The 112,896-nt window shown below is 68.9% G+C and carries 114 protein-coding genes, 2 tRNA genes, 1 other RNA gene and 5 pseudogenes (2 of these 122 only partly in view); 50 read left to right on the top strand and 72 right to left on the bottom strand.

The window, feature by feature from the left end; all coding sequences use genetic code 11:
* The 3 genes from ABEU20_RS17975 to ABEU20_RS17965 all read right to left on the bottom strand — a co-directional run.
* On the bottom strand, positions 1-437 hold the start of the coding sequence (locus tag ABEU20_RS17975) for a sensor histidine kinase (RefSeq protein ID WP_420165741.1). Its footprint begins 1,522 nt before the window's first position; the window shows 437 of its 1,959 coding nt (coding positions 1-437); the start codon lies at positions 435-437; the stop codon falls past the left edge of the window.
* A gap of 43 nt (positions 438-480) precedes the next feature.
* A complete protein-coding gene (locus tag ABEU20_RS17970) occupies positions 481-1,176 on the bottom strand; it encodes a hypothetical protein (RefSeq protein ID WP_420165740.1) in 696 nt (231 codons plus the stop codon).
* Positions 1,177-1,315: 139 nt separating this feature from the next.
* A complete protein-coding gene (locus tag ABEU20_RS17965; protein WP_420165739.1) occupies positions 1,316-1,684 on the bottom strand; it encodes a YbjQ family protein in 369 nt (122 codons plus the stop codon).
* 185 nt (positions 1,685-1,869) lie between these two features.
* On the opposite strand from ABEU20_RS17965, the gene ABEU20_RS17960 reads away from it, so the two are divergent.
* The 4 genes from ABEU20_RS17960 (at position 1,870) to ABEU20_RS17945 (ending at position 4,836) form a co-directional block, all read left to right on the top strand.
* Positions 1,870-2,811 carry an AraC family transcriptional regulator gene (locus ABEU20_RS17960; protein WP_420165738.1) on the top strand — a complete coding sequence of 314 codons (942 nt, stop codon included), beginning with the start codon at positions 1,870-1,872 and terminating at the stop codon, positions 2,809-2,811.
* A 53-nt stretch (positions 2,812-2,864) separates the two neighbouring features.
* Positions 2,865-3,359: a dioxygenase family protein gene (locus ABEU20_RS17955; RefSeq protein ID WP_420165737.1), complete on the top strand. Its 495-nt coding sequence runs from the start codon at positions 2,865-2,867 to the stop codon at positions 3,357-3,359.
* A 64-nt stretch (positions 3,360-3,423) separates the two neighbouring features.
* Positions 3,424-3,879, top strand: a complete 456-nt coding sequence (locus ABEU20_RS17950) for a GNAT family N-acetyltransferase (protein WP_420165736.1) — start codon at positions 3,424-3,426, stop codon at positions 3,877-3,879.
* Between the two features lie 246 nt (positions 3,880-4,125).
* Positions 4,126-4,836, top strand: coding sequence for a histidine phosphatase family protein (locus ABEU20_RS17945; protein ID WP_420165735.1), 711 nt, complete (start codon positions 4,126-4,128; stop codon positions 4,834-4,836).
* A 127-nt stretch (positions 4,837-4,963) separates the two neighbouring features.
* Here the strand turns inward: ABEU20_RS17945 and ABEU20_RS17940 are convergent, their stop codons facing one another.
* On the bottom strand, positions 4,964-6,091 hold the full coding sequence (locus ABEU20_RS17940) for an alpha/beta hydrolase family protein (protein WP_420165734.1): 1,128 nt from the start codon (positions 6,089-6,091) through the stop codon (positions 4,964-4,966).
* Between the two features lie 342 nt (positions 6,092-6,433).
* On the opposite strand from ABEU20_RS17940, the gene ABEU20_RS17935 reads away from it, so the two are divergent.
* Positions 6,434-6,643 (top strand): hypervirulence associated TUDOR domain-containing protein, encoded by a 210-nt coding sequence (locus ABEU20_RS17935; RefSeq protein ID WP_420165733.1) that lies wholly within the window; start codon positions 6,434-6,436, stop codon positions 6,641-6,643.
* A 182-nt stretch (positions 6,644-6,825) separates the two neighbouring features.
* Positions 6,826-7,041 (top strand): hypothetical protein, encoded by a 216-nt coding sequence (locus ABEU20_RS17930; RefSeq protein ID WP_420165732.1) that lies wholly within the window; start codon positions 6,826-6,828, stop codon positions 7,039-7,041.
* Between the two features lie 294 nt (positions 7,042-7,335).
* Here the strand turns inward: ABEU20_RS17930 and ABEU20_RS17925 are convergent, their stop codons facing one another.
* Positions 7,336-7,488, bottom strand: a complete 153-nt coding sequence (locus tag ABEU20_RS17925) for a hypothetical protein (protein ID WP_420165731.1) — start codon at positions 7,486-7,488, stop codon at positions 7,336-7,338.
* A gap of 191 nt (positions 7,489-7,679) precedes the next feature.
* Between ABEU20_RS17925 and ABEU20_RS17920 the strand changes: the two genes are divergently transcribed.
* Positions 7,680-7,913 (top strand): hypothetical protein, encoded by a 234-nt coding sequence (locus ABEU20_RS17920; RefSeq protein ID WP_420165730.1) that lies wholly within the window; start codon positions 7,680-7,682, stop codon positions 7,911-7,913.
* Between the two features lie 84 nt (positions 7,914-7,997).
* Here the strand turns inward: ABEU20_RS17920 and ABEU20_RS17915 are convergent, their stop codons facing one another.
* A complete protein-coding gene (locus ABEU20_RS17915) occupies positions 7,998-8,285 on the bottom strand; it encodes a hypothetical protein (RefSeq protein WP_420165729.1) in 288 nt (95 codons plus the stop codon).
* A gap of 350 nt (positions 8,286-8,635) precedes the next feature.
* Entirely contained in the window at positions 8,636-10,867 is a 2,232-nt protein-coding gene (locus ABEU20_RS17910; RefSeq protein ID WP_420165728.1) for a DNA polymerase III subunit gamma and tau, read from the bottom strand.
* Between the two features lie 186 nt (positions 10,868-11,053).
* On the opposite strand from ABEU20_RS17910, the gene ABEU20_RS17905 reads away from it, so the two are divergent.
* Positions 11,054-12,370, top strand: a complete 1,317-nt coding sequence (locus ABEU20_RS17905; RefSeq protein ID WP_420165727.1) for an ammonium transporter — start codon at positions 11,054-11,056, stop codon at positions 12,368-12,370.
* Positions 12,371-12,672: 302 nt separating this feature from the next.
* Here ABEU20_RS17905 and ABEU20_RS17900 read toward each other — a convergent pair whose 3' ends face one another.
* Positions 12,673-13,287 (bottom strand): DUF1109 domain-containing protein, encoded by a 615-nt coding sequence (locus ABEU20_RS17900; protein WP_420165726.1) that lies wholly within the window; start codon positions 13,285-13,287, stop codon positions 12,673-12,675.
* 118 nt (positions 13,288-13,405) lie between these two features.
* Here ABEU20_RS17900 and ABEU20_RS17895 point away from each other — a divergent pair, with 118 nt between their 5' ends.
* The gene (locus ABEU20_RS17895) at positions 13,406-14,860 is read left to right on the top strand and encodes a DUF6924 domain-containing protein (protein ID WP_420165725.1); all 1,455 of its coding nucleotides are present in this window, start codon (positions 13,406-13,408) and stop codon (positions 14,858-14,860) included.
* Between the two features lie 80 nt (positions 14,861-14,940).
* Here ABEU20_RS17895 and ABEU20_RS17890 read toward each other — a convergent pair whose 3' ends face one another.
* A complete protein-coding gene (locus tag ABEU20_RS17890) occupies positions 14,941-15,771 on the bottom strand; it encodes a TrmH family RNA methyltransferase (RefSeq protein ID WP_420165724.1) in 831 nt (276 codons plus the stop codon).
* A gap of 274 nt (positions 15,772-16,045) precedes the next feature.
* Between ABEU20_RS17890 and ABEU20_RS17885 the strand changes: the two genes are divergently transcribed.
* Positions 16,046-16,240, top strand: coding sequence for a hypothetical protein (locus ABEU20_RS17885; RefSeq protein WP_420165723.1), 195 nt, complete (start codon positions 16,046-16,048; stop codon positions 16,238-16,240).
* A 12-nt stretch (positions 16,241-16,252) separates the two neighbouring features.
* Here the strand turns inward: ABEU20_RS17885 and ABEU20_RS17880 are convergent, their stop codons facing one another.
* The 4 genes from ABEU20_RS17880 to ABEU20_RS17865 are packed head-to-tail and all read right to left on the bottom strand — an operon-like array spanning position 16,253 to position 19,749.
* Positions 16,253-16,912, bottom strand: a complete 660-nt coding sequence (locus tag ABEU20_RS17880; RefSeq protein WP_420165722.1) for a class II aldolase/adducin family protein — start codon at positions 16,910-16,912, stop codon at positions 16,253-16,255.
* Entirely contained in the window at positions 16,909-17,835 is a 927-nt protein-coding gene (locus ABEU20_RS17875) for a carbohydrate kinase family protein (RefSeq protein ID WP_420165952.1), read from the bottom strand. Before ABEU20_RS17875 ends, ABEU20_RS17880 begins: the two co-directional genes overlap by 4 nt.
* A gap of 32 nt (positions 17,836-17,867) precedes the next feature.
* Positions 17,868-18,368 carry an SRPBCC family protein gene (locus tag ABEU20_RS17870; protein ID WP_420165721.1) on the bottom strand — a complete coding sequence of 167 codons (501 nt, stop codon included), beginning with the start codon at positions 18,366-18,368 and terminating at the stop codon, positions 17,868-17,870.
* Between the two features lies 1 nt (position 18,369).
* Positions 18,370-19,749 (bottom strand): flavin monoamine oxidase family protein, encoded by a 1,380-nt coding sequence (locus tag ABEU20_RS17865; RefSeq protein WP_420165720.1) that lies wholly within the window; start codon positions 19,747-19,749, stop codon positions 18,370-18,372.
* Positions 19,750-19,909: 160 nt separating this feature from the next.
* On the opposite strand from ABEU20_RS17865, the gene ABEU20_RS17860 reads away from it, so the two are divergent.
* The gene (locus ABEU20_RS17860; protein ID WP_420165719.1) at positions 19,910-20,521 is read left to right on the top strand and encodes a TetR/AcrR family transcriptional regulator; all 612 of its coding nucleotides are present in this window, start codon (positions 19,910-19,912) and stop codon (positions 20,519-20,521) included.
* A gap of 49 nt (positions 20,522-20,570) precedes the next feature.
* Here the strand turns inward: ABEU20_RS17860 and ABEU20_RS17855 are convergent, their stop codons facing one another.
* Together ABEU20_RS17855 and ABEU20_RS17850 are read right to left on the bottom strand one after the other, a co-directional pair.
* A complete protein-coding gene (locus ABEU20_RS17855) occupies positions 20,571-21,512 on the bottom strand; it encodes a pyridoxamine 5'-phosphate oxidase family protein (protein WP_420165951.1) in 942 nt (313 codons plus the stop codon).
* 16 nt (positions 21,513-21,528) lie between these two features.
* Positions 21,529-22,518 (bottom strand): ABC transporter substrate-binding protein, encoded by a 990-nt coding sequence (locus ABEU20_RS17850; RefSeq protein WP_420165718.1) that lies wholly within the window; start codon positions 22,516-22,518, stop codon positions 21,529-21,531.
* Between the two features lie 133 nt (positions 22,519-22,651).
* Here ABEU20_RS17850 and ABEU20_RS17845 point away from each other — a divergent pair, with 133 nt between their 5' ends.
* Positions 22,652-23,050: a VOC family protein gene (locus tag ABEU20_RS17845; RefSeq protein ID WP_081122604.1), complete on the top strand. Its 399-nt coding sequence runs from the start codon at positions 22,652-22,654 to the stop codon at positions 23,048-23,050.
* Between the two features lie 116 nt (positions 23,051-23,166).
* On the top strand, positions 23,167-24,648 hold the full coding sequence (gene ftsW / locus ABEU20_RS17840) for a putative lipid II flippase FtsW (protein ID WP_420165950.1): 1,482 nt from the start codon (positions 23,167-23,169) through the stop codon (positions 24,646-24,648).
* On the opposite strand, the gene ABEU20_RS17835 is transcribed toward ftsW, so the two are convergent.
* The 3 genes and pseudogenes from ABEU20_RS17835 to ABEU20_RS17825 all read right to left on the bottom strand — a co-directional run.
* On the bottom strand, positions 24,617-25,057 hold the full coding sequence (locus tag ABEU20_RS17835) for a VOC family protein (RefSeq protein ID WP_420165717.1): 441 nt from the start codon (positions 25,055-25,057) through the stop codon (positions 24,617-24,619). The genes ftsW and ABEU20_RS17835 overlap by 32 nt on opposite strands.
* A gap of 5 nt (positions 25,058-25,062) precedes the next feature.
* Complete coding sequence (locus ABEU20_RS17830; RefSeq protein ID WP_420165716.1) at positions 25,063-25,929, bottom strand: class I SAM-dependent methyltransferase; 867 nt, start codon at positions 25,927-25,929, stop codon at positions 25,063-25,065.
* Between the two features lie 100 nt (positions 25,930-26,029).
* Positions 26,030-26,323, bottom strand: a pseudogene (locus ABEU20_RS17825) (IMP dehydrogenase); the annotation flags it as partial.
* On the opposite strand from ABEU20_RS17825, the pseudogene ABEU20_RS17820 reads away from it, so the two are divergent.
* Positions 26,317-26,442 (top strand): annotated as a pseudogene (locus ABEU20_RS17820) (MmyB family transcriptional regulator); the annotation flags it as partial. The pseudogenes ABEU20_RS17825 and ABEU20_RS17820 sit on opposite strands and share 7 nt — an antisense overlap.
* Positions 26,443-26,474: 32 nt before the next feature.
* Here the strand turns inward: ABEU20_RS17820 and ABEU20_RS17815 are convergent.
* From ABEU20_RS17815 to fes, 3 genes are all read right to left on the bottom strand, one after another.
* A complete protein-coding gene (locus tag ABEU20_RS17815) occupies positions 26,475-27,059 on the bottom strand; it encodes an HhH-GPD-type base excision DNA repair protein (protein WP_420165715.1) in 585 nt (194 codons plus the stop codon).
* Positions 27,060-27,105: 46 nt separating this feature from the next.
* Entirely contained in the window at positions 27,106-28,248 is a 1,143-nt protein-coding gene (locus ABEU20_RS17810) for a hypothetical protein (RefSeq protein WP_420165714.1), read from the bottom strand.
* A gap of 243 nt (positions 28,249-28,491) precedes the next feature.
* The gene (gene fes, locus ABEU20_RS17805) at positions 28,492-29,703 is read right to left on the bottom strand and encodes an enterochelin esterase (RefSeq protein ID WP_420165713.1); all 1,212 of its coding nucleotides are present in this window, start codon (positions 29,701-29,703) and stop codon (positions 28,492-28,494) included.
* Positions 29,704-29,773: 70 nt separating this feature from the next.
* Here fes and fepB point away from each other — a divergent pair, with 70 nt between their 5' ends.
* Positions 29,774-30,805 carry a Fe2+-enterobactin ABC transporter substrate-binding protein gene (gene fepB / locus ABEU20_RS17800; protein ID WP_420165712.1) on the top strand — a complete coding sequence of 344 codons (1,032 nt, stop codon included), beginning with the start codon at positions 29,774-29,776 and terminating at the stop codon, positions 30,803-30,805.
* Positions 30,806-30,876: 71 nt separating this feature from the next.
* On the opposite strand, the gene ABEU20_RS17795 is transcribed toward fepB, so the two are convergent.
* Both ABEU20_RS17795 and ffs read right to left on the bottom strand, forming a co-directional pair.
* On the bottom strand, positions 30,877-32,169 hold the full coding sequence (locus tag ABEU20_RS17795) for an aminotransferase class I/II-fold pyridoxal phosphate-dependent enzyme (protein WP_420165711.1): 1,293 nt from the start codon (positions 32,167-32,169) through the stop codon (positions 30,877-30,879).
* Positions 32,170-32,212: 43 nt separating this feature from the next.
* An RNA gene (ffs, locus tag ABEU20_RS17790) (signal recognition particle sRNA small type) lies at positions 32,213-32,307 on the bottom strand.
* Positions 32,308-32,403: 96 nt separating this feature from the next.
* Here ffs and ABEU20_RS17785 point away from each other — a divergent pair.
* Positions 32,404-32,491 (top strand) — tRNA-Ser (locus tag ABEU20_RS17785).
* Positions 32,492-33,102: 611 nt separating this feature from the next.
* Here ABEU20_RS17785 and ABEU20_RS17780 read toward each other — a convergent pair.
* Together ABEU20_RS17780 and ABEU20_RS17775 are read right to left on the bottom strand one after the other, a co-directional pair.
* Positions 33,103-33,687, bottom strand: coding sequence for a hypothetical protein (locus ABEU20_RS17780; RefSeq protein ID WP_420165710.1), 585 nt, complete (start codon positions 33,685-33,687; stop codon positions 33,103-33,105).
* Between the two features lie 376 nt (positions 33,688-34,063).
* On the bottom strand, positions 34,064-34,897 hold the full coding sequence (locus ABEU20_RS17775) for a hypothetical protein (RefSeq protein ID WP_420165709.1): 834 nt from the start codon (positions 34,895-34,897) through the stop codon (positions 34,064-34,066).
* Positions 34,898-35,595: 698 nt separating this feature from the next.
* Here ABEU20_RS17775 and ABEU20_RS17770 point away from each other — a divergent pair.
* From ABEU20_RS17770 to ABEU20_RS17760, 3 genes and pseudogenes are all read left to right on the top strand, one after another.
* On the top strand, positions 35,596-36,516 hold the full coding sequence (locus ABEU20_RS17770) for an SDR family oxidoreductase (protein ID WP_420165708.1): 921 nt from the start codon (positions 35,596-35,598) through the stop codon (positions 36,514-36,516).
* A 32-nt stretch (positions 36,517-36,548) separates the two neighbouring features.
* A pseudogene (locus tag ABEU20_RS17765) lies at positions 36,549-37,344 on the top strand (SDR family NAD(P)-dependent oxidoreductase).
* Positions 37,345-37,458: 114 nt separating this feature from the next.
* Entirely contained in the window at positions 37,459-37,764 is a 306-nt protein-coding gene (locus ABEU20_RS17760; RefSeq protein ID WP_420165707.1) for a MerR family transcriptional regulator, read from the top strand.
* Between the two features lie 48 nt (positions 37,765-37,812).
* On the opposite strand, the gene ABEU20_RS17755 is transcribed toward ABEU20_RS17760, so the two are convergent.
* Positions 37,813-38,307 (bottom strand): COG4315 family predicted lipoprotein, encoded by a 495-nt coding sequence (locus ABEU20_RS17755; protein ID WP_420165706.1) that lies wholly within the window; start codon positions 38,305-38,307, stop codon positions 37,813-37,815.
* 78 nt (positions 38,308-38,385) lie between these two features.
* Here ABEU20_RS17755 and ABEU20_RS17750 point away from each other — a divergent pair, with 78 nt between their 5' ends.
* Both ABEU20_RS17750 and ABEU20_RS17745 read left to right on the top strand, forming a co-directional pair.
* On the top strand, positions 38,386-39,201 hold the full coding sequence (locus tag ABEU20_RS17750; protein WP_420165705.1) for a helix-turn-helix domain-containing protein: 816 nt from the start codon (positions 38,386-38,388) through the stop codon (positions 39,199-39,201).
* A complete protein-coding gene (locus ABEU20_RS17745; RefSeq protein WP_420165704.1) occupies positions 39,198-39,755 on the top strand; it encodes a TIGR03086 family metal-binding protein in 558 nt (185 codons plus the stop codon). The genes ABEU20_RS17750 and ABEU20_RS17745 overlap by 4 nt, the downstream gene beginning before the upstream one ends.
* 20 nt (positions 39,756-39,775) lie before the next feature.
* Here ABEU20_RS17745 and ctaD read toward each other — a convergent pair whose 3' ends face one another.
* Positions 39,776-41,575 carry an aa3-type cytochrome oxidase subunit I gene (gene ctaD, locus ABEU20_RS17740; RefSeq protein WP_420165703.1) on the bottom strand — a complete coding sequence of 600 codons (1,800 nt, stop codon included), beginning with the start codon at positions 41,573-41,575 and terminating at the stop codon, positions 39,776-39,778.
* 211 nt (positions 41,576-41,786) lie between these two features.
* Between ctaD and gluQRS the strand changes: the two genes are divergently transcribed.
* The 3 genes from gluQRS to ABEU20_RS17725 all read left to right on the top strand — a co-directional run bounded on the left by gluQRS (position 41,787) and on the right by ABEU20_RS17725 (position 44,716).
* Complete coding sequence (gene gluQRS / locus ABEU20_RS17735; protein WP_420165702.1) at positions 41,787-42,701, top strand: tRNA glutamyl-Q(34) synthetase GluQRS; 915 nt, start codon at positions 41,787-41,789, stop codon at positions 42,699-42,701.
* A gap of 108 nt (positions 42,702-42,809) precedes the next feature.
* Entirely contained in the window at positions 42,810-43,844 is a 1,035-nt protein-coding gene (locus tag ABEU20_RS17730; RefSeq protein WP_420165701.1) for a DUF2189 domain-containing protein, read from the top strand.
* A gap of 119 nt (positions 43,845-43,963) precedes the next feature.
* Complete coding sequence (locus ABEU20_RS17725) at positions 43,964-44,716, top strand: queuosine precursor transporter (RefSeq protein ID WP_420165700.1); 753 nt, start codon at positions 43,964-43,966, stop codon at positions 44,714-44,716.
* Here ABEU20_RS17725 and tgt read toward each other — a convergent pair.
* Entirely contained in the window at positions 44,683-45,948 is a 1,266-nt protein-coding gene (gene tgt / locus ABEU20_RS17720) for a tRNA guanosine(34) transglycosylase Tgt (protein ID WP_420165699.1), read from the bottom strand. The genes ABEU20_RS17725 and tgt overlap by 34 nt on opposite strands.
* 44 nt (positions 45,949-45,992) lie before the next feature.
* Complete coding sequence (locus ABEU20_RS17715) at positions 45,993-46,832, bottom strand: class I SAM-dependent methyltransferase (RefSeq protein WP_420165698.1); 840 nt, start codon at positions 46,830-46,832, stop codon at positions 45,993-45,995.
* A gap of 165 nt (positions 46,833-46,997) precedes the next feature.
* Between ABEU20_RS17715 and ABEU20_RS17710 the strand changes: the two genes are divergently transcribed.
* On the top strand, positions 46,998-47,798 hold the full coding sequence (locus ABEU20_RS17710; RefSeq protein WP_420165697.1) for a DUF1206 domain-containing protein: 801 nt from the start codon (positions 46,998-47,000) through the stop codon (positions 47,796-47,798).
* 61 nt (positions 47,799-47,859) lie between these two features.
* Here the strand turns inward: ABEU20_RS17710 and ABEU20_RS17705 are convergent, their stop codons facing one another.
* Complete coding sequence (locus tag ABEU20_RS17705; RefSeq protein ID WP_420165696.1) at positions 47,860-48,294, bottom strand: hypothetical protein; 435 nt, start codon at positions 48,292-48,294, stop codon at positions 47,860-47,862.
* Positions 48,295-48,344: 50 nt separating this feature from the next.
* Between ABEU20_RS17705 and ABEU20_RS17700 the strand changes: the two genes are divergently transcribed.
* Positions 48,345-48,686, top strand: coding sequence for a YciI family protein (locus tag ABEU20_RS17700; protein ID WP_420165695.1), 342 nt, complete (start codon positions 48,345-48,347; stop codon positions 48,684-48,686).
* Positions 48,687-48,708: 22 nt separating this feature from the next.
* Here the strand turns inward: ABEU20_RS17700 and ABEU20_RS17695 are convergent, their stop codons facing one another.
* Both ABEU20_RS17695 and ABEU20_RS17690 read right to left on the bottom strand, forming a co-directional pair.
* Positions 48,709-49,170: a PPOX class F420-dependent oxidoreductase gene (locus ABEU20_RS17695; protein ID WP_420165694.1), complete on the bottom strand. Its 462-nt coding sequence runs from the start codon at positions 49,168-49,170 to the stop codon at positions 48,709-48,711.
* Positions 49,171-49,234: 64 nt separating this feature from the next.
* Positions 49,235-49,978, bottom strand: a complete 744-nt coding sequence (locus ABEU20_RS17690; protein WP_420165693.1) for a PaaX family transcriptional regulator — start codon at positions 49,976-49,978, stop codon at positions 49,235-49,237.
* 195 nt (positions 49,979-50,173) lie between these two features.
* Here ABEU20_RS17690 and ABEU20_RS17685 point away from each other — a divergent pair, with 195 nt between their 5' ends.
* From ABEU20_RS17685 to ABEU20_RS17670, 4 genes and pseudogenes are all read left to right on the top strand, one after another.
* Positions 50,174-51,190: an oxygenase MpaB family protein gene (locus tag ABEU20_RS17685; protein WP_420165692.1), complete on the top strand. Its 1,017-nt coding sequence runs from the start codon at positions 50,174-50,176 to the stop codon at positions 51,188-51,190.
* Positions 51,191-51,219: 29 nt separating this feature from the next.
* The gene (locus ABEU20_RS17680; protein ID WP_420165691.1) at positions 51,220-52,026 is read left to right on the top strand and encodes a crotonase/enoyl-CoA hydratase family protein; all 807 of its coding nucleotides are present in this window, start codon (positions 51,220-51,222) and stop codon (positions 52,024-52,026) included.
* A 6-nt stretch (positions 52,027-52,032) separates the two neighbouring features.
* A complete protein-coding gene (locus tag ABEU20_RS17675) occupies positions 52,033-53,691 on the top strand; it encodes an acyl-CoA dehydrogenase family protein (protein ID WP_420165690.1) in 1,659 nt (552 codons plus the stop codon).
* Positions 53,688-54,760: pseudogene (locus ABEU20_RS17670) on the top strand (crotonase/enoyl-CoA hydratase family protein). The gene ABEU20_RS17675 and the pseudogene ABEU20_RS17670 overlap by 4 nt, the downstream one beginning before the upstream one ends.
* On the opposite strand, the pseudogene ABEU20_RS17665 reads toward ABEU20_RS17670, so the two are convergent.
* The 5 genes and pseudogenes from ABEU20_RS17665 to ABEU20_RS17645 all read right to left on the bottom strand — a co-directional run bounded on the left by ABEU20_RS17665 (position 54,735) and on the right by ABEU20_RS17645 (position 62,637).
* A pseudogene (locus ABEU20_RS17665) lies at positions 54,735-55,899 on the bottom strand (acyl-CoA dehydrogenase family protein). The pseudogenes ABEU20_RS17670 and ABEU20_RS17665 overlap by 26 nt on opposite strands.
* Before the next feature lies 1 nt (position 55,900).
* Positions 55,901-57,829 carry an ABC transporter ATP-binding protein gene (locus ABEU20_RS17660; RefSeq protein WP_420165689.1) on the bottom strand — a complete coding sequence of 643 codons (1,929 nt, stop codon included), beginning with the start codon at positions 57,827-57,829 and terminating at the stop codon, positions 55,901-55,903.
* Positions 57,826-59,559 carry an ABC transporter ATP-binding protein gene (locus ABEU20_RS17655; RefSeq protein WP_420165688.1) on the bottom strand — a complete coding sequence of 578 codons (1,734 nt, stop codon included), beginning with the start codon at positions 59,557-59,559 and terminating at the stop codon, positions 57,826-57,828. Before ABEU20_RS17655 ends, ABEU20_RS17660 begins: the two co-directional genes overlap by 4 nt.
* A 100-nt stretch (positions 59,560-59,659) precedes the next feature.
* A complete protein-coding gene (locus tag ABEU20_RS17650; protein ID WP_420165687.1) occupies positions 59,660-62,008 on the bottom strand; it encodes an MMPL family transporter in 2,349 nt (782 codons plus the stop codon).
* Positions 62,009-62,037: 29 nt separating this feature from the next.
* Positions 62,038-62,637, bottom strand: a complete 600-nt coding sequence (locus tag ABEU20_RS17645) for a TetR/AcrR family transcriptional regulator (RefSeq protein ID WP_420165686.1) — start codon at positions 62,635-62,637, stop codon at positions 62,038-62,040.
* Positions 62,638-62,799: 162 nt separating this feature from the next.
* Between ABEU20_RS17645 and ABEU20_RS17640 the strand changes: the two genes are divergently transcribed.
* Complete coding sequence (locus ABEU20_RS17640) at positions 62,800-63,564, top strand: class I SAM-dependent methyltransferase (RefSeq protein WP_420165685.1); 765 nt, start codon at positions 62,800-62,802, stop codon at positions 63,562-63,564.
* Here the strand turns inward: ABEU20_RS17640 and ABEU20_RS17635 are convergent.
* Positions 63,561-64,016 (bottom strand): RrF2 family transcriptional regulator, encoded by a 456-nt coding sequence (locus ABEU20_RS17635; protein WP_420165684.1) that lies wholly within the window; start codon positions 64,014-64,016, stop codon positions 63,561-63,563. The two genes, ABEU20_RS17640 and ABEU20_RS17635, sit on opposite strands and share 4 nt — an antisense overlap.
* Positions 64,017-64,141: 125 nt before the next feature.
* Between ABEU20_RS17635 and ABEU20_RS17630 the strand changes: the two genes are divergently transcribed.
* Positions 64,142-65,104 carry a sterol desaturase family protein gene (locus ABEU20_RS17630; RefSeq protein ID WP_420165683.1) on the top strand — a complete coding sequence of 321 codons (963 nt, stop codon included), beginning with the start codon at positions 64,142-64,144 and terminating at the stop codon, positions 65,102-65,104.
* Here ABEU20_RS17630 and ABEU20_RS17625 read toward each other — a convergent pair.
* From ABEU20_RS17625 to ABEU20_RS17550, 16 genes are all read right to left on the bottom strand, one after another.
* Positions 65,036-65,719: a YceI family protein gene (locus ABEU20_RS17625; protein WP_420165682.1), complete on the bottom strand. Its 684-nt coding sequence runs from the start codon at positions 65,717-65,719 to the stop codon at positions 65,036-65,038. The two genes, ABEU20_RS17630 and ABEU20_RS17625, sit on opposite strands and share 69 nt — an antisense overlap.
* A gap of 38 nt (positions 65,720-65,757) precedes the next feature.
* Positions 65,758-66,249: a hypothetical protein gene (locus ABEU20_RS17620; RefSeq protein WP_420165681.1), complete on the bottom strand. Its 492-nt coding sequence runs from the start codon at positions 66,247-66,249 to the stop codon at positions 65,758-65,760.
* Positions 66,250-66,265: 16 nt separating this feature from the next.
* Positions 66,266-67,327: a DNA polymerase III subunit beta family protein gene (locus tag ABEU20_RS17615; protein WP_420165680.1), complete on the bottom strand. Its 1,062-nt coding sequence runs from the start codon at positions 67,325-67,327 to the stop codon at positions 66,266-66,268.
* A 33-nt stretch (positions 67,328-67,360) separates the two neighbouring features.
* A complete protein-coding gene (locus ABEU20_RS17610) occupies positions 67,361-68,686 on the bottom strand; it encodes an MFS transporter (protein WP_420165679.1) in 1,326 nt (441 codons plus the stop codon).
* Positions 68,683-69,141, bottom strand: coding sequence for a MarR family winged helix-turn-helix transcriptional regulator (locus ABEU20_RS17605; RefSeq protein ID WP_420165678.1), 459 nt, complete (start codon positions 69,139-69,141; stop codon positions 68,683-68,685). Before ABEU20_RS17605 ends, ABEU20_RS17610 begins: the two co-directional genes overlap by 4 nt.
* A gap of 138 nt (positions 69,142-69,279) precedes the next feature.
* The gene (locus ABEU20_RS17600; protein WP_420165677.1) at positions 69,280-70,101 is read right to left on the bottom strand and encodes a hypothetical protein; all 822 of its coding nucleotides are present in this window, start codon (positions 70,099-70,101) and stop codon (positions 69,280-69,282) included.
* Positions 70,102-70,104: 3 nt separating this feature from the next.
* Positions 70,105-70,440 (bottom strand): histone-like nucleoid-structuring protein Lsr2, encoded by a 336-nt coding sequence (locus tag ABEU20_RS17595; protein ID WP_420165676.1) that lies wholly within the window; start codon positions 70,438-70,440, stop codon positions 70,105-70,107.
* Between the two features lie 75 nt (positions 70,441-70,515).
* A complete protein-coding gene (locus ABEU20_RS17590; protein ID WP_420165675.1) occupies positions 70,516-71,316 on the bottom strand; it encodes a nuclease-related domain-containing protein in 801 nt (266 codons plus the stop codon).
* Positions 71,317-71,739: 423 nt separating this feature from the next.
* Entirely contained in the window at positions 71,740-71,991 is a 252-nt protein-coding gene (locus tag ABEU20_RS17585) for a DUF3618 domain-containing protein (RefSeq protein WP_420165674.1), read from the bottom strand.
* Entirely contained in the window at positions 71,988-72,404 is a 417-nt protein-coding gene (locus tag ABEU20_RS17580; protein WP_420165673.1) for a phage holin family protein, read from the bottom strand. Before ABEU20_RS17580 ends, ABEU20_RS17585 begins: the two co-directional genes overlap by 4 nt.
* Positions 72,397-73,485, bottom strand: a complete 1,089-nt coding sequence (locus ABEU20_RS17575) for a YihY/virulence factor BrkB family protein (protein ID WP_420165672.1) — start codon at positions 73,483-73,485, stop codon at positions 72,397-72,399. The genes ABEU20_RS17580 and ABEU20_RS17575 overlap by 8 nt, the downstream gene beginning before the upstream one ends.
* Positions 73,486-73,529: 44 nt before the next feature.
* The gene (locus ABEU20_RS17570; protein WP_420165671.1) at positions 73,530-74,405 is read right to left on the bottom strand and encodes a glycosyltransferase family 2 protein; all 876 of its coding nucleotides are present in this window, start codon (positions 74,403-74,405) and stop codon (positions 73,530-73,532) included.
* 78 nt (positions 74,406-74,483) lie between these two features.
* Positions 74,484-75,692 (bottom strand): globin domain-containing protein, encoded by a 1,209-nt coding sequence (locus tag ABEU20_RS17565; protein WP_420165670.1) that lies wholly within the window; start codon positions 75,690-75,692, stop codon positions 74,484-74,486.
* 109 nt (positions 75,693-75,801) lie between these two features.
* A complete protein-coding gene (locus tag ABEU20_RS17560; protein ID WP_420165669.1) occupies positions 75,802-76,473 on the bottom strand; it encodes an HAD family hydrolase in 672 nt (223 codons plus the stop codon).
* 15 nt (positions 76,474-76,488) lie between these two features.
* Positions 76,489-77,829, bottom strand: coding sequence for a DUF2254 domain-containing protein (locus ABEU20_RS17555; RefSeq protein ID WP_420165668.1), 1,341 nt, complete (start codon positions 77,827-77,829; stop codon positions 76,489-76,491).
* 108 nt (positions 77,830-77,937) lie between these two features.
* Entirely contained in the window at positions 77,938-78,519 is a 582-nt protein-coding gene (locus ABEU20_RS17550; protein WP_420165667.1) for a helix-turn-helix domain-containing protein, read from the bottom strand.
* Between the two features lie 92 nt (positions 78,520-78,611).
* Between ABEU20_RS17550 and ABEU20_RS17545 the strand changes: the two genes are divergently transcribed.
* Complete coding sequence (locus ABEU20_RS17545) at positions 78,612-79,109, top strand: DinB family protein (RefSeq protein WP_420165666.1); 498 nt, start codon at positions 78,612-78,614, stop codon at positions 79,107-79,109.
* A 36-nt stretch (positions 79,110-79,145) separates the two neighbouring features.
* Here the strand turns inward: ABEU20_RS17545 and ABEU20_RS17540 are convergent, their stop codons facing one another.
* From ABEU20_RS17540 to ABEU20_RS17510, 7 genes are all read right to left on the bottom strand, one after another.
* Positions 79,146-79,562, bottom strand: a complete 417-nt coding sequence (locus tag ABEU20_RS17540; RefSeq protein ID WP_420165665.1) for a GlcG/HbpS family heme-binding protein — start codon at positions 79,560-79,562, stop codon at positions 79,146-79,148.
* A gap of 37 nt (positions 79,563-79,599) precedes the next feature.
* Positions 79,600-81,384 carry a flavin-containing monooxygenase gene (locus ABEU20_RS17535; protein WP_420165664.1) on the bottom strand — a complete coding sequence of 595 codons (1,785 nt, stop codon included), beginning with the start codon at positions 81,382-81,384 and terminating at the stop codon, positions 79,600-79,602.
* A gap of 16 nt (positions 81,385-81,400) precedes the next feature.
* Positions 81,401-82,243 (bottom strand): mycofactocin-coupled SDR family oxidoreductase, encoded by an 843-nt coding sequence (locus ABEU20_RS17530; RefSeq protein ID WP_420165663.1) that lies wholly within the window; start codon positions 82,241-82,243, stop codon positions 81,401-81,403.
* 490 nt (positions 82,244-82,733) lie between these two features.
* Positions 82,734-82,824: transfer RNA gene (locus tag ABEU20_RS17525), tRNA-Ser, on the bottom strand.
* 51 nt (positions 82,825-82,875) lie between these two features.
* A complete protein-coding gene (locus tag ABEU20_RS17520) occupies positions 82,876-83,073 on the bottom strand; it encodes a CsbD family protein (protein WP_005516188.1) in 198 nt (65 codons plus the stop codon).
* 146 nt (positions 83,074-83,219) lie between these two features.
* The gene (locus tag ABEU20_RS17515) at positions 83,220-83,678 is read right to left on the bottom strand and encodes a nucleoside deaminase (protein WP_420165662.1); all 459 of its coding nucleotides are present in this window, start codon (positions 83,676-83,678) and stop codon (positions 83,220-83,222) included.
* Between the two features lie 19 nt (positions 83,679-83,697).
* Positions 83,698-84,237 (bottom strand): tRNA adenosine deaminase-associated protein, encoded by a 540-nt coding sequence (locus tag ABEU20_RS17510; RefSeq protein WP_420165661.1) that lies wholly within the window; start codon positions 84,235-84,237, stop codon positions 83,698-83,700.
* 49 nt (positions 84,238-84,286) lie between these two features.
* Here ABEU20_RS17510 and ABEU20_RS17505 point away from each other — a divergent pair, with 49 nt between their 5' ends.
* Positions 84,287-85,252: a prephenate dehydrogenase gene (locus ABEU20_RS17505; protein WP_420165660.1), complete on the top strand. Its 966-nt coding sequence runs from the start codon at positions 84,287-84,289 to the stop codon at positions 85,250-85,252.
* Positions 85,249-86,595, top strand: coding sequence for an amidase (locus tag ABEU20_RS17500; RefSeq protein WP_420165659.1), 1,347 nt, complete (start codon positions 85,249-85,251; stop codon positions 86,593-86,595). The genes ABEU20_RS17505 and ABEU20_RS17500 overlap by 4 nt, the downstream gene beginning before the upstream one ends.
* A gap of 40 nt (positions 86,596-86,635) precedes the next feature.
* Here ABEU20_RS17500 and ABEU20_RS17495 read toward each other — a convergent pair whose 3' ends face one another.
* Both ABEU20_RS17495 and ABEU20_RS17490 read right to left on the bottom strand, forming a co-directional pair.
* Positions 86,636-87,220 carry a putative glycolipid-binding domain-containing protein gene (locus ABEU20_RS17495; protein WP_420165658.1) on the bottom strand — a complete coding sequence of 195 codons (585 nt, stop codon included), beginning with the start codon at positions 87,218-87,220 and terminating at the stop codon, positions 86,636-86,638.
* A 68-nt stretch (positions 87,221-87,288) separates the two neighbouring features.
* Positions 87,289-88,344, bottom strand: coding sequence for a hypothetical protein (locus tag ABEU20_RS17490; protein WP_420165657.1), 1,056 nt, complete (start codon positions 88,342-88,344; stop codon positions 87,289-87,291).
* 164 nt (positions 88,345-88,508) lie between these two features.
* Here ABEU20_RS17490 and ABEU20_RS17485 point away from each other — a divergent pair, with 164 nt between their 5' ends.
* A complete protein-coding gene (locus ABEU20_RS17485; protein WP_420165656.1) occupies positions 88,509-90,989 on the top strand; it encodes an ATP-dependent Clp protease ATP-binding subunit in 2,481 nt (826 codons plus the stop codon).
* Between the two features lie 69 nt (positions 90,990-91,058).
* Here ABEU20_RS17485 and ABEU20_RS17480 read toward each other — a convergent pair whose 3' ends face one another.
* The 3 genes from ABEU20_RS17480 to ABEU20_RS17470 all read right to left on the bottom strand — a co-directional run bounded on the left by ABEU20_RS17480 (position 91,059) and on the right by ABEU20_RS17470 (position 94,357).
* A complete protein-coding gene (locus ABEU20_RS17480; RefSeq protein WP_420165655.1) occupies positions 91,059-91,337 on the bottom strand; it encodes a MerR family transcriptional regulator in 279 nt (92 codons plus the stop codon).
* A gap of 691 nt (positions 91,338-92,028) precedes the next feature.
* Positions 92,029-92,232, bottom strand: a complete 204-nt coding sequence (locus ABEU20_RS17475) for a cold-shock protein (RefSeq protein WP_420165654.1) — start codon at positions 92,230-92,232, stop codon at positions 92,029-92,031.
* Between the two features lie 523 nt (positions 92,233-92,755).
* A complete protein-coding gene (locus tag ABEU20_RS17470) occupies positions 92,756-94,357 on the bottom strand; it encodes an MFS transporter (RefSeq protein WP_420165653.1) in 1,602 nt (533 codons plus the stop codon).
* A gap of 201 nt (positions 94,358-94,558) precedes the next feature.
* Between ABEU20_RS17470 and ABEU20_RS17465 the strand changes: the two genes are divergently transcribed.
* From ABEU20_RS17465 to ABEU20_RS17455, 3 genes are read left to right on the top strand one after another with little or no spacing between them, the layout of a single operon-like run.
* On the top strand, positions 94,559-95,704 hold the full coding sequence (locus ABEU20_RS17465) for a DNA cytosine methyltransferase (protein WP_420165949.1): 1,146 nt from the start codon (positions 94,559-94,561) through the stop codon (positions 95,702-95,704).
* A 22-nt stretch (positions 95,705-95,726) separates the two neighbouring features.
* The gene (locus ABEU20_RS17460; protein WP_420165652.1) at positions 95,727-96,131 is read left to right on the top strand and encodes a very short patch repair endonuclease; all 405 of its coding nucleotides are present in this window, start codon (positions 95,727-95,729) and stop codon (positions 96,129-96,131) included.
* A gap of 60 nt (positions 96,132-96,191) precedes the next feature.
* On the top strand, positions 96,192-97,022 hold the full coding sequence (locus tag ABEU20_RS17455; protein ID WP_420165651.1) for an NAD-dependent epimerase/dehydratase family protein: 831 nt from the start codon (positions 96,192-96,194) through the stop codon (positions 97,020-97,022).
* 25 nt (positions 97,023-97,047) lie between these two features.
* Here ABEU20_RS17455 and ABEU20_RS17450 read toward each other — a convergent pair whose 3' ends face one another.
* From ABEU20_RS17450 to ABEU20_RS17435, 4 genes are all read right to left on the bottom strand, one after another.
* Positions 97,048-97,713, bottom strand: coding sequence for a response regulator transcription factor (locus ABEU20_RS17450; RefSeq protein WP_420165650.1), 666 nt, complete (start codon positions 97,711-97,713; stop codon positions 97,048-97,050).
* The gene (locus ABEU20_RS17445) at positions 97,710-98,915 is read right to left on the bottom strand and encodes a sensor histidine kinase (RefSeq protein WP_420165649.1); all 1,206 of its coding nucleotides are present in this window, start codon (positions 98,913-98,915) and stop codon (positions 97,710-97,712) included. The genes ABEU20_RS17450 and ABEU20_RS17445 overlap by 4 nt, the downstream gene beginning before the upstream one ends.
* Positions 98,912-99,787 carry a CPBP family intramembrane glutamic endopeptidase gene (locus ABEU20_RS17440; protein WP_420165648.1) on the bottom strand — a complete coding sequence of 292 codons (876 nt, stop codon included), beginning with the start codon at positions 99,785-99,787 and terminating at the stop codon, positions 98,912-98,914. The genes ABEU20_RS17445 and ABEU20_RS17440 overlap by 4 nt, the downstream gene beginning before the upstream one ends.
* A 231-nt stretch (positions 99,788-100,018) precedes the next feature.
* On the bottom strand, positions 100,019-100,474 hold the full coding sequence (locus ABEU20_RS17435) for a hypothetical protein (RefSeq protein WP_420165647.1): 456 nt from the start codon (positions 100,472-100,474) through the stop codon (positions 100,019-100,021).
* Positions 100,475-100,781: 307 nt separating this feature from the next.
* Between ABEU20_RS17435 and ABEU20_RS17430 the strand changes: the two genes are divergently transcribed.
* The 3 genes from ABEU20_RS17430 to ABEU20_RS17420 are packed head-to-tail and all read left to right on the top strand — an operon-like array spanning position 100,782 to position 102,876.
* Positions 100,782-101,549, top strand: a complete 768-nt coding sequence (locus ABEU20_RS17430; RefSeq protein WP_420165646.1) for an SAM-dependent methyltransferase — start codon at positions 100,782-100,784, stop codon at positions 101,547-101,549.
* On the top strand, positions 101,546-102,454 hold the full coding sequence (locus ABEU20_RS17425; protein WP_420165645.1) for a mycobacterial-type methylenetetrahydrofolate reductase: 909 nt from the start codon (positions 101,546-101,548) through the stop codon (positions 102,452-102,454). Before ABEU20_RS17430 ends, ABEU20_RS17425 begins: the two co-directional genes overlap by 4 nt.
* Entirely contained in the window at positions 102,451-102,876 is a 426-nt protein-coding gene (locus ABEU20_RS17420; protein ID WP_420165644.1) for a PaaI family thioesterase, read from the top strand. The genes ABEU20_RS17425 and ABEU20_RS17420 overlap by 4 nt, the downstream gene beginning before the upstream one ends.
* An 18-nt stretch (positions 102,877-102,894) precedes the next feature.
* Here ABEU20_RS17420 and ABEU20_RS17415 read toward each other — a convergent pair whose 3' ends face one another.
* Both ABEU20_RS17415 and ABEU20_RS17410 read right to left on the bottom strand, forming a co-directional pair.
* Positions 102,895-103,770, bottom strand: coding sequence for an SDR family NAD(P)-dependent oxidoreductase (locus ABEU20_RS17415; protein ID WP_420165643.1), 876 nt, complete (start codon positions 103,768-103,770; stop codon positions 102,895-102,897).
* A gap of 153 nt (positions 103,771-103,923) precedes the next feature.
* Complete coding sequence (locus ABEU20_RS17410) at positions 103,924-104,865, bottom strand: D-isomer specific 2-hydroxyacid dehydrogenase family protein (RefSeq protein ID WP_420165642.1); 942 nt, start codon at positions 104,863-104,865, stop codon at positions 103,924-103,926.
* Positions 104,866-105,098: 233 nt separating this feature from the next.
* On the opposite strand from ABEU20_RS17410, the gene ABEU20_RS17405 reads away from it, so the two are divergent.
* The 8 genes from ABEU20_RS17405 to ABEU20_RS17370 form a co-directional block, all read left to right on the top strand.
* The gene (locus ABEU20_RS17405) at positions 105,099-106,469 is read left to right on the top strand and encodes a hemolysin family protein (RefSeq protein WP_420165641.1); all 1,371 of its coding nucleotides are present in this window, start codon (positions 105,099-105,101) and stop codon (positions 106,467-106,469) included.
* Positions 106,462-107,478: a hemolysin family protein gene (locus ABEU20_RS17400; RefSeq protein ID WP_420165640.1), complete on the top strand. Its 1,017-nt coding sequence runs from the start codon at positions 106,462-106,464 to the stop codon at positions 107,476-107,478. Before ABEU20_RS17405 ends, ABEU20_RS17400 begins: the two co-directional genes overlap by 8 nt.
* A gap of 85 nt (positions 107,479-107,563) precedes the next feature.
* Entirely contained in the window at positions 107,564-108,082 is a 519-nt protein-coding gene (locus ABEU20_RS17395; RefSeq protein ID WP_420165639.1) for a 2Fe-2S iron-sulfur cluster-binding protein, read from the top strand.
* Positions 108,079-109,071 (top strand): FAD binding domain-containing protein, encoded by a 993-nt coding sequence (locus tag ABEU20_RS17390; protein ID WP_420165638.1) that lies wholly within the window; start codon positions 108,079-108,081, stop codon positions 109,069-109,071. Before ABEU20_RS17395 ends, ABEU20_RS17390 begins: the two co-directional genes overlap by 4 nt.
* Complete coding sequence (locus ABEU20_RS17385) at positions 109,068-111,179, top strand: xanthine dehydrogenase family protein molybdopterin-binding subunit (protein WP_420165637.1); 2,112 nt, start codon at positions 109,068-109,070, stop codon at positions 111,177-111,179. Before ABEU20_RS17390 ends, ABEU20_RS17385 begins: the two co-directional genes overlap by 4 nt.
* 1 nt (position 111,180) lies before the next feature.
* Positions 111,181-111,402 carry a hypothetical protein gene (locus tag ABEU20_RS17380; protein WP_420165636.1) on the top strand — a complete coding sequence of 74 codons (222 nt, stop codon included), beginning with the start codon at positions 111,181-111,183 and terminating at the stop codon, positions 111,400-111,402.
* Between the two features lie 128 nt (positions 111,403-111,530).
* Entirely contained in the window at positions 111,531-111,656 is a 126-nt protein-coding gene (locus ABEU20_RS17375) for a hypothetical protein (protein ID WP_420165635.1), read from the top strand.
* 258 nt (positions 111,657-111,914) lie between these two features.
* Positions 111,915-112,896 carry the 5' portion of an alkaline phosphatase PhoX gene (locus tag ABEU20_RS17370; protein WP_420165634.1) on the top strand. Its footprint extends 488 nt past the window's final position, so the window shows 982 of its 1,470 coding nt (coding positions 1-982); it begins with the start codon at positions 111,915-111,917; its stop codon lies off the right edge, out of view.

Genomic DNA, 112,896 nt, shown 5'->3' with positions numbered 1-112,896 from the left:
CCGGCGACGAGCCCGATCCGGGCCGCGATGTCCAAGCGGTGATCGCGCACGAGCCACGGGATCACCAGGAACAGCGCCAGCGTCCCCGGGATCCACGCCGTGTTCTGCAACGGCGACAGGACGTCCACCCACGGCAGACCCGGACGCACCGCCGCCCACTGCGCATAGCCGTAGCCCAGCGCCGCCAGTCCGATGCCGATCGCCGCGGCCCCCAGAATGATCGGGACCGGATGCACCCGCCGCGCCAGCACGACGCCCGCCACCGTGCCGTAGACCGCCGCGCCCACGACGTCGACGAGGAAGAACAGCTGGTTCGAGTCGATCGTGGGGTCGGCGACGAGGAACGTCACGAGGGAGAGCACGACGAGCGTCCAGCAGGTGACCGCCACGGCGGCGGCCGCGGCCGGTGCCCCTCCACCCGAGATCCGCTCGGCCATGCGCCCTCCCGTGTCGTCCACATCCGCCCAGCAGTATGAACCGCTACTGCCGCACCCGGTCACCGAACGCGAAACCGGCGGCGACGACCAGCACCCACACCGGGCCCGTGAAGCCCGCCATGTACTGGAGCGGGGACACCCCGAACAGCGCGGTGAACCCGCCGAGCACCAGCGACGTCCACCCGATCCAGCGCGGGCCCGCGCCGTGCCGCAGCAACGCCGACGCCACCGCCAGCGCGCTGACCCCGGCCCCCGCCCACAGCCACGGGATGGTCCCCATCCAGTGCGCCCCCACCACCGCGTACTCGGGCACCACCTCGTCCAGGTGGCCGAGACCGAAGATCAGTTCGGTGGTGAAGCCCGTCCCGAGCAGGCAGGCCGCGCTGGTGAGGACCAGTCCGCCGCCCGCCACCGCGGGCAGGAGCGTGCCCTCCGGCAGGCGATCGGAGAGCCGGCGCGCCAGTCCCGCGGCGAACACCAGCATCAGCAGCGCCGCGATCATGAGGGATACGTGCATGACGACGACGGCCGCGCGCTGGTCGGCGAGACGGTTGGCGATCGCCACCGCGTCACCGGCGACACCCTCGGCGTAGGCGGCGTCGATGAATCCGCTGGCCTGGATGCCGATCACGCCGGCCAACCCCGCGACGACTCCCCCGTACGCCCACGTCCGGGGCCGGTTTCCGGCGGCGGCCGGTTCCCCGGCGGACGACAGTTCCGACAACTCGACTGCACTCACGGCTGCTCCCACAGGTCGCGGTGCGCCCACCCGGCCGGGCGGCGTCCACCGGAACACGGTGACCGCGTTCGCCAGTCAGGCTCCGTCGCCCGACGTCCCGGGAACCAGGGACCGGTGTCCCGAATACCCGGGACAGCGCTCAGCGCGGTCCGTACCCCAGTTCCGCCGCGGTCTGCTTGGCGGCGTCCGTGACCGGTACCGCGTACGCAGCCGTGCCGTACGCGCAGATCTCCGACCAGTTGCCGCCCAGGTCGGACGTCTCGAACCGCATTGCGACGATGACGTTGCCGCCGCGCTGGGCCGCCTCGCCGACCAGTCGGTTCATCGCCTCGTTGCGGCTCTCGGTGAGGTTCTTGGTCATACCCTGCAGTTCGCCGCCCACGAGCGACTTGAGGCCGGCCCCGATCTGGGACCCGATGTTGCGCGACCGCACGGTCAGTCCGAAGACCTCGCCGATCACCCGCTGAATCTCCCACCCGGGAATGTCGTTCGTTGTCACAACAAGCATGACGACGAGGCTATTGCATCGAATACCCGCCGGATCGAGTCCGGCTAACGCGGGTTCGATCCGGATCGCGCGGCAAACTCCCGCTGGCCGGCAGGAATCGCTGGCCACGCGGCGACCGGCGGCGTTCAATTGGCTCATACACCCGTGATGCGCACATCCGAACGCGGGTTTGGGAGGTGGCAGCGATGCCGAAGCCGGCCGGCGGACTCGCAACGCGAGACTGGGACGAGGTCTCGCAGGTGGTCGCGGACGCCTACTTCCCGCACACCCTCACACCCCACACGCCCTTCCCGATGGGCGACGCGTGCCTGCGCAACACCGGAACCGGTCCGGTCCGCATCGCGCGTCTCGCGTGGGGCGGGGAGGTATCGGTGCACTCCGATCACCCCGGCGCCTACGGCGTGAACATCCCGCTGACGGGCCGCCTGGACTCCGTGGTCGGCGGGCGGGAGGTGTCGTCGCTGCCGGGCACCGCGACCGTGTGCCCACCCGATGTCGCGACCCGGATGCCGCACTGGACCGCGTCGTGCGAAATCATCGGCGTCCGTTTCGATCACGAGTACCTGGAACGCGAGATGCACCGCATCCTCGGACGGCCCGGGCTGCCGCTGCCCGGCCAGGTGGATCTGTCCACGTCCTCCGGAGCGGCCTGGCTCCGTTTCGTCGAATCGCTGTCCGACCAGATGGACGGACCCCGGTGCCTGCTGCACAACGATCTGGTGGCCGGCCAGATCCTCAGCGCCGTCACCACCGCGTTCGTCCTCGCGGCCGTGCCCGACGACGCCGAGGGGTCGGCCGCGACGCGGCCTCGGATCGTCAAGCGGGTGATCGACGCCCTCCACGACGACCCGGCCCACGCGTGGACCGCCGCCGAGATGGCGGAGAAGGCCGGGGTGAGTGTCCGTCGCCTGCAGGAGGGCTTTCGGCAGTACGTAGGCCGCAGCCCCACCGAGTACCTCACCGACGTCCGCATGGTCCGTGCCCGCGACGACCTCCACCAGGCGGCACCGGGCGACACCGTCGCCGCCGTCGCACTGCGCTGGGGTTTCGCCCACTCCGGTCGCTTCGCCGCCGCCTACCGCACCCGTTTCGGCACGTCGCCCTCCGCGGCGCTCCGCAGTTCCTGACCCGCCCACCCGAAGGAATCCCAGTGCTCTTCGCGTCCCGCTTCCCTACCCGCGTGCCACCCGCCGTCGCCCCCATCGCATCGATCGATCCCGACGGCGGTCCGCTGGTGCTGACCGGTCGCGTCCTCGACGACGACGGACGACCCGTCCGCGGCGCCAGGGTCCAGGTCCGCCGCAGCGACGGCTCCGGCGCCGCGCACACCGGATCGGCGACGTCGTGGGCGACGACCGGCGGCGACGGCCGCTACTCGATCGCGACGACCACCCCTGTGGCCTACCAGATTTCGACGGACGGACCGACGGGCTGGTTCATCGCGAACGAGAAGTGGAGCCCGTGGCGTCCGGCCCACCTGCACGTCACCGTGCGGGCGCCGCGGATGCGCACCGCCACCGCCCGGCTGTACTTCCGACGGGACACCTGGACCCGGCACGACGCGCCCGAGTCCGTCATCCTCGACCCCTGCCCGGCATCCGATGGGATCGACAGGGCAATCTACGATTTCGCGCTCGCTACCGTGCCGCGGCGACCCGCCGTCGAGGTTCGCTGATCCACTCCTCGGCGCCGTTCTCCTGCGTACGCTGACGCGGGACACCACGCCCGAGGAGCGGTACATGACGGTCACGATTTGCGAGGCAGCCGAGGTCACCGACGAGCTGGTACAGGCGTGCACGACGCTCATACCGCAGCTGTCGACGTCGGCGCCGCCGATCACCGCGGCGTACCTCGAAAAGGTCCTGGGCTGCCCCACCAACACCCTCTTCGTCGCCAGGCTGGACGGCCGGATCGTCGGGACACTGACGCTGGTCGTGTTCCCCATCCCCACCGGCCACCGGGCATGGATCGAGGACGTCGTCGTGGACACCGCCGCCCAGGGTCGGCAGGTCGGCGCCGCGCTCACCCGGGCAGCCCTCGCCCGAGCCGACGAACTCGGTGCCCGCACCGTCGATCTGACGTCCCGGGGCTCACGCGTCGCCGCGAACCGGCTCTACCTGAAGCTCGGCTTCGAACCACGCGAATCCAACCTGCTCCGCTTCTCGATGGCCGAGACACCGCTGCCACGGGGATGACGCTCCCGGCGTCGTGGAGAAGCGGTCATCTCGCCGCCCCACTCGCGCCTCCGCAGGATGCGGGTGCGGTCGGGTGCGCGCAGGCTCCCGATGGATGGGAAACCCCGTAGTCGGTTCCATCGGTCAGCTGCTTCTGTGATGTTCGACACCCAGATGTCGGTTCTTCGGCATACCCGAAGTGGTGTCCCCCGACGAAAGGCTTTCCCACCCATGCGAATCCGACCTCTTCGACTATCCATTGCGGTGATGGCGACCGCGGTCGCGGCCACAACCGCTACCACCGGCGTCGCGTCCGCTGGTGTCAACTTCGGAAGTTCCGGCAGCAGCTTCGGCAGCAGCGACCGCGAAATGGTCATCACCCTGGTACGCCATGCCGAGTCCGCCGGCAACCTCTCCGGACTGGTCGACACCAAGGTGCCCGGACCCGATCTGACCCCACGCGGCCGGACACAGGCAGACAATCTGGCCACCCAGCTGGCCGGCCAGGACTTCGACTGCAGCTTCGCGTCCAACATGGTGCGGACCGAGCAGACTGCGGCACCGACCGTCGCCGACCAACACCTGAGCCTCGACATTCAGCCCGGTTTCCGGGAGATCGAGGCAGGCGACTACGAGGGCACCCCGGAGGCCGAGGCGCTGTCCGGCTACCTGCAGGCGCCGATCAAGTGGCTCTCCGGCGACCTGAACGCACGGATTCCAGGCTCCATCGACGGCAACGAGTTCGACAGCCGCTTCGATCAGGCACTGCTCAATGTGCAGGACCGCGGCTGCACCAATCCGGTGATCTTCTCGCACGGCGGCACCATCATGTTCTGGTCCATGATGAACGCCGACAACGCCGACATGAGCAAGCTCGGCACCGATCCGATGCGTAACGGCGGCCACGTCACCCTCGAGGGCAGCCCGCAGAAGGGCTGGACGATCGTCGAGTGGGTCGGCCACCCGGACCTCGGCTGATTCACCCCGTCCGCGCCCCGGATGTCACCGACACGATCGTGGCACCGGGGCGCAGTCGTGTCTCGAGCGCTGTTCACGGATTCCCCACCTGGGCGGGGTGCCGGACGCCCGTGTCCAGCCTCGGTAGTCAGCGGATGTAGCGCACTTCCGGGAACGCCTCGTGGCTGTATTCGAGGAGGGGTGAGGGCTCGTTGCGCAGGAACCGATCGAACATCGCGGCCACGTAAGTGCGCACGATCTCGTCCGCGCGGCCGGGCGCGATCGTTCCCAGATGAGGTCCGGTGACCTCGGCGGCAATCAGCGCCGGAAGCGGCGGCAGGAGGGCGGGTACGTCGGTGAAGCTGTAGTGTCCGGCGCCGGTCAACTCGAGTTGCCGCTTCCACCCGCTGCTCCTGTCCCACAGTGCGTTCCAGTACGTATCCGGTTCCCCTGGGGACAGGCTGCGGCTGGACATCAGCATGATCGGTCGATCCCAGCCTGCTGTCGCGTCGACCCCGGGGCCAGCGTCCGAGCCGACCGAACCGTCGAGGCTCACGCCGGCCGTGACGCGCGCGTCGCGGCTCATCACCTCGGTGGCGGTCACCCCGCCGAGCGAGTGCCCGACCATGCCGACGCGGGACAGATCGAGTGCCCCACCGAGCCCGTCGGGAAGAGGGCGCCCCTCGGCATCAGGATTGCCGCCGCCCGCCATCGCCGCCAGCTCGTCCAGTACCAACTCGCTGTCGGCCACCCGCGCGTCGAGGGCCTTCCGACCCCACTCTCCCGGTTCCTCGGGGCCGACCGCCGTGGCAGCGACCTCGAGCCGACCATCGGGGAACTCGACGACCTGCGCGTCGTACGTGTGGTCGATGGACACCACGACGTACCCCCTGCTCGCCAGATCTTCCACCAGGCTCGTTCCGAACATTCGGGGCACTCCGACCCCGGGCGAATAGAGGACCACCGGCAGACTCCGCTCGGGTGTCTCGGCGATCCGCGCGTCCCGGTGGGCGTGAGTCCGCAGACCGGGCAGGGTCTCCACATCGATGGGCAGACCGGCCTCGACGGCGACGGACCGCAGTGCGGCCGGCGGAAATTCGGCCGACAGGTAGCGCGCCAGGGGGGTGTCGGCGTTCGGGGCGGCCGGGTAGGTGACGGTGATCATCAGCTCTCGCGATCGTCCCGGGCTCCACGGGTCGGGCCGCGCCTCGTCCACAAGGTGCAGGGTCGTGCTGCCGACCTCGTGCGGGCCCGACGGCGCGGGCGCTGCAAACATCGGGTCCTCCGCGACCGGTCGCCCGTCACCCGTCGTCTCCGCGCCAGGCGCGGCGGCCGTCGCGACACTGCCCGAGGCACCTGCGACCAATATGGTTGCCAGGACGCACACGGCCCTGACCCACCAGGCAGTCATGAATTCCCTTTCGCGTCTACCGATACCATGCCCCGACCATGTCACAGTACGACCGGATACGGACCGAGCGAGCGCCGGGCCGCAGCCCCTTCGACTGGAACACTGACTGCCTCCAGACCTCGGGACACGGGGCTTCGAAAATGCCCGCCCCGACCGACTGCGGATCCCGCTAGCCTGGCGAACACACCTACCGAACGGAGGAACAACGTGGCATCAGACCTTTCCGTCGGCGATCACGTGCGATGGAACTCCGAAGCCGGCTACGTCGAGGGCGTGATCATCGAGAAACACACCCGCGATGTCGAGTTCAAGGGCCGCATACGCCGATGCAGCGAGAGCGATCCTCAGTATGAGATCGAAAGCGACAAGACCGGTCATACCGCAATGCACAAGGCGGAGGCGCTGACCAAGCTGTAGCGCGGGCGGGACGGGGCAGCCCTCCCCGATGAGGCACTCGCTTTCCCCGCTCCGCACCGCTGTCGTAGCCCGGCACGCACGGGCGCCGGTCCGTAGAATTCCGGTTCGTACGGGCGTGTGCCGAGAGGGGTGCGCTCGGCGAGCCCGTGATTCGTCGAAGTCGATGAGGAGCAGATATGTGGATGCTGTTCGGACGACCGGTGCGCCGATGGGTAGCGCTTTCGGTGGCACTACCCCTGATCACCGCTGTTCTGTCCTTCATCGGGCGAAAGATCCAGCAGCGCAAGGGCAGCCCGACGAAGACGTCGAAAGCCCTACTCGGCACGTCGAACTTGTTGAACCGGCGTCAGCGCAAGGGCAAGAGTTCCGAGCACTCCACGGACACGTCCGGACGCTGACCTGCCCGACAAGTGACCGGGGGAGCCGCAAGGCCGTACCACCGGCCGCGGCCCAGTGGTCTCCATGGCGATCGCGGCAGCGGTCGACCAGGTGCGCGAGCGCACCCACTGAGGATGCCCGCAGCTCCCCCGCTGTCAGACGGGTCGGCGCAGGTGCTGCGGCACAATTCGAGCATGACCGCAGACGCGGACCTCGCGAGCAGGTTCGAGGAGTGCCGAAGTGGCTGAATCGATCGACCGCTGGAACCCGCGGGTTCGAGGCGAGTCCATACAGTAGGAGCGGACCGACCCCGTTCACACGGCGTCGCGGTACAGGTACCAAAACCAGCAGATGGCGCCGCCCAGGCAAACGGCGCCCGATCCGAGTGCTCCGACCACCACCAGCATCGTTCCCAACGCCGCGAGTGCGGTGACACAGGCGACCTGCACTGCTACTCGGGTGGGCACGGCATACACGCTGCCGTAGATGGTCGACCGACACAACACCGACGACGCCAGGACAGCGTTCGGCGGACTTCACTGCACGCCTATCGGTCTATTAGCGCACGCACCGCGGATTCATCGCGCGAACACTGGGTACCCGCCGGGCACAGCGGGCGAGGTGCAGGTGCCACCCGACAGACGAAAGGCACAGGGTCATGACGAACGAAGAGACCGGATCGGTCACCGGCACGGCGGACAAGGACTACAACCTCATCTGGTTCGTCGAGGCATCACTGAGCAACGCCCTACGACTCGAGAAGTACATCCAAGACGCCGAGCGCGGCGGCGACACCGACCTCGCTGACTTCTTCCGCAGGGCTAAGGCCGCCAGCCGCAAAGGCGGCGAAGAGGGCAAAGCTCTGCTGTCCGAACGTCTTTCTCGTTCCTGACACGCGAGAAGACAGACGATCGCTCGCTGCTGGCTCCATCGCCGCCCCAGCAGCAGTGTCTCCGGGCGCGTGCGGATACGGCGGTCAGTGGCCGAGAGGATCTTTCAGGCGCCGGTGCTCCATGTGCTTCACGTGCGCGTGTTCGGCAACGACGATGCTCGCGCCGGCCATGAAGCACACCGCGCACACCGCACCCGCAATGACTGCCCATCCTTCGAAGCCGTAACCAGCGGCAACCAACGCCATCCCCAAAGTGGCGATGCCCAGCCCGATCAGACCGAATCCGGGCCAGTTCCGTGTGTCGTCGATCGATTCGCCCGAATGCTCACGTGTGGTGTGCGCCCGGTCGAGCGGCAGCCGATGAGTACTCATTGCCACTCCCTTCCCGAAAAGTGAGGGTTCCAGCATCGCTCTCCGGCGGGCACAGAGACATCACCTGTGGATCACGTTTGTCGCACAGGTCGCAGATACGCTCAGGGTGTCGGTGAAAACACCATGCATCGCTGCAGCGCCCTTCTGACTGTTGCGGAGCGGATTCGGGCACCGGCCCGAGGTCCGCTCGGATCCGAAGGCGCCGGCAGGTCACGGTGGCGACACGGGCGGGCTGTACCGGCCCGAGCAGACGACGTATCCGGGCGCAACTGCCTTCGACGGCACACTGCGCCGATTGGTCCCGCCCATCGACGTCGACCTCTCCCCGGTCCGGAGTCGCTGACCCGCGGTCAGTCGAGCTTCCGCGCCCCGAGCACCTCGACGAGCATTTCGCCCGCCATCTCCTCGGGGTCGCGTCGGCTCGCCTGATCGACGGGCACGGCGGCCTCTGCCATCATCTCTTCCTCGTCCTCCCTGGTCGTGGGAGGAGGCGGGGCGTCGTAGTCGAAGTCGGCCGGCGGCGGGCCGGGATCGTCCGGGTAGTCCGGCGCCTCGGGCGGCGGGATGTCGTCGTCGCGAGGGGCCGGCGGCCGCGGCGGCGCCGCCGGCGCGGACCGCCCCTGACTCGGTCGTGAGAACTTGGGTGCGGCAGGAGCTTTCACCTGCGGAGCCGCCTGGGTGGGCGCCTGCTGCGCCGGCGCCGACCCGTGCTCGCACGTCACGTCCCACTCGCCACCGAAGACGTCGTGCATGGCCGCACGGATCACCTCGGTGTTGCGCTGCTCGACGAGACGCTTCACCAGCGGAACGGAGTCGTGCGCGAGGACCAGCCGATCACCGTCGATCGCACGCACCGTGGCACCGGAGAGCATCACCTCGACGGTCCGGCTCCGCTCCCGAACCTTGGCGCGCACCTCGGACCACACCGCGCGGACCGCGGCAGCATCCGGGCGGCCGGACGAAACCGGGTCTACGGGAACGGGTTCCGGTTCGACGACGGCCGCATGCTCGGGTTCGGAATCGGGCACGGACGGAACCAGCTCGGACGGAACGGGCACGGGCGCCGGGGCCTGGCGGACCGGTTCGGGTGCCGCCGGCTCCGGCGTGGGCGCCGGTTCGCGGACGGGCGCCGGTTCGCGGACGGGCGCCGGTTCGCGGACGGGCGCCGGTGGTGGGACCTCCGCCGGGGGCTGCGCAGCCACCGGCTCGGGCTGGGGTTCGGGCTCGGGCTGGGGTTCCGGCTCCGGCCGTCGCGGGGGTTCCGGTTGGACCGGCTCCGGCGGCGCCTGCTGGGCGGACGGAGGGGCCTCCGCCTCGCGACGTTGCGACGGGCGCTGGTACACGGGGCCGGACGCCGGTTCTTCGGCGGCAGCCGGACGCGGCGCCGCGGCGGGTGCACCCGCGGGCGCACCGCCGGACGTCGGCGCGATCACGACGCCCTGCTCGATCCGCTCGAGTCGCTGCAGCACAGCCGATTCCGCGTCCGTCGCCGACGGCAGCAGCATCCGCGCGCACATCACCTCGAGCAGCAGGCGCGGCGCCGTCGCGCCGCGCATCTCACCGAGACCGTCGTGCACCAACTCGGCGTAGCGGGCCAGGGTGGCGGGGCCGATCCGCTCGGCCTCCTCGCGCATCCGGTCCAGCACGTCGCCGGGCGCGTCGACCAGCCCGCGTTCGGCGGCGTCGGGCACGGCCCGCATGAGGATGAGGTCACGCAACCGCTCGAGCAGGTCGACAGCGAAGCGCCGCGGGTCGTGCCCGGCGTCCATCACCTTGTCGACGGTGCCGAACAGACCGGCTCCGTCGTTCGCGGCGAGCGCGTCGACGGCCTCGTCGATGAGCGCGACGTCGGTGACGCCGAGCAGCGCGAGCGCCCGCGAGTACCGAACGCCCTCGTCGCCGGCGCCGGCCAGGAGCTGGTCGAGCACGCTCAGCGAGTCACGCGGCGAGCCGCCACCGGCGCGGATGACGAGCGGGTAGACCGCGTCCTCGACCGGGACGTGCTCCTGCGCGCAGATCTTCTCGAGCAGCCCGCGCATGGTCGACGGCGCGAGCAGCCGGAACGGGTAGTGGTGCGTGCGCGACCGGATGGTCGGCAGCACCTTCTCCGGTTCGGTGGTCGCGAAGATGAAGATGAGGTGCTCCGGCGGCTCCTCGACGATCTTGAGCAGCGCGTTGAAACCCGCCGTGGTGACCATGTGGGCCTCGTCGACGATGAACACCCGGTACCGCGACTCCGCGGGCGCGTAGAACGCGCGGTCGCGCAGCTCGCGGGTGTCCTCCACACCGCCGTGGCTGGCGGCGTCGAGCTCGATGACGTCGAGGTTGCCGGGCCCGCCGGGGCCGAGCGCGATGCACGACGAGCACTCGCCGCACGGCCTGGACGTGGGCCCCTGCACGCAGTTGAGCGAGCGCGCCAGGATGCGGGCCGACGACGTCTTGCCGCAGCCGCGCGGACCCGAGAACAGGTAGGCGTGGTTGATGCGTCCGGCGTCGAGTGCGGTGCTCAGGGGCTCGGTGACGTGCTCCTGACCCACCACCTCCGCGAACGAAGCTGGTCGATATTTCCGGTACAGGGCCACGGCGAAAGACTACCGGCGACCGGCGACAGTTCGTCGCAGGAGTGACGCCCCACTCGGATCCCGCCCGTCGGGCGTCGAGAGATTTCCGAAACACAGAAGCAACATGGACGCCCCGCCGCCGAAACTGCAGGACGCGATCGTCATTTCTCGCGTGCGGTGACACCCCGCCGGTGAGGAGAAGTTCACATGCTCGAGACGATCGATCCCGCGACGACCGCGTGGCTGCTGATCAGCACCGCGCTGGTTCTGCTGATGACGCCCGGCCTGGCCCTCTTCTACGGCGGCATGGTCCGGTCCAAGGGCGTCCTCAACATGATCATGATGAGTTTCGTCTCGATCGCGCTGGTCACGGTGGTGTGGCTGGTCGCGGGTTACAGCCTGGCGTTCGGCGACGACGTCGGCGGCGGGCTGATCGGCGGGCTCGAGCACCTCGGCATGGCCGGTATCACCCCGGACACCGCCCGCTCCGGGGTGCCCGAGTTCCTGTTCGCGACGTTCCAGCTGACCTTCGCGATCCTCACCGCCGCGCTGATCAGCGGCGCCATCGCCGACCGGGCGAAGTTCTCGTCGTGGATGTTCTTCGTCCCGGTGTGGGCGCTGCTGGTCTACGTGCCGGTCGCGCACTGGGTGTGGGGGCCGGACGGCTGGATCTCGAAGCTCGGTGTGCTCGACTACGCGGGCGGCCTGGTCGTCGAGATCGTCTCCGGCGCGTCCGCCCTGGCGCTGGCGCTGGTGCTCGGCCCGCGCCTCGGATTCCGCAACGAGCCGATGCGGCCGCACAACCTCCCGATGGTCCTGCTCGGCGTCGGCCTGCTGTGGTTCGGCTGGTTCGGCTTCAACGCCGGTTCCGCGATGGCCGCCGACGGCACCGCCGCCGCGGTGTTCCTCAACACCCTGGTCGCCGGCTGCACCGGCCTGCTGGGCTGGCTGTTCGTCGAGCAGAAGCGGGACGGCCACCCCACCACGTTCGGCGCCGCGTCGGGCGTCGTCGCCGGTCTCGTCGCGATCACCCCGTCGTGCGGATGGGTCGGCATGGTCGGCGCCGCCGTCATCGGTGTCGTCGCCGGCGCCGTCTGCTCGTTCGCGGTGGGCTGGAAGTTCCGCTTCGGCTACGACGACTCGCTCGACGTCGTAGGCGTGCACCTCGTCGGCGGCATCGTCGGCACCGTGCTCATCGGGCTGCTCGCCTCGGAGGTCATGACCGGCGGCGTCGAGGGCCTGTTCTACGGCGGCGGGTTCGCCCAACTGGGCAAGCAGATCCTCGCGGTCGCCGTCGTCGGCCTCTACGCCTTCGGGGTCACGTACGGCCTCGGCAAGCTCGTCGACCGGCTCGTCGGATTCCGCGTCACCGCAGAACAGGAGACGTCGGGCATCGATCTCGCCCTGCACGCCGAGTCGGCCTACGAGCACGCGGTCCTCGCCCACGGCGCGCCCACCGGGCCGTTCGCGCGGGAGCACGAGCGGCCGCGGCAGCGTCCGGAGCCGGAGTCCGACGCGGTCTGACCACCGCCTCCAGGGCGCCTGGTGTGTGACTCGCGGCGATACGGCGGCGACCCTTGTGGCACAGGCGAGACAGCTCCGCAACCCACCGACGGACGACTCTTCGACGTCGAGATTTCCGACATGAGTTTCCGGAGGACTCCGGCCCAGATGGCGCGGGTCGCGGTTGTCAGGTCAGAGTCGACTGCACGGATGTCAGTAGTGGTGCGCAGAGGCCGCCACTATGACCGGTCACAGTAATCGTGTTTTGGCAGCGTAGCCGGCTGCCGACGTGTCGAGTCTGGAGGACTCCTGCCGACTACGTCCTAGCCTGTGTAGACCTCGGTGTACTCGTACCAGGGGCCATCGATGAGGGTGGACGAGAAGTCGCCGAAACCTACGGGTTGACCGTTCGGCGAGTAGACCCAACCGCTGCTGCTTCCGAAGCCGAACCAAGACTCCTCGCGGAAGTAGACCGTTCCGTCGCTCCCCTTGAACGCCTTATCGATGTCGAACCTTCCGATCTCCAGGTTCTCCCGGGTCTGGTCGGGGCCTGCGAGCAGTTCCTGCGCCGCATCCTCGAACTCCGGCCGGACGTCCTCGAAAGCCATCGGCGGGACGAGATTGCCGACCGCGACGGCAACCAGCACGACGGCCGGAACCGGGAGAATCCACCACGACCATTGTCGTTCCTCGACGGCATAGATCAGCGTGCGGACCGCCCAGATCAGGCCCACGACGACGAGGACCAGCAGTGCCCCGAGAAAGAAAAGAAGGGGTTCGGCCCAGCTCGAGGTTCCGAAGCGCGATGGCCACCACCCGTAGTGCAGGCAGAACAACACCATGACCGCGAGAGCCGCAACAACAGGAAGGATCACGCCCGGCGGCCGGTACCGCTTGCGGGCACGGGACCGCTTCCCGTCCACGGACATTTCGCTCATCTGGTCAACCTAGCGTCGCACTCCGCGAGCCCGCACTGCATTCGTGCGACGGCCCTACATGGACACCTGCGGAGACGCGTGCGGTCGAGTTCCGAGGGGAGACCGATACATTGGGCGAATGTCGATGACCTGGCCGCGGGTACGCGGGTTGAGCTACAGCACGATGGGCCGATCGGTGCGCGCCGAGATGTGGGCCGACGGCACGCATACGGGCAAGGTATGGTTCCAGCCGCCGACCTCGTGGCGGATCGAGAACGCCTCCGGTGAGGTCACCTACATCGAGAACGCGACTGACGAGTACCGCCGCGGCGACGACGGAGTCATGGTGCATGTGGTGAAGTCCCCGCATCGGTGGGTGATGATGACCGGCGACGCGCCCCACCTCCTCCTGCAGGCGCATTCGATGTGGTTGCCACAGCGGGGTGTTCCCGCACAGTTGGGTTATCCCACCGCGCCGCGCCAGGTCGACGTGCGCGGCCGCACCGGCTGGGAAGTGCAGTTTACCGACCAGCTCACCAACCAGCTCACCAACCAGCCCGGTAGCACTATCACCTACGTCATCGACGCGGAAACCGGTGTCGCACTGTCCCGATCGACGTCCGGGACCGTGCTCGAACTCTCCAACCCCGTGATCGACGAGCCTTTCGACCCTGCGTCGTTCACCTGGACCGGACCCACCCGGGACGAGGAGGACCTCGCCAACGCAGGTCAGCGTGAGTACGAAGCGAAGATGCAGGCGCTGTCCCAGATTCCGGCCGCGGAGGTCACCTGGACCCCCGGAACTATCCAGGCCCGACCCATCGACGGCGATCCACGCACCGGGGCATTGAATCAGGAGATCATGCCCAGGTACCAGGATTTCACGCTGCGACAATGGGTGACCGAACTCGGCGATCCTGCAGGCGAATTGAGCACCCGTACCCCACTGTTGCACCGCGCCACGGTCGGCCCGTGGACCTACGAGATCCGCGGTCACACGCCGATCGACACCGGCGACTGCGAACGCATCATCGCCTCGATCATTCCCGCGGATCTGCCCTCCGCCCCGGCCGATCAAATTCGCGAGGCAATCGATCTGGAGGCCGCCGAACAGGCCGACGCCGAACTGACCCGGATGCTCGGGACCGGACGTCGACTCGACGACTACCTCGGCGGCGACGGCGGCGACTCCCTCCTGATTCGAACAGACTTCGGTGACGACTCGAAGTGGCGTGAAGCAGCCGCCGCCGCAATGGCACCGGGAGAAGGCGAGAACTCGGACTTCTCGGCGTGCCTCACCTGCATCGACAATCCCGAGAACAACGGCCTGTCGATCCCCGACCTACTCGAGCGCATCGGGGACCATCCGCCGTACTACGTCTTCCTCGCCGACCACACCACCATCACCGACCCCGAACACCCGATCCTTGCCGTCGACACCGGCCCCGAGGACTTCGGCAGCACGCGTGGCCAGACCGTCCGCGTCATCCCGTCTCAGATGTGGTCGATCGAAAACAACCTCTCCATCAGCAACATGGACTTCGACGAGTTCGTCGAGTCCGCCGACCAGGACGGCGTCCACCGAGGTTTCTGACCGAGGCCCATCTGCGTGTACGCCCCGGTGAGTGCCTTCACCTACCTCGTCACGGCATGCCGTTCGGTCAGCTCGGGCAACTACCCCACTGGCTGACGGAGGCGCTGTCGCATGGCTTCGTAGAGCACGATGGATGCCGCGTTGGCGGCGTTGAGGGAGCTGGCCGAGCCTGTCATGGGGATGCGTATCAGTCGGTCGACACCGTCGCGCCATCCCGCGCTCAGGCCAGTCGTCTCGTTTCCGACGACGAGCAGCGTCGGCAAGGTCAGGTCGACGTCGTAGACGTCGGCGTCGCCGTTCTCGTCCGTTCCGACCATCTGGATGGGAACGCCTTCGGCGCGATGGGACTCGACCCAGTCCCGGACGTCTGCTGGGGACGAGACTCGAACTGTCGGTACGGCGAACAGCGATCCCGTGCTCGCCCGCACGGCGGCACCGTCGTACGGATCGGCCGCGTGCCCGGTCACTATGACACCTGCCGCACCGAACGAGTCTGCGGATCGGATGACCGAGCCGAGGTTGCCGGGGCTAGTGGGCCGGTCGAAGGCAATACCGAGGAAGTCTTGTGCAACAGGGATGCGCCCCAGGTCGTCCCCGGGAAGGGACATCACTGCGAGGAGTTCTGGGGCGTCGTCAGTCTTCTCGCCGAGTTCCGCGATCAACTCGCGGGAGAGGGCGAAGCGCTCACCTCCAGCAATCTCCAGCACGTTCCGCGCCCACTCGGATAGTCGGCGATCTGGATCGAAGAGGATGGCCTCGACAGCCCATCCTCGGTCGAGCGCAACCGTGATGGGCCGCACCCCCTGTACGACGAACGCGCGCAAGCGCTGCCGCTTGTTGCGGTTCGACAGAAGCGACTGCCATTGCTGGAAACGGGCGTTACGCGTGGTGATCTTGAGGACCGGCGACATGCCGACACCCTATGAGCAGCCGTGCTGCATTGCAGCTCAGTTCTCCTTTGCTTGACCGACGCCACACAAGCAGCATCCACCACGAACGCAGGGCTGCGGCCAAGTCTGCCCAACTCGAGGCCCTTCGCGCCAAGCATGCCGCCAAGAGCGATGAGTTCGACGATCGCGGGCCGACGCCTACCTGACGAGAGGTATAGCGGCGGCAACGAACCATCCGTCTACCTACTGCCGGCCAGGCTGTCGTGCTACGTCTTTGCGCCTTGCCCAGCTCAACGTGATCGAGCCAGATTCGCGTCGTGAATCCGCCGCGGGATGCGCGCTTCCGATCGGCCCCATCCTTCACCTCGGAATCCGTTATCCCGAGCTCAGTCATCAAGGCGGCGGCATCACGACCGCCGTCTACGGTTCGGGCCTGCCCTCCCCCGTCCCGGACGACATCGCGCTCGAGTACGTCGCACCGCCCGGCTGACGCGTCCGCCGCTCACACGCGGCGCTTCTCCCCGTACTGCGTCGCGATCGCCATCTCGATCACCGATTGCAGGTCGGCGGGCGTGAGCGCGCGGGGCTGCCGCACCGCCGCGGCGCGGAGGTAGACCTCGCACAGCCACTCCAACAGCACGATTCGGTCGAGCGCTTCGGTCGGCGACTGGCCCACCGCCACGGAGCCGTGGTGCGCCAGGATCGCCGCGTTGTGGTGCGCGAGCGCCTCGACCGTCGACGTGGCGAGTTGCTCGCTCCCGAACGCCGCGAACGGGACCACGGGGATGGCGCCCCCGAGCAGCAGCTGCTGATAGTGCACCGGGGGCAGCTCGTCGGTCACCAACGACAGCGCGACCGCAGATGTCGAGTGAGCATGGACCACACTGGTGTTCGCGGTCGACCGGTAGATACCGAGGTGCATCTCGAGCTCGGTCGTCGGGCGCAACGCGCCCTCGATCAGCTGGCCGTCCAGGTCCACGACGGTGATGTCGTCGACGGTCGCGTCGATCAGGTGCACACCGGTCGCGGTGACCGCGACCACGTCGCCGTCCCGGGCACTGACGTTGCCGGCGCTCCCGAGCACCAGGCCGCGCGCGGCAACTTGCCGGGCGGTGTCGGCGACCGACGCGCGCAGCTCGGTGAACGCACCGGGGCTCGTCATCCGAGATCCTCGGCCGGGCGCCGCGCCGCGATGAAGGCGCGCACCGTGTCCGCGTCGTACGTCCCGTAGGCGCTGCCGAGCCCCTGCGCGGTGTGCGCGGCGGTGGCGTTGCCGAACTCTGCGGCGCCGACGACGTCGAGTCCGAGCGAGATGCCCCGCAGGAACCCGGCCGAGAACGCATCGCCGCAACCGCTGGTGTCGACGACGTCGACCGGGAACGCCGGCACCTCCGTGATGCCGTCCGCGGTGGCGACCACCGTCGGCTCCGCTCCTGCCGTGGCGACGACGCACCGGGCGCCCAGTTCCAGCAGGCGTTCGCAGCCCTCATGCAACGACGACGCCGCGGTCCACCCGATCACCTGCTCGTCGTTGGGCAGCAGGTAGTCGATGTGCGGCAGCGCCGCCCGGATGTAGTCGAGGACTCCGGGCAGGCCCTGCGCCAAGCTGTCCGCCGATGTGATCGCACCGTGCTCGTGTGCCCGTCCGAGGATCTGTGCACCGAGGTCGCCGCCGTAGAACTCCACGGCCCCCAGGTGCACGATGTCGGCCCCCGCCAGTTCGTCCCACGGAACATGTTCGCCGAGGAACTGATTCGCACCCACCACGTGGAGTGCGGGGCGTGAGCCGTCCGGACGGATGGGAAGTACCGAGGCCGACGTCTGCGCACCGGCGATCCGGTGCAGCAGTGAGGTGTCGACGCCCTCGCGTTCGAGGAGCATGGTGAGCATCTCGCCCACCACGTCGTCGCCGATCGCCCCGGCGGCGCGCACCTGCGCCCCCAGACGCGACAGGACGAGGCCCGTCCCACCCGCCGTGCCGGCCGGGGAGATGGCGATCTGTTCGACGAGGGCACCGCCCTGGCCCTCGGGAATGCTTTCCACCGGCCGGACCAGTGTGTCGAGCACATGCACGCCCAACATCATCGCCCGCACGGAATCTGCCGTCCTCGTTGTCGTCACCGGACTTCGTTCCCTTCCCGGAGTTCCTGCTGTGTCGGACGTTCTGAGAGGATCACCGTCTCGAGTGCGCGCATCGATTCGTCGAACGCGGCGGCCATCGAGGAGCGGAGGATCTTGTGGACGAGGGCGCCGAGCGGGGCCGGCCCCAGCGTGAAGTGGAACTCGTAGGTCATCGAGGTGGCGGCGTCACCGATCGGCTCGAACCGGAAGATGTTGACGACGTCGCGCAGTGGTGCGAGGCCCACCCCGGAATCGATTCGCAGCGTCTTGGGTTCGAGAGTTCGGACGGTCCACTCGGCGCGCGACGTCAGCGGACCGACCGACGTGACACGCTCGCGGTACGACTTGCCGACGGTCGCGGGGCCGTGGTGCTCGAGCACCTCCCGGACGCTCACCACCCAGTCGCCGCAGCGGCCGGTGTCCGACGTCAGTTCCCACACCTCGTCGAGTGTGGCGGCGAGAACGCGCTGTGCGCTGATCACGAAACGATTGGACATGTCACATCTTCCCCTCGGCCGCAACCACTTCGGCGGCAGTCATTTCACCGGAGCGGACGGCGCCGTCGAGGTACCCGTTCCAGTACGGCGAGTGCTCGGCACCGGCCCAGTGCACGCGCCGGAAGGGCACGTCGCGCCACATCCCCAGTTCGGTGAGGACGCCGGGCGCGAGCACCGATGTCGGGCCGCCGCGCGTCCACTCTTCCTTGGTCCAGTCCTGTTCGATCCAGTCGACGGGGGCGAGGGCCCGCTTCCCGACCACCGTGGCGAACGCCCGGAGGACCGCTCCTCGGCGCTGACCGGCGGGCAACGACACCCATCGCCGCCACTGGGCGCCGCCGACGAAGCCCATGAGGATGCCGGGGCCGCCGTCCGGTGGGGAGTTGTCGAACATCGAGCACACCGGCGAGGTCGGATCCCGAAAGACTCCCTGCCCGGACAGTCCTTCTTTGCGCCAGAACGGTTCCGAGTAGACGGCCTCGATCTTGCAGAGTGTGCCGAGTGCCATGCGGGAGAAGAGTGCGTCCTGCTGGGCCGGGAGCAGCGGATCCCACGAGATCCTGCAGGCGAGCGTCGGCGGAACGGCCACGACGACGCGCTTCGCACGCCACTGCGCGTTGTCGCCGACCACGCGCACTCCGTGATCGTCCTGCTCGATTCGCCGCACCGGGTGACCGAGCGCCACCGCATCGCCGAGGTCTTCCGCGAGCCGCAGCGAGAGCATCTGGGCGCCACCGTGGAATCGTGAATCCTGGGCTCCTCCAAGCACTCCGATCATCCGGTCGAGGGTGCCTGCGGTGTATTCGTTGCCTGCACCGGCGACGTACCACAGGCCGAAGAGGGCGGACGCGTCGGTGGCGGACCCACCGAAGGCCGAGCCCAGCAGGATGTTGAGAAGGTCCAGCCCCCCGTCGGTGACCGCGCCGCGCCGAATCCAGGTCGTCAGCGACTGGGAATCGAGAGCTTTGGCGCCGAGCGCCTTCCAGGGCTCGTCCACCGGAATCGACCGGGCCGTCCGGTTGGCGCGCAGCATCACCGCACCCACGTCTGCCAGCGCGGCCACGTCCGGGGGGACGTCACCGGTGAACCGTCGGGCGCTGCCGTTCTTGACGTAGGTACTCAGCCCCTGATCGTAGGTCGGGAAGGTCTCGACCTCGAGTTCCTTGGCCAGCGCCAGGACACGGTCCTGGGTCGGACCCACGAACTGGCCGCCGGAGTCGACGATCCGGCCGTCGCCCAGGTCGTGATTGAGCGTGCGCCCACCGACGCGGTCACGCGCCTCGACGACCTGCACGGTCAGCCCCGCGTCCATGAGTCGGCGGGCTGCCGTCAGCCCCGCCAGTCCGGCACCGACCACGATCACATCGGTTGTCGATGCCACGGTCACCTCCCCCACTCCTCGACTGCGAACAACTCTCGGCTCCGTCCGCGCCGGCTGTCGAAACGGATCCGACGGCCACACCGACCGACGGTCGCGTGGAGACACGTTAGGCAAAGTTTGGCCAAATGGCCAGACTTTGCCCGATCAGTATTCTCGTCCCATGAACCCCTCACGTCGCTCGCACTACGCACGCGGACGCGAACGACGCATGGAGCTCGTCGCCGCGGCAATCGCGGTGATCGCCGAGAAGGGGCTCGAGCGCGTCACCTTCCGAGCCGTCGCCGACCGGGCCGGGTTTCCCCCGTCCACCACCAGCTACTTCTTCGACTCGGTCCCCGACGTGATCGACGCGGCCATCACACAGATCGCGGACGCGGTCACCGACAAGGTGGCCACCCTGCTCACCGCGGCTCGGTCCGAGACGGTCGGTCGGGACGAACTGGCCGAGGCCCTGGTGGAACTCGTCACGGGGCAGGACAACGACGATTCCGTCGCACAGTTCGAGGCGTATCTCGCGGCGCGACGGCGACCCGAACTCGCCGAGGCGGTCCATCGCATCATGGGCGCAATCGAGGAGGCCACCGAACGCGCCCTGGAGATGTTCGGGGTCGAGAATCCCGCGCTACCCGCACGCCAGTTCGTGGCTCTGATAGACGGTTTCACGCTGCACGAGATCGCTCGGCCGGGCGATCCGGTGAGTCGCGTCGCCCTGCGGGACTCGATGATTCGGCTGCTCGAGTCCCATCTGTCGAGTCCGGCGACGTCCCGCTGAACCACCGACACGACGGCACTACCGCCGACCACCGCCGTCGCGCAACGGTTCAGGAGGCGCCGACGTGGGCGGTCCAGATCGCACCCGCGGTCGGCAGGGCGCCCTTCGGTATCCGGCGGTCCGGACGCCACAGACCCGACGCCCGCAAGGCGTCGTCGTGCTGGAGGTCGACCCGTTCGGCGTCGATCACCAGCGCAAGATCGGGTAACGCTCCCCCGCCCTGCAGCCGCGCGCGCAGGGCGGGGTCGGCGGTCACGTGGGCGGTACCGCGGACCTCGAGGACCCGGTCGTCTCCCGGGACGAGGGCGAGTACCGACACGGCGGGATCGGCGAGCAGATTGCGGAAGGTGTCGGTGCGGCGGTTCCCGGGGCGGTCCGGCAACGCGACCCGGTGGGCGTCCAGGGGGACGAGGAAGCCGCGGTCGTCACCCTTGGGGCTGACGTCGCCGTGGCCGCCGTCGTCGGTGGTCGACACCGCCAGGAAGGGCGCCGCGTCCAGGAAGGCCAGCACATCCGGATCACGGAAGTCACTGCCTGCCTTGGTGATCGGGGCAAGCTCGGACGGCTGATGATCGCGCCACAATTTCGAGCGCGTGATGCACCTCGCGCAGTGCAGGAAGGCCTCCTCGACGTCGAGGACGACGGACTGGCCGTCACGCCGAATCCGCCCGTTCACTCGCAGCGTCTCGCCGTACCCGGGTACCAGCGCCACCAGCCCTGCGGGCGCGCCGTCTTCGACGTCCGTCGGCGCGACCTCGTCGACCGACTCGATGCGCAGGGCGGTCGCGCGCTCGGCGGTCAGGAATCCGGGATCACCGCCGACGACCATCGAATGCTGGGTGCCCGAACGTCCCCGCACTCCCAGCACGGCGAAGGGGGCGTACGACAGGAACGCCGCGCAGTGTTCGTCGAGCACCGCGATCGACTTCTCGAGGGTGAGAGGCGGCTGCTCGCCGTAGATCGCTTCCAGCGCAGCAACTGTCGAGATCACAGACAAGGGGACGCGCCTAGCCGACAGCAGGAACGGAGGTCGCCGGATCGTCGTCGGACGCCGCCGCCAGCGCCGGAACGGTGGCGTCGATCAGGTACGGCAGGCTCAGCGGGCTCGCGAACCCGAGCGCGGCGGGCACGTCCGTGCCGAACTCGCCGAGGTAGACGGTGCGGTCCTCCTGGACGACGCGGAGTTGCGCGAACACCGGGTTCGACGCAAGCTGCTCCTTGGTGGCGCCGAGGACGATCAAGTTGTCCTGGTCGAGCAGCCCCAGCTGTTCGGCGCTGATCGACCCGGTCTGCGCCGGCGTCGAGAACCCGAGGTTGGTGAAGAAGTCGCCACGCGGATCGCCGGCCTCGAAGATGTAGAAATCGCCGTCCATGTACATGGCGACCGCGGCGGTGCGGCCCTGGAACTGCGGGTTCGCAGACTTCGCGTCCGCGAAATCCGACTCGACGGACTGCTGCAGTTCGCGCGCCTCGTTCTCCTTGCCGAGCGCCCGGCCGATCGTGGCGAGCTGGTCCTCCCACGAGCCGGAGCCACCTCCGGCGCCCTGCAGATCGCCGATCGTCGGGGCGAGCGCCGCGAGCGTGTCGTAGCCCGACTTCTCCGTCAGCGAGTAGGTGCCGACGATGAGATCCGGGTTCGCCTCCGCGATCTTCTCGTACTGCAGGTCCATCTCGCCGACCTCGGGGATGTCGCTGGCATAGCCTGCCGCCCACGGCCGATCCTTGTAGGCGTACCCGGAGTAGGCGCGGGTCGCGACCGGGGTCTCGCCGAGCGCCAGGACGAAGTCGAGATCGTTGAATCCGACCGTGACGATCCGCGTCGGTGCCTCCTCCACGGTCGTGGACCCGTAGGCGTGCTCGACCGTCACCGGAAATGCCCCGTCCCCCGAGGACGCGGCGCCGTCATCGGTCGCGGCGTCGGAACTGCACGCGACCAGAGAGAACGTCCCGGCCAGGGCGACGAGGGAGAGCGCGAGCGAACGCCGACGAACAGTCACAGCAAAGACCTTCCCAAGAGGTTAACTGACGCTAACCTAACTCGAGAGCCTCAGCTGGACCAACTCCACCCCGGTCGGAGCCCTGCGGCGATAGGCTTGGCCGCGTCAGCGATTCCCGAGGAAGGGGTCTCTCGTGGCACCGTTCCCAGCCCTCACCCACATCGCCGTCACCGTGTCCGACATGGCCGTCAGCACCGAGTGGTACACCCGCCTGTTCGGGGCGCCGCCGGTACTCGACGAGGACGAGGAATCCGGCGCCTTCCATCACGCCGTGTTCGTGCTCGGTGGCGGGACGATGTTCGGCCTGCACACCCACACCGGGTCGACACCCGACAGCGCTTTCGACGAACGACGCGTCGGCCTCGACCACATCGCCTTCGCCTGCACCACAGGGGAACTCGATTTCTGGCAGGCCCGTCTCGACGAACTCGGCATCGCCCACGGCGGCATCAGGACCGCCGCCTACGGCTCGGGCCTGTCCTTCCGCGACCCCGACAACATCGCGCTCGAGTTCTTCGCACCGCCCGGCTGAACCCGACTGTTCCCGAGTCGAATTGCGCGCGCTCGGGCGTCTTGGATGCCGCCTCCTGTGATTGATGAGATTCAGGAGGTTCATGAGAGCATCGAGGCGTGAGAGCACAGCCGGAGATGGATCCGGCGGGAAATCGGGCTCGATCCCGTTCGCGGAACGTCCCCAGTTCCACCCGCCGCGACAAGACGAAGACGACACCGAGAACCGGGGAGACCGGGCCGGTGCCGAGAACTCGGCTCGGCGTGTGGCTTGCGCGCCCGTTGTTCGACTTCCACGTAATCCTCAGCGTGACAGCCTTGTTGGTGACCGTCGGGCTGACCATGGTGCTGTCGTCGTCGAGCGTCGAGTCCTTCGTGACGTCCGGATCGCCCTATGCGCGGTTCCTTCCCCAGTCGATGTATGCGGCCATCGGGGCCGTCGCCTTCGTCGCCATCGTGCGCATCAGCACCAGGACGCTGCGCACGTGGGCGCCGTGGCTCCTCGGGATGGCCGGGATCCTCCTCGTCCTCGTCCTCGTTCCCGGGATCGGTGTCGAGCAGATGGGCGCCCGTAGCTGGTTCGTCGTCGGTGGAATTTCCTTTCAGCCATCGGAGTTCGCGAAGGTCGCGCTGGTGCTCTGGTGTGCGCATCTGATCGCCAACTACCTGTCGGCGGGTGCCGACGTGAACACCGCGCTCAAACCGCTGGCCGTGGTGAGCGTCGCGGTCATGGCGCTGGTCGTGCTCCAGCGCGATCTCGGCACCATGATCACGATCGGCATCATCTTGATGTCGATGCTGTGGTTCGGAGGGTTCCGCACCCGCACGGTCGCCACGATCACCGTCGCCGCGATCTCGACGTCGGTGGTCCTCGGCCTGACCGCGGGCTACCGGTCGGACCGGATCAAGGCGTTCATGAATCCCGACCTCGACCCGCAGGGGCTGAACTACCAGACCATTCAGGCCAAGTACGCCCTCGCCAACGGCGGGCTGTTCGGCAAGGGTCTCGGGCAGTCGGACGCGAAGTGGAGCTATCTGCCGCAGTCGCACAACGACTTCATCTTCGCGGTCATCGGTGAGGAACTGGGCTTCGTCGGCGCGGCCATGCTCATCGGGCTGTTCGTGGTCGTGCTGCTGATCGGCATGCGGATCGCTCAGCGCTCGACCGATCCGTTCCTGCGCCTTCTCGCGGCGGCATCCACCACGTGGATCGTGCTGCAAGCGTTCATCAACGTCGCCTACGTCGTCGGGCTCATCCCGGTGACGGGACTTCAGTTGCCGTTGATCTCCGCGGGCGGCACCTCGATGATCACCACGATGATGATCTTCGGGTTCATCGCGCACGCCGCGCTGCGCGAACCCGAGGCCCTCGTCTCGCTGCACAACGGCGGCGGGCGCTGGATGCAGGTGGTTTTCGGGCGTCCCACCCGGCCGGCGACCGCCCGAACCGTGCACCGGCGCACCACCGAGCGGCAGCCGTCGCGCGAGCGTGGCTCCCGGGAGCGGCAGCACGGGCAGCGCGCCGCGGACCGCACCGGCCTCCGCGAGCAGGGCGGAACCCGTACGCGACGACCGGGGCGCGGGGGCGTCAGCCGAACTGCTCGAACAGGGACACGATGATCCCCTCGGGCCCCCGCACGTACGCCATCCGCACACTGTTCTGGTACTCGCCGATGCCGCCGACGAGCCCGTACCCGTCCGCGGCGACCGCGTCGACGGCCGCCCGGAGGTCGCCGACCTCGAACGAGACGTTGCGCAGTCCCAGCTCGTTGGCCATCGCCGTCGGTGATCCGGGCGAGTGATCGGGCCGGACGAAAGCCGAAAGCTCCAGCCGGGACCCGGCACCCGGCGGGCGCAGCATCACGATGTTGCAGTGCGCACCGGGGATGCCGCACACGGTCTCGACGAACTCCCCCTCCACGGACCCGGTGCCCTCCACCTCGAGACCGAGACCGACGAAGAACGCCGTCGCCGCGTCGAGGTCCGCGACGGTGATGCCGACGTGGTCGAAACGTTTCACGTGTGTCATGGAGTTCATCCTGCGCTCTCGTCGCCCACGGCGGCGGTCGCCGGACGCCGCGCCACGACGGCGAAGTTGAGCGGAATCCGGGGCGCGCCCTGCCGCAGTTCCCATCCCTGCGGGCAGGGCACGAGATCGTCGAACGCCGGCCAGTCCATGTACGGCAGCTCGGCCAGGGCCTCGATCACGAGCCCCGCATCGAGCAGCGCGCCGACGACCTCGCCGAGATCGTGCCGCCACTCGTAGTTCGTGACCTGACTGATCCGACCGGCGGAGTTCTCGGTATACGAACCCGAATCGTCGTAGCTGCGGTACCCGTCCCCGCCGAGATAGTCGTCGCAGATCGACCAGGGTTCGTGGTCCATCGCTCCCAGGATCGGGTGATCATCGCGGATCATGAACACCCCGCCGGGCACGAGAAGATCGTGAATCGACCGCGCCCAGTCGCCCAGTTCCGGCAGCCACACGATCGTGCCCGCGCTCGTGACGACGATGTCGAAGCTACGGTTTACGAGGCTCGAGGCGAAGCGCACATCGCCTTCCACCCAACGGATTTCACGCCCGTCGACACCCGCGATCCGGCGCGCGTGTCGCAACGAGTTGGGCGACAGATCCACTCCGTGCACGTCCACCGCCCCCAGGCGTGCCCACGAGATCGTGTCGGTTCCGATGTGGCACTGCAGGTGGAGCAGACTTCGGCCGCGGACACCCGTCCCAGGCAGGTGCGGTTCGAGAACCGACAGGTCGTTGCGGACAACCGTCGAAACCGTTAGTGGGTCAGCGAGAAACCCCTCGACGTCGTACATCTGGGAGGACGCGTGGACGTCGGCCCGCTCGTTCCAGTTCGCACGGTTGGCAGCGATGGCATCGGCGATGTGCATGACGGATCCTCTCGGCAGTTCACGGACTTCGGTGTGTACCACACGACCGGTGCTCGGACGCAGCCATTTTCACCAACACCACCGATCGGAGCGGCTGGGATCATAGGGTCAGCAGAACCTTCGTGGCGCGGCGCTCGTCCATCGCCCGGTAGCCCTCGGCCGCCCGGTCGAGGGGAAGGGTCAGGTCGAAGACGACCCCGGGATCGATTGCGTCGCTCATGATCAGTTCGATCAACTCGGGCAGGAAGCGGCGCACGGGAGCCGGCCCACCGAGCAGGTTCACGGTCGCGAAGAACAGATCCATGCCGTCGAGTTCGACCCCGTGGGAGACGCCGACGTAGCCGACGTGCCCTCCCGGACGCGTCGCACCGATGGCCTGCATCATCGATTGCCGACCGCGCCGGCGACTTCCTTCCCGACTGGGACATGTTCGCCGACGTCACCGTCGCGATCCTCCGAACCGAAGCGATCCGCGACCCGCACAACAAGGAACTCCACGACCTCATCGGCGAAATGGGCACGCGATGGAAGCCCGAGCCCGCGGTCTACTTCTCCTTCGCCGCCTTCGCCGCGGCCTTGGCCGCCTGCTTGAACTCGCGCACCTCGAGCAGTGTCTGCCTGTCGACGACGTCGGCGATCGAGCGACGCGCGCCCTCGTCACCGTAGGCTCCGGCGGCCTCGCGCCACCCCGTCGGCTGCACGCCGATCTGCTTGCCCAGAAGCGCCAGGAAGATCCGCGCCTTCTGGTCGCCGTACCCGGGCAGCGCCTTGAGCCGCTTCAGCACTTCCTTGCCGTCGGGATCTCCCGACGTCCAGATCGCGCCGGTGTCGCCGTCGTAGTGCTCGACGATGTAGGCGCACAGCGACTGGATGCGCTCCCCCATCGACTTCGGGAACCGGTGCACCGCGGGCGGCTGCGCACACACCGCGATGAAGTCGTCCGGGCTCATCTCGGCGATCCTGTGGACGTCGAGGCCGCCGAGCCGGTCGTCGAGCTTCTTGGGCCCGGCGAACGCCGTCTCCATCGGCACCTGCTGATCGAGGAGCATGCCGATCAGCAGCGCGAGCGGGTCCGACGCCAACAGGGCGTCCGCCTCGGGGTCACCGACGAGATTCAGCGTGAGGGCCATGCCCTCGATCCTGCCATCCGCTAGGCGGTCGCAGGCACCATCGCCGTCACCGGCCGCGCGGACGCCGCCAGGCGACCACCACGACGACGACACCGGCAGTGATCGCGATCGTGGCCGCCAGCGCCTCGAGCCAGTGCCCGAACAGCGTCGGCTGATCCACCGCGGGCACCGCCGCGAGCGCGGCGAACACCGCGACCACCGCAATGACACCGGCGGCGACCGACCACGCCTGCGCGATCCTCGAGTGCCGGTGCCCACGACGTTCGGCGCTGCGCAGCAGCGCCCGCTCGATCACCCGCGTCGCCTCCCCCAGTTCGGCGTCCAGCGCCGCCATCTCCCCCGACAGCCGTCGGACCAGCATCGTCCGCAGCTGCGCGGGCGACATCCGGGGCAGCGACACCCCCTCGTGCCGCGCCTCGGCCACCAGCAGGACTCGCTCCATCCGCCGCGCCTGCACGGCGGCGACATCGTCGATCGCCGCCAGTAGCCGCGTGTCCTCGAGTGCGTCGTGCTCGCGCAGATGGTCGAGCACCATCCGGTAGTCGGCGGCGTGCCGCGCCCGGACCGCGACCCACGGGACGAGTGCCCGGATCATCTCGCTCACCCCGAACACGTCGTGGTCGTGATCTGCCGCGGCCGCCTCGAGGTCGAGCAGGATCGCGCCCGCATCTTCACGGACAGCGATCGCGGCGCCGTCCCGCACGGGCCGTTCCGCGAGAGCGAGGCGCTCCCACCGCCACCCCGCGACGTCGGTTCCGGGCCCGCCCACACGTTGCCGGATGCGGTCACCGCCGTCGCCGCGCACCTCGACGACCAGTCCGGCCGACGCGCGTTCGTGCCCGGTACCCGCCACCAGCTCGGACAGTCGCGCATCCGGCAGCGCCGGGTCCGCGTCGGGGAAGACCTCGCGCAGACGCGCGTCGGCGGCGAGCCCGAACGGCGCGAGCAAGCGGTCCACCGCGGCGTCGATGCCGCTCGCACGCCAGTCGGCGAGCCCCTCGACCGGATCGGCGGTCCAGTCCTCGCACGCGAGCACGGCCCCGTGGCCGGGAACCTCCCACAGCGACAGGCAATGCGCGGGTGGACCGACATGAAGTGGCGCCGAACCCTTTCCGAGCACCAGCGGGTCGCCCGTGACCTCGACGCACTCCCGCACCGCGAGCAGGCTCACCGGCAACGACACGCTCACCGGATCGGCATTCGACGCCGGAAGAAACGGTCGGGATCCGGCACTTCGGGGCGGCCCGGGGTGCGCGACCGAGTCGCCCGGCCTGTCCGGAATGTTCAGGGCCAGAAGGAATACATCCAGACTGCCTGCTCCACACGTCGAGGCCGACGACGCTCGACGCCCCTCGACAACGGCCGGGGTGGCCATGGCACTCACCACTTTCGAACCCGCCGCGACCGGCGCGGCGACCCTGGCCGGAGTATGTCAGCTTTCCGGTGGAACGGGAACCGATTCCGGGCGCGGCCCGCACACGTGGCCGGCATCGGCGCGGCCCAGCAGCGCCGACGCCCCCTCCACCAGCAGAGCCCGCCAGTGGACGTAGTCGTGACCGCCGCAGAACTCGCGGTAGCTGACATCGAAACCCCTGGCCCGCAGCAGGTCCCGAACCTCACGATTCTCCTCGATCAGCCTGGGCTCGAGCTCTCCCGCCGCCATCCAGAAGCGCGAACGACTCGCCTCGCGGTCCGCGAGCCGCTCCTGAATCGAGCTCCCCGCCATCGGGAGTCGCGGCCACCAGAACGATCCCGACAGGCTGACCGCCCCACCGAAGTGGTCGGGGGCCTGCAGCGCCGCGAACGTGGCCGCGAGCCCGCCGTAGCTCGAACCGCCCACCAGCACCGACGCCGGATCGCCGGTCGCGTCCCACCGCTCGCGCAGATACGGCAGCAGGTCTCCGGTGAGCGCGGCGAGAAACTCCGAGCTGCACGGCAGTTCTTGCGACCGCAGACCCGGGTCGATGCTGTCGATCATCACCACCAGCGGCACCCGGTGGCCGCGCTCGGCGAGCCGGTCGAGGGCCGGCGCGATCGGAATCTCGACTGCCGCCACACGGCCGTCGAACACGATCAGCACCGGCCGGTCCCCGTCGGCGATCCCCGGCGGTTCGTACACCCAGATGCTCCGATCCACGCCCGCGAGAGACCGCACCTCCTCGGTCATGCGCCCCCGCGGCGACACCCCGTGGATCCACCACCGCTGCGTGGGCGCCCCCGGCATCACCGCCTCCGACCGTGCGGGCAGGCCCATCGACGTCACGACGGGAAGCGGGTTCAGCTCGTCGGTCACGAGACCGGCGATCACACCGCGCCACCACTCCCATTCCGTCTGCCCCGCAGCCGGTTCGGCGATGGGCTCGATACGGGGGAGAAAGCCGTAGCCGCCGCGCCAGCGCTCGGGCACCTCGCGCGACAGCACCCACAGATCGCTGTCGGGCAACTGCCGTAGCGCGTTCGCGTCCGGGTCGCGGCGGTCGGTGATGCCGTTGGCCTCGAGGTACACGTGCCGCACCGGCGAACCCTCCGGCGCGCGCCAGGCGAACGTCGCAGTGACGAACCCCGGCCGGCCGGGGTCGATCAGCGGCGCACCCTCCACCGCCAGTCGACGCTGCAGGTCCTCCCCCGATGTGACCTTCGACATAGGTACCCCTTACTTAGGTGATGCTTTCCTAATAGTAAGGTCGGGCCACCTACCCCTCAGGAGGACCCCCTTGCTATCCACAACCCTGCGTCGACGCTCGGTCGGAACCCGGATCGCGGTCACCCTCGGCGCCCTCGCGATCGGGCTGACGACGGCCGCCTGTTCGTCCGACGACGAGTCCACGGACGCCGCGGCAGCCACCACCGCCCAGTCCGGTGAGTGGCCGCGCACCGTCGAGACCGCCGCGGGCCCGATCACGCTCGACGCCCAGCCGCAGCGCATCGTATCCACGAGTGTCACGCTCACCGGATCACTGCTGTCGCTGGACGCGCCGCTGATCGGCACGGGCGCACAGCCCAAGAGCACGGTCACCAACGACCAGGGCCTGTTCACGCAGTGGGCCGACGTCGCCGCCGACCGCGACGTCGAGGTGCTCTACCAGGGCCAGCCGAACGTCGAGAAGATCACCGCAGCCGCGCCCGACCTCATCGTCGTCTCCACCAGCGGCGCCGACTCGGCCGCGCAGCAGGTCGCCACCCTGTCGCAGATCGCACCCACGCTGCTCTTCGACTACTCCGACAAGTCGTGGCAGGACCTGACCACCCAACTGGCCGCCGCCGTCGGCAAGGAGGATCGGGCAACGGAGTTGCTCGCCGAGTTCGACGCCAAGGTCGACACCGCCAAGCAGGCCATCGCCCCGGCACTGCAGAACGGCGCGGCACCGGTGAACATCCTCACCTACAACTCGCCGGACGATTCGAAGATCTTCACCGCGGAGTCGGCGCAGGGTCGCCTCGCCACCCGCCTCGGCCTCACTGTCGCTCCGCTCCCGGCCACGATCACCGGCACGGGCGCCGCGGGCGGGCGCTCGGACATCGTCAGCGTGAACATGGAGAACCTGCCGCTCGCGCTGACCGGCCCGACGACGTTCATCATCAACGCGCAGCAGCCGGGCGCGGACAGGCTGAAGGCCGACCCGACGCTCACCACTGTGCCGTCGGTGCAGCGCGGCGCCGTCTTCCCGCTCGACTTCGACAGCTTCCGCCTCGACTTCTACAGCGCGAACAACGTCGTCGACCGGATCGTGGCGGCGCTGTCGTAGCAGCACCATCCGGGGGGAAACGCACAGTGGCCGGTCACCGCGAGGCGACCGGCCACTGACGTGTTCGACGACTACTGCTTGGTGAGCGCGTGCTCCGCGGCCGCCAGCAGGACACAGGTCGCGACGCCGTCCATCGCCTTCGCGAGCTCGTCCATCGACGGGAAGCTCGGGGCGAGGCGGATGTTCTTGTCCTCGGGATCCTGCTTGTACGGGAAGGCGGAACCGGCCGCAGTGAGCGCGATGCCGGCCTCCTTCGCGAGCGCGATGACGCGCTTCGCGGTGCCGTCGACGACGTCGAGGCTGATGAAGTAGCCGCCCTTGGGCTCGGTCCACGACGCGACCTTGGTCGCACCCAGCCGATCCTCGAGGATCTCGAGCACCTTGGCGAACTTGGGCGCCAGGATCTGCCGGTGCTTGTCCATGTGCGCGCGGACCCCGGCGGCGTCGCCGAAGAAACGCAGGTGACGCAACTGGTTGACCTTGTCCGGGCCGATGCTCTTCTTGCCCAGATGCTGCTGGTACCACGCCTGGTTCGCCGCGGAGCTACCGAAGAAGCTCACGCCGGCACCGGCGAAGGTGACCTTCGACGTGGACGCGAACACCAGCGGGCGGTTCGGGTTGCCGGCCTCGGCAGCCATCCCGAGGATGTCGAGGGCGGGCGCGCACTCCTCGACCAACGGGTGCACCGCGTAGGCGTTGTCCCAGTAGATGCGGAAGTCGGGGGCCGCGGCCGGCATCGACGCGAGGGCGCGGGCGACGTCCTCGGAGTACACCGCACCCGTCGGGTTGGAGTACGTCGGAACGCACCAGATGCCCTTGATCTGCGGGTCGGAGGACACCAGCTCGGTGACCTTCGCCATGTCCGGGCCGTCGTCGCGCATCGGGACGGCGATCATCTCGATGCCGTACGACTCGGTGATCGCGAAGTGCCGGTCGTACCCGGGCGCGGGGCACAGGAACTTCACCACCGACTCCTGCGACCACGGCCGCGGAGAGTCCGGGGTGCCGTGCAGCAGCGAGAACACGACTGTGTCGTGCATGATCTCGAGGCTCGCGTTGTTGCCGGCGATGAGGTTCGCCGTCGGGATGCCGAGCAGTTCGCCGAAGATCGCCCGCAGTTCCGGCAGACCCGTCAGGCCGCCGTAGTTGCGGCAGTCGGTGCCGTCGCCGTCCCGGAAATCGCCGTCACCCGGAAGCGCGAGCAGACCGTTCGACAGATCCAACTGTTCCGGCGCCGGCTTGCCACGGGTGAGGTCGAGCTTCAGCTTCTCCGCCTTGAGCTGCTCGTACTTCGCGGTCTGACGCTCGAGTTCGGCGCGAAGTTCTTCATGGCTCATCAACCCGATTTGGGTTTGCACAGGCATCTGGGCGGCCTTTCACCGACGCGATGGGTCGGGGACGGGAAGAGATAGGGGACCCCGCGCACCCGGCAGAGCCCGTTGACCCTTGCTGCCTTCCGGCCCTGGGGGAGTTCACAGGATGCGCGCCGCGCGGGATCCGCCTACGAGTGTAACCGGACGATCGGGAATCGCGGTGATCCACCCCTCCCCCGGACCCCGTTTGGCATTCCCACCCCTGCAACAGGTAGGCTCCCCCACGGAGGATTCGCCTAGTGGCCTATGGCGCTCGCCTGGAACGCGGGTTGGGTTAACGCCCTCAGGGGTTCAAATCCCCTATCCTCCGCCACGGGAAGCCCCCGACCTGTGAGAACGTTCGCAGGTCGGGGGTTTTTTCTTTGCTCCCTGCAGGTCGGCGGCGTGCGATTCTGCCCACTTTTTGCCCGCACTTGATCCGGTGATCGCGTCGAGCCTGCTCGCCACTGCTTCGAGAAGGACCAGGGCTATGACCAGGGCGGCGGTCCGTTGCCCCACGACTCGGCAGAAGCCGATCTCGGTCAGGCACCAAATTTCCCTTACGAGAGTGGCGAAAACGAGCGACCTGCGCGTCCCCAGGGACGCACGTCGCCGGGGAGCGCTCGCACTGCGCTGGGCATCGAAGTCGCGACACTCGAGCACGTCGATCCTGGTGCATTCCACATCCGTGAACCGCGAAACGCGGAATCAAGTCAGCTATCAGACGCTCGCCAGAAGGGTCGGCTCTGACATCAACCCCTCTGACTAGCCACGTTGTCGGCATCGGAAGCCGGACCGCAAAATATCGAACCGGGCGATAAGTCATCGCGAGGCCTCACTAAGAGGGTGCCCTTCTAGAGTGACCCTTTGACCAGCGCCTTTGTGTCGCTATCGAACAGTTGGGTCAAGACCTCGACTGAACCGAGACCGAGTTGCTTCGTGAGGTTAGCGTCCCGCCGAGACGAAGCACACCAGAAAGCTGAGCAAGCCGGCGGTGATGATGCAACTGACCAACGTGAACCACATGAGCAGCCTGTCGACCGCACTCATCTCCTGAAACTCGGCGCGGAAACTCTGCCTGGTGATGCCCCGGGCCGATGCGGTGCTGACGGTCAGCGCGAACGCACTGACTGCAAGACCTGCAGCGGAGGCGAGGAGGAGCCAGAGTCCCCAACCGATCGAAATGGAAAAGAAGGAGGAGAGTGCGCCAAGCAATTCATCGAGATTCGTGAGATCTGCGATCGCGACGACCAAGACGACAACCGAAGCAACCATCGGCACCGCAACCGCCCAAACATGCTGGCGTACGGCTCGGACGGTGAGAGCGAGCGCCGCAGCGATCGCGAGCGCCAATGTGATTCGACCATCACCCTCGGTGCCGGCCATGGAATGGCCACCACCGGTGGCCCACGGGCCGATACTGCCGACGACCATCCCGATGCACGACAACCAAGCGATTGCGTAGACAGGCAGATTCAGGCTGGGACTCAACGTCGTCTTCTCAGCCTTCTCGAGCGTGTATGTCGCCACCTTCTCAGTCCTCCCGTAGCAAAGCGTTCGCCCTGGCGGGCGGCAGAATCATAGTTGCTCCACCGGACGCCCGGCGTCAGTCGCAGAAGCCCCACCGTTGGGGTTAAAGGTGTGGACCACGTGCCGGCCCATTGTTGGGTGCCGTTCGCTGGAGGTAGGTCGGGAACGCGGACGCGGCCGGCGCAGCACTTACCGCCAACTCGCGCTCCCACACTTGGGCCGCCTGTCGTTCGAGTTCCGTAGCGCCAGTGTCCTCACGCACCACGCTCGTGAACATTTCCACATGACGCGAACCGTCGATCAAGCCGCGGAGCCTAACGAGGCGCCCGGCCGGGCATGCCGGTAATGTCCGTTTCTCGCTGGATGTCGTTTTCGGTCAGCCGTGGGTTTTCTTGAAGTGGTCAACCACGAGTCCCATGTAATCCTCCACGAACTTCATCCGCTCCTCGAGGCTGTCATTACGAATATTCGCTGAGACGCCCTTCCGGTGAGTGTCGCGGTACCAATCGATCGCCTCAAGATCGCAATCAACCCAAAGTTCAATGCCCGGTTCCTGATTGATCGCGTCGGCTTCCGAAGCGCAGCGCAATGTGCCCAGCAGGAGAGTTTCGCCTGCACCAACAACCAGCGGCGACTTCGTCGGGTCCTGCGTATCAAAGCCCAGCGGCTCGACACCCTGGACTCGGTGGACCGTCCCCTTCCAGCTCTTGATCAAGGTTCCCATTTTAAATGGTTCGCGGTGGCGGTCCATCCTCGCGAGGTCATGCAACCACAACAGGGCGTTGCCTTCGGCGCCATACTTAGTGTGGTACGGCTGCGTCGATTCGATCGCCTTGATGGTCTCATCGCTGAGTCCATAGAGCACATCGCTCCCACGTAGAGCTTCAAACTCGGCAAGGGTACGTTTGATCGGGAACTGTCGGCTGCCTTGCCGACTTGGCGGGTACTTCTTCGTGTCCTCAATTGCGAGCTGAAAGAAGAGGTAGTCCAGCGCGGCTCGGACATTCGCGAGCCAATCGCCGAACACGATGCCAAGCTCGGGTCTCAGATCGCATGAGGCGACTAGGTCGATGCAGCTCCCACGTCGTAATCGAGTGACGTTAAAGGATGATGCGTCCTCGTCCTTGCGGAGCGTGCCCATCTCGCCGCGGAACTTCTTGGCTCTCGCGATGCGAGCCTTAACAGCTCGAAAATCGGCCTTTGGAGTCACAGGCGCACGATTCCTTCCTCACTTGAAATCCACGGATGGCACAGAATTGGCCAGACCATACCCAGGTCCTGCGACAACGCCGATGGTCCGCAATCAGGTCGCACGCCCGTGGTGGTGACCTCGTCAAACCCGAGCCGGCCGACAACCGCCTCGTGTCTCGCGCTGACCACTCCGGCGAGCAAGACCCTCGACTGCGGCCGCGGCCGTAGCGAATCGCAGGGTTTCCGCGGGATGGTCGCCTCGTATGATCGACCGGGACTCCTAACGTGCCAACTCCTTCTCAGAGTCGTCTTCCTTTTGCGGCCTCCCGGCGTCTCACCCATCGGGTGGTGCAGCTCGACCGCGCCCAGTCGTGCCCACATCTTGACCACAATTTCGCCAGGGCGTCCGAGTGGCAGACGGTGTCAGTGTTTCTGGTGAGCGGTTTCTGGTTAGCGAAGGGTGCTTGACGAGAAACGCAACCTCGTGCCCACTCTCGGATCAGGGTTCAAATCCCCTATCCTCCGCCACGGAAAGCCCCCGATCTGCGAGAACGTTCGCAGATCGGGGGCTTTTTCTCTCTCGACCCCCGTGCAGGTCCGCCGTGCCGCCGACCCCGCGTCCCGCCGCCGCGCGTTTACTGCACGCACGCTTGGGGCATTACCCCAGGGACGAGCGACGGGGCCGCCGCCGGCGGCCGCACGACGGAGGGAGATCCTGTGGGCGACGCCGATGCCGACACCACGCGGACCGATCAGCTTTTCTTCCAGAATCCGGTGACCCGGTACCCGGCCATCGAGCCTCCCCCGCAACATCAGCCCGAACCGGGACTGGACAGCGACCTGTTGCCGCGAGCCGACATCGGTGAGTTCTCCTACCGCGGGACCGGTCGCCTCGAAGGTCGCAAAGCGCTTGTGACCGGAGGGGATTCCGGCATCGGTGCCGCGGTGGCAATCGCGTTCGCACGCGAGGGCGCGGACGTCGCGATCGCCTACCTCCCGGCCGAGGAGGACGACGCACGGAACGTGGCCCGCATCATCACCGAAGGCGGACGGAAGGCGGTCACGTCGAGCGGCGATCTGACCGATGCCGCCTACTGCCGACAGGTGGTCCACGACGCGGCCGAGCAACTGGGCGGACTCGACATCCTCGTCAACAACGCGGGCAAGCAGATCGTCGCCGACAGCCTGGACGAGCTGACCGACGAACAGGTCGAGCAGACGTACCAGACGAACATTCTGGCGATGTTCCGCACGACGCGCGCCGCACTCGAGCATCTCCCCGCGGGAAGTTCGATCATCAACACGACCTCCGTCGAGGCGTACATGCCGGCCGCGACGCTCCTGGACTACGCGTCGACGAAGGCCGCGATCAACAACTTCACGAAGGGCCTGGCGAATCAGCTCGCCGACAGGGGCATTCGCGTCAACGCCGTCGCACCCGGACCGATCTGGACGCCGCTGCAGCCCAGCGACGGCCAGCCGAAGGAGGCGCTGCCGCAGTTCGGGCACAGCACCCCGCTGGGACGTGCCGGCCAGCCGACCGAACTCGCCCCCGCCTACGTCTTCCTCGCCTCGCCGGAGTCGAGCTACGTCACCGGCTCCACCATTCACGTCAACGGCGGCATGCCGTCGCCGTGAGCCGTTCGGACCCGCAACGGAGGAGCCTTCCGATGACGACTCGCAACCCACTCGCCCTGGTCACCGGCGCCTCGAGCGGCATCGGACTGGAACTGGCGAAGCTCTTCGTCGACGACGGGTACGACGTCGTCGCCGTCGCGGAGCAGCCGGACCTCGAATCGGTTGTCGCCGAGATCTCCTCGGGACCCGGAAGGATCCATGCGGTCGTGGCCGACCTCCGCACACCCACCCGCCGGTGTCGAGACGGTCGAAAAGGTGTTGACCGCGGACGGACGCCCGCCGGCGGCCGCGGCACTGAACGCCGGTATCGGCCGCGGCGGCACGTTCGTCGACACCGATGTGACCGATCTCCTCGATATCGTCGACCTCGATGTGCGCGGCACCGTCCATCTCGCCAAGATCGTTCTCGACGCGATGGCCCGGGCGGGTGACGGCAAGGTGCTCGTCACCTCGTCCGTCGCGGCGACACTGCCGGGGCCGTATCAGACGGTGTACAACGCCTCGAAGGCGTTTCTGCAGTCGTTCTCCGCCGGGCTGTGGTCCGAGTTGTCCGGCACCGGGATCACCGTCACCTCGTTGATGCCCGGCGCCACCGACACGAACTTCTTCCGGCGGGCGCGACTCGACGACTCCGTGATGGGCCGCATGCCGAAGGACGACCCCGCCGACGTCGCGCGGCAGGGCTACGACGCGATGCAGCTGGGACGACGAAAGGTCGTGGCCGCGTCGCTGAGATCCAAGGCGCTCGCGGCCGCCGGCGCCGTCCTCCCGGTGTCCGTCAAGGCGGCCGCCCACAAGTTTCTCGCGAAACCCCGACCGTCGGGCTGACCCCGCGGCAGCGCGGCCGCCGACGAGGCACCGGAGGACGGCAGCTGTTGCCCAAATAGTTGACGTTTGTACTGCTACGGTTTTCCTATGGAGCCATTCGAGAGGAGGTCGACCTTGTCCTCGGATCGCTCGCGCGGGGTGTTCGGCATCTCGGTGACATCGGAGTTGACGGGCATCGGCCCGCAGACTCTGCGACTGTACGAACAGCGTGGCCTGGTGACACCGCAACGCACCGCGGGCGGCACGCGCCGCTACAGCCAGGCGGACATCGACGTGCTCGGCCGGGTCACCGAACTCGTGAACGCCGGCGTCAACCTCACCGGCGTGAAACAAATCCTCGAACTCGAAAGCGTCAATCGCACACTCCGAGAGGAAAATGCGATGCTCCGGTCCGAGCAGCAGGTGAGACGGGCGGGATAGCCGGACGGACGGTCGCTGCTCGACGACGCCGACCGCTGAAACCGACGCTCACCCACCGGGGGCGTTGGTGATCTTCTCTCCCGCCGGGTTGAGCGCCCACCACAGGTCGTCCATGCCCTGCCCTGCAACGGAACCCGGCCGCGGATCGCCCGCGAACAGGTACAGCGGCATCCCGTTGACGGTCACCTGTTTGCCGCCCTGCGGGCCGGGGATGGTGCCGATCACGCCGGAGACGCCCGCGATCTCGGGCCGGGACTCGTCGGTCGTGACGGGCGGCCACATCTGCAGGCACACGGCGTCGCACGCGCTGGCGTTGGTGCCGGGCTCGTCGCGGTCATAGGCGTAGACGGTCATGTTGTCGACGTTCACGACGACCTGACCGATGCTCGACTCCCCCGTCGTCAGCACGGGTCCGGCCGCCGGCACCGTGGACGGCATCGTCGTCGAATCGGGGACGGGACCGGAATCGTCGCTGTCGGAGCAGCCGACCAGCGCGGCGCCCACCGCTACCGCGGCGAGCGAGATCCCCAGGATTCTTCTCATGCAGTTACTCCCGTCCCTGTGTCCGATCCGGCCCGTTCCGGGCGCGGACTGTCGGTGGTCGCTCCTACCCTGAGCGTCATGGGGTGGTACACGCCGACGGCCGTGGCGCCGGACCTGTCCGGGGCGCTCGTGTGCGCGTGGTCCGCGCGCGCCGAGGGCCGGCACCTGCTGGTGCCGGACGGTTGCGTCGACGTGCTGTGGATCGCGGGTGTCGGCGTGCGGATCTGCGGACCCGAGACGTCGGCGTGGTCGTTCACGTTGCCGCCGGGCAGCGAGTCCTTCGGGATCCGGTTCCGTCCGGGTGCGGCGCCGCACGTACTGCGGACGTCGGCCGCGCAGATCCGCGACACCCGCGTCTCGCTCGAGGACGTGCTCGGCACGGCGGCCGAACGGGTCCTCGTCGATCGGCTCGAGCACGCGGTCGACACCACCGAACGGCTGACGATCCTGCAGGACACGGGCCGGCAGTGGCTCACCGCGCGACACGACCCCGACCCGCTAGCGGCCCGGATCACCTCGGCCCTCGCCGCCCGGTCGTGGACCGTCGAGAGCCTGGCGGATGCAGCGGCGATGACCAGCCGGCAACTGCACCGCCGCTGCAACGAGGCGTTCGGGTACGGGCCGTCGACGCTGCGCTCGATCCTGCGCCTGCAACGCTTCATGACGCTGGCCCGCGCCGGCCGCCACCGCGGACTGGCCTCCCTCGCCGCCGAATCCGGCTTCAGCGACCAGGCCCACCTGTCCCGCGAATGTCGCCGCATCGCGACGCTCACGCCCACCGCTCTGCTCGAGAGCGAGGCCCCCGACTGGCACGGAGAGGCGTCGGTGCTCGACGCCGGCGTCCGATCCGTACAAGACCTCACCACCGCGACGAACGGAGAATCGGCCGCATGATGACTACCGAATCCACCCCGGACCTGTACCGGCGCCTGGCCGCCACCTTCAGCGACCGCGTCGACGCGGTGCCGGCCGACCGCTGGGACGCACCGTCGCCGTGCGACGGCTGGACCACGCGCGACGTCGTCGCCCACGTCGTCGAGACGCAGACCCGGATGGTCGGCGTCGTCGGCCTGTCGCTCCCGGACGGCCCGTCCGTGACGGACGATCCGGCCGCGGCCTGGCGGCACACCCGCGACGCGGTGCAGGCGATCCTCGACGATCCCGCCAAGGCGTCGCTCGAGTACGACGGGCACTTCGGGCGCACCGATCTGGCGGCGACGATGCGCACCTTCTATTGCTTCGACCTCGTCGCCCACGGCTGGGACATCGCCCGGGCGGCGGGCCTGGACGAGACCGTTCCGGACACCGACCTGGACCTGCTCGACGCCGTCGTCGCCCAACTGGGTGACTCGATCCGCACGGACGGGGTCTGCGGCCCCGCGGTGGACGTGCCCGACGACGCCGATCGGCAGACCCGCACGCTCGCCACGCTGGGGCGCCGCGCCTGACCGCACCGGGCGCGGCCGCGTCATGTGTCGTCGCTGCGCCGGGACGGATGGCGGCGTTCCTCCTCGGGCGGCGGCTTGCGGTCGCTGTCGGCCTCCCGGTCGCTGCTCTCGGTCACTTCGGTCAGTTGCTGCTTGGCCATCCCCGGCCCGATGTGCGCCTCGGCCCGCATTCGCTCGATCATGTGCGGGTAGTGCAGCTCGAATGCCGGTCGCTCCGAACGGATCCGGGGCAGCTCCGTGAAGTTGTGCCGCGGCGGCGGGCAGGTGGTGGCCCATTCCAGCGAATTGCCGTAGCCCCACGGGTCGTCGACCGTGACGACCGTGCCGTAGCGGAAGCTCTTGAAGACGTTCCACAGGAACGGCAGCGTCGACGCACCGAGGACGAACGACCCCACGGTAGACACCGAGTTCAGCACGGTGAAGCCGTCGCTCGGTAGGTAGTCGGCGTAGCGACGCGGCATGCCCTCGGCGCCCAGCCAGTGCTGCACCAGGAAGGTGCTGTGGAAGCCGATGAACGTCAACCAGAAGTGCCACTTGCCCAGACGCTCGTCGAGGAACCGTCCCGTCATCTTCGGGAACCAGAAGTAGATGCCCGCATACGTGGCGAACACGATCGTGCCGAACAGCACGTAGTGGAAGTGCGCCACGACGAAGTAGGAGTCCGTGACGTGCCAGTCGAGGGGCGGGCTCGCGAGGATGACACCCGAGAGACCACCGAACAGGAACGTGACGAGGAAGCCGACCGCGAACAACATCGGCGCTTCGAACGTCAACTGCCCCTTCCACATCGTGCCGATCCAGTTGAAGAACTTCACGCCCGTCGGCACCGCGATGAGGAATGTCATGAACGAGAAGAACGGCAGCAGCACCGCTCCCGTCGCATACATGTGGTGCGCCCACACCGCGACGGACAGCGCGGAGATCGCGATCGTCGCGTACACCAGTCCGGTGTAACCGAAGATCGGCTTGCGGGAGAACACCGGGAAGATCTCGGAGACGATGCCGAAGAACGGCAACGCCACGATGTACACCTCGGGATGCCCGAAGAACCAGAACAGGTGCTGCCACAACAGGACACCGCCGGTGGCCGGGTCGTAGACGTTGGCGCCCACCACCCGGTCGGCGAACAGCCCCATGAGCCCCGCGGTGAGGATCGGGAACGCCACCAGGATCAGGATGCTGGTGATGAAGATGTTCCACGTGAAGATCGGCATCCGGAACATCGTCATGCCGGGGGCCCGCAGACAGATGACCGTGGTGATCATGTTGACCCCGCCGAGGATCGTGCCGAGGCCGCTGAGGGCCAGACCCATTATCCAGAGGTTGGCGCCCATTCCCGGCGAGTGGAGGACGTCGCTCAGTGGCGTGTACGCGGTCCAGCCGAAGTCGGCGGCGCCGCCGGGAGTGATGAAGCCCGCCGACGCGATGAGGGCGCCGAACAGGTACGCCCAGTAACTGAACGCGTTGAGCCGGGGGAACGCCACGTCGGGAGCGCCGATCTGCAGCGGCAGGATGTAGTTCGCGAAGCCGAAGACGATGGGCGTCGCATACAGCAGCAGCATGATCGTGCCGTGCATCGTGAACAGCTGGTTGTACTGCTCGTTGGACAGGTACTGCATCCCGGGCAGCGCGAGTTCGGCGCGCATGAGCAACGCCAGCAGCCCACCGAACATGAAGAACGCGAACGACGTGATCAGGTACATGATCCCCAGCACCTTGGGATCCGTCGTCGTGATCGCGCGATAGATCAGAGCGCCTTTGCGGGCGAACCTCGGCGGGTAGGGGCGAACGGCAACAGGTTCGGATGCGACGGTGGCCACCGGTCCTCCTGACCGCACGCCACGCGATGGGGCGCGCTCCCTCGTCCAGGCGTGACCGGCCACGGTCTGCTCGACGCTTCGACTGACAGGACGGCAACCGGCACAAGCTCAGCACTGTGGACGCTACGCCCCCCGGACCACCCTTGGCTACGGGATTCGTCCACCTCGACCGGACGCAAAGCAACCACCACGACCTCGATAAGCTGCAGCAATGCCGAAACTGGTCGACCCATCGACACAAGGGGGACGATTCGCTCCCAGCCCCTCCGGCGACCTGCATCTCGGCAATCTCCGCACGGCCCTGCTGGCGTGGCTTTTCGCCCGATCCACCGGTCGGCGCTTCCTCGTCCGCGTCGAGGATCTCGACCGGGTGCGGCCCGGGGCGGCGGACCGCCAGCTCGCCGACCTCGCCGCGCTGGGCCTCGACTGGGACGACGACGTCGAGTACCAGTCGGCCCGCCTACCGCTGTACGACGCGGCGATCGCCCGCCTGCAGCGCGCCGGTCTCACGTACGAGTGCTTCTGCACTCGCAAGGAGATCCTGAAGGCCGCGTCGGCGCCGCACGCGCCGGCCGGCGCCTACCCGGGCACGTGCCGGAACCTGTCCGACGAGGCGCGCGCCGAACGGAGGGCCGGTGGACGTCCACCCGCGATCCGACTGCGCGCGGGCACCGACGAGTTCACCGTCCACGACATCCTGCACGGCGACTACACGGGGACGGTCGACGATCTGGTGCTCCGCCGCGGCGACGGCATTCCCGCCTACAACCTCGCGGTCGTCGTCGACGACGCCGCGCAGGGCATCGATCAGGTGGTTCGCGGCGACGATCTGCTGTCGTCCGCTCCGCGGCAGGCCTACCTCGCCGGGCTTCTCGGGTTACCCGCGCCGACGTACGCGCACGTACCGCTGGCGCTCAACTCCGAAGGCAAGCGACTCGCGAAGCGCGACGGCGCGGTGACCCTCGCGGACCAGGCCGCGCTGGGGCACGGCCCCCAGGACGTGCTGGGCATGCTCGCGCGATCGCTGCACATGGCCGACGACGACGAGAACGTGACGCTGCCGCAACTTCTCGATCGCTGGGATCCGAAAGCCCTCTCGCTGGATCCCTGGGTTTACGACACGTGAATCTCCCCTGACCCACCCACCAAACAGACCATTCGCGACGTAGGGTCACGGACGAGAGATTCATCATCGCCGTGAGCAATACCCCGACGACGAGAACCAGGTACACACATGACCAGTGGTGGACAGGATCCGAACCAGAATCCGGAGGGCGGCAACAACGAGCCGCAGCAGGGCGGCACGCCGCCTCCTCCGGGGAACTACCCGCCCCCGCCCGGTGCCACGCCTCCCCCGCCGCCCGGCAACTACCCCCCGCCGCCCGGCAGCTACCCGCCGCCTCCGGGCCAGGGTGGCGGCTACCCGCCCCCGCCGGGAAATTACCCGCCGGGGAACTACCCGCCGCCCGGTCCGGGTGGTGGAGGTGGCGGCTACCCGCCCCCGCCGGGGAACTACCCGCCCGCCGGTGGCTTTCCGCCGCCGCCCGGCAGCTACCCGCCGCCCCCGCCGGCGTACGACTCCGGCTACGGACAGCGCCCTGCGGGTCCGCCTCCCTCCGAGGTGTCGGTCGGCGCCGCCCTTTCCTACGGCTGGAACAGGTACAAGGCCAATCCGGGCGTCTGGATCGGCATCCTGGTCATCGCCTTCCTGATCTCCGTCGCCGTGTCGCTGCCCTTCAGCTTCGGCAGCAACCGCGAGTTCGAGGACTGGAGTGATCTCGCGGCGTCGTCGTTCAGCGTGTGGCAGATCATCGGCAACATCGTCACCGCGATCGTCGGCTATCTGATCTCGGCCGCTCTCATCCGCGGCGCGCTCCACGAGGTCGACGGCCGTCCTCCCGCCTTCGGGTCGTTCTTCGAGTTCAAGAACGTGGGCGCGATCATCATCGCGAGCTTCCTGGTGGGTCTGATGACCGCGATCGGTTTCGTCCTGCTCGTCATTCCGGGTCTGATCCTCATGTTCCTGACCTGGTGGACGCTCGAGTTCGTCGTCGATCAGAACCAGGATGCGATCACCGCGATCAAGTCGAGCTTCCGCGCGATCTCGTCGAACTGGGGCATGCTGCTGCTCCTGGCGATCACGCTGTTCTTCCTCAACATCCTGGGCGTGCTGCTGTGCCTGGTCGGTCTGCTCGTGACCGTGCCCGTCTCGATCATCGCGTCCACGTACGCGTACCGCGTCACGGTCGGCGGTCCCGTCGCCCCGTAGTTCCGCGTTTTGCGCACTTATCGCGTCCTGGGGACCCCCAGCGTCGCGATAAGTGCGCAAAACGGGCGGGGCCGGGGTGCGGATCGGCGTCACACCGCCCCGGATGCTTGGATTGCGCGGTGACAGAGCCAGTACAGTCCCCGCCCCACGCGTCAGATCCGGCGTCCTTCGCCCCAGTCCACCGCGGCTATTACGCCACTTTGGTGGCCCTGTTCACGGCGACTCTGCTGATCTCCAATATCTGCGCCACCAAGGGGGTGGCGTTCTTCGTCGACCAGGATGTCTCGGTCGGCCCCTTCCAGGTCCTGCCGATCATCACCGACGGCGGATTCTTCCTCTTCCCGCTCGCGTACGTCGTCGGCGACGTCCTCAGCGAGGTGTACGGCTTCAAGGCCACCCGCCGCGCGATCTACATCGGCTTCGGCTCGCTGCTGCTGGCGGCGATCAGCTTCTGGCTCACCCAGCAGCTCCCGTCGGCCGACTTCTACGAGAACGAGGCCGCGTTCGACGCCGTCGTCGGCGTGGTGCCGCGCCTGTTGATCGCCGGTCTCGCCGGCTACCTCGTCGGCCAGCTATTGAATTCGGCCGTGCTGGTGCTCATCAAGGAGCGCACCAGGGAGAAGCACCTGTGGGCTCGACTGATCGGCTCGACCGTCGTCGGCGAGTTCGCCGACACCCTGATCTTCTGCTCGATCGCCGCCGGCGCCATCGGCATCTCCACGTGGGACGACTTCGTCAACTACGTGATCATCGGCTTCGTGTGGAAGACACTCGTCGAGATTCTCGTGATGCCGGTGACGTACCGCGTGATCGGGCACGTGAAGAAGCGGGAACCGACCTATGCGCCCGTCGAGGACGGCTTGCTGCCGTAGAACCGTCCCAGCATCTCCGCCTTGTACTCGTCGAAGTAGCCGCCCTCGATGCTCTCCCGGATCCGGTCCACCAGACGCACGGTGAACCGCTCGTTGTGGATGGTGCAGAGCGTCGAGGCGAGCATCTCCTTCGCCTTGAACAGGTGGTGGATGTACGCGCGCGTGTAGTTGGCGCACGTGTAGCAGTCGCACTCGTCGTCGATCGGGGTGAAGTCCCGGCGGAACCGCGCGGTGTTGATGTTGAAGCGGCCGTCCGGGTGGTAGATCGCGGCGTTGCGGGCCACCCGGGACGGGTTGACGCAGTCGAAGGTGTCGGCGCCGTTCTCGATCGCGACGAACATGTCGTCGGGTTCGCTGATGCCGAGCATGTGCCGCGGCTTGTGCTCGGGCAGTTCCTCGTTGACCCAGCGCACGATGGTGCCGAGGTTCTGCTTCTCGAGCGCGCCGCCGATGCCGTAGCCGTCGAAGCCGCGCCCGCTCACGCCGGTGATGGTCTCGAGACCGCGGGCCGCCTGCCGGCGCAGGTCCTCGTACTGCGCGCCCTGCACCACACCGAACAGCGCCTGGTACGGGCGGTGCGCGCGCTCGGCGGTGAGCTTCTCGTGCTCGGCGATGCAGCGCACCGCCCACGCCTGCGTCCGCTCGACGGACTGCTCCTGGTAGCCGCGGGTGTTGAGCAGCGTGGTCAGCTCGTCGAACGCGAACATGATGTCGGCGCCCAACTGGTGCTGGATCTGCATCGACACCTCGGGGGTGAACCGGTGCGCCGAGCCGTCGAGGTGCGACTTGAACGTGACGCCGTCGTCGTCGACGTGCGCGAGGCGCTGCTTGCCCTCGGCGATGACGTCGTCGGACTGCACGCCGACGGCCTCCATCGCGAGCACCTTCTTGAACCCGACGCCCAGCGACATCACCTGGAAGCCGCCGCTGTCGGTGAAGGTGGGGCCGTCCCAGTTCATGAACTTGCCGAGGCCACCGGCCTCGTCGACGATGTCGGAGCCCGGCTGCAGGTACAGGTGGTACGCGTTCGCGAGCACGGCCTGCGTGCCGAGGTCCTTCATCGACTCCGGCAGCACCGCCTTGACGGTGGCCTTGGTGCCGACCGCGATGAACGCCGGGGTCCGGATGTCCCCGTGCGGGGTGTGGATGGTGCCGGTGCGGCCCAACCGGTCGGGCAGGCGGGTGCCCACCGTGAAGAACGGGTCGGGCGGGGTCGGCACAACATCACTCACCTGGCCATGGTGTCACAGCCGAGGCGCGGGACCGCCCCTCCGGGTCAGGCGCGCTCGTGCGCGGTGAGCAGCAGGTACTCCCAGTCCATCGCGAACGACCCGTCCCCGACGTCGAACTGTCGGGCCAGGTCGGCGAGGTCCCGATCCAACGCCGAGACCTTGTCCGGATCGTCGGATATCGCCTTGTACACCGCGATCGTCGGCCCGTAGTTGGCCTTGAAGTAGTCGCGGAACGCCTCGGGTCCGTCGAAGTGGTCGACGTGGACGGTGTCGCGCTGCGCGACGACGTCGGTGACCCGGTCTCCGAGCAGTTCCCGCACGTGAGCTTCGTCGCCCCAGCGCGGCGGCGGCTGCGCCCCGGGCGGGGGCGGCGGCGCGTACGGCTTCATCGCGGCGAACATCCGGCCGATGAAACCGTCCGGTGTCCAGCTGAGCAGGCCGATGGTGCCGCCTGGCTTGCAGACCCGGACCATCTCGTCGGCACTGTCCTGGTGGTGCGGCGCGAACATGACGCCCACGCACGACAACACGACGTCGAAGTCGTCGTCGGCGAACGGCAGCGCCTCCGCGTCGGCCTGCTGCCACTCGAGGTGGGCGCCGCGTTTGGCGGCGAGTTCGCGACCGCGATCGAAGAGTTCCGGGGTGAGGTCCGACGCGACGACCTCGGCGCCGGCAAGCGCGGCGGGGATGGCGGCGTTGCCGGTGCCGGCGCCGACGTCGAGCACCCGCTGGCCGTCGTGGACGCCCGATGCCCGGGCGAGCACCGCGCCGAGTTCGGGGATGACGTCCTCCGCGACGGCCGCGTAGTCGCCCGCCGCCCACACCGCCCGGTGTTTGGCCTTGAGTGCTCGATCGGCTTCCTTGGCTACAAGTGATTCGCTCATGTTTCGAGCGTGCGCCGGGCCGACGGGCGGAACAACCCACCCCGGGGGAACGATTCCGCCACCCCCACCCTCGTGACGTGCGGTTCCGGTCGTCCCGGGCACGCGGTGCGGTGCGGCGATAGGCTTTTTCGAGTCAAGGACCACCGCACAAAGGGAGGCCTTCGCGTGACACCACGCACACCGGCGGGAACCGCGAATTCCGCCCAACACCCGGCCTTCGAGAAGATCGCTCGCGTCGGCCAGGCCGCGAGCGGGGTCGTGCACCTGCTCATCGGCTACATCGTCATCAGGTTGGCGTTCGGCAACGGTGGTACCGCCGATCAGTCGGGGGCTCTCACGACCCTGGCCTCCCAGCCCGGCGGGCGCGTCGCGCTGTGGGTGGCAGCCGTGACCCTGGCAGCCCTGGCCGCGTGGCGGGTGGTGGAAGCCGTCGCCGGGAAGCGGTCCGACGTCGAGAAGCCGTCCGCGCTGGACCGGGCGAAGACCGTGGGCGTCGCGGTGGCCTACCTCGCGCTGGCCTTCACCGCGTTCCAGTTCGCCCGCGGCGGCGGAAAGTCGAGTTCCGAACAGAACGTGGGCCTCAGCGCCCGGTTGATGCAGTCCGGCGGCGGCAAGGCAGTTCTCGTCGCCGTCGGCCTGGTGATCATCGGCATCGGCGGCTACCACGTCTACAAGGGCGGCAAGAAGAAGTTCCTCGACGACCTGCACCGGACGGGACTACCCCGGGTGGCCACACCCCTCGGCGTGGTGGGCTACATCGCGAAGGGCCTGGCGATCGGCGGGGCGGGTGTCCTGGTCATCGTGGCCACGTTCACGACCGATCCCGCCAAGGCGAGCGGGCTGGACGGCGCCGTCAAGACGCTGGGAACGGTCCCGTTCGGTCAGGTTCTCCTCGTCGCGGCCGGACTCGGAATCATCGCCTACGGCGCCTACTGCTTCGTCCTGGCGCGCTACGGGCGGATGTGAACCGCCAGGGCCCCGACCGGACTGGGCGCCGGGCTTCCACAGCCCGATGATCCGACGCCCCCTACGGCACGGCGAAGGTTCCGACACCCGGCGTGATCGGACCGGCCACGGAGAGGATTGCCACGGCGATCTGCCCGGGGCCGGTCTGCAGGGTCGCCGCGGCCGGAATTCCGTTCAGCCCGTCCGACAATCGGGCCGAGCCCGACGCCCCGGTCGACAGATTCAGCCAGTGCACCTCGGACGAGAGCAGGCAGCCCCACCCGCCGTCGTTGCCGCCGGTGACGGTCATCGTGCCGGGCTGTTCGCCGACCACGGCCACACAACGCACCGCGGGCGCGTCGAAGCTGCCGTTCGGATTCCCGTACGGCGCCGGAGCGATCTGGAACGGGACGGTCACCGCCGCGGACGCGATCGCGGTCGGCGCCAGCACCACACCGGCCCCGACGCCGGCGCAGACGGCCAGTCGGCGAACGATTTTCATCACAGGAGCGCCCATATCGGCAAGGATAGGTCCGAACCCGGCGACGAGAAGAAGGAATGGATGCGATGACGAAGTATCTGATCTCGTTCCCGAGCGGCGCACTGGTCCTGCCACCGGAGGAGCTGCAGGTCGTCGCGGACGCGGCGCACGCGGTGGTGGAGGAGGCCAAGGCGGCCGGCGTCTGGGTGTTCGGCGGCGGAATCGACGAGAGCGTGCCCCCGGTCCTGGTCGACGGGGACGGCGCGGTGACCGAGGGCACCTACCCGCAGACGACGCAGCTCGAGGGCGGCTACACCGTGCTGGAGGTACCCACCCGCGAGGCGGCACTGGACTGGGCCGCGCGGTTCGCCGCCGCCTGCCGGTGCGCCCAGGAGGTACGCGCGTTCGCGTACGACCCCGCCAGCTGACGGGGCGCACCGTTCAGTCGCGTCAGTCGCGCGCGAGGTGCGGCGGGAAGCCACCGGTGGCGATCGGACCCCATTCGTCGATGGTGATCCGGATCAGGCTCTTTCCCTGCTTGCGCATCGCGTCGCGGTATTCGTCCCAGTCGGGGTGCTCACCCGAGATGCACCGGAAGTACTCGACGAGCGGCTCGAGGGCATCGGGCATGTCGAGAACCTCGGCCGTGCCGTCGATCTGGACGTAGGCCCCGTTGAACTCGTCGGAGAGCACGCAGACGCTCACGTGCGGATCCCGGCGCACGTTGGCCGCCTTGGCCCGCTGCGGGTAGGTGGAGATGACGATCCGCCCGTCCTGGTCGACGCCGGACGTGACGGGTGAAATCTGCAGTCCCCCGGAACTTTTGTGCGTTATGAGCACACTGCGATGCCTGGGCCGGATGAATTCGAGCAATTGTTCACGGGTGACGGTTTCGGCGGTGGCGACGGCCATGACGCACGCTCCTGGTCGGACGGTCCGGGTACGTTCCCAGCCTATCGGCGGGGCAGCGGCCGGCTCATCGCACCGGTCGGTGCGGCGGCATCGCAGACAGGTTGTCGCGCATCGTCGCAAGCCACTCGCGGTAGCGCTCGTAGGTGGCATCGAGAGCCTCGGCCGGCCAATCGCCCGGGAGGAGTTCGGCCGGGAGGAGCGGATCGGTCTGGAGATGGTTGACGGCGGCGACCATGGTGACGAACCGGGTCGGTTCGTCGCTCGCGTCGTCGAGTGCCTCGAGATAAGCATGCCCGCGAGCCGACCACGCCGGCAGATCCCAGAGCCGCGCGGCGAGCGCGGCGGGGTCGTCGAGCGGCCGGGCCTCGAAACAGGTCGACACCGCGAGAAGGCTGTCCGGCCAGCGCCGACGGAGGTTGGCGGGCCGGGTCCAGACGCCCTCCCGTAGCTCGGCCACCCGCTGGCGAGCCATCTCACCGCGCAGCGCGACGCGGTCGGCAGCGCTCCGTCCCGTGGTCGTCACGACGGCGATCTCCCAGGTACCGGTCCACTCACGGCGGTCCGGAGCCGTCACGTCCCGTTGGCGGCGAGCGAGTCGGTCGGACAACGTGTACGTACCGTCGCGACGCGTCAGGTCGCCACTGGCGACCATCCGCGAGAGCGCAACCCGCGTGGTGGATTCCGAGATCCCGAACAGCCCCATGGCGCCCACGATCTCGCGACCGCTCAGGGTCGGCGGCTGCGCGCCGAGCAGCAGGCTCAACACCGCCGATCGGGCCGGAACGGGGGGGACGAGGGGTCTGGGCATCGAGTCCGGACGTTACACCAGCAGCGGTATTACACTCTTGCGTCACCTGATGAGTATGTGTAACGCTTCGTCCGTGTGGTCGCCGCTGCGTGACAGGGGATAGCGGACGGGCGGGGCCACACCTCGACCGTTTCGACCGCTGCGGGCGTCGCCCTGCACGCCGCCCATCCATTCGCCACGGATCCAGGAGCCACCATGACGGAAACGAATGTGACGCCGAGCGGCCTCGGCGTCGAACCACCTGCCGCACCGTCGCGCGCTCTCCGGGCAAGCCCCGCGAGCGTCACCGACGATCCGCTCGCCCCGGGGACATTCGGGCGGTGGATCGCCGGGCATCCACTCGTGTTGCTCTACGCGAACGTCCCCGCGCTGATCATGCCGACGCTGCACCCGAAGATCGCCCACGTGCTCAGCGAGAAGGACCGCGCTCTCAACGGCACGGACACCCTTCCCGACTTGCAGTCCAACGCCCGCCGATTGATCAGCACCTACGAGATGGTGATGGGAATCGTCTTCGCAGGTCCCGAGGCGGACGAGGTGGCACACGGGCTGCACGAACTGCACCGCCCGATCTCCGGGACCATGCCCGACGGCTCCCGCTACCACGCCTGGAACAACGATGTGTGGAACTGGACCTGGGGATCGATCCTCAAGGGCGGCATGGCCATCGCCGACGCCTTCGGATTGTTCCGCACCGATGACGAGCGCGAACAGGCCTACCGGGCACTCGACGAGATCGGTCGCCGCTACGGCGTGCGCAGCCTTCCCGATACCTACGCGGCCTTCGTCGAGTACTGGACACCGATCGTCGAGGAGACGCTCGTGGTGGGCCCCGAGGTCCGGTTCATAGTCGACCACGCGATGACCCTCGCGAAGCCGCGCGGTTGGAACCGCCTCCCCACGCCGCTGTGGCGGTTGATCTCCCTACCGGCGACCCGGACGATCCGCGTCGGCGTCCTCGCCGGGGTGCCGCAACGATTCCATGCGGACATGGGCCTGCGGGTCACCCGCCTCGACCGCCTCGAGCGACGGCTGCACGCCCTGTTCTGGCGCTGCGTCCCCCGCCCGATCTCGGGCGCGTTCGCGCCGGTGTACTTCGGACTCCGGAGGCGCTACGGCACGCCCGGCTGGCGAACATTCTATTCCCGCGAACGACTGGCCGCCGCCAGAGCTGCCGCCGACACCGGCCTTCCGAACACCGAGGCCCCGTGAACGGCCGCCGCGGTCCGAACGGAGCAGCCGTGACCGATGCCCGACCACCCGTAGCCGTCGACCACGACGGCCCCGTCACGATCGTCTCGATAGATCGCCCACACGTACGCAACGCCGTCGATCGCACCACCGCCGAGGCGCTGACCGACGCCTTCCGCATCTTCGACGAAGACGCCGGCGCCGATGTGGCCGTTCTTCACGGAAGAGGGGGAACATTCTGCGCTGGTGCGGATCTCGCCGCCATAGCCGCGGGACGCCCCAACCGTTTCGGGCCCGACGGGGATGCCCCTCTGGGGGTGACCCGGATGCGGCTCGCCAAACCGGTGATCGCCGCGATCGACGGCCACGCCGTCGCGGGCGGGTTGGAGCTGGCGGTGTGGGCCGACCTGCGGGTCGCCTCCGCGGATGCGATCCTCGGCGTCTTCTGCCGACGGTGGGGAGTACCCCTCATCGACGGTGGTACCGTCCGGCTCCCCCGTCTCATCGGCACGAGCCACGCCATGGATCTGATCCTCACAGGCCGACCCGTCACGGCGGACGAGGCCCTCCGGATGGGTTTGGTCAACCGCGTCGTACCCACGGGAGACGCGTTGACTGCGGCCCTCGCTCTGGCACACCAGCTCTCGGCCTTCCCGCAGAAGTGCCTCAGGCACGACCGCCTGTCGGTTCTCGAACAGGACGGGTTGGACGAAAGCGCCGCCCTTGGCAACGAGTACCGACACGGCGCCGTCTCGGTGTCCGCGGACGCAATCGCCGGCGCACAGCGTTTCGCCACCGGCTCCGGGCGCCACGGGGCCTTCACGAACCGATCGACGGACCACACGGAGAAGGAGTAACCGACGGTGCCTACTCATCATGTGACCAATCAGGTCCCACCGCTCGCGGATGTCGACGGGACCGACTCGCCGGTGATCGCCGACGTGCTACGCAGATCCCGATTGGATCCCGGTGCCGTGGAGGAGATTCGCGAGCTCGGCGAGCTCGCCGGTTCCGCGGAGGCGCTCGCGCTCGGTGACCTGGCCGAAGCCCATCCGCCGGTCCTGAACACCCATGACCGGTACGGCAACCGCGTGGACGAGGTGGTGTACGACCCGGCGTACCACCGACTGATGGAGCACGCGGTGCGCAACGGACTGCACGCCGCCCCGTGGGCGGATCCGCGCGCCGACGCGCATCTGATCCGCGCGTTGAAGTTCAGCGTGTGGGGGCACGTGGATGCCGGGCACGGCTGCCCGGTATCGATGACCTACGCCGTCGTCCCCGCCCTGCGCACCTCACCCGCGCTGGCGTCGCAGTTCGAACCACTTCTGTGTGCGCCGCACTACGATCCGGAGCTGCGCGAGCCGACGAGCAAACGCGGCCTCCTCGCCGGGATGTCGATGACGGAGAAACAGGGGGGATCCGATGTCCGGGCCAACACCACCGATGCCCTCCCCCGATCCGACGGCACCTACCGTCTCACCGGCCACAAATGGTTCACCTCGGCCCCGATGTCGGACATCTTCCTCGTTCTCGCGCAGGCGCCGAGCGGGCTGTCGTGTTTCCTCGTCCCGCGGGTCCTTCCCGACGGCACCCGCAACACCTTCAACCTGCAGAGACTCAAGGACAAGCTCGGCAACCGCTCCAATGCCAGCAGCGAAGTGGAGTACGACGACACGGTCGGCTGGCTCGTCGGCGAGGAGGGACGCGGGGTGAAGACCATCGTCGAGATGGTGAACCTCACCAGGCTCGACTGCGTCCTGGGAACCGCCACCGCGATGCGCGCCGGCCTCGCGCAGGCAGCGCATCACGCCGCCCACCGCTCGGCGTTCGGAGCGCCCCTGAACGAACAGCCGTTGATGCGAAACGTGCTGGCGGACCTCGCCGTCGAGGCCGAGGCCGCAACCACCGCAGCGCTGTGGCTCGCCGAACTCACCGATCGTTCCGTGCGCGGCGACCAGCGCTCCGCGCTTCTCCGCCGGATCGGTCTCGCTGTCACCAAGTATCACGTGTGCAAACGCGGTCCGATCCATGCGGCCGAGGCTCTGGAATGCCTGGGCGGAAACGGCTATGTCGAGGAGTCGCGGATGCCCCGCCTCTACCGGGAGGCGCCCCTGATGTCGATCTGGGAAGGATCGGGCAACGTCGCGGCGCTCGACGCCCTGCGCGCCTTCGCCAAGCAACCGGAGACGCTGGGAATCTTCCTCGACGAGGTCAAGAGCGCCGCGGGGGTGGACCGGCAACTCGACGACGCGGTGGCGCGACTCGAGAGGACCCTGGTCGGGATCGACCCGGCGGACCCGAACGCACTGCAGTACAACGCTCGTCGCATCGTGGGTGACATGGCCGCGCTTCTGCAGGGCTCGCTACTCGTACGTTTCGGCCATCCTGCGGTGGCGGACGCCTTCACCGCCACCCGCCTCGGCGGGGACCGGGGCGACGTATTCGGGACCCTGCCCGAGGGCCTCGACATCCGCGCCCTCGTCGCCCGCGCCACTCCGAAGACGGGAGCACACCGGTGACCGCGTTCGACGACGGCGCCGGCGACCGCCCCGCGGCATGGCGCGAACCCCTTACCGACAGAGAGCAGTTCGCCGATCGACCGCAGCCGACGACAGCACCGACTATCGAACCCTCACCTATCGAGTCACCGACCGAATCGCCCGGATCACCTTCGACCGCCCGGAACACGGAAACGCCATCACCGCTGACACGCCCGTCGAACTCGCAGCGGCGGTGGAACGTGCCGATCTCGATCCGCGGGTCCACGTCATCGTCGTGTCCGGACGCGGGAAGGGGTTCTGCGGCGGCTACGATCTGTCCGTGTACGCCGAGAACGCCGGCTCCCCCGCGGAACGTTCCGATCTCACCGGAACCGTGATCGACCCCGTGGTGCAGGCACGTAACCATGATCCCTCCGGCACCTGGGACCCCACGATCGACTACCAGATGATGAGTCGCTTCAATCGGGGCTTCGCCAGCCTCCTGTACGCGAACAAGCCGACGGTCGCGAAGCTGCACGGGTTCGCCGTCGCCGGCGGCACCGATATCGCGCTGTACGCGGACCAGATCATCTGCGCCGACGACACCCGCATCGGCTACCCGCCCACGCGGGTGTGGGGTGTGCCGGCAGCGGGGATGTGGGCCCATCGCCTCGGTGACCAGCGCGCCAAACGTCTGCTCCTGACCGGCGACAGCATCACCGGGGCCCAGGCCGCGGAATGGGGACTCGCCGTCGAAGCTCCACCGGCACACCGGCTCGACGAGCGGACCGAGGATCTCCTGGCTCGCATCGCCGCCGTACCGATCAATCAGTTGATCATGACGAAACTGGCCCTCAACAGTGCACTGCTCGCGCAGGGTGTGGCCAACTCCGGCATGATCAGCACCGTCTTCGACGGCATCGCTCGACACACCAGCGAGGGCTACGCCTTCCAACGCCGCGCCGCTCGAACCGGTTTCCGCAACGCTGTGGACGAACGGGACCGGCCGTACGGTGATGCGAGACGAGGCGGCGATCGCACGGGAGCGACGCGTGCGGACGCGACGGACGCGCCTGGAGTCGTCAGCGAAACGCCGCGTGACCCGTGAGCGCCCGGCCGATGGACAGCAGGTGCATCTCACTGGTGCCCTCGTAGGTGAGCACCGACTCGAGGTTGTTGGCGTGCCGCAGTGGCGAGTACTCGAGGGTGATGCCGTTGGCGCCGAGGATGGTCCGGCACTCTCGGGCGATCGCGATGGCCTCACGGACGTTGTTGAGCTTGCCGACGCTGATCTGGTCGGGGGTGATCTCGCCGCGATCCTTCATGCGGCCCAACTGGATCGCCAGCAGCATGCCCTTGCCGAGTTCGAGGGTCATGTCCGCCAGCTTCTCCTGCGTGAGTTGGTATCCGGCGAGCGGGCGATCGAACACCTCACGCGTTCCGGCGTAGGCGATCGCGGTCTCCAGGCTGTCCCGGGCCGCGCCGAGCGCGCCGAACACGATGCCGAAGCGGGCCTCGTTGAGACACGACAGCGGCGCGCCCAGCCCGCGCGCCTCGGGCAGCTGTGCCGATGCCGGCAGGCGGACGCCGTCGAGCACCAACTCGGATGTCACGGACGCCCGCATCGAGAGCTTGCCGTGCACGGTGTTCGCCGTGAAACCCGCTGTACTCCGTGGGGACGACGAAGCCGCGCACGCCGTCGTCGGTCTGCGCCCACACGGTCGCGACGTCGGCGAGACTGCCGTTGGTGATCCACATCTTGGTGCCGTCGAGGACCCAGTCGGAGCCGTCGCGGCGGGCGCGGGTGCGCATCCCGGCAGGATTGGAGCCGAAGTCGGGCTCGGTGAGGCCGAAGCAGCCCAGCGCCTCACCGGATGCCAAGCGCGGCAACCACTCCTGCTTCTGCTCCTCCGAGCCGTAGCGGTGGATGGAGAACATCGACAGCGAGCCCTGCACCGAGACGAAGCTGCGCAGTCCGCTGTCGCCCGCCTCGAGTTCGAGGCACGCGAGGCCGTAGCTGACCGCATTGGTACCGGCGCACCCGTAGCCGTGCAGGTGCATGCCGAACAGTCCGAGACCGCCGAGCTCGGGCGCGATCTCCCGTGGCAGCGTTCCCGATTCGAACCATTCGGGCAGCTGTGGACGCAGCCGCTCGTCGACGAGCCGCCGGACCGTGGCCTGGATGTCGCGCTCCTCGTCGGAGAGGAGGGCGTCGATCCCGAACAGGTCCAGCGGCTCCATCGTCATGTCAGTCCACCGCTCCCACGAATTGACTGTTGTACAGGTTGAAGTACGCGCCGCGCCGCTCGAGCAACGCGTCGTGGCTGCCCTGCTCGACGATGTGTCCGTCCTCCATGACGACGATCAGGTCGGCGTCGCGGATCGTGGACAACCGGTGCGCGATCACGAAACTCGTCCGGTCGCTGCGCAGTAGCGCGGTCGCCTGCTGCACCAGCAGCTCGGTGCGGGTGTCCACCGAGCTGGTGGCCTCGTCGAGGATCAGGATGGACGGCTGCGCGATGAACGCGCGGGCGATCGTGATGAGCTGCTTCTCGCCGGCACTGACGTTGCTGCCCTCTTCGTCGATGACCGTGTCGTAGCCGTCGGGCAGCATGTGCACGAAGCGGTCGACGTAGCTCATCCGGGCCGCCTCGCGGACCTGCTCGTCGGTGGCGTTCGGGTGCCCGTACGCGATGTTGTCGCGGATGGTGCCGCCGAACAGCCACGTGTCCTGCAGGACCATGCCGATCCGCGAACGCAGATCGTCACGGGTCATCTGCGCGATGTCGGTGCCGTCGAGGGTGATCCGGCCGCCGTCGAGCTCGTAGAACCGCATGATGAGGTTCACCAGCGTCGTCTTGCCGGCGCCCGTGGGGCCGACGATCGCGACCATCTGGCCGGGCTCCGCGGTGAGCGAGAGCCCCTCGATGAGCGGGGTCTGCGCGTCGTAGCCGAACCGGACGTCCTCGAACTGCACACGGCCGCGGGCCTGCGCGGGGGTGGCGGCGGGATCCGGATCGTCGGACTCCTCCTCCTCGTCGAGGACCGCGAACACACGCTCGGCGGACGCGATGCCCGACTGCAGCAGGTTGACCATCGAACCGATCTGCGTGAGCGGCTGCGTGAACTGGCGCGAGTACTGGATGAACGCCTGCACGTCACCCAGGCTCATGGTGCCCGAGGCGACCCGCATACCGCCGATCACGGCGATCGCGACGTAGTTCAGGTTGCCCAGGAACATGATCGCCGGCATCACCATGCCCGAGATGAACTGTGCCTTGAAGCCCGACTGGTAGAGCTGCTCGTTCTTCACCTGGAACTCGGCCTGTACCTCGCGGCCGCGGCCGTACGCGGTGACGAGCTCGTGCCCGGTGAGGGACTCCTCGATCTGTCCGTTGAGTTCACCGGTAGTCTTCCACACCGCCGCGAAGTGCGGCTTGGACCGCTTCGCGATCTTGGCCGCGACGATCGCCGACAGCGGCACGGTGAGCACCGCGATGAGGGCCAGCAGCGGCGAGATCACGATCATCATCGCGAGGATGCCGATGACGCTCAGCGTCGCGATCACCAGCTGGCTCAGCGTCTGCTGCAGGCTCTGCGAGACGTTGTCGATGTCGTTGGTGACGCGGCTGAGCAGGTCACCGCGCGACGTCGTGTCGAAGTACCGCAACGGAAGTCGGTTGATCTTGCGCTCGACGTCGTTGCGGAGCTGGCGCACCACACCCTGCACGATGTTGTTGAGCAGGTACGCGGCCGCCCACGACACGAACGCCGACCCGAGGTACAGGGCCAACACCAGCGCGAGCACCTGACCGACCTCGGTGAAGTCGATACCGACACCGGGCACGACGTCCATGCCGGACACCATGTCGGCGAACTGGTTCTGGCCGGCCGCACGCAGACCCTCGACCGCCTGGGCCTTGGTCAGGCCCTCGGGCAGCTGCCGGCCGATGACGCCGTCGAAGATGATGTTGGTGGCGTGGCCCATCAGGCGCGGGCCGATCACCGACAGCACGACGCTCGACACCGCGAGGATCAGGACGAACGTCACCGCCAATCGGTGCGGACCGAGCCGCCCGAGCAGGCGCTTCATCGAAGCGCCGAAGTTCTCCGCCTTCGCGGCGGGTGCCCCCGGGGCGCCGGGAATGGGGGGTGAGGATTGGGTCGCGGTGCTCACAGCGCCTCCTGAACCGAACGCTGGGACTCGACGATCTCCACGTATGTCGCGCACGTCTCGAGCAACTGCGCGTGCGTGCCGATGCCGACGGTCGCGCCCTCCTCGAGAACGATGATCTGGTCGGCGTCGGCGATCGTCGAGACGCGCTGGGCCACGATGATCACGCAGGCATCCTCGGTTTCGGGTCGCAGTGCCGCACGCAGCCGGGCGTCGGTGGTGAGATCGAGCGCCGAGAAGGAGTCGTCGAACAGGTAGACCGACGGCCGCCGCACGAGCGCGCGGGCGATCGCGAGACGCTGGCGCTGTCCGCCGGAGACGGTCGTGCCGCCCTGGGAGATCGGCGTCTCCAGGCCCTCGGGCATGGCGCGGACGAAGTCGGCGGCCTGCGCGATCTCGAGCGCCTGCCACAGCTCGTCGTCGGTGGCGTCGGGCTTGCCGTAGCGGAGGTTGCTCGCGACGGTGCCGGAGAACAGGAACGCCTTCTGCGGAACCAGGCCGATGTGGGAGCGCAGCAGCTCCGGATCGAGCTCGCGGACGTCGGTACCCGACACGGTGACCGCGCCCGACGTGACGTCGATGAGCCGCGGGATCAGCCCGAGCAGCGTGGTCTTGCCGGAGCCGGTGGCACCGATGATCGCGGTGGTCTTGCCGGGTTCGGCGGTGAAGCTGATGCCGCGCAGCACGGGCTCGTCGGCGCCGGGGTACTTGAACTCCGCGTCACGCAGCTCGACGAGCGCGGGACGGTCCATGACCGTGATCGGGTTCGACGGCGCCAGTACCGACGGCTCGGTGTCGAGGACCTCGGTGATGCGTTCGGCACACACCGCCGCACGCGGGGCGAGCATTGCGATCATCGACGCCATCATCACGGCCATGAGGATCTGCATGATGTAGCTGAGCATCGCGGTGAGCGAGCCGATACCCATGCTGCCGTTGTCGATCTCGTGGCCGCCGAACCAGATCACCGCGACGCTGGTGAGGTTGGCGATCATCATCACGAGCGGGATCATCAGCGCCGTCATCCGGCCGACCCGCAGGGCCGTCTGGGTGAGGGCGCCGTTGGCCTCGTCGAACCGTTCGGCCTCCGAGCGTTCCCGCACGAACGCCCGCACCACCCGGATGCCGGTGATCTGTTCGCGCAGAACCCGGTTCACCGCGTCGATGCGCGTCTGCATGGTGCGGAACGACGGCACCAGCTTGGTGATCATCACGATCATGGTCAGCGCGAGCAGTGGGACGCTCACCGCGAGGATCCACGACAGCCCGGCGTCCTCGCGGATCGCCATGATGATGCCGCCGACGCACATGATCGGCGCCATCACCAGGATGGTGGCGCTCAGCACCACCATCATCTGCACCTGCTGCACGTCGTTGGTGCTGCGGGTGATGAGCGACGGGGCGCCGAAACGGCCGAACTCGCGGGACGAGAACGACCGGGCGCGGCCGACGATCGAGGCACGCACGTCGCGGCCGAAGCCCATCGCCGCCCGGGCACCGAAGAAGACCGATCCGATGGAGCAGACGATCTGCACCAGCGTCACGAGCAGCATCTTGCCGCCGGCCGTCATGATGTAGCCGGTGTCACCGGTCGCCACTCCGTTGTCGATCAGGTCGGCGTTGACGCTGGGGAGATACAGCGCAGCGCCGGTAGCGACGAGTTGGAGGAAGATGACGCCGGCGAGGTCGCGCTTGTAGGGCCCCAGATAGGTGCCGAGGAGTCTGATCAGCATGGTTTGCGAAGGTTACCAATCGGAAGGACGAAAAAGGAGGGATCGAGCCCATATCCCGGGGCCCGATCCCTCCCTCTTCATCGAATGTTCACGGTCGCTTCTAGGAGACCGGGGTGTCTTCGAGTTCGTGCTTGTCCCGCGGTAGCGCGCGAGCCAGCTTCTCGCCCTCGATGTCGACGTTCGGCAGGATCTTGTCGAGCCACTTGGGCAGCCACCACGCCTTGTCGCCGAGCAGTGCCATCACCGCGGGGATGAGGACCATGCGGACGACGAACGCGTCGAAGAGCACGGCCGCGGCGAGCGCGAAACCGATCGACTTGATGAACGAGTTGGGCTCGAGCATGAAGGCGCCGAACACCGAGATCATGATCAGCGCGGCGGCGGCCACCACGCGGGCGCCGTGGCTGAAGCCGATCGTCATGGCGCCCTTGGCGGACGCGCCGTGCACGTACTCCTCGCGCATCCGCGTCACCAGGAACACCTGGTAGTCCATCGCGAGACCGAACACCACGCCGATCAGGAAGATCGGCATGAAGCTGACCAGAGGCTGCGGGTTGGCGATCAGCCCGCCCCAGCCCTCCTGGAAGATCGCGACGGTGGCGCCGAAGGTGGCCGCGACGCTGAGCAGGAAGCCCAGGGCCGCGGTCAGCGGCACCAGGATCGAGCGGAACACCAGCATCAGCAGGATGAACGCGAGCCCGACCACGATGATCAGGTACGGCACCAGGGCGTCGAGCAGGCGGTCCGAGACGTCGGTCTCGAGCGCGGTCTGGCCGGTGACGCCGTAGTGGACGCCGATCTGTTCGTTGAGCGCGCCCTCACCGTCCCGGATGGACTGCATCAGGTCGATGGTCTTCTCGTCGGTCGGGGCACTGCCGGGCGTCACCAGGATCTGTGCGGTGTCGCCGTCCGGGTTCATCGCCACGATCTGGGCATTGACGACGTCGTCCTGCGCCGAGATGGTCCGGACCACCTCACCGAAGGCCTCCGGCGCCGGGACGGTGGCGTCCTTGGCGTCGACGACGACGAGCAGCGGGGCGTTGCGGCCGGGACCGAACGCGTCCGACACCAGGTCGTACGCCTGCCGCGAGCTGGTGGCGGGGTCGCCGGTGCTCTCGGACGGCAGCGCCAACTTGAGCCCGGCCGCGGGCAGCGCCAGGGCGCCGAGGACGACGATGCCGGCGATCAGCGGGATAGCAGGCTTGCGTGCGACCCAGCGGGCGTAGCGGGTGGCCGGGCCGGGGACCGCGTCCTCCGCTTCCGGATCCGGCGCCTTGACGAACGGCACCTTGCCGGCAAATGCCTTGCGGCCCAGGAGTCCGAGGAAGGCCGGGAGGAAGGTGAGCGCGACCAGCACCGCGACGAACACGGCGAACGCTGCCGCCATGCCCATGTCGCTGAGGAACTTGATGCCGACGACGCGCAGCGCCACGAGCGCGATGATCACCGTCAGGCCGGCGAACACGACGGCCGAACCGGCGGTGCCCACTGCGCGGCCCGCCGCCTCCTCACGATTACCGCTGACGCTGACCTCGTGCTTGAAACGGGAGACGATGAACAGGGAGTAGTCGATGGCCACCGCGAGGCCGATCATCACCGCGAGCGTCGGGGTCATCGATCCGAGTTCGGTGAATCCGGTGGCGACGGTGATGCCGAGGCTGCCGATGCCGACGCCGATGATCGCGGCGATCAGCGGAAGGCCGGCGGCGACGAGGGACCCGAACGTGAGCAGCAGGACCACGGCTGCGACGGCGAGGCCGATCAACTCGGCGGATCCGCCCGGCGCTTCCGGAGCCTGGGCCGCGGTACCGCTGAGCTTGACGGTCAGTCCGGCGTCGCGGGCGACCTGCGCGGCGGCGTCCACCTTCTCGGTCAGTTCGGTGGTGACGTCCTTGAAGTCACCGCTGAACGGGACCTCGACGTAGCCGACCGTCTTGTCCGGGCTCAGCGGGGACAGTGCCGCCGCGTTCGCCAGCGCGACGTCGACGGGCGTGCCCGCCTCCTCGGCCTGCGCCGTCACCATCTGGGTGAGGCTGGCGTCGGCGACCACCGGATTGACCAGCGCACCCTGAGCCGCCTCGGGAGACGCGGTGGCCGGGTCGACCTTGGCGGCCGGGTCGACGAGGTCGATGCCGCGGATCTCGGCCAGGGTCTTGTCCATCGCGGCCTGGTTCTCCGGGCTGTCGAGGGTCTGGCCCTCCGGCGCCGCGAAGACGTACCGGGCGGAGATGGAGCTGAACGGGTCCTTGGCCGAGGCCGGGAACCGCTCGGCCATCAGATCCTGCGCCTCCTGCGCCGGGGTCCCGGGAATGGAGAACGAGTCGTTGGTCGGTCCCGACAGCGTCGCGGCGCCGACCCCCATGAGCACGAGGATGGCCAGCCAGATGGACAGGACCGTGCCTTTTCGCCGGTAGGCGAATCGGCCGATCCGGTAGAGATAGGTGGCCATGGAAGGCTCCTTCGTGATCGGGTGCGGGTCTAGCTGGTGGGCACTGCGAGGCCGGACCGCAGGTGGTCGAACGCTTCGTGGACGAGCTGCTCGGGTTTGTCGGCGGACGAGCGACCGCTCATCCACAGGTCGAGGGACGCCTTGACGGCGGCGCCGACCACCGTCTGCAGCAGGCTCGGGTACAGGCCGGTGGCGCCGGTACGCTCGGCGATGACCTCGTCGAGCATCGGCGTGAGTCGAACGTGCATCTCCATCTTCTTGGCGAGAAGAGTGGGACTCGAGTCGATGAGATCGGCCAGCGCCTGCATCTTCTCGAGTTCGTGGTCACCGGTGACGAGGGCCCGCACGACGATCCACTCGAGCGAATCGAGGATGGGCTCGTCCACGGGACGTTCGCGCAGCCATCCCGCCCACTCGAGAACCTCGGCCTCGAGATGATGGAGAACGGCTTCTTCCTTGCAGGAGAAGTAGTTGTGAAACGTGCGGACCGAGACACCGGCGTCGGACGCGATCATGTCCGCGGTGACGAGTTCGATGCCACGCTCCATCGCGAGGCGCGCGGCGGCCTCGCTGAGCGCAATGCGCGTCGCCGCCTTCTTGCGGTCACGGAGTCCGAGTTCTTCACCCACTCCATCGAAGGTACCGAAATTGCAGACCTCTGCAATGTTGCAGTCGAGTGCACCTTTGTGGGATTGAGCACACCGTTTCGAAGTGGGTGATCGGGGTCACAGACGCACCGCTCGCGGCCTACGCTGATCGGATACCCGGCGGACCACCGAACGGCGGCGACGATGCCCGATTGGGACGGCGAACAGTACGCACGGACCAGCGATCTGCAGCGGGCGATGGCGACCCGCGCGATCGCCGGTCTGGACCTGAAACCCGACGACCGCGTGCTCGACGTCGGCTGCGGGGACGGGTTCGTCACCCGCCTGCTCGCCGAGCGCCTGCCCGACGGCCGCGCAGTGGGCGTCGACGCGTCCCCGCGGATGATCGCGAAGGCGGGGACCGGCTCGCCGAACGTGCAATTCGTGCTGGCCGACGCCCGCGACCTGCCGTTCCGCGGCGAGTTCGACGTCGTGGTGTCGTTCAACGCACTGCACTGGGTGGTCGAGCAGCAGCGCGCGCTCGGATCGATCGCCGCCGCGGCCCGACCGGATGCCCGTGTGCTGATCCAGGTGGTGTGCGCCGGCGAGAGGCCCAGCCTCGAGACCGTCGCGATGGAGGTGGCCGGCTCTCCGCGTCGGGTGGACCGGTTCGCCGGGTTCACTCCCCCGTTCGTCCACGTCGACCCCGACGGCTATCCCGACCTCGCGGCAGCGGCGGGCCTACGCGTGACCGAACTGTCGGTGCACGACGTGACGTGGGACTTCGGCACGCACGACGCGTTGGCCGCGTGGTGCAGCAACGGCGCCGAGGCGTGGACGGGACGCCTGGCCCCCGAGGACCGGCCCCACTTCCTCGAGGACTGGGTACGCGCGTACGAGGAGGTGTCGGGCCGGGAGGGGTTGTTCCGGTTCACGCAGATGCGCGCCGACCTGCGCGTGCACCACTAGCGCCGGCGCCAGGCCCCGGGATCCGCGGTGAGGTCGTCGACGAAAGCGGGCAACGCCCCGGCGGCGACGTCGGCGATCGTGACACCCTCGAGCACCGTGCGCAGGTTGACACGGACCGCGATCCACACCTGCTGCAGCGACTCGGCGGCCCCGTCGTACGTGACGTCCTCCGGCCGCTCCCCGCGCACCGACGCCAGCGGGCCCTCGACGGTGCGGATGACGTCGGCGATCGTGATCTCGGCGGCGGGTCGGGTCAGCCGGTAGCCGCCGTCGGGTCCGCGCCGGCTGTCGACCAGGCCGCCGCGGCGCAGGTCCGCGAGCACGGCCTCGAGGAACTTGGGCGCGATCGTCTGCGACGCGGACAGCGCGTCGGCCTTCACCAGGGCCGGCGCCGCGGCCGCGAGGTCGACGAGGGCGCGCACCGCGCAGTCCACCCGTGCCGAGATGTGCACCCCGCCCCCCGATCCGATTCGACGCCGATTCGCCCCAGACGTTACCCACCGACGTCGCGGTGGTGACCCAGGTCACCGCGCGGAGTAGATTCCCGGGCAGGTGCGCTCGACATCTCGGAGGCAACATGTGGGAGACCCTCACCACGGCGTGGGGATCGCTGCTCGAACCGCTGGGGGATCCGGTCACCCTCGCGATCCCGGCGTTCGTCGTGTTCCTCGGGCTCGAGTGGTTCGCGGCCCGCAGGCTCGAGGAGACCGAGATCCGCGACGGCCGCGCCTACCCGCCGACGGCCGGTTACGAGTTCCGGGACGCGCGGGCGTCGATCTCGATGGGCCTGGTGTCGATCGCGACCACCGCGTTCTGGAAGTTCCTGGCGCTGATCGGCTACTCGGCGATCTGGGTCTACCTCGCCCCGTGGCACCTGCCGCCGAACGCCTGGTACACGTGGGTGATCCTGCTGGTCGGCATCGACTTGCTCTACTACGCGTATCACCGCATGGCGCACCGGATCCGGTTGATCTGGGCGACGCATCAGGCGCACCATTCGAGCGAGTACTTCAACTTCGCCACGGCCTTGCGGCAGAAGTGGAACAACAGCGGCGAGATCCTCGTGTGGATCCCGTTGCCGCTGATCGGCATTCCGCCGTGGATGATCTTCGTGGGGTTCTCGGTGAGCCTGGTTTACCAGTTCTTCGTGCACACCGAGCGGGTCGACAAGTTGCCCCGGCCCGTCGAATTCGTGTTCAACACCCCGTCACACCACCGCGTGCACCACGGCTGCGATCCCGAGTACCTCGACCGCAACTACGCCGGCATCCTCATCGTCTGGGACCGGATGTTCGGGACCTTCGCGGCCGAGCAGCAGCGCCCCACGTACGGGTTGACGAAGCCGGTCGGTACCTACGACATCTGGAAACTGCAGACGCACGAGTACGCCGCGATCGGACGCGACGTCCGGGCCGCGCAGTCGTGGCGCGATCGCCTCGGCTACGTGTTCGGGCCTCCCGGGTGGGCACCGTCAGGCGCGGGCCAGGCTCACCAGGAAGTCGACCGTGCCGTTGCCGTCGACAGTCACGAATCCCAGTGACGGCGGCGTGATCCCGTAGTCGGTCCACGTGACGGGGATGCTGCCCGACGCGACGAGCGTGTCACCGGTGTGCAGCACCTTCACGTCGACGCTCACCGGCCGGGTCTGGTCCTTGAGTGTGAGCGTTCCGTCCGCCTTCACGGTGGCGGCGGTGCCGTCGGTGGGCAGCGACGCGAGATCGACCGGCGTGGTGAGGGCGAACTTCGCGGTCGGGTAGGTCTCGGCGTCCATCACGTTGCCGCGGAACTGGCCGTCCCGACGCGCATTGTCGGTGGCGATGCCGGCGACCTGCACGACGACCTCGGCAGAGGTCAGCTTCTCGCCGGCGATGCCGACGTTTCCGTTGACCTGGTCCGTGGTGCCGACGACGGTGACCCGTGCGCCGTTGAGGATCTCGGACACCGTGTAGCCGGCAGCGGTCTTGTTGGCGCCCTCCCCCGGCCCGACGGCCCACTGACCGTCGACCGAACCGGTGGCGGCCTGCGCGCCCTCGGTGGACACCGAGGCGGCCGGCGCGTCGTCCTCGGCGAAGAACTGACCGTAGATCCAGGGGCCCGCGAGGACTCCCAGGAGAACCACGACGACCGCCCCACCGATGATCCACCACTTCTTCACCGGCACAGACTATGAGCGAGACGGTGGATGCGCCACAGCTACGATCCCGGCGCCGACGCCCGGCGCGCGGTCGATCCACCGCGGACGTCGGCGGCGATCTCGTCGAGCGCCGTCCGGATCATCGCTCCGTAGGGGTCGTCACCGAGCGCGTCGACGTACTCGGCGGCGGCGTCGAGATGCGCACGCGCGGCGTCGAACGAGCCGAGCCGTCGGAAGTTGTCGGCGAGATTGAGATGCAGCGACGGATAGAACCCGCGCACCGCCAGGCCCGCGTGGTGTTCCCGGACGCGGTCGTTCGTGAGCGCATCGGCGGCGTCGAGCGCCCGGACGTCCCACACCAGCGCCTGCGCCGGATCGTCGTGCAGATCGGCGAGGTAGTGCGCGAGCGTGCAGCGATGGAACGGATCACCGGTGGGGGTGATCTCGGCCCACAGGCCCAGCAGCGCGGATCTGGCGGCGGCGGTGTCGCCCTCGCGGCCGCGGGTCACCGCGGCTGTGATCGCGTCCATCGTCCGATCGGATGTCGTCATGAATCGTCCTGTCTCTCTATGTGCCCGACGCGGTCGGCATCGCGAGGGTGGTGAGGTCGCCGTCGGTCGCGGAGCGGATGACGACGGGCATGTCGGCGGCCGAGATGTCGAGCATGAGGTCGGGGCCGACAGCCGTCACGAGGGCCGACCGGAGGTTGTCGCGCCGGAAGAACAGCTCGGGGCCGGGGCCGGTGACGCGGGCATCGAGCCACCGCTCCGGGCCGGCCGACGTCCCGACCGCGATCCCGTGCGGGGCGACCACACACCGGATCGTCCCGGCGGGTAAGCCCTCGACGACGCCGAGCAGTTCATCGCGCGCGACCACCACGCGGGTGCTGGCCGGCGGCAGCGCGGCCAGCATCGCCGCGTAGTCGGGGAACGAGCCGGGCAGCACGGCGCACCGCCTCTCCTCGCCATCCACCGAGAGGACCACCGTGTCGTCCTGCCGCTCGAGCGCGAGATCCGCGGATCCGGCGAACCACGGGACGAGGGCGGCGAGTGCGCGCGCGGGGAGTACCGCGGACCACGGGGACGCGTTTCCGGCCACAGCGAGGCTGCGGGTCGACAGACGATACCGATCGGTCGCGGTCACGGTGACGGCGGCGCCGCTGAGTTCGACGAATATACCGGTCAGGACCGGGAACTCGGGATCCTCCGACACCGCGGGCAGGACCCGCTCCACCGCATCGGCGAGCAACCGTCCCGGCAGCGCCACGCGCGGGTGCCGCCGCCCGAGCGCGAGGGCCGCCTTCACCGCCTCGGCCTCGGCGGCGGCGTCCGCGGCCCGCTCCTGCAGGACCCGCACGTGCGCGTCGAGCAACTGCGACGCCTCGTCCGGGTCGGCGGCGAGGACGCGCGTCACCACGTCCAACGGCACGTCGATCGCCCGCAGCCGGCGGATCGTCGACGCCCGCGCGCGCTGCGCCGCGGCGTAGTACCGATACCCGGTCGCGGGGTCGATGTGTGCCGGGGCGAGCAGTCCGCTGTCGTCGTAGAACCGCAGCGCGCTCGGGGTCAGGCCGGTGGCGCGCGCGAAGGCGCCGATCGTGACCAGGTCGTCGGGTCCGGGGGCGTTCACCCCGCCATCATGAAGTCTCGACCAGGTCGAAGGTCAAGCCGCGCGATTGCGCGCCGCCGCCTCCGCAGGATCCTCCGACACCGCGGGGTTCTCGACGGTGTGCGCCTCCGGATCCTCGGTGATCGGCGTGGTCTGGGCGGTCACGTCCTTGCCGCGACCGATCACGATCCACGCGACCAGCGCCACGACGAGGCAGGTGATCGCGCCCAACAACAGTCCGGCGCGCCCGCCCCACTGCTGGCTGACCCAGCCGGCGACGGGGCCGCCGATCGCGGTCGATCCCATGAACGCCGTGGACCACAGCGCCATGACGCGGCCACGCATCTGCGGGTCGGCCTCGAGTTGGAGGGTGCTGTTGGTGGTGGAGTTGAACGCGATGCTCACCGCACCGACCAGGGCCAGCGCGACGAGTTCGAGTGCAAGAGTCGGCGCGGCCGCCGCCGCGACCAGCGTGAAACCGAACGCCGCCGCGGCGACGATCAACACCCGGGTGCCGGTGCGGCCCCACGTGGCGACGAGCAGACCGCCGCACACCGAGCCGATGCCCATCGCGGCCGTCATGAAGCCGTACGCCTGGGAGCCCGCACCGAAGGTCTGGTCGGCGACGATCGGGAGCACCACCTGGAACTCGAACGCGAGGCAACCGATGAACGCCATCATCAGCAGCGGCACCGCGAGGTTCCGGTTACCGCGCACGTAGCGCAGCCCCTCCCGCAGCTGACCGCGGGCCCGCTCCGCCGGAGCGGACCGATGCAGCGCCGAAGTGTCCAGCCGCAGCAGCGAACTGACCACCGCGACGAAGCTGGCGGCGTTGATCAGGAAGCACACGCCCAGGCCGCCCGCCGCGATGGTCACACCGGCCACCGCGGGCCCGACGATGCGGGACACGCTGACGAGCGTCGAATTGAGGCTGACCGCGTTGCGCAGATCCTCCGGGCCCACCATTTCGAGCAGGAACGATTGCCGCGCAGGGTTTTCGAAGCACTGATTCAGCCCGAGCAGCAGCGCGAGCACGTAGACGTGCCACAACTGCACGGTGCCGGTGATCGTGAGGATGCCGAGCAGCAGCGCCTGCACACCCATGATGGACTGCAGCCCGATCATCAAGCGGCGCTTGTCCGTCCGGTCGGCAATGACGCCACCGTACGGGCCGAGGAGCAGGATCGGCAGGGTCTGCAGCGCGACGACGACACCGATCGCGGTACCGGATCCGGTGAGCTCGAGGACCAGCCAGGACTGCGCGACGGTCTGCATCCAGGTGCCGACGAGCGAGATGCCCTGCCCGCCGATGAAACGCCGGTAGTTTCGATTGGCCAGCGCCGCGAAGGTCTGGCGCCCGAGTTTCGCGGCCGCCGTCATGAGCGGGCCGTGGCCCGGGCCTGACACATCCGTTCGCCGAGGGCCTCGAGGGCGGGTAGGGCGTCGAGCAGGTCCTGGGTCTCCGTCTCGGGAAGTTGGCCGAGGTAGTCGGCGAACAGCCGGGTGCGCTTGTCACGCAACTCGGTGTGCAGGGCGATCCCCTCCGAGGTCGCGGACACCACGACGGCACGTCCGTCGTCGGGGTGCGCCGAACGCATCAGCAGCCCGGCGGCTTCCATCTTGCCGATCATGCGCGAGAGCATCGTGGGATTGAGGGTCTCGATCTCGGCCATCTCACTGGCCCGGATCGGCCCCCGCCGCACCGCGGTCGTCAGGATCGAGAACTGCGTCTTGGTCAGCTCACCGCCCGACGTCTGGCGATCGACCTGCCGCGAGATGCGGCCGAGTGCCACCCGCAGCCGGGACACCTCGTCGTCGTCGAACAGGCTCGTCACACACACCTCCTATTTACTTGCTTATCGGCAAGCATACACCCTGGGGTGCGGATTCCCCACCCCTCACGGGCGGCACAGACGACAGGGCCCCTCCCGATCGAGATCGGGAGGGGCCCTTCGCGGTTTCGGTATCGGAGATCAGGTCAGCTTGACGGCCTTGCCGATCGGCAGGACGCGCTGCTGGTTGTCCACCCACTCGCGCATCACGACCATCTCCTCGCGGCGCTGCACCGAGTCCCACGTGGCCATCTCGATGTTGCCGACGAGGTTCTGGCTCTCCTTCACGACGCGTTCACGCTTGGCCTGGATCACCCGGTCGCGATAGCGCTTGACCGAGATCCGCAGATCCTGGATGGCGTCGATCTCGCTCTTGATGACCTCGAGCGGCCGGGCCACGTCCTCGTCGAGTTCGGCCGGGTCCTCGATGCCCGCGGTCACCAGGCGCTGCTTGAACAGGTGGATGCGGTAGACGTCGTTGTGGACCTTCCGGGCCACGTCGTCGAGTTTCTCGGGCGTGATCCGGATCGGTGCCACGTCGCCGCCCGCCCACGCGAGGAACGCCTTGAACAGCGCCACCTCGGTCGCGAGGTACACCAGCAGGGTGACCTCGGTGAGCACCTTCGGGTCGTCGGGGTGCGGCCGTGTCTTGACGCTGAGCAGTTCGCCCTTGACCAGCACCTCGTGCTTGGGGAACACCCGGTGCAGCAGGTCCAGGTAGACCCCGGGGCTCACCTTCTTGGCGCGGATGCGCTTGATCCCCTGCTCGTAGCGGGCGGTCCACTCGCCGCCGTCGTTGGGGATGTCGTACAGGAACACCCGGATGGGGTCCCCGTGCGAGTAGTCCGACGCCTGATCGGCCGCGCCGTCGGCCTCCTCGACCGCGGCGGGTTCGGACTGCGGGTCGACGTCGGGCGAATCGGCCGCCGCCTTCGCCGCCTCGTTGTCACTGACGGTGGTCATGGGTCAGTGCGCGGCCGCGAACGCCTCGGCGATCTCACGCGAGATGCGCCCGCGGGTAGAAACGGCAAAGCCGTTGCGGGACGCCCATTCGCGGATCTCCTGGGTGCTCGCACCGTCGGTCGCGGGAGTGGCCGCGGCGCGGGGCTTCTGGCGACCGCCCACTTTGGAGGCGTGCCGGATGTAGTAGTCCATCTTGCGATGGAACTCGGTGGCGTTCTTGTCGTTGAGGTCGATGGTGTACTCGACCCCGTTGACCGCGAAGCTGATCGTTTCGCCGCCCGCGTCGATGGGCTCACCATCAAGATCATCGATGAGCTCGACAATTACCTTCTGTGCCACGTGTTACTCCCGAGGTTCACCAACCAAGCTGCATCGGAAGCCTACGGGACAACCCCGCACACAATCCGACGCGGATCACGGTTGCCACGTCGTGGACCGCCGCGCGGCTTCGTAGACGGCGTCGACGGCTACGGTCGGGTGCACGTCCTTCCGCCGCAAGAGCCAACGCGCGAAGTGCATCCGCTGTACAACGTGGACCCCGTCCGGTGGGCTCTTCAGGGTGACCGCCTGGGCATTCACCGTGACGATGACGGGTTCGACGGGGACGTCGAACCCACACGCCGCAGTGAGCAGTTTCGCGGCCCGCGCCGCTTCATGACGACTGTTCCGGATGTATGGCTGCTTGGTGCCGTTCACCAGGAAAGCGTTGCCCGCTACCCAGATGTTCGCGCGCGGATGGTGCTTGGCGTTGACGGTGTAGACGCCGCCGGGCCCGACGACGAGATGGTCGATGTCGCTACCCCGGACGCCGACGGGAATCGCGTGGAGCACGTGCCACCGCGGGTCCTTGCGCACCACCCGGGCAATTCGGGCCGCAACCGCTTCCTCGCCGTCGGCGCCGATTCGCCAGGCCCGCTCCTCGGTGCGGACCCCGAGGAGTCGCGCGAAGAACGTCTTCGCCGGCGCCGCGTCGCGCGCGGCCCGGGCACGGGCACGGGCCGCTGCACCCGGCCTCGCGTCGGCGAGGTCCTGGGCGGATCGCACCGGTTCGACGGCTGCAGGTGCGATGTCACGGGCGCACCGAACCTCGTGTTGGTCGGACTGCCAGGCTGCGGCGGCAGCCGTCACCGCGTCCTCACGTTGCGGGGTCCGCGCGTGGGGCCGCCCGGCGTCGAGGTCCCACCACCCGAGATCGGTACCGTCGGGTGCGCGCATGTAAAGGCGATCGTGCCCGTACCGCCGCCACCGCGTCACCACCACATCCGCACCATCGCTCACAACGGACGAATATCACCGCGGACGGCGCCCGGTCCCCGGAATGGCCGAACTCGTTCCCGAGCGAGAACGCGCCTCCGGCGAGAGGGAGGTACACGTCCGTGACCCCTGCCGTGAAACCGAACCAAAAGGTTGATAAGTTTCAAGCCGTCCATTCGGTTCAGTTCCACTGTCAGACAGGGAGTATCGAAATGCTGAGTGTCAACGATCTCTTCGCCGTCATCCTCAATCTGGGTCTGCGGGTCGGCTCCGCCGGGTTCCAGCTGAACACCTCCGTCGAGAACCCGGTCTAAGTTTCGGGCTTCGGATTCACGGCACTGGGCCCCCGGCGAGATCGCCGGGGGCCCAGTCGTACCGGGTGGGTCAGTGCCGCCGCCTGCGTTTCAGCAAGGCCCGCAGGAGAAGCAGCGTGACGCCCACACCGGCCACGACGGCCAGCGCGGGGGCTCGTCGACGGGCGAGCTCGACCGCGGCATCGGACTTCTCGTGGACCGCAGCCTTGGTGCGCGCCGGCACGTCCACTCGGTGAGTGAGCTCCTCTACCGTTTCGGCAAGTTCGGCGCGCTGGCGATCGACGTCGAGCTGCGACTCGTCACTGCCTCCGGGTCCGGTCATCGCACTGTTCCTTTCACGGCTTGTACGTCGCGGCGGACGCTGTCGGCGGTGTCTGCGGGCACGGGTGGTGCGGCATTCTTCGCGCGGGCCGCGCCCACGGCGGCCAGGATCCCGCCGACGGCGAGCACCACCAGGGAGACGATCAGCGCGGCCAGCCACGGATCGAGCGCCGTGGCCAACCCGAGGATCGCGGTTGCGATCAGCGCCCCGACACCGAGGTAGACCAGCATCAGTCCGGCGCCGGAGATCCCGGCACCGATTCCCATCCGCGTGCCTTTCGTCTTCACTTCCTCGACGGCATTGGTGATCTCCGTGCGCACCAGCGCCGACACCTGGTTGGCGAGGCGCTCGGTCAGCTGAGCAGTGGACAGTTCGTGCGGGTCGGCTTCTCGGGGACCCATCGCGTCAGCCATCGTCACTTCCCTTCCCTTCTGCTGTCGATGTCGTGGAATGGGACAGGCGAAGACGGCGACCGTCCTCGACGTCCCGGGTGCGTTGCTTCTCGCGCTTCTCGATGTCACGCGTGTCGCGGGGCGGCAACTGGATGGACTTCTCCGCGGGCAGCCCCGCCTGCAGTTCCCGGCCCCGCTCGAGTTCTGCATCGAATTCGGCCCCGAACAGCAGCGCCAGGTTGGTGATCCACAGCCACAGCAGGAACACCACCGCGCCGGCCAGGGAACCGTAGGTCTTGTTGTAGCTCGCGAAATTCGACACGTAGACGGCGAACAGCGCCGACGCGCCGATCCAGACGACGATCGCGATCGCCGCGCCGGGGCTGATCCAGCGGAACTTCGGCTGGGACACGTTCGGTGTCACGTAGTACAGCACCGCCACGAGCACGCCGACCACGAGCAGCAGCACCGGCCACTTCGCGATGTTCCAGGCCGTGACGGCGGCCCCGCCCAAGCCGAGAACATCTCCGACGGAACGGGCGACCGGGCCACTGATCACCAGCATCAGCCCCGACGCCCCCACCGCCACGAGACAGAATGCGGTCACCACGAACATGAGGGGGCGCAGCTTCCAGATGGGCCGGCCCTCTTCGATCTCGTAGATCCGGTTCATCGCACGGGCGAACGCGCCCACGTAGCCGGAAGCCGACCACAGAGCACCGAGCACACCGATGACCAGGGCGATCCCCGCGGACGGAGCTGCGACGAGTTGTTCGACCGGTTCACGCAGCGTGTCCACCGCATTGGTGGGACCGAGCTGCCCGACCATCTCCATCACCGCGTCCACGGTGCGCTGCCCCTGCCCGAAGACGCCGAGCAGGGAGACGATCACCAGCAGCGCGGGGAACAGTGCCAGAACGGCGTAGTAGGTGAGGGCGGCGGCGAGATCCGTGCACTGGTCGGTGCCGAACTCCCGCGCCGTCTTGCGGAGCACGTACATCCAGGAGCGCTTGGTGAGATCGTCCGGTGAATCCGGCTCCACCGCCTCGTCTGCGCCGCGCTCCTCTGGGCGCGCGGCGTGTAGATCGTCGCGAGCTGTCATCTTCGGGAGTTACCCGGCGTCCCCGATGTGTAAACAGGCCGCCGCTACGCCACCGCAGCGGAAACCGGCATGGTACGAGGCGGTCCACCGAAGATCAAGCGGCGCACGGTGAACCGGTGCCGGTCCGGATCGTACGGGCGGTACGCCAGGTAGGCGCCGAGGTGGGTGAACCAGTGCAGTCGCAGGAGCCGGCGATGCTGGGGCGTCATCGCCCCGTGCCGCTCGAGGGTTCTGATCCCGGCCCGCAGGTAGTGCGAGAACTCGCCGGGCGGGGTCAGCGCCCGACGCGGGGAGACGTCCGCGCGCATCTGCGACAGCTGGGCGATCTCGGTGCCGGCGGCGCAGATGCACAGGGCCAGATCGGCGTCCTCGTGCACACCGGGATCGACGCTCGTCGCCGACTTCACTCGTTCCCACGTGGTTCGACGCAGAGCCATGTTGGCGCCGTGCAGATTCCGAATCCGTTGCTCGTTGCCGAGCAGGCCCTTCGACACCAGTCGGCGCATGTACCAGCCCTTGAGGCTGCGGTACGGCGAGTCGTACGAATTGCTCAGCCCGGTCACGGCGCCCACCGACTCGGTGTCGGTACGCCCGAAGTAGTCCAGAACGGTCCGCGCCCACCCTTCGCCGACGCGCGTATCTGCGTCGATGCGTCCGAGGATGTCGCCGGTGGCAGCGTCGAAGCCGGTGTTGCGGGCGTGCACCGCACCGGGAGTGGGCTCCCGGACCAACCTGACGGCAGGGTGGGAGACAGCGATTCGCTCGACGATCTCGACGGTGCGATCGGTGGAGTTGTTGTCGACGACCAGGATCTCGTGGAGGAGTTCCTCCTCCCTCAGCAGCGCCTCCAGGCAGGCGCCGATGTAGTTCTCCTCGTTGAAGGTGGGCACGATGACCGACAGCGCATGTGCAGACGTCATGCTTCCCGTATACCGGACCCGCCGAGGCCCTGCATGGCAACTCCTCGGCGTCCGACCGTGCCTCGGAATCCCCCGCGCTCAGTCGAAGCCGAACCACGAATCCGGGCTGAACACCTCGTAGTGGATCTTCTCCGGCACGACGCCCGCGACCACTGCGACCCGGCGGACCTGCCGCATGAACTTCGCCGAGCCGCAGAGGTACACCTCCGCGTCGCGGTGCCACTCGCGCTCCCGCAGCAGCGGAACCGCGGTCTCGGGCTCGTCGACGTAGTAGGCGTCCAGCGACGAGCGCCCGGCATACGCCGCGAGCAGCGCCTCGATCCGGCGCCGGTGCGCGAACCCGGTCGCGGAGCTGTCGACGTGGACCACGGTGACCGGGCGAGTGTCCCGGGCCGCAATCAACCGCTGCAGCACCGCGACGGTGAGCGCGGACCCGACACCGGACGAACCGAGCACCAGCGGATGATCGTTCGGGATCGGGTACGGCGTGCCGCAGGGAAACGACACCGTCAGTGGATATCCGACACCCACGGCCGTGACCAGTTCGGTCGACACCAGCCCACCCGGCATCGGATCGACCGTGATGTCCCACGTGTCCGGACGTTCTCCAGCCATCAGGGTGTACTGCCGGATCTGGCGGGCGCCGTCGACCAGCATTGCCACCGAAACATACTGTCCGGCAGACCAGTTCGCCATCGGAGTTCCGGCGCCGCCGGCGAGGGTGAACGTCCACACGCCCGGCGCGTCCTCACGACGTTCGACGACGGTGAGAATCTGCCACACCCGCCCGGAGGGGACGGGCGCGCGATCGTAGATCGCCGTCTCCTGCGCGATCAGCGACTCGGCCATCAACCAGTACACCTCGTCCCACGCCGCGGCCACCGCCGGCGTCACCGCATCACCCAGGACTTCGGGCAGCGCCCGGAACAGCGCCCGATGGACGAGGTCGTAGTGCAGGCGCACGATCCCCAGCGACGCGTGCTTGGCGGCAATCCGTGACATCACGCGATCGATGGCGGGGGCGTCCTCCGTGACCAGCAGGGTGGCGAAGGCCGCGATCGCCCCTGCCAGCGCCTTCTGCTGCTCCCCGCTCTCCTGGTTGGTTCGGTTGAACAGGTCCGCAGCCAGTGCCGGGACGCTCTCGAACAGATGCCGGTAGAGGCGTCGACTGATCTCCCCCAGGTGTTCGCCGACCAACGGGAGCGTCGCCTCGACGACGGTGAAGGCCTCCGGCGAGAGCGGGGAAGCGTGCGTCGGGGCGGGCTTCGCGGCGACGGTGCCAGGCATCACGGATACAGACCTTTCGAGACCAACCGGTACGGCCTACAGCATCACCGATCCGCGTACCGCAGGCAATCCGCTGGGCCGACCGCACTCAGTCCCCGGCACGCGGATCTCAGAGCAGGTGGGCCAACGGACTGCGATCGAGTTCGTTGCGCAATGCGTCGACGTCGTCACAGCAGTGATCGGCGCCCGCGTCGCCCAGTTCCCCGCGCGAGATCCCTCCGCTGAGGACGCCGATCGTGGGCAGTCCCAGTGCCTGGCACGCACGCATGTCCCACACGCTGTCGCCCACGAACACGGCCCTGCCCGTGTCCGTCCCGGCGCGGTCGAGTGCGATCTGCACGATCGTGGGATCGGGCTTCGCGGTGTCGACGTCCTCGCCGCTCGTCACCGCGTACAGCACGGATTCACTGTCGAGGAGCCGGCGCAGGATGGCCAGTTCGTCGGCCGGCGCGGACGTCGCCAACACCACTCGCAACCCGGCCTCGTGCAACTGGGCGAGGATCTCCCGGGCACCCGGCAACAGCCGCAACTGGTCGGCGTCGTCCTTGTAGAAGCGGGAGTGCAGTTCGTCCACACGGTCCGCAGTCGCGTCGTCGATTCCCGGGCACACGTCGCGGATCAGGGTGGACCCGTCCATGCCGATCGCGCGATGGATCCGCCACGTCGGCACGGTCAGTCCCGTCTCGGTGAACGCGCGGTGCCACGCGTCGGCGTGTAGATAGTTCGAGTCGACCAGGGTGCCGTCGATATCGAACAGCACCGCAGCAGGCAGGTTGGACATCGGAATTCGCACTCCTCAGGTCGTTGTGTCGTGTTCGGCCGGGTCGACGGTCGACTCGGCCACAGCGAGGAATCGCTGCAGATCCTCCGGGTGGAGTCCCGGTTCCGCGGCCACCCCGTCCACCAGCAGCCGCAACTGCCGGTCCAGGGCCGGGACATGTTCACCGCGGCCGCATTCGGTGACGTGATCGACGAGCATGCGCAGTACCCGAGCGAGCGCGACGGCGACGTGTATCTGACGTGGGCACGCCTGCCGTATCTGGTCGAAGGCGTGGTCGACGTACTCCGGCGGGGACAGCATCCACGGCCGCAGCAGCGTCCTGCCCTCCCGGCCCGACACCGCGACCGGGGGCGCGTCCGTGATCAGGAGCGTCCGCAACAGACTGCCCAGTCGCAGCACGACCTCGGTGGCGGTGGTGGGGTCGTTGATCGCCGCGCTCAGGGCGCGCAGCGCGATGTCGACCAGCTGACGCAGCGCGAAGTCGACGTCCTGCTGCATCGTGCGACTGTCGGCGATCTCGACCGCGGCCTCCAGCCGCCGTCGCACCCGGTCGTCCCGCCGTGGAACCGGCGACACACGCAGCAGCACCTCGCCGCGGTGGATGTATGCGCCGGTCCGCGTCTCCAGTCGTACGACGGTGGCGGCGGGCACGGCGGCGAGGATCTGCTCGGTCGGTACCTGCGTGACCCATCCGTCGCGAACCGCTCGAACGATCAACTGCGGCTTTCCTTCCGGAATGTCCGGGACCGCAGCCCCCGTGGACTCCCTCTGTGCGGCGTGGGAGGCGGCACCGATCACGCCGTCCGCCTCGGCGGCGATGGTGCGCACGACCTCGCCGACCTGTAGCCCCCGGGCGAGCCGCCCGAGGTACGCGACGATGAGGACGACGGTGCCGATCGTCAGGATCACCGCGGTCGTGAGCGGAATCCGCGGAGCCGGATCGGTTGCGTTGCCGCTGATGTGCCGCAACGTGAGTACGCAGAACACGAAGGTGGCCACCAGCATTCCGATGACCGTCTGACTCACGCGATCCCTGATGAACGAACGCATCACGCGAGGCGAGAACTGGCTACTGGCCAGCTGGAGGCTGACGACGGTCAGCGAGAAGACCACACCGGCGGTGGTGATCGTCGCGCCCGCCACGGTGCTGAGCAGCCACGTCGCGCCGTTGCTGTTCATCTGCACGCCCCACCCGACTGGGCCGTCGTCGTCCAGGGCGCGATCGAGATAGACGGTGGCTTCGGCGAGCGCCACCCCCACCACGACCAGCACCGTCGGTAACGCGAACAAGCTTTCCCGAAAGCGGTAGGCGGCGGCCAGACGCAACTGCACCAGTGGTCGCGTAGGCCTGTCCATGCCGTCCAAGGCTATCGGTAACGCGTCGCCGCCGCGCTGCACCGCGAGCCGTACGCGCGGCTCGAGACCGGACGCTGCCGACGTTTCCGGATCCGTCGAAGCCCCGGGCTACCCGAGCCGACCGGAGTGGACGTGCGCACGCACTCCGTGCACCCCGAACAGGATGAGCAGCTCGACCGCGCCGCCGTCGGCGCTGCCCAACCAGTGCGGTGACGCGGTGTCGAATTCGGCTGCCTCGCCGGGCGGCAACGTCAGGTCGCGGTCGCCGAGCACCAACCTGAGGCGTCCGTTGAGCACGTACAACCACTCCGTGCCCTCATGCCGCTTCGGCGCCGGCTCGGACGGTTCCGGTTGCGCCGGGATCACCATCTTGAACGCCTGCACCCCGCCGGGCCGGCGGGACAGCGGGACGAAGATCATCCCGGATCGTCGTATCGGCTCGAGATGGATCCGGGGGTCTCCCGTGCGCGGGGCGCCGACGAGTTCGTCCAACGGCACGTCGTAGGTGCGGGCCAGCGGGAGCAGCAATTCGAGGGTCGCCCGGCGCTGTCCGCTCTCCAGACGGGACAGGGTGCTCTCCGACACCCCGGTTTCCGCGGCGAGCTCGGCGAGCGTGATGCCGCGCCGGCGCCGGAGCGCGCGTAGTCGCGGTCCGACCGCGCCGAGTACGTCCTCCGTCACGGGGTCCATCCGATCAGGTTGCCAGAACCGCAAGTTTTCGTGCCGAACCGTCCGGCCCGCGGCGAGACTGGGCGTCCGAGTCCGCGACCAAGGAGACACCCATGCCGACCTCACGCGTCGTGCGCCGCGCCGACACCACCCCGCCGCGCACCGGGAACAGCGAGCACGAGACCCTGCGAGCCTTCCTCGACTACCTGCGGGCCGCGGTGGTCGCCAAGGTCGAGGGCGCACCCGAACCGCAGGTCCGGACCGCCGGGGTGCCGTCCGGCACGAACCTGCTCGGTCTGCTGAACCATCTGACGTTCGTCGAGCGTTCGACCTTCCTCGGTGAGCGAGTCACCGACTGGAAGAGGACCTTTCGTGCTCCACCGTCGGCCACGGTGGCCGACGTGGTCGCCGGTTACCGCGCGGCCGTCCGGGAAGCGAACGCCGTCCTGGACGGGTGCACCGATCTCGGTGCGCCGGTCCCGCGTCCGCTACCGAACGATCGCGCACCGAGTGCGCGGTGGGCACTGACCCACATGATCGAGGAGACCGGCCGGCACGCCGGCCACGCCGACATCCTCCGCGAGCTGATCGACGGCGCGACCGGGCGCTGAGAACCGGGCGCTGAGAACCGGGATCCGCCAGCGAGATCAGCGAGCAGCCAGGCCCGTCTTCGCGTAGTCGACGTCCTCGTCCGGCTGCGCGCCGCTGACGCCGATCCCGCCCACGACCTCGCCGTCGACGACCATCGGCAGGCCGCCCGGCAACGTCGTCAGGGGCTGCGCGGCCTGGCCGTCGATCAGTTCGACGAGCGCGGGATGCGCGTCGGCCAGGCCCGAGTAGGCGGTGGTGGGGATGCCGATCAACGCGGAGGTGGCCGCCTTGGCGCGCGCCACCCCGGCGGTGAACCACGCGGCGCCGTCGTCGCGGACCACCAGCAGGTCGTGGCCACGGGTGTCCACGACGGCGACACTCACCCGGTTGCCGCCCTCCCGCGCCGCCGCGATCGCCGCGTCCGCCGCACGCTTCGCGGTCTCCAGATCGAGCCGTGCCTGCTTGCCTGTCATCGAACGTCCTCCCACTGTCGGTCCCGTCGAACCTCGATCAAACACGACGGCCGAGCGCGGGCAGTTCGACGCCGGCCAGGTCGGCCTGGATCTGCAGCGCCAGGTACTTGCTGTAGTTGCGCACGAGCATGAAGTTGCCGCCGTGGATCCAGAACCGGTCGTGACCGGAGCGCCGCCACACCGAACGCAGTTCGCCCTCGTCGTCGAGCCCCCAGACCGGCCCGCAGGCGTCGGCCACCGCGTCGCCGAGCACCCGGCGAGCGGTGTCGAGGATGCCGCGGAATCCGGTGGCGCACACGATCGTGTCGGCCGGGACGCGAGTGCCGTCGGACATCACCAGTCCGTCCGCGTCCAGCCGGTCGATCGTCCCGGAGACGAGCCCGATCCGGCCGTCCACGATCATCGGCGAGGCACCCACGTCGATGTAGTAGCCGCCGTTGCGGCCGAGGAACAGCATCATCACGCCGGTCCCGTCCGGCCCACCGTCGTGCGAGAAGCCGCGGGCGGCGAGACCGTCCAGCAGTTCGCGATCGTGGTCGGCGAGCACGCCCACACCCATCCGCAGCCCGGCGACGAACTGCGGATCCCGGCGGGCGGTGGCGGCATCGAGCAGGTCCGCGACGTCGGTGTCGGTGTGCTCGGCATACCGGCGGCGCGCCTGCTTCGCCAGCGCCTGACCGCTGACCACGTGCGTGGGGCCACGCTGGATCAACGTGACCTCGGCACCTGCCTCGTGCAGATCCTGGGCGATGTCGTGCCCACTGTTGCCGGTGCCGATCACGACGGTGCGGGTGCCGCGGCGGGCGGGCTCGGTCCGGTACTCGCTCGAGTGCAGCAGCTCGCCGGCGAAGTCGTCGGCGCCCGCGAACGCGGGCATCACCGGTTCGGTGCCGCTGAGCCCGGTGGCCAACACCAGGTGCTGCGGGCGCAGGGTGCGTCGCGTCCCGTCCCGGTCCACGACGACGGTCCACCGCCGCGCGCCCGGGTCGAACGTCGACTCCACGACCTCGGAACGGTTCCAGACATCGAGTTCCATTGCTCGGGAGTAGATCTCGAGCCAGTCACCCATCTTGTCCTTGGGCGTGAACACCGGCCAGTTCGACGGGAACGGCAGGAACGGCAGGTGATTGGACCAGACGGCGTCGTGCAGCACCAGCGAGTCGTACCGGCCGCGCCAGTTGTCACCGACCCGATCGGCCCGGTCGACCAGCAGCGTCCGCACCCCCAGCACACCGAGCTGCGCCGCCAGCGCCAGCCCCGAATGTCCCGCGCCGATCACCAGAACGTCGGGATCGCCGTCGCGACAGTCGAGTTCACGCTCGCGGCGCGCCGACCAGTACTCGACCCGATCGGCGGGCATCTCGGTGCCCTCCGGCCGCCGAGCGCCGATCGCCGCCTCGCGCCCGGCCAGCGAGTCCAGCGCGGTGAGCAGGTTCCGGGCCCGCCAGGTGCCGTCGTCGCAGACGAGACGGGCGACGCCGCGCACGTGACCGAGTCGAGTGTCGAACCGGAACAGGAGCTGGATCGACCCCGGGCCGGCCGCGGCCGGAAGCAGGACCGGCGGCGCGACCGGCTCCAACAGCTCGTCGCGCACCTGCTGCCCGCGGGCGACGTCGAGCACGGCGCCGATCCGGTCGGCACCGTGCAGGGTGCGCAGGTCGCCGCTGAACGCCAGCAGGTCGCGCCACCACAGGTCGGTGTGCAGGACTGCCTCGGCGCCCGTGCCGGCGCGGAGCAACTCCGCGAACCCTGTCAGCCACTGCTGCGCCACCGCCGCGACGGCGGCGTCGTCCAGCGCCGGAGACTCCAACTGCATTGTCATCGAGACTCCTTCGCGTTCAACGGGTGGTGAATCCGGCGTCGACCTTCAGTTCGGTGCCGGTGACGTACCGCGCCTCCTCCGAGGCCAGGAACAGCACGGCATGCGAGACGTCCACCGGCTCCACCCACGGCACGGGGATCGCGTTGGCGCCCGCGAACAACGGGGCCACCTGTTCCTTGGAGGGGTGATCGACGCCCGGCAAGAAGAGCCCGAAACAGCGGTCGTTGATGATCATGTCGGTGTCCGTCGCGCCCGGATGGACGGTGTTGACCCGGATCCGGTGCCCGCCGAGTTCGCCGACGAGGGTGCGCATCAGGCCGACGACGGCGTGCTTGCTGGCCCCGTAGGCGGCGGTTCGGGCCGCACCCTTGAGCCCGGCGGTGGAGCTGGTGATGACGATCGATCCGCCGTCGCCCTGCTCGATCAGGTGCGGGATCGCGGCCTTGCACGTGTGCCAGACGCCCTTGAGGTTGACGTCGAGGACGTCGTCCCACTCGGCCTCGGTGATGCGGTGCGCCGGCTCCCCGCTGATGAAGATGCCGGCGTTCGCGACGACGACGTCGATGCGGCCGAGCTCCGCGACGCCCCGGTCGACGACCGCGCGCACGGCATCGAAGTCGCGGACGTCGGCCTTCTCGGCGACGATCCGACGCCCGAGCGCCTCGACCCCACGCACCGTCTCCGCGAGATCCTCGGCGGTGGCGGGCGGATACAGCGGAGTGACGGTGTCGATACCGTCCGCGATATCCAGGGCGATGATGTCGGCGCCCTCCTCCGCCAGTCGGAGCGCGTGACTGCGTCCCTGCCCCCGCGCCGCGCCGGTGACGAACGCGACCTTCCCAGCTACCCGTCCTGACATGACGCCCCTCTTCGCGAAACCGGCAATCCGGTCGGAAAGTAACGCCGATCACATTCGCCGCGCGGCGCATTCCCGGCCACCGGGACTTGCCGTGGCCTGGATCACAACTCGGACGCCGGGAGGGTGAAGTTGACGCGGCCGATCAGCACGTCAAGAGCCCCTAATCACCCGTTCCTTCACCACGCCGCGGCACGACAACCGAAGGTCGCGGCCGCTAGCTTCATCTGGCAACCTGCCGCGGCCTCGGAACGGTCAGCCGTTCGAACTCGGCATTCCTTGCAGTCCAACCGCATTCGTCCAAGGGGTAATCACATGGGATCTCTGTCCGCGCTCGACCTGCTCGGCTTCGCCTTCGGCAGCTTCGTCAACCTCTTCGTCAGCGAGAACGGTTCGATGAGCGAACTCAACCTGTTCGCAGCCCTGAGCTGACGCGCAGACGAGGAACGGAAACAAAAGAAGCCTCCCATCTGCAAGCAGATGGGAGGCTCTTTGGCGGTGGCGGAGGGATTTGAACCCTCGGTACGGGGTTACCGTACACAGCATTTCGAGTGCTGCACCTTCGGCCGCTCGGACACGCCACCGCCGAGAACTGTACCGGAGTCAGCGTTCAGCAAGAAATCGGCTGGTCAGCGCTACTTTCCGGTGAGTTTGTCCTTCACCGTGGAGGCGGCGTCCTTGACCTTTTCGCCCGCGTCCTTGACGGCGGACTGCACCTGGTCGCCCTTGCCTTCGTTCTTCAGATCCTCGTCGTCGGTCGCCTTGCCGGCGGCCTCCTTGGCCTTGCCGCCGAGGTCCTGTGCCTTGTTCTGGGCCTTGTCTCCGATTCCCACGAGTCACCTCCGTGAATCTGTGAATTGACCATGCGGTCCCGGTGCCACACGAGCACCTACCTCCACGCAACCACGATCTGCGCGATCTCGCCGGGGAACTCCGGCCACCACGGCCCACAAAAGCCGCATAACCCCTGGTCAGGGCTTCAGCGCTGCTCCAGAAAGAAACTTTCGAGAATGCCCGCGCACTCGTCCTCGAGCACCCCTCCGCGCACCTCGGGGCGGTGCGTGAGGCGGCGGTCGCGGACCACGTCCCACAACGAACCGACCGCGCCGGTCTTGGGTTCCCAGGCGCCGAACACCACCCGCTTGACGCGGGCGAGCACGAGCGCGCCCGCGCACATCGTGCACGGCTCCAGCGTCACCGCGAGCGTCGCGCCCTCGAGCCGCCAGCCGTCGCCGTGCACGCGGGCGGCCTCACGCAGGGCGAGGATTTCGGCATGCGCGGTCGGGTCGGCCGTGGCCTCCCGCGCGTTCGCGGCCCGCGCGAGCTCGACGCCGTCCGCATCGAACACCACCGCGCCCACGGGGACGTCGGCGTCCGACGCCGCGGCGGCCGCCTCGAGCGCGGCACGGATCATCCGCTGGTCGTCCTGCAGGGTCACGCGTCGCTACCCGGTGACGTCAGCGGGGCAGCTTGTCGAGCGTGGCGGACAGCTCCGATTCGAAGCCGCAGCGCTGCGCGATCATCGTCAGCTGCTCGTCCGGGTACAGATCGGTCTCGGCGAGGATCACACCGAGCACGGCGTCGGGCAGCCCGAGGTCGGACAGCAGGCCGAGGTCGCCCTCCTCCCACGGCTCCACGTCGTCGAGTTCGTCCGGGTCGATGTCCGGGATCTCGACGTTGAGGGCGTCGAGCACGTCGGCGGCGATGTCGTAATCGATGGCCGCGGTGGCGTCGGAGATGAGCAGTCGGGTGCCCGTCGGTGCGGGGCGGACGATGACGAAGAACTCCTCGTCGACGTCGAGCAGACCGAACACGGCACCCGAGCTGCGAAGCTCGAGCAGTTCCTTCTCCGCGCCCCGCAAACTGGTGAGCGCACCACCGGTCAGGGGGGTGCACGTCCAGCGCCCTTCCTCACGGACGACGGCGATGCCGAAGCCGTCCAGATCCTCCATCGACCCTGCGGAGGCGCTGTTGTCGTTCGCGCGCTGTGCACCCATGCGCGCAACGGTAGCCCGCGCGGTGCCACTAACAGAAGTCCAGCGACGAATGTGCCAACCTGATGTGGTGTCTGATGCCGTTTCCGCGCCCCCCGTCTGCATTCTCGGCCTGGGTCTGATCGGTGGATCGCTGCTGCGCGCGGCCGTCGCCTCGGGCCGTGACGGCTTCGGGTGGAACCGGTCCGCGCCCACCGTCGGCGCCGCCCGCGCCGACGGATTCGACGCCGACACCGACCTCGTCGCGGTGCTGCGCCGAGCGCAGACCGCGCGGGCCCTCATCGTGGTCGCCGTGCCGATGCCGGCCGTCGACGAGACGCTCGCGGCCATCGCCGAGCACGCACCCGACTGCCCCGTCACCGACGTCGTCAGCGTCAAGGCCGAGGTGGCCGCGGCGGTCGCGCGGCACGGCCTGCAGGACCGGTTCGTCGGCGGGCATCCGATGGCCGGGACGAACGAGTCCGGCTGGGAGGCCGGGGACGCCGAGATGTTCCGAGACGCTGTGTGGGTGGTGAGCGCCGACGACGGCGTCGACCCGCAGGTGTGGTCGCAGGTGGCGCGGCTGGCGCTCGACTGCGGGTCGGTGGTGGTGCCCGCCGAGTCGGTCGAACACGACGCCGCCGCCGCCCGGATCTCGCATCTGCCGCACGTGCTCGCCGAGGCGCTCGCGCTGTCCGGTGCGGCCGGCGGTGACCTGGCCCTGGGGCTGGCCGCCGGGTCGTTCCGCGACGGCACCCGCGTCGCCGGCAGCGCGCCGGCCCTGGTGCGCGCGATGTGCGAGGGCAACCGGGACGCGCTGCTCACCGCGCTGGACGAGACCCTCGACGTGCTGACCCGGGCGCGCGCCGAACTGGCCGATCGCGGCACCCTCGCCGGGCTCGTCGAGCCCGGCTTCGAGGCGCGGCGCCGCTACGAGGACCGAGAACGCTGGACCATCACCGGCATCGAGCCCGGTACCGAGCACTGGCGCGAGCGGCTGCGCGACGCCGGACGCCGCGGCGGGGTGTTGCGGCCGTGAGCATGCCGACCCTGCGGGACGTCGCCCAGCTGCTCGCCAGGAAGGAGATGACCGCCACCGAGCACGTCCGCGCGACGCTCGACGCCCTCGACGGGCTACTCGGAACACCGTGGGAGAACCTCGTCGCCGCCCGACACGACGACGCGGCACTCACGGCCGCCGCCCGCGCGGACGAGGCGATCGCCGCCGGCGACTGGATCGGACCGCTGCACGGCATCGCGGTGGCGGTGAAGGACAACATCGACGTCGCCGGGATGCCGACCCGCTGCGGCAGTGCGGTGCTCGCGGACGCGGCACCCGCCGCCACCGACGCCCGCATCGTCGCGCGGCTACGGGAGGCCGGCGCGATCGTCGTCGCCAAGACGCACCTGCACGAGTTCGCGTACGGCCCGACGGGTGCGGTCAACGCGTCCGGTCCGGCCGCACACCCGCACGACCCCGACCTGATTCCCGGCGGGTCGTCGTCGGGGTCCGCGGCCCTGGTCGCGAAGGGCATCGTCCCGGTCGCGATCGGCACCGACACCGGCTGCAGCACAAGAACTCCCGCGTCGCTGTGCGGCATCGTCGGGATGAAGCCCAGCTTCGACGCCCTGCCGACGTCGGGGGCCTTCCCGCTCTCGACGACGTTCGACCACATCGGGCTGCTGGCCGCCGACGTCCTGGACGTCTCGCTCGCGTGGGGCGCGCTCCCGGGCATCGCGCACGTGCGCACCCCCGTCGCGGGTCTGCGGGTGGGCCGGTTGCGGGGCGAGAACTGGGACGTCGCGGATCCGGCGATCGCGGCCGCCGTCGACGCCGCGGGGCGGGCGCTGACCGACGCCGGCGCCGAGGTGCTCGACGTCGAACTGCCCGAGACCGAGCAGTTCCTCGCGGCGTACCCGATCATCACGGGTTCGGAGGCGTACGAGACGCACCGGCAGTGGTTCGAGCAGGCCCCCGAGCGCTACCAACCCCCGACGGCGGCGCTGCTCGCCGCGCAGCGTGACCGTCCCGCCGTCGACTACCTGCACGCCGCCCGCACTGTCGAACGCCTTCGCCGTCAAGCCCTTTCGCGGCTGCGAAGCGAGCTGGGACTGGATGCGCTGATCACCGCGACCACTCCGCTGCGCGCGGTCACCCAGGAGCAGGCCCGCTCGTCGGACCCCGCGGTGGCGCGAACCCCGTTGCTGCGCATGTGCATCCCGTTCAACGCGCTCGGCATCCCGGCGATCTCGGTGCCGGCACCCGGCGTGGTCGGCGATCCGATCGGCATCCAGGTGATCGGCCTGCCGACCACCGCGGGCGGGCACGGATCGCATCCGGCGGAGTCCGCGGCGCTGGCCTGCGCGCTGGCGGTGGGCTGAGCGAAGTCCCGCTCACCGGGTGCACTCGCGGAGTGGCCCGTCAGATCCGTTCGGCGAGGCCCGGGTAGTCGAGCACGAAGCCGCCCTCGTCGACCTTGATGGACGACGACGACACGGGTGAGAGCACGTGGATGCCGTCGGCGCCGCTGCTGTAGGTGAGCGAGGCCTCCTGCACCGCGAGGTCCGGCAGGTTGACGTACACGACGGGGACCTGGATGTCCTCGGACTCGTGCTGCAGGCCGAAGCGCCGGATCGGCAGGGTGTTGAAGAACGGGCTCAGCACGACGTCGATGTCCTTGGCGCCGGCGAACCCGGAGCGCAGGTGCGTGGTGCCGGTCTCGACCATCCAGACGCCCTCCTCGTCGCGACTGATCGACATGTGCCGCTCCCCTGTCGCGAGGGCGGTGTGCAGCGACAGCCGGCGGGTGACGCCGTTCTCGTCGGTGACCAGGTCGTAGGACGCGCTGAACGCGGGATGTTCGGGGCACGCGCCGCCGACGATGCGGCCCGTGGCCTTGATCCGGTTCCCGCTCACCTGCACGCGCACGGACTCCATGCGGGGCGCGGAGTGGGCACGCCATGTCAGAACGGCAGGCCAGGGCGACGCGGGGATCGGGTTGCTCACGGTCTCTACGTTAGGCGACGACGGCCGTTCAGGCGGGGACGGCAGGTGAGATTGGTTCGCCCGCGTCGTCATTCGGACAATTCGACCGGTTCGCGTTCGAGCACCGAGATGCGCCGCGAGAACACCACCAGCGCGCTCAGGCCGACCGCGACGTTGATGAGGGCGCCGAACTCCTCGGCGACGAAGTTGAAGACCTCGGTCAGCAGGATCGTCACGAGCGCCGCGATCCGGAGCATCCGTACCGGCCAGGTCCGGCCGCCGCGCAGTCGGGCGATCGCGACCCAGCACAGCACGAACGCGGCGGCCGACCCGCACATCTGACCGATGGTGGTGATGTCGGTGCCGGTGCCGCCCTCGAGATCCTCGGCGAGCGTCACGACGGCGTTGACCACGCCGGCGGTGGAGAACAGTGCGAGGGCGATCGCCGCGACCCAGACCGCGCGGGGGCCGTCGAACACCCGGGACAGGTGCACCCGCAGCCAGGTGCCGGCCACGTCGAGCCGTCCGGTGCCGCGAGGCGCGCACCGCGACAACAGGTCCTCGACGCCGGCGATCGCCCCCGGGTCGACGCCCGCCTCCGCGGCCCGGCGCAACTGCCGGCGCGCCGTGGCGAGACGATGCGGGGTGAGGCCGTGGGTCAGGCCGTCGGCGGCGGTGCCGGCGGCGTTGGCGAGGTCCTCCGCGGCGGTCTGCGTCCGGGTGTCGTGGATCCATCGGTTGATTAGCAGCAGCGCCACCACGACGACGTACATGATCGCGACCGAGGGCTGGAAGAAGTAGTCGTTGGTCTTCGTGACGAACTTGCCGACCTCGTCCAGGAACAGGCCGAAACCGATGCCGCCCGCGACCACGGCGACCATCCGTGGCAGGGCGCCGAGGAACGAAAAGACCACCACGAGCGCGACGACCATGCCCAGTCCACCCCACAGCGCATGCGCGATGTGCAGCGTCGCGCCGCCGACCTGGGGATACCCCGTCGCGTGCAGGTAGGCGCGCGTGACGAGGATGGTGAGGATGCCGATGACGACGAATGCCTCGACCAGCGCACCGGCCTGTGCATCACGCAGCAGTCTCGGAGTCCGAGTCCTGGACGCCCGTTCGGGAGGCGTGCTGATTGTCGCCATGCGGCGCAAACCCTTTCGGTCGTCGTCGACGGCCGACGCCGGCGACGAGGTACGAAGACCCTTTACATTCCCCCACGGTGGCCGCAAGGTTGAGGGTGAGTCCACCCGAGAGTGCGGACGAGTCCGAACCAGATAGCTGTGTGCAGAGATTTGGAGGATAGGACATGACCGAAGGTTGGGGACGCATGGACAGCCCCTTCGACGACATTTTCGCGAGGTTCTTCGGATCGGGACTGTCGTCCCAGCCCCCGGTGCAACGCGTCGATCTGGGAAGGCTGCTCAACGACGACGCCCGCCGCTTGATCGCCGTCGCGCGCGACGCGGCGAGCGAATGGGGGAACAGCGAGATCACCCCGGAGCACCTGCTGTACGCGGCGGCGCAGAACGATCCCACCCGCGGCGTGCTCAGCAGCATCAATCTGGATCCGGACGAGTTGGCCGCCAAGATGGCCGCACACCTGGACAAGCACGGCACCCCTAAGACGACACCCGGTGCGCCGAGCCTCAGCCCGGCCGCGAAGCTGGCGCTGCGGACCGCGCAGCAACAGGCCAGCGAATCGGGCAGCAGCTACATCGGCCCCGAGCACATCCTCATCGGCATCGCCGCGAACTCGGAGAGCCCTGCCGGCAAGGCCTTGCTCGGCGCCACCCTCGAGGGCGAGAAGACCTCGGCGCCGCCGAGTTCCACGCCCACGCTCGACGAGTACGGTCGCGACCTCACCGCGGAGGCCCGCGCCGGCAACGTCGATCCGGTCGTGGGCCGCGCCAAGGAGGTGGAGCAGACCATCGAGATCCTGTCCCGCCGCCGCAAGAACAATCCGGTTCTCATCGGCGACCCGGGTGTCGGCAAGACCGCGATCGTGGAGGGTCTCGCGCAGCGCATCGTCAACGGCGACGTGCCGTCGACGCTCACCGACCGCCGTGTCGTCGCGCTCGACGTCGGATCGCTCGTCGCGGGCACCAAGTACCGCGGCGAGTTCGAGGAGCGTCTGACGAAGATCCTCGACGAGGTCAAGTCGCACTCGGACGAGTTGGTGCTGTTCATCGACGAACTGCACACCATCGTCGGTGCCGGGGCCGGGGGCGAGGGCGCGATGGACGCCGGCAATCTGCTCAAACCGGCGCTGGCGCGCGGCGAACTGCACGCGATCGGCGCCACCACGATCGACGAGTACCGCAAGCACATCGAGAAGGACGCCGCACTCGAGCGACGCTTCCAGCCCGTCCTGATCGCGGAGCCGTCCGTGGACGACACCATCGAGATCCTGCGCGGTCTCGTCGACAGCTACGAGGCGCACCACCAGGTGCACTACACCGACGAGTCGCTCGTCGCGGCGGCCGAGCTGTCCGACCGGTACATCACCGACCGATTCATGCCGGACAAGGCGATCGACCTCGTCGACCAGGCCGGCGCGCGAGTGCGGCTGCGCACCCGCACGCCCGACTTCGACACCCGCGCCGCGGAGGAGGAGATCGCCCGGCTCAAGCGCGAGAAGGATTCCGCCGTCGGGCAGGAGGACTACGAGCGCGCCAACGCGATCAAGCGGCAGATCACCGAGGCGGAGGAACGGCTCGGTGAGACCGAGGAGGAGAGCACTCCCGAGGTGACCGTCGACGACATCGCGCACGTCGTGTCGCGGCAGACGGGGATCCCGGTGTCCGACTTGACGTCCGAGGAACGCGAACGGCTCATGAAACTCGAGGACGTCCTGCACGCCCGGGTGATCGGGCAGCGCGAGGCGGTCAGCGCGGTGGCGGAGGCAGTGCGCCGGTCGCGAGCCGGACTGTCCGACCCGAACCGCCCCATCGGCTCGTTCCTGTTCCTCGGCCCCACCGGCGTCGGCAAGACCGAGACCGCGAAGGCCTTGGCGGAGGCCGTGTTCGGCGACGAGGACCGGATGGTGCGGTTCGACATGAGCGAGTTCCAGGAGAAGCACACCGTCTCCCGGCTCGTCGGCGCCCCACCCGGATACGTCGGTTACGAGGAGGCCGGGCAGCTCACCGACAAGGTGCGGCGGCAGCCGTACTCGGTGGTGCTGTTCGACGAGGTCGAGAAGGCGCACCCGGACGTGTTCAACGTGCTGCTGCAGCTGCTCGACGACGGGCGGGTCACGGACGCGCAGGGCCGCACCGTCGACTTCAAGAACACCATCGTGATCCTCACCAGCAACATCGGCTCCGACCTCATCCTCGGTGCCAAGAGCGAGGACATCGACGAGCTGGTGCCGACGCTGATGGAGCGCCTGCGGGCGCACTTCCGGCCCGAGTTCCTCAACCGGATCGACGAGACCATCGTCTTCCACCGGCTGGACCAGACGGAGCTGCGGCAGATCATCGAGCTGATCCTCGACGGCACCCGCCGCCAGTTGCACGCCCAGAACGTCGAGCTGGACATCACCGAGGAGGCCGTGGACTGGCTCGCCGAGAAGGGTTATCAGCCGGAGTTCGGGGCACGCCCACTGCGCCGGACCGTCCAGAAGGAACTCGACAACCGGCTCGCCGGGCTGCTGCTGTCGGGCGAACTCGAGCCCGACGACATCGTCCGGGTGTCCGCGAACGGCGGCCTCGAACTCGGCGTCGTGCATCCCGGCAAGGGTGAGGGTTCGTTGCCGACCGAGCCGGAGAAGGCGTCGTCGGACACCTGAGTCCACCCGCACAGGCGCGCGCTCGGCCGGGCCGCCCGGCCGAGCGCGACACTGTCACGGCGGCGCAGGTCAGGGTGCCGTGTCGCCCGAGTCCTGTTGCTCCTGGCGGAGTTCGGCGTTGATCCGCTGGGCTTCGCGGAGCTGGTCCTCGAGGATGATGATGCGACAGGCGGCCTCGATCGGAGTGCCCTGGTCGATCAGTTCGCGGGCACGGACGGCGATACGGAGTTGGTAGCGGGAGTAACGGCGGTGGCCGCCCCCGGATCGCAACGGGGTGATGAGTTTCGCGGTATCGAGGCTGCGGAGAAACGCCTGGGTGACGCCGAGCAGTTCGGCAGCCCGGCCCATGCTGTATGCCGGGTAGTCCTCGTCGTCGAATTTGTCGCCTGGCCCGCCGGCGTTCGGTGTCCCTGAAATGCGCGTGAGTCCCTTCGTGTACGCACGGACGAGGCCCCGGCGCCTGTTCAGGCGCCGGGGCGTGACGGAATTTACTTGACCAGACCAGCCATCAGACCGGTCTCCCAACCTGTTTTCCCGCATCGGCGGGGATACGCGATCGAGTAACAGCTAACCGTGCACCACCTCCTGGTCGGGCTCTTCCGATGTTCGGAGCAACAATCTCGCCGCTGCCCCGGCTGCGACCGACTAGCGCCGCATGTCTTGCAACTTCCCATTCCCAACACTGCCTGCCGGGCCGATCCAGCTAGCTACCCGGTAGGCGGCGGGACGCATCGAGTCTTCCTGGACACACATCAACACTCTTCTCGACGCGTCCCGCCCTACTTCACCAGTTCATTCCTTCACGCAGGTAGTTCGTCCTCTACCTGCCTTCTCGGACCTCTGCTTCATGTACGAATCGAAGATTACAACGCCCGATGGCGATTGTCTACAGCGGCCACTGGAGACTTTTCGGTGACGATGGTCACTCCGCGATTGCGCTTCCCGCAGACAGAAAACACGTCGGGCCCCGCCCCCTTGCATAGGAGGGGCGGGACCCGACGTGACCTCACATCCCCGCGAGGGGGAGAGCGGGGGTGGATCAGATGACGGTGATACCGGTCGCCTGGGGACCCTTGGGTCCCTGACCGATCTCGAACCGCACGTGCTGGTTCTCTTCGAGGGTGCGGAATCCGCCGCTCTGGATCTCCGAGTAGTGCGCGAAGATATCAGCGGACCCGTCCGAAGGTGCAATGAAGCCGAACCCCTTCTCGGAGTTGAACCACTTCACGGTGCCTTCTGCCATGTGTATTTCCTCTTCTCATACTGTGAAACTCTGCCGAAACTGGGCAGGGTCAGGCCGGTATCGCACCACGAGAAGATTTCCGAACAGGAGATACAACCGCCCGCAACAAGAATTTGCGAGCGTGGCGTACGCGAACAAAAACTACGACCATTTACAGTGAACCACATATCCGGCATGAAGTCACGAAAACGACCCGTGGCCCGCGCGGGCGGGAACGACAGGAACTACCACAAGCGTTGCGGCAGAAGGCTATCCGGCACTGAACAGTGCGCGATGTATCTCCTCGCTGCTCATCGGCGCCGGGCCGACGCCCGCGGCCGGCTCCTCGGTGGGAGTACCACTTCCGCTGCGGACGCATTCCGCCTCTGCCCGCGGATCGTAAAAAAGCCGTCCGTTGACCGGATCGTCATTGCTGTTCACACATGTCCTTATCTGTGACTGCGTGGATGAGAAAGCCCCGGACTCCCCACTGTACGGGTCGTCCCTGAGAGACGACCGCCGGCCGTCTGCGCCCCGGGCTCCGTCACAGCAACCCTGCCGTGGTCCCCTGGGCGGCCGGGGGCGTGTCGGGTTCGCGCATCATCCGGAACGACTCGAGCAGTCCGAGCAGTCCGGCCAGGATCGGCACCAGCAGTGCCGCCTGTAGCGCGAGGGGCCGTGCGTCGGTATTGATTCGGACGATCTCCTCGCGGATCGCCGGGGGCCGGCCGGCGAGCAGCTCCTCGAGTTGGGTGTTGCTCATGACCTCGGCGTCGTCCTCGAGGACCCGAGCCACGTGCTGCTGATCGGCGGGCGGGAGCACGTCGCTCGACTCCGCCATCGTGGTGAAGGCGATCGACAGCGTGGCCAGCAGGATCGCCCCGCCGAACGCCAGCCCGAACGAGAGCCCGAACGAGCCGGCCGCGGAGTTGGTGCCCGCGGCCTCACTGACCCGTTCCTCCGAGATCGGCGCGAGCGTGTAGTTGTTCAGCTGCGAGACGAGCAGCCCCAACCCGGCGCCCGCCACCACCAGCGGCGCCAGCAGCGCCCACCCGAACTCCGCCCGGGGGACCAACGGGACGAGTACCGCGACTCCGATGGTGACGAGGGCGAATCCCCACCGGATGATCGTGGCCGGGCGCCGATCCCCCGCCTTCTTCCCCGCGAGCAGCGCGACGGCGAACATGCTCAGCGACAGCGGCGCGAGGGACAACCCGGCCTGCATGGCGTTGTACTCGAGCACCATCTGCAGGTAGATCGGGAGCGCGATCATCGTGCCGCCCAGCGCGATCTGCTGCAGCATCTGCCCCGTGACACCGAGGCGGAACACTTTGGACCGGAACAGATCCGGGTCCATCAGCGCCGGTGCGCCCCGGCGCTTGCGCTGCACCAGCCAGTACCCGAGCCCGATCAGCGCGACCGCGCCGGCGAACAGGAGTGCCGCCACCGACTCGCCGCCCTCCTGCCACACCAGGATGCCCAGCACGATCCCGCCCATGCCGACGACCGACAACACGGCGCCGATCGGATCCACTCCCCGCGGTCCGGTGTAGGGGACGTCCCGGACCAGCCCGATACCGGACAGGACGACCGCGATGATCACCACCTCGAGCGCGAAGCCGACCCGCCACGACAGGTAGGTCGTGACGAAGCCGCCGAGCAGTGGTCCCACGGCGGCCGCGATCGCGGCCGCCGCGCCCACGAGTGCGTACACCTTCTTCTGCGCGGCCCCCTGGAAGTTGCCGTGCACCAGCGACTGCATCGCGGGCAGCAGCAGGGACGCACCGATGCCGCCGACCACGGCCCACAGCACGATCACGGCCGTCAAACTCTGCGCGAACGTCATCGCCGCCGCGCCGGTCGCGTAGCCGAGCAGGCCCAGCACGTAGGCGCGCTTGCGGCCGATCAGATCGCCGACCTTGCTGCCGATGAGGATGAACGCGGCCGACACCAGCGCCTCGAGCGCGATGGCCGACTGCACACCGCTCACCGTCGTATCCAGGTCGCGCACGACGGCCGAGATCGACACGTTCATCAGCGAGGTGTCGACCACCAGGACGAACATCGCCATCGCCAGCAGAACAGCGAGAAGTCGTCGCCTACCCGACAACTGATCGCCGTCCCCGGACCCCGCCCCGTCGTCCATGGCAGATCCACCACCTCGCCCGTCGTGAACCGGCGGCAACCCGACCGGGTCGATGCGGTCAGCCTACGACCGCCGTGGGCCGACCACGCCGCATTCGGAAGACAGCCGCGGCGCCGGTGTGACGCGGCCACGTCGGAGGACTCGAGTAACGTGCTCGTGTATCTGTGCGTGAGGAAGGGTGCCGTGACGTCGACGGGGAACATGGTGGGGCTGTTCGCCGGCATCGGCGGGGTGGAGTTGGGGCTGCGCAGCCACGGCTGGGAAACCGAGCTGCTGTGCGAGATCGACCCCGGTGCCCAGCAGGTTCTGCGTACCCGGTTCGCGGGCGTCGAGCTGCACGGTGACGTCACCCGGCTGCGCTCGCTGCCGCAGGCCACCGAACTGGTCGCCGCGGGTTTCCCGTGCCAGGACCTGTCCCAGGCCGGCAGGACCGCCGGCATCACCGGCGCCCGCTCCGGCCTGGTCGACGAGGTGTTCCGTCTGGTCAAGCGCAAGAAGGGGCCGCGCTGGCTGCTGATCGAGAACGTCCCGTTCATGCTCAACCTCGCCCGGGGCGCCGCGATGCGGCACATCACCGACGCGCTCGAGGACCTCGGCTACACGTGGGCGTACCGGGTGGTGGACGCCCGGGCGTTCGGGCTGCCGCAGCGCCGGCAGCGGGTGCTGATGTTGGCGTCGCGCACAGACGACCCCCGCGAGGTGCTGTTCGGTCAGGACGCGGGCGTCCCCGACGAGAGCGACCCGTCGCAGTACCCGTGTGGCTTCTACTGGACCGAGGGCATCCGCGGGCTCGGCTGGGCCGTCAACGCGGTGCCCACGCTCAAGGGCGGTTCGACGGTCGGGATCGCCTCGCCGCCGGCCGTGCGGCTGCCGTCGGGCGAGATCGTGACGCCCGGACTGATCGACGCCGAACGCCTGCAGGGTTTCGACCCCGACTGGACCGCGCCGGCCACCGAACTCAAGGGCATCCGCAACGGCCACCGCTGGCGCCTGGTCGGCAACGCGGTGAGCGTGCGGATGGCGGAGTGGGTGGGCGGACGCCTCGCCGACCTGCGCCCCTACAGCCCGGATCACGAGACCCCGCTGAAGCCGGGCGACGCGTGGCCCAGCGCCGCGTGGGGCCGGGACCGGCAGGCGTTCCGGGTGCACGAGTCGCACTGGCCGGTGCAGGAACCGTACGAGGATCTCAGCGGCTTCCTCGAGCACTCGCAGCTGCTGTCCGCGCGGGCCACCGCCGGATTCCTCAAGCGGGCCCGGACCGGCAGCCTGCGCTTCGTGCCCGGCTTCCTCGACGACATCGAGAGCCACCTCGACCGGATGGGTGGCTACCCGGAGGCGGTTGCCTGATCGCGGTGCGAGGATGGGGTCGATGCCCTCGACCGATCCCCTGACCAGCGCCCGCATGCGGGCGCAGCGCCGACGCGACACTGCGCCGGAGGTGGCCCTGCGCCGCGAACTGCACCGGCGCGGGGCCCGGTTCTTCGTCGACCGGCCGCCGCTGCGCGGGCTGCGGCGGCGGGCCGATCTGGTGTTCCCCCGCAAACGCGTCGCGGTGTACGTCGACGGCTGCTTCTGGCACAGCTGCCCGCAGCACGCGACCTCCCCCAAGAACAACGCGCAGTGGTGGGCGGACAAGTTGGCCGCCAACGTCGTTCGCGACCGCGACACCGACACGCGACTGGCGGCCGCCGGCTGGCGCGTGGTGCGGATCTGGGAGCACGAGAATCCGGCGGAAGCGGCGGATCGGGTGCAGGCCGCGCTGCAGATCAGCTGATCGGTCTCGAATCGGCCGCGAAACCGGTGCCGGCGCGCGGAGTTTCCTAGGCTCGTCGACATGAGGATCCTCGTCGCCGGCGCCGGGGGCGTCGTCGGACTGCCACTGACCCGGGAACTGATCGCGCAGGGCCACGAGGTGATCGGCACCTCCCGCAACCCGGACTCGCGTCCCGAACTGCGCGACGCCGGTGCCGGCGTGGTCCGAATGGACGCGTTCGACCTCGCCTCGGTGGAGCATGCGATCGCCGAGGCGCGGCCCGACGCGGTGATCCATCAGCTCACCGACCTGTCCGCCGTGGACCTCGAGGCCAATGCGGACCTCCGCATCGTCGGCACCCGCAATCTCGTCGACGCGATGCGGCGGTACGGCGTGCAGCGACTGGTCACCCAGAGCATCGCGTGGCTGTACGCGGACGGCGAAGGCCTCGCCGACGAGACCGTGCCGCTGCAGGACGCCACCGGGCCGGGCGCGCGCACCGTCGAGGGCGTGGTCGCGATGGAACACACGTCCACCGAGATCCCGAACCACGTGATCCTGCGCTACGGCAAGCTGTACGGCCCCGGTACGTGGTACTCCCCCGACGGCGACTTCGGCCGCGCCGCCCGGGACGGGGTGTTCAGTGGCAACGGGATCGAGAGCTTCCTCCACATCGCGGACACCGTCGCACCCACCGTCGCCGCCCTCGGCTGGCCCGCCGGCATCGTCAACGTCGTGGACGACGAGCCCGCCGGACCGGACACCTGGGTACCGACCTTCTGCCGCTGGGTGGGCGCCCAGGTTCCGAGCGGGCTCGGGCCCGGAAAAGGGCGGGGCGCGTCGAATGTCAAGGCGCGCCAACTGGGTTGGGTACCGAAGTACCCGTCGTGGCGGATGGGGATGTCGGGCTGACGAGTCTGCGCGCCGTGGCCCACTGTCAGCCGAGGGATCGCAGATAGACGAGCGTGGCCTGCACGCGGCGATCGCCGTCCTCCAGCGGCAGCTTCGAGAAGATGGAGCCGATGTGCTTGCGCACCGCGGCCTCGGACACCGTCAACCGCTGCGCGATGCCGGCGTTGGTGTGCCCCTCGGCGACGAGTGCGAGCACCTCCCGCTCGCGCGGGGTGAGGGCCGCGAGCGGACCCCGACTCCTGGTCGCCTTGACGAGTGCCCGCACGACGTCCGGATCGATGATCGCCTCACCCCGCGCCACCCGGGCCACCGCGTCGAGGAACTGGCGGACGTGTCCGACCCGCTCCTTCAGGAGGTACCCGACACCACCCTCGGCGTCCTCGTCGAGCAGCTCGTCCAGATACGCCACCGAGACGTACTGCGACAGCACGACGATGGGCAGCGTCGGCTCCCGTTTCCGGATCGTGGCCGCCGCCCGCAGCCCGTCGTCCGTATTGGTGGGCGGCATCCGGACATCGGTGACGACGAGGTCCGGCCGGTACGCCTCCCACGCGTGCAGGAGTGTCGGCGCATCGCCCACGGCGGCGCACACGTCGTGACCGGCCGACGCGAGCACGCTCTCCACTCCCGCCCTGAGCAGCGGGCTGTCCTCGGCGAGCACGATGCGCAGTGTCCGTTCCGTCGCTGTCACACCGGGCACTCCATTCGGATCGTCGTCGGCCCCCCGACCGGGCTCGTCACGGTGAGGGTTCCGTCGAGGGCACCGAGACGACCACGCAGCCTGCCGAGCCCGCGCCCGACCGAAAGCTGCGCGCCACCCACGCCGTCGTCGGCGACGCTCAACAACCACATACCGCCGGCGCGATCTCCGCGCACCGTGACGTGCCGCGCCTGCGCGTGCCGCACCGCGTTCGTCAGGGCCTCCGACACGAGCACGTACGACATGTGCTCGACGGGCGCGGGCAACCGTGGGCCGGACAAACCGTCGAGTCGGACGTCGACGTCCAGCGGAACGTCCGCGACCAGATCCGCGAGCGCGGGCGCGAGCCCACGTTCGATCAGTGCCCGCGGCGAGTACCCGAGCAGCACGGCACGTAGCTCCGCGAGTGTCTCGTCCACCTGACGGTGCGCGTCGGCGGCGAGCCGGCCCGCGGGTCCGTCCCCGTCGGCGGCCTCCGCCAATCCGAGACTCATCGACAGCGCGACCAACCGGTGCTGGACCCGGTCGTGCAGTTCCGATTCGAGCAGCGCCCGCTCGGATCCCTCGGCGTCGAGCAGCGCCGATCGGGTCGTCTCGAGGCGGGCCGCCTCGAGACGCCACGGGTCGGTCTCGACACCGAGGAGCAGCCGGGCCAGCCGCGACTCGAAGACCGCCCAACCGCCGACGACAACAGCGAGGAGCACCAGGAACACCACCCCGGATACCGCCAGAACCCAGGCACCCGAACTGGTTTCGACGGTCCACACCCCCAGATCGAGGTAGTCGTCGCGAATGACGAGAGGCGCGGCGAGGAGCATCCCGACGATGGTGACGGCGAAGACGGCCAGGAGGGCGGCGACCCCGCCGGACACAGCCGCTCCCAGAATGTATGCGACGTGCCGGACCGTGGGCAGCCGCTGCTCGTCCGCGGAGTTCCGAACCTCGGTATCCGCGCGTTCCGCGATCGACGGATCGATCATCCTCAGCCGCGCGCAGTGCGCCCGCAGCATCGGCTCCCACAGCGCCGTCCGCAGTCGACGCGTGAGCCCGAGCAACACGACCGGGACGATGCCGATCACGGTGGCGCACGAGAGGATGCCGGCGACGATCAGGCACGCGAGCGACCGCCACGGCCACCGGGTGCCGAGGTATCGCGGGCCGGTACGCAGGGCGGCGGCGACACTGCCCGTCACAGCGCCGCCCCCGCCTTCCGCTTCCGGCGCTCACGCATGATCGACGTCCCCACGATGCAGACGACGACGGGAACGTAGGCAGCGCACATGAGGAGCGTAACGGCACTCGCGTGACCACCCGAGCCCACGAAACGCTCGAGACCGACGGCCACCACGAGGTTGCTGCCGCCGTGCAGGATCGCGGACGGCCACACCGATCCGCTGCGACTCCACAGCCAACCGATCACGAATTCGAGCAGCACCGACAGCGGAAGCCACAACAACATCGCGATCACCGCATCGGTCGCGCTACCGCCGGCGCCGAAGTACCCCACCCACGGCAGCGGCCAGTGCCACACGCCCCAGATCAGGCCGGTCGCGAACGTCGTCGCGACCGGCCTGCCCGGCACGAGCCGGTCGCGCAGGTAGGCAGTCCAGCCGAATTCCTCTCCCCAGAAGATCGGCGCAGCCACCACCGGTACCACCAGTGCGATCGCCACGAACACCAGATCGTCTCGCCCGAACTGCCACTCGGCGACGTCCCACACTCCGGTTGCTGCCGCCAACGCCGACGCGATCGCGAGGATCCCGATCGGCAGCACCGCGGCGATCGCGTAGGACGTCCGGGCCGCGGACAGACGTGGCCGCATCCCTGCGTCGGCGAACCCTTCGCGGGTGATCCAGCGGCGGGTGACGACCGCGGCGAGTGCCGGCACGAACGCCGCGGTGAGCAGTTGGACGACCGGATCGTCGAGTGAGTATCCGGCCGCCCACACGATCGCCCACGGAACCCAGGATGCGCCGAAGGCGAGAGCGAGGAACCAGCCGATTCCGCGCCTGCGCTCGGCATCGTCGCGGACGGTCGGAGTCGAGACTGACGGTGCAGTTGTCATAACTCCACTTCACGGGGCCGGGCAGGAAAACGCGCTAGCCCACGCGACCGTCTCGGGGTGGCGTGCGCGCTACCCCGAGCCGGCCGCCGGCAGCTCCTGCAGAGGCGTCACCGAGCCGACGGACAACTGCCCGTTACGGATTCGTCCGTACCAGGGCGCCATCGGAGCGGACATCACCGGCGTGCAGGATGAGGTTGTCGTTCTCGTTCATCTCGAATCCAGTATCGATGGTCAGGATCCGAAGTGCCGCTGCAATCGGCGGTGCCGGTGCGCGAAGAAGCTCCGAACGATCGCCGTGAGCACGGGCGTCAGGGCCGCGAGCCTCGGCTCGAACGTGAGCCGGTCGTGCACGGCGGTACGGTCGGCGCCGACCGGGGTGAGTGTGCGCTCGTGCTCCCACCGCCGCATGGTCAGCATCGTCGACTTCTCGTGGAACCGATGTCCCGGTTCGATTTCCGCGATGGTGAGCGCGTCGTACTCGAAGGGGACGATTCCGAACAACCGCAGCCACGCACGACCGAGCTCGATGCCGACGGGCACGCTGTCGATCGTCACCGGGCCCAGCCGACGCGGCATGCTCATCGTCATCCACGGCCGCATCTCCTCGTTGATGCCCTCCGGAGCCACCACCCGGGTCCACACCCGCTCGGCGGAGGCTCCGACGACCGACTCACTCTCGATGATCATGTGCCCAATGATGCGGGAGACCCCCGTACGGCGCCGTGATTCTCGGTACCATCGATAACGGACTCGCCGCCTGCACGCACCACACCGGGCGGCACACGTCATCCAGGGAGATGGTCCGTGTGGATCGATCGTCGGAGCCGGAACCGATCACGACGCGTGCCACCGTCCCGCGCGCAGGCCGCTTCGCAGACGCTCCTCGGTGTGAACACATTCGTTCGTGGCAGCAGGGCGATCCGCTCACCGCGCCCGCTCACACCGCAGCCACTTCGCAAGATCGGTAGAGCGCCGAGCAGGAAAGGGAAAGTCCATGAACGCCGATGTTCCCCAGTCGACTCCCCCACCGAACGTGAACGATTTCGACGCACTCTATCGCGGTGACTTCGACGCCCTCGGCTCCGCCGCCGAGCCGACCGAGACCGCCCCGGGGTTCACGTTCGACCGCGTTCCGTGGGACATCGGCGAGGCCCAGCCCGTGGTGCGCGCGCTCGAGTCGAGCGGTCAGTTCGCCCGCGAGGTTCTCGACATCGGTTGCGGGCCGGGCGAGAACGCGCTGTTCCTCGCATCACGGGGCTACCGGGTGTGGGGACTGGACGCCGCGCCCGCCGCGATCGACATCGCGCGCGAACGCGCCCGGCAACGCGGGATGGACCGTGGGGTCGAGTTCGAGGTGGCCGACGCGACCGATCTGTCCGACTACGCCGGCCGTTTCGTGTCGGTCATCGACAGCGCTCTCTACCACTGTTTCCCCGAGGACCAGCGCCACCGCTACGTGGCGTCGTTGTTCGGGGCGTGCCGCCCGCAGGCTCGACTGCACGTGGTCTGTTTCTCGGATCGGGTGCCCGACGCCTTCCCCGGGCCCTACCGCATCACCGAGGACAATCTCCGGGACACCTTGACCTCCGCGGGATGGACCGTCCACAGCATCGAGCCGGCCACCTACACCACCGCCTTCACCCGGGCCGAGATGACGGCGCAGCCCGACTCCCCGGTCGCGGCCGCCGCAGCGGACATGGAGGTCGACGACCGCGAACGCCTGCTGGTTCCGGCCTGGCTTGCGACGGCCGAGCGCACTTGAGCGCCTTGAACACGGTGGCGCTGGAACTGGCTCCGCCCGAGCGGACCACGTCGGCGGCCGACGTGGCGGGCTCGGCGCGGACGATTGCCGACCGCTGTCGCGGACACGGGCTGCTCGACCGTCTCGGGCACGTGATGATCCCCGGCATCGTCCCGGAGGATTCGGAACGTCCGGTGCCGCTGACCCCGCGGATGGATGTCCTGGACTTCTGGCAAGGCCTACGGCCGGCGATCGGATCGTTGCCCGGGCTGTGTACCCAGGTGACCGTCTTCGAGACGGAATCCGATCTGGCCGCGAAGGTTCGGCGCCTGAGCGACGCCGGCATGGACGGTGTCATCTTCGTCGGCAAGCCACACGGACTGCCCGCCGACGACGCCTCGGGGCTCACGCCACAGGAGGCGCTCAGCCGGTTCCGGAGCGAGATCGCGCACCGCGGGGTGGTGCTGATCCCCACGCGCCGAGGCGAACTCGACCGGCTCGACGCCAAGTGCGCGCACGGCGCGACGTTCGCGCTCACCCAGTTGCTGTACTCCGATCGGATCGTGGAGTTCCTGCGCACCTTCGCCACCCGTTCCGAACATCGACCGGAGATCCTGCTGTCGTTCGGTTTCGTGCCCGGCGCCGAGGCCCGGGTGGGTCTGATCGACTGGCTTCTGCACGATCACGGCAACGACGACGTCTCCCGGGAGCAGCAGTTCGTCGCCCGCCTCGCCGCGAGTTCGCCTCGGCACCGCCAGACCAGCCTCGTCGACCTCTACCGCCGGGTACTCGACGGCGCCGGCGACCTCGGGTTCCCGATCAGCGTGCACCTCGAATCACCCTACGGCCTGTCCGATTCCGCGTGCGAGACGTTCACCGCGATGCTCGACCACTGGTCGCCCCGGCCCGCGGCGGTGCCGTCGTGACCGCGGACCCACTTACCCTCGACGACGCCCGCGCACACCTCGCGTCACAACCGTTCAGTGTGCTGCTCGGCGCCCGCCTGGTCTCGTTCGACGCGGACGGAGCCGCACTCGAGGTCGACGCCCGGCCGGACCTGCTGCAGCAGAATGGTTTTTTGCACGGCGGGGTGCTCGCTTACGCCGCGGACAACACTCTCACGTATGCGGCCGGCACCGTGCTGGGGGCGGGCGTGCTGACCGGCGGTTTGACCATCGAGTACGTCCGCCCGGCGCAGGGGCGGACACTGCGCGCCACCGCGCGAGTGGTCCACGCCGGCCGACGCCGCGCGGTGTGCACGTGCCGACTGGAGATGATCGCCGACGACGGGAGCGTGCGACTGTGCGCCGTCGCGCAGGGAACGGTGCTGCCGGTCACCGCTCCCTGACGCGAGAGCCGTTGTCGATCAGGATCGTTCGGGAATGCGTCCGGCGAGGATCGTGTCCACCACCTCGTCGCCGAGTTCCTGGCGCAGCCGCTGCTGCACGTCCGGTGCCCGGCGTAGGTGGGCGCCGCCGTCCACGGTGACGAACGTCCCGGTGGCCCACGACGATTCCGGCCCTGCCAGGAAGCGAATCGCCCCGGCGATGTCGTTCGGGACCCCGAGCCGACCGAGCGGTGTCTGCTCCAGGAACGCGGTCGGCCGATCCCCGTCGAAGCTCGCGGCGACCTTGGGGTTGTCGGGCGAGTTCACCAGCCCGGGACGGATGCAGTTGATCCGGATCCCGAGATGGCCGAATTCGTCTGCGGCCGTGCGCACGAGCGCCTCGAGACCGGCCTTGCCCGCGCAGTAGCCGCTCATGTACGGGAAGCTCTGCGCGGCGATCACCGACGACGTGAACACCATCGACCCACCACCTGCCCTCGCCATCGCCGGAACACACGCCTTGATCGCGACGAAGGCGCTGGTGACGTTGACCCGCAGCTCGTTCGTGAAGCTCTCGGCGTCGTTGAGCAGCAGCGGCGTGGTGCTGCCGCGGCCGACGGTGCTGACGCAGATGTCGAGTCCGGCGTCCCCGCTCGCGTGCGCGACGGCCGCGGTCACGTCACCCTCGACCAGCGAGTCGCCGGCGATGTGCCGGACCGTCGCACCGGCCGGCGCCTCGTGGGCGAGTTCGGCCGCGAACGCCGCGATCCGCGTCTCGTCGCGGCTCATGATCGTCACCGACGCCCCGTCGGCGAGCAGCGCCCGCGCGCCGGCGCCGCCGATGCCGCCGGCGCCACCGATGATCAGTGCGGTCTTCCCGTGCAGGGGCAGATTCTGGCTGGATGTCTCCGTCATGCGGCCGAAGCTAGGTCGCCGATGTCTCCGACGGAGCGCCGATCACCGTTGAGCGAGATATTTCGATCGGAAACTTCCGGTCACCGCGCTTTCGGCCCACCTGGTGGACACGACACCTGGCCTTCGCGTCGCGTCGGGGCCAGGATCTCGTGGTCAGTAGCCGGCCTCCGGATCGATCCGCGCCACCAAGTCCTCGCCTGCGACGAAGCGCCGCACGTTCTCGCCGACGTGGTCGGCGAACGCACCCGCCCGCACCGACGGCGGGTTCGAGTCGTGCGGGGTGACGATCGCGTTCGGCAACGTCCACAGCGGGTGCCCGTCCGGCAGCGGCTCCGGATCGGTCACGTCCAGTCCCACTCCACCGATCTGCTTGTCCCGCAATGCATCCACGACGGCATCGGTGTCGACCAGCGGCCCGCGCGCGACGTTGATCACCCACGATCGGGGACCGAGCTTCGCGAGCTGCGGGGCGCCGACCAGGTGCCGCGTGTCGGCGGTCGCCGGCGCCGCGACGACGACGTGGTCGACGCGCCCGAACACCTCGTCGACCCGGTCGGCGGTCACGACCTCGTCGGCCCCGGGCACCGGCCGACCGGAACGGTTCACCGCGATCACCACGGCCCCCACCGCGGTGAGCATCGGGATCATCGCGCGCCCGATGCCGCCGGCGCCGATGATCGCGACCCGGGCCCCGCGCAGTGTGCCGACCTTGGCGAAGAACTCCCGCTGTCGCCACGTGGTCGCGGCGAGGTGCTCGGGTAGCGCCCGCACACCCGCCAGCAGCAGCGTGAACGCGTGCTCGGCGACGGTGGCGGAGAACGCGCCGGCCGCCGACGTCCACAGCAGGTCGGGGTGCCGCCGGATCACCCCGGCGTCGAACCAGTGCTCCACGCCGGCCGAGTGCAGTTGCACCCATCGGATCGACTCGGGCAGCTCCGCCGGGAATCGCGCCGGGTCGTCGCCGGCCCACACCAGCGCCTCCGCGTCCGCCAGGTCCACCACCTGCCCGCCGCCGCGGACGACGGCGTCGGCGAGCAGGTCGTCCACCTCGGGCCCGAGGGCGATGCGCGTGGGCTGGGCGTGCGACGACGTCACGGATTCTCCTCACATTGCGCGGTCCCGGTGTCCGGAGACCTCGGTCCGAGGCTAGGCGTCCTCGCATCGGATCGCAGACCTCGGGAACCATCCCCATGGGTGATTCGTCCTATTTTTGTAGGACGTGCCCAGCAACAGAGAAAGAAGGCTATGAAACGCAGGCCGCGCAAACCTCGAAGACCCGTCGTCCGGCGTGTGATCATCACTGACACCACCACTGTGGAGGTGTCCACGTGCTGACCCTGCTCGGAATCGTCGCCGGTGTCGCCGTCGTCCTGGCGATCACCGCGCTGACCGGCTACTTCGTGGCCCAGGAATTCGCCTACATGGCCGTGGACCGGTCCCGGCTCAAGGCCCGCGCCGAGTCCGGCGACGCGGCCGCGGCCCGCGCCCTGGGCGTCACCCGCCGCACCTCGTTCATGCTCTCCGGCGCCCAGCTCGGCATCACCGTCACCGGCCTGCTGGTCGGCTACGTCGCCGAACCGCTCATCGGCCGCGGACTGGGCGACCTGATGGGCGGCATCGGGATCCCCACCGGCATCGGCATCGCCGTCGGCGCGATCCTCGCGGTGCTGTTCTCCACCGTGGTGCAGATGGTCTTCGGCGAGCTGTTCCCGAAGAACCTCGCGATCGCCCGCCCCGAACCCGTCGCCCGCCGGCTCGCGCTGTCGACCACGCTCTACCTCAAACTCTTCGGCTGGCTGATCTGGCTGTTCGACCAGTCGTCGAATCTGTTGCTGCGCGCGCTCAAGATCGAGCCCGTCCACGACGTCGAACACTCGGCGACCCCGCGCGACCTCGAACACATCGTGGCCGAGTCCCGCGACGCCGGGGAGCTGCCGCGCGAGCTGTCCACGCTGCTCGACCGCATCCTCGACTTCCCCACCCGCACCGCCGAGCACGCCATGATCCCGCGGGCGCGGGTCGACGTGGTCCCCGCGGACGAGCCGATCGCCGACGTCGTGGCCCGCATGGGCGCCGGACACACCCGCTACCCGGTCGTCGGCGCCACCAGCGACGACCTGCAGGGCGTCGTCCACCTGCACGACCTGCTCGGCGCCGACCCCGTCGGCACGGCCGGCGACCACGCCCGAGCGGCGGTGATCGTGCCGACGACACTGCCGCTGCCCGACGTCCTGGCCCAGCTGACGGCCGCGAAGGACGAGATGGCGCTGGTGATCGACGAGTACGGCGGGTTCGCCGGCGTCGTCACCGTCGAGGACATGGCCGAGGAACTCGTCGGCGAGATCGCCGACGAACACGATCCCGCCCACGAGGACACCGAGGTGCAGGCCGTCGACGGCGGCTGGCTGATCCCCGGCGGCGTGCACGTCGACGAGGTCGCCCGCGTGCTCGACGAGCACCTGCCCGAGGACGACGACTACGAGACGTTCGCCGGCCTCGTGATCGCCGAGTTCGGCGGACTCCCGAAGGTGGGCGACACCGTGACCGTGCGGCTGCCCGCCGACCCGGCAGATCTCGTCGCCGACGAACCCCCGCCGCCGACGTACCTGGACGTCGAGGTCCGCGCGATCGACAAGCACGTGCCGTCGGCGCTGTTCGCGACCGTTCGCACCGACCGGAAGGACGCTGTCGATGAGTAACCCGTGGATCGTCCTCGCCGTCACCGTCGTGCTCATCGCCGCGAGCGCGTTCTTCGTCGCGGTCGAGTTCGCCCTCATCGCCGCGCGCCGGCACCGCCTCGAGGACGCGGCCCCCGACAGCCGTTCGGCCCGCGCCGCGTTGCGTAGCGCGTCCGAACTGTCGGTGCTCCTCGCGGGCTCGCAGCTCGGCATCACCGTCTGCACCCTCGCGCTCGGCGCGGTGACGAAACCGGCTGTGCACCACTGGCTCACGCCGGCCTTCGCGAACTGGGGCGCGCCGCTGTGGCTGGCCGACGTCGCCGGATTCGTGCTCGCGCTGCTCATCGTGACGTTCCTGCACCTCGTGGTCGGCGAAATGGCGCCGAAGTCGTGGGCCATCGCCCACCCGGAGAAGTCGGCCACGATGCTCGCGATCCCGATGCGCGGATTCATGTGGCTCACAAGGCCGTTGATCGTGGTCCTGAACCGGGCCGCGAACTGGTGCCTGGTCCGGGTCGGCGTGCAGCCGGTGGACCAGGTGGCGGCGGGTCAGGACCCCGAGGCGCTGCGGCACCTGGTCGAGCACTCGGCGACCGTCGGCACACTCGACGAGCGCTATCACGGGCACCTGGCGAGCGCGCTCGAACTCGAGTCGCTCACCGTCTGCGACATCGTCCGGCCCAACGACCGACCGAGCAGCGTCACGCCCGACGCCCCCGTCGGCCTGATCCGCGAGGCCGCCGATCGCAGCGGGCACCTGCGCCTGCTGGTGCGCGACGGTGACACCGTCGCGGGTGTGCTGCACGTGCGCGACAGCCTGGGCGCGGCTCCCGGCACCCACGCCCGCGACCTGATGCGGGACGTGCTCACCGTCGAGTCGGCGACGCCGGTGTACGAGGCGCTCGCGACCATGCGGAACACCCGCAGCCACATCGCGGTCGTCCGTGACGACGCCGGCCACCTGATCGGGCTCATCACCCTCGCCGACGTCCTGGCGCGGCTGATGCCCACCGCGGGCACCGCGGCCTGACCACGGCGAAGGCGGAACCGGGAGTGGCGCCCCGGCTCCGCACGGTGGTGGTTTCCGCCCGCCGATCCGGGGGTAGTCCCTGGGTATGGAGATGCGTGTGACCCTCTCTGTGGACGGCGCCGAACGGACCTGCACCGTCGACACCCGCACGACGCTGCTCGACGCACTCCGTGACCGCCTCGGCGTCTTCTCGCCCAAGAAGGGCTGCGACCACGGCCAATGCGGGTCCTGCACGGTGCTGCTGGACGGCCGACGGGTGACCACGTGCCTGTCGCTCGCCGTGGCGCAGGACGGCGCCGACATCGTCACGGCGTCCGGACTGTCGGACTCCGGCCTCCACGCCGTCCAGCAGGCGTTCATCGATCAGGACGCGTTCCAGTGCGGTTACTGCACGCCCGGCCAGGTGTGCTCGGCGGTGGGGATGCTCGCCGAAGCCGCGGACGGGGCACCCAGTCACGTCACCGAGGACCTCACCTCCGCACCGGAGTTGACCGACGACGAGATCCGCGAACGGATGAGCGGCAACCTGTGCCGGTGCGGCGCCTACCCCAACATCGTCGCCGCGGTCCGACAGGTCGCCCACGAGCAGGCTGCGGACACGTGATCCCGTTCCGCTACGAGCGACCCGCCGACGCGCCCGCGGCGGTGGCGCTGCTGCACGAGAATCCGGGCGCGAAGCTGCTGGCCGGCGGAACCAACCTGGTCGATCACCTCAAGCTCGGCATCGCCACCCCCCAACTCGTCGTGGACATTTCGCGTATTCCACTCGATTCCGTCGAGCCGACCGACGACGGCGGACTCCGGATCGGGACCAACGTGCGCAACAGCGATCTGGCCACCCACCACGCTGTCCGCGAACGGTATCCGGCGTTGTCGCGCGCACTTGTCGCCGGCGCGTCACCGCAGTTGCGCAATCTGGCCACGACGGGCGGGAACCTGCTCCAACGCACGCGCTGCGTCTACTTCCAGGACGTGTCGACGCCGTGCAACAAGCGGCAGCCCGGCACCGGGTGTTCGGCGGTCGGCGGATTCACCCGGCATCACGCCATTCTGGGCGCCTCGGACGCTTGCGTCGCGACCCACCCGTCGGACATGGCGGTGGCGCTCGCGATGCTCGACGCCCAGGTGCTGGCGCTGGGGCCCGACGGTCAGCGCCGCATCCCGGTGACAGACTTCCACCGGCTTCCGGGACGCGACCCCGACATCGACACCGTGCTGGAACCCGACGAGATGATCGTCGCGGTCGAACTGCCGGCGCCGACGCCCGGTGCGGTGTCGACGTATCGGAAGGTGCGCGAGCGCGCGTCGTACGCGTTTGCGCTGGTCTCCGTCGCCGCGGAACTGGGACTCGACGCCGGAGTCGTCACCCGTGTCCGCATCGCCTTCGGCGGCGTGGCGCACAAGCCGTGGCGGGCCACGCGCGCCGAGGCGGCATTGCGTGGGCGCACCGCGGACGTCGACACGTTCGCCGATGCGGTCGACGCCGAACTGGCGTCGGCACATCCCCTGGACGGCAACCGATTCAAGGTCCCACTGCTGCAACGCACCACCGTTGCCGTGCTGCGGGAGCTTGCCGGGGAGGCGACACAGTGAATGCCATCGGCACATCCCTCGCGCGCATCGACGGCCCCGCCAAGGTCACCGGAACGGCGCCGTACGCGTACGAGCACTCGGTCGCCGCCCCGGCGTTCCTGTACCCGGTCACCTCGACGATTGCGCGCGGTTCCATCGTGGACATCGACAGCACCGCGGCCGAACGATCCGACGGCGTGCTGGCGATGCTCACACCGTGGAATGCGCCGCGCCTGGAGGACACCTCGGACGGTGAGTACCGCCTTCTGCAGGGCCTCGAGGTGGCGTTCCGCGGGCAACCGATCGGTGCCGTGATCGCCGAGACCCCGGAGCAGGCGCGTCACGCGCAGACGCTCGTGCGCGTCGAGTACGACGTCGGGACTCACGACACCACGTTTCGTACGGACGCAGCGGGCATGTACCTCCCCGAATCCGCCAACGGCGGCTACGAGACCTCCACGGAGGAAGGTGATCCCGACACTGCGTTCGCCCGCGCCCGCGCCGACGGGGTGATCGTCGACGGCTGGTACACCACCCCGGAAGAGCACAACAATCCGATGGAGCCGCACACCACCGTCGCGCTGTGGGCCGAGGACGCACAGGAACTGACGCTGTACGACTCCACCCAGGGGCCGCACGGCGTCGCGGACACACTCGGGCCGATACTCGGGTTGTCCCCGGAACAGATCCGGGTGATCGCGCCGCACGTGGGCGGCGGATTCGGCTCCAAGGGCGCCCCGCACGCGCACGACGTGCTCGCCGCCCTGGCCGCGATGACACTGCCCGGCCGAGCGGTGAAGTTCCCGGTGACGCGGCAGCAGATGTTCGTCTTCGTCGGCTATCGCCCACCGACGGCGTCGCACGTCCGGATCGCCGCGAACCGCGACGGCGGCATCACCGCACTGGTGCACGATGCGTACTCGCAGAGTTCGCACACCAAGGAGTTCGTCGAGCAGACGGCGGTCCCGTCGCGGTCGATGTACACGGCGCCGCATCGGCGCACCTCGCACCGAGCCGTGGCACTCGACGTCCCGGTGCCGTACTGGATGCGCGCCCCGGGCGAGGCCCCCGGAATGTATGCCGGCGAGGTCGCGATGGACGAGCTCGCCGAAGCCTGTGGGATCGATCCGATCGAGCTGCGGGTCCGCAACGATCCGCCCGTCGACCCCGAAAGCGGCAAGCCGTGGGCGTCGCGCCGGCTGGTCGACTGCCTGCGGGAGGGCGCCCACCGATTCGGCTGGGAGACGCGGCCGCGGCCGGCCGGGAGTCGGCGCGAGGGGAACGCGCTCGTCGGATTCGGCGTGGCGAGCGCCACCTATCCGCACATGATCAATCCGGGTTCGAAGGCAACGATCCGACTGCGCGAGGACGGTCGGCTGGGCGTGCAGATCGACGCCGTGGACATCGGCACCGGCACGTGGACCACGCTCACGCTCATCGCCGCCGACGCACTGGGTTGCGACCCCGAACGCATCGCACTCGAGATCGGCGACACCGCGTTGCCGTACGGGACCGTCGCGGGAGGATCGTCCGGGACGTCGTCGTGGGGTTCGGCGATCCTGACGGCCGCACGCGAGTTCCGCGCCAAGTTCGGCGACGATCCCCTCCCGGGAGCCGAGGTGACTGCGGAATCGGACACCGAACCCGACGACGACTATCGAATCGATTCCTACGGAGCGCATTTCGTCGAAGCTCGGGTCGACATACACACCGGCGAGATCACCGTTCCCCGCATGCTCGGGGTGTTCTCCATCGGCCGGGTGGTCAACCCGCGCACCGTCCGCTCGCAACTACTCGGCGGCATGACGTTCGGGATCTCGATGGCGCTGTTCGAGGAGAGCGTCCGCGACGGGCGGTTCGGGCACGTCGTCACCCAGGATCTCGCGACGTATCACTTCCCCACGAACGCGGACGTCCGGGACATCGACGCGATCTGGCTCGACGACGTCGACGAGCGCGCCACCCCGATGGGTTCCCGCGGCGCCGGCGAGATCGGAAATGTCGGCAGCGCTGCCGCCGTGGTCAACGCCGTCTGCAACGCGACCGGGACACGCGTGCGGGAACTGCCGATCCACGCGGACGACCTGCTCCCCCAGCTGCCGGACATTCGAGAGATCCGAGATTCATGAAATGAATGCTTCTCTGAACGGCCCGCACCGCGGCCGGTCGCATGGGCACACGGCCGCGTCGCGGCTGGCGGTGGCGGTGACATTCGTGCTGCTGTCGCTGATTCCCGGCGCCATCGCCTTCGGCCTCGGCCGGTCCCCCTTCGCGATCTTCTGGCTGGTCGTGTTCACCGCACTCGCCCTGGGCACCGTGGCGGCGGTCCTGCCCTCGAGCTGGAGTCGGTGACCCGTCGGTCCGGGCGGGCTGATATCCCGGGTGAATTCGCAGGGAGAGTCACACTTCCTCCATACCGTGGGGTAACTTGCGTGCGCGCGGTTCGCGCGATCAAACAAACACATGGATGGGAAGCAGTTATGGGTTCTTCCGAGTTCGCCACGTCCGTCACCGAAGTCAAGCCGGTCGTGAGCGGCATCGCCAGCACACTCACCGCGATCGCCACGATCCTCGGGGTGCTGGGAACGTTGGCTTCCTTCAGCTGATCCGCACGCGCGGCGCACAGACTCCCGCCTGACGGCGGGGCGCGGCCTCACACGGAAAGTCCCCCACCGGCGGTGCCGGTGGGGGACTTTCGTCGTGCGGTCCGGAACCACATGCGAAACACAAGGATCGACACGGACGCCGCGCGGGGCGAGGAAGTTTCGACCCGGTTCATCGACCGGCCACCCGGTCGCATTCTGCCGTTGTGGTTACCGGCATACCTTCCTCCCGACCTTGATCAACAAAAGGGAGGCCGCACCGTGCCCACGTCACCGCTGAATCGCCGCACGTTCCTCGAGCGCACCGCACTCGCCGGAATCGGGGTGACGCTCGCCGGGAGCGTCGGCACCCTGTTCCGACCCGCCGTCGCGGGTGCCGCGCCCGGCGGCGCGATCGGGTACGGCCCGCTCGTCGCGGACCCCAACGGCATCCTCGCCCTCCCCAAGGGATTCTCGTACTCGATCGTCTCCCGCTCCGGTGAGACGCTGCTCGACGGCGGTGTCCCCTTCCCGAGCGATCCCGACGCCAACGGCGTCTTCGCGAACGGCAACGGCACCACCATCGTCACCAACCACGAGGTCAGCGGCAGCGAGCCCTATGGTGTCCCGGCCGTCGACGGCCTCACCTACGATCCGGGCGCCCGCGGCGGCACCACCACGACCACGCTCGACCCGAGTGGGGCGCGCCAGGCCCAGTACGTCAGCGTCGCCGGGACGGTGAACAACTGCGCGGGCGGCATCACCCCGTGGGGCACCTGGCTCACGTGCGAGGAGACCGAGGCGCGTGCCGGCTCGAACGGCTTCACCCTCGCCCACGGCTACGTCTTCGAGGTCGATCCGGCGAGCCAGGCCGCGAACGTCGGCAAGAGCGCGATCCCGCTGAAGTTCCTCGGCCGGTTCGCACACGAGGCGGTGGCGGTCGACCCGGCGTCGAGCGCGGTCTACCTCACCGAGGACGCGGGCAGCCCCAACGGCCTGTTCTTCCGGTGGACGCCGCCGCAGGGCTTCGTCGGTGGCCCCGGCGCTTTCCACGCGCTCGCCCAGTCGGCGGGCGGCGACACCGCCGGCAGCCTGCAGGCGATGAAGTGCTTCCAGGACGGCAGCCACGTGCCCGATCTCGCGCAGGCCGCGGCGCCGGGCGTCAAGTACACGGTGCAGTGGGTCGACGTCCCCGACCGCGACGCGAAGACCACCTCGGTGCGCAAGCAGTTCACCAACGACCAGGTGACCCGCAGCCGCAAGC

The sequence above is a fragment of the Rhodococcus parequi genome, from assembly GCF_046042785.1.
Lineage (GTDB): Bacteria > Actinomycetota > Actinomycetes > Mycobacteriales > Mycobacteriaceae > Prescottella > Prescottella parequi.
This window is presented reverse-complemented; position numbering and strand designations above follow the sequence as displayed.

Bases quoted from the DNA above. Each gene is read 5' to 3' on its own strand.
- ABEU20_RS17965 (WP_420165739.1), bottom strand. From the start codon at position 1,684: ATGCTTGTTGTGACAACGAACGACATTCCCGGGTGGGAGATTCAGCGG.
- ABEU20_RS17960 (WP_420165738.1), top strand. From the start codon at position 1,870: ATGCCGAAGCCGGCCGGCGGACTCGCAACGCGAGACTGGGACGAGGTC.
- ABEU20_RS17950 (WP_420165736.1), top strand. From the start codon at position 3,424: ATGACGGTCACGATTTGCGAGGCAGCCGAGGTCACCGACGAGCTGGTA.
- ABEU20_RS17945 (WP_420165735.1), top strand. From the start codon at position 4,126: ATGGCGACCGCGGTCGCGGCCACAACCGCTACCACCGGCGTCGCGTCC.
- ABEU20_RS17940 (WP_420165734.1), bottom strand. From the start codon at position 6,091: ATGTTTGCAGCGCCCGCGCCGTCGGGCCCGCACGAGGTCGGCAGCACG.
- ABEU20_RS17930 (WP_420165732.1), top strand. From the start codon at position 6,826: ATGCTGTTCGGACGACCGGTGCGCCGATGGGTAGCGCTTTCGGTGGCA.
- ABEU20_RS17920 (WP_420165730.1), top strand. From the start codon at position 7,680: ATGACGAACGAAGAGACCGGATCGGTCACCGGCACGGCGGACAAGGAC.
- ABEU20_RS17915 (WP_420165729.1), bottom strand. From the start codon at position 8,285: ATGAGTACTCATCGGCTGCCGCTCGACCGGGCGCACACCACACGTGAG.
- ABEU20_RS17905 (WP_420165727.1), top strand. From the start codon at position 11,054: ATGCTCGAGACGATCGATCCCGCGACGACCGCGTGGCTGCTGATCAGC.
- ABEU20_RS17900 (WP_420165726.1), bottom strand. From the start codon at position 13,287: ATGAGCGAAATGTCCGTGGACGGGAAGCGGTCCCGTGCCCGCAAGCGG.
- ABEU20_RS17895 (WP_420165725.1), top strand. From the start codon at position 13,406: ATGTCGATGACCTGGCCGCGGGTACGCGGGTTGAGCTACAGCACGATG.
- ABEU20_RS17890 (WP_420165724.1), bottom strand. From the start codon at position 15,771: ATGTCGCCGGTCCTCAAGATCACCACGCGTAACGCCCGTTTCCAGCAA.
- ABEU20_RS17880 (WP_420165722.1), bottom strand. From the start codon at position 16,912: ATGACGAGCCCCGGTGCGTTCACCGAGCTGCGCGCGTCGGTCGCCGAC.
- ABEU20_RS17875 (WP_420165952.1), bottom strand. From the start codon at position 17,835: ATGATGTTGGGCGTGCATGTGCTCGACACACTGGTCCGGCCGGTGGAA.
- ABEU20_RS17870 (WP_420165721.1), bottom strand. From the start codon at position 18,368: ATGTCCAATCGTTTCGTGATCAGCGCACAGCGCGTTCTCGCCGCCACA.
- ABEU20_RS17860 (WP_420165719.1), top strand. From the start codon at position 19,910: ATGAACCCCTCACGTCGCTCGCACTACGCACGCGGACGCGAACGACGC.
- ftsW (WP_420165950.1), top strand. From the start codon at position 23,167: ATGGATCCGGCGGGAAATCGGGCTCGATCCCGTTCGCGGAACGTCCCC.
- ABEU20_RS17835 (WP_420165717.1), bottom strand. From the start codon at position 25,057: ATGACACACGTGAAACGTTTCGACCACGTCGGCATCACCGTCGCGGAC.
- ABEU20_RS17830 (WP_420165716.1), bottom strand. From the start codon at position 25,929: ATGCACATCGCCGATGCCATCGCTGCCAACCGTGCGAACTGGAACGAG.
- ABEU20_RS17815 (WP_420165715.1), bottom strand. From the start codon at position 27,059: ATGGCCCTCACGCTGAATCTCGTCGGTGACCCCGAGGCGGACGCCCTG.
- fes (WP_420165713.1), bottom strand. From the start codon at position 29,703: ATGTCGAAGGTCACATCGGGGGAGGACCTGCAGCGTCGACTGGCGGTG.
- ABEU20_RS17795 (WP_420165711.1), bottom strand. From the start codon at position 32,169: ATGCCTGTGCAAACCCAAATCGGGTTGATGAGCCATGAAGAACTTCGC.
- ABEU20_RS17755 (WP_420165706.1), bottom strand. From the start codon at position 38,307: ATGAGAAGAATCCTGGGGATCTCGCTCGCCGCGGTAGCGGTGGGCGCC.
- ABEU20_RS17750 (WP_420165705.1), top strand. From the start codon at position 38,386: ATGGGGTGGTACACGCCGACGGCCGTGGCGCCGGACCTGTCCGGGGCG.
- ABEU20_RS17745 (WP_420165704.1), top strand. From the start codon at position 39,198: ATGATGACTACCGAATCCACCCCGGACCTGTACCGGCGCCTGGCCGCC.
- gluQRS (WP_420165702.1), top strand. From the start codon at position 41,787: ATGCCGAAACTGGTCGACCCATCGACACAAGGGGGACGATTCGCTCCC.
- ABEU20_RS17730 (WP_420165701.1), top strand. From the start codon at position 42,810: ATGACCAGTGGTGGACAGGATCCGAACCAGAATCCGGAGGGCGGCAAC.
- ABEU20_RS17715 (WP_420165698.1), bottom strand. From the start codon at position 46,832: ATGAGCGAATCACTTGTAGCCAAGGAAGCCGATCGAGCACTCAAGGCC.
- ABEU20_RS17705 (WP_420165696.1), bottom strand. From the start codon at position 48,294: ATGGGCGCTCCTGTGATGAAAATCGTTCGCCGACTGGCCGTCTGCGCC.
- ABEU20_RS17700 (WP_420165695.1), top strand. From the start codon at position 48,345: ATGACGAAGTATCTGATCTCGTTCCCGAGCGGCGCACTGGTCCTGCCA.
- ABEU20_RS17695 (WP_420165694.1), bottom strand. From the start codon at position 49,170: ATGGCCGTCGCCACCGCCGAAACCGTCACCCGTGAACAATTGCTCGAA.
- ABEU20_RS17690 (WP_420165693.1), bottom strand. From the start codon at position 49,978: ATGCCCAGACCCCTCGTCCCCCCCGTTCCGGCCCGATCGGCGGTGTTG.
- ABEU20_RS17685 (WP_420165692.1), top strand. From the start codon at position 50,174: ATGACGGAAACGAATGTGACGCCGAGCGGCCTCGGCGTCGAACCACCT.
- ABEU20_RS17655 (WP_420165688.1), bottom strand. From the start codon at position 59,559: ATGCTGATCAGACTCCTCGGCACCTATCTGGGGCCCTACAAGCGCGAC.
- ABEU20_RS17650 (WP_420165687.1), bottom strand. From the start codon at position 62,008: ATGGCCACCTATCTCTACCGGATCGGCCGATTCGCCTACCGGCGAAAA.
- ABEU20_RS17640 (WP_420165685.1), top strand. From the start codon at position 62,800: ATGCCCGATTGGGACGGCGAACAGTACGCACGGACCAGCGATCTGCAG.
- ABEU20_RS17630 (WP_420165683.1), top strand. From the start codon at position 64,142: ATGTGGGAGACCCTCACCACGGCGTGGGGATCGCTGCTCGAACCGCTG.
- ABEU20_RS17620 (WP_420165681.1), bottom strand. From the start codon at position 66,249: ATGACGACATCCGATCGGACGATGGACGCGATCACAGCCGCGGTGACC.
- ABEU20_RS17610 (WP_420165679.1), bottom strand. From the start codon at position 68,686: ATGACGGCGGCCGCGAAACTCGGGCGCCAGACCTTCGCGGCGCTGGCC.
- ABEU20_RS17600 (WP_420165677.1), bottom strand. From the start codon at position 70,101: ATGACCACCGTCAGTGACAACGAGGCGGCGAAGGCGGCGGCCGATTCG.
- ABEU20_RS17590 (WP_420165675.1), bottom strand. From the start codon at position 71,316: ATGCGCGCACCCGACGGTACCGATCTCGGGTGGTGGGACCTCGACGCC.
- ABEU20_RS17585 (WP_420165674.1), bottom strand. From the start codon at position 71,991: ATGACCGGACCCGGAGGCAGTGACGAGTCGCAGCTCGACGTCGATCGC.
- ABEU20_RS17580 (WP_420165673.1), bottom strand. From the start codon at position 72,404: ATGGCTGACGCGATGGGTCCCCGAGAAGCCGACCCGCACGAACTGTCC.
- ABEU20_RS17575 (WP_420165672.1), bottom strand. From the start codon at position 73,485: ATGACAGCTCGCGACGATCTACACGCCGCGCGCCCAGAGGAGCGCGGC.
- ABEU20_RS17570 (WP_420165671.1), bottom strand. From the start codon at position 74,405: ATGACGTCTGCACATGCGCTGTCGGTCATCGTGCCCACCTTCAACGAG.
- ABEU20_RS17565 (WP_420165670.1), bottom strand. From the start codon at position 75,692: ATGCCTGGCACCGTCGCCGCGAAGCCCGCCCCGACGCACGCTTCCCCG.
- ABEU20_RS17560 (WP_420165669.1), bottom strand. From the start codon at position 76,473: ATGTCCAACCTGCCTGCTGCGGTGCTGTTCGATATCGACGGCACCCTG.
- ABEU20_RS17555 (WP_420165668.1), bottom strand. From the start codon at position 77,829: ATGGACAGGCCTACGCGACCACTGGTGCAGTTGCGTCTGGCCGCCGCC.
- ABEU20_RS17550 (WP_420165667.1), bottom strand. From the start codon at position 78,519: ATGGACCCCGTGACGGAGGACGTACTCGGCGCGGTCGGACCGCGACTA.
- ABEU20_RS17545 (WP_420165666.1), top strand. From the start codon at position 78,612: ATGCCGACCTCACGCGTCGTGCGCCGCGCCGACACCACCCCGCCGCGC.
- ABEU20_RS17540 (WP_420165665.1), bottom strand. From the start codon at position 79,562: ATGACAGGCAAGCAGGCACGGCTCGATCTGGAGACCGCGAAGCGTGCG.
- ABEU20_RS17535 (WP_420165664.1), bottom strand. From the start codon at position 81,384: ATGACAATGCAGTTGGAGTCTCCGGCGCTGGACGACGCCGCCGTCGCG.
- ABEU20_RS17530 (WP_420165663.1), bottom strand. From the start codon at position 82,243: ATGTCAGGACGGGTAGCTGGGAAGGTCGCGTTCGTCACCGGCGCGGCG.
- ABEU20_RS17510 (WP_420165661.1), bottom strand. From the start codon at position 84,237: ATGGGTGCACAGCGCGCGAACGACAACAGCGCCTCCGCAGGGTCGATG.
- ABEU20_RS17505 (WP_420165660.1), top strand. From the start codon at position 84,287: ATGTGCCAACCTGATGTGGTGTCTGATGCCGTTTCCGCGCCCCCCGTC.
- ABEU20_RS17490 (WP_420165657.1), bottom strand. From the start codon at position 88,344: ATGGCGACAATCAGCACGCCTCCCGAACGGGCGTCCAGGACTCGGACT.
- ABEU20_RS17485 (WP_420165656.1), top strand. From the start codon at position 88,509: ATGACCGAAGGTTGGGGACGCATGGACAGCCCCTTCGACGACATTTTC.
- ABEU20_RS17480 (WP_420165655.1), bottom strand. From the start codon at position 91,337: ATGGGCCGGGCTGCCGAACTGCTCGGCGTCACCCAGGCGTTTCTCCGC.
- ABEU20_RS17475 (WP_420165654.1), bottom strand. From the start codon at position 92,232: ATGGCAGAAGGCACCGTGAAGTGGTTCAACTCCGAGAAGGGGTTCGGC.
- ABEU20_RS17470 (WP_420165653.1), bottom strand. From the start codon at position 94,357: ATGGACGACGGGGCGGGGTCCGGGGACGGCGATCAGTTGTCGGGTAGG.
- ABEU20_RS17465 (WP_420165949.1), top strand. From the start codon at position 94,559: ATGGTGGGGCTGTTCGCCGGCATCGGCGGGGTGGAGTTGGGGCTGCGC.
- ABEU20_RS17460 (WP_420165652.1), top strand. From the start codon at position 95,727: ATGCCCTCGACCGATCCCCTGACCAGCGCCCGCATGCGGGCGCAGCGC.
- ABEU20_RS17455 (WP_420165651.1), top strand. From the start codon at position 96,192: ATGAGGATCCTCGTCGCCGGCGCCGGGGGCGTCGTCGGACTGCCACTG.
- ABEU20_RS17440 (WP_420165648.1), bottom strand. From the start codon at position 99,787: ATGACAACTGCACCGTCAGTCTCGACTCCGACCGTCCGCGACGATGCC.
- ABEU20_RS17435 (WP_420165647.1), bottom strand. From the start codon at position 100,474: ATGATCATCGAGAGTGAGTCGGTCGTCGGAGCCTCCGCCGAGCGGGTG.
- ABEU20_RS17430 (WP_420165646.1), top strand. From the start codon at position 100,782: ATGAACGCCGATGTTCCCCAGTCGACTCCCCCACCGAACGTGAACGAT.
- ABEU20_RS17415 (WP_420165643.1), bottom strand. From the start codon at position 103,770: ATGACGGAGACATCCAGCCAGAATCTGCCCCTGCACGGGAAGACCGCA.
- ABEU20_RS17400 (WP_420165640.1), top strand. From the start codon at position 106,462: ATGAGTAACCCGTGGATCGTCCTCGCCGTCACCGTCGTGCTCATCGCC.
- ABEU20_RS17395 (WP_420165639.1), top strand. From the start codon at position 107,564: ATGGAGATGCGTGTGACCCTCTCTGTGGACGGCGCCGAACGGACCTGC.
- ABEU20_RS17380 (WP_420165636.1), top strand. From the start codon at position 111,181: ATGAATGCTTCTCTGAACGGCCCGCACCGCGGCCGGTCGCATGGGCAC.
- ABEU20_RS17375 (WP_420165635.1), top strand. From the start codon at position 111,531: ATGGGTTCTTCCGAGTTCGCCACGTCCGTCACCGAAGTCAAGCCGGTC.